The following is a 115,343-nucleotide window of genomic DNA, read 5'->3' as shown; positions in this document are numbered from 1 at the left end:
AATTTGTGATTGGCCGTCACTCATCACCCAACCTTTACTCTGGCTCGGCACTGCGTATTCCATAGGGTCACTAATCAATACTGCCAATACATCGTTATGTTGCTGTAGGTACTTGAATTGAGACAATTCTTGCTCGCTGGTATGCTGCCAGTCGCTCAGTATCACAATGATGTTATCTTTAAGCTTTAAACGCATAAGCTGTTGTAAGCTGGCACTTAGGCTAGATGTTTGAATGTCTTTGCTATGTGCGCTTAAAGCTTGGTTGTGTTGACTTAAACACTCCAACGCTGCGAGTAAACGTGCTTGAGCACGCTGTGGCTTTATTGAACTAAACCCGTCACTGCCGTTGATCATCCACGCTACGCGGTCGTTATCTTTCAAGCTTCGCCATGCGACCAGTGCCGCTAGTTCAGCAGCCACTACCGACTTCATGGTATCTAAAGAAGAAAAAAACATGCTACTGCCTTGGTCTACACACAGCATCACACTGCGATCTTTCTCTTCGGTATAAGTACGTACATGTGGTTTACCAGTGCGCAGGGTCACTTTCCAATCTAGGTTTCGAATATCGTCACCTTGCTGATAATGGCGCAACTCTTCAAAGTTAAGTCCTCGCCCACGAAACTTAGAACTATGGCGGCCGCTTAATACACTGCCCGACTTTAGATGCGGCAATAAGGAAAATGCGCCAATTTGGCCACGCAGCTTAATTAAACGAGAATACTGGGCGTAAATTCGCCCATCACTATTATGTGATTGCGGTTTTAACAAGCCCTGATTGCTAGCCTCGACCATAGAAACTCCTAGGCAATTAACACATTATCGAGCAAGTCATTGACCAGCTGCTTGGCGTCACAACCATCGGCTAAGGCTTGGTAACTTAGGCTAATTCTATGGCCTAAAACAGCGTGAGCAACAGCGCGTACATCGTCTGGTAATACATGCTTACGCCCTTTTAGCCAGGCATGGGCACGTGCACATTTATCTAAAGCAATGGATGCGCGCGGGCTGGCCCCGACTTCAATCCATTGGGCAAGAGATGTCTCTGGGTAGCGTTGCGGATGACGTGTGGCCATCACTAACGCTACAATGTAGTTCTCCACTACTTCAGATACCTCAATCTCTGCTAACTCGGCTCGCCCAGCTAAAATCATCTCTGGTGAAATGTGTTTAATTTGCTGCTGTTGCTTCGCTAACTGCTTGGCCGATTCTTCGCCACGTACTAAACGAATAATCTCACGCTCAGCCTGGTCGTCGGGGTAACTCACCTCCACTTTCATAATGAAGCGATCCATTTGCGCCTCTGGCAGCGGATACGTGCCCTCTTGCTCAACTGGGTTTTGGGTAGCAAGTACCATAAACAGTGGCGGTAGTTGATGAGTTTTATCACCGACTGTAATGGTGCCCTCGGCCATGGCTTCGAGCAGTGCTGCCTGTACTTTAGCTGGCGCTCGGTTAATTTCATCAGCCAAGACAATAGAGTTAAACACTGGGCCAGCTTGAAAATGCAGCTGGGGTTTGCCGTTTAGCTCTTGGTAAACCTCGGTGCCGGTAACATCTGATGGCAGTAAATCAGGCGTAAACTGGATTCGCCCAAAGGAGGTATCTAGCACATCTGCCAGTGCTTTAATCGAACGAGTTTTAGCCGTACCGGGCAAACCTTCAAGCAATACATGGCCATTGGTTAGCAAACCAATCACCAGCGATTCAACCACATGGCGCTGACCAATTACCGCTTGTTCAACTTGAGATATTAACGAGTTAACGGCTAATTGAGTGTGTTCCACAAAACCTCCAAAATATAAAATACTGGCATTACTTACCCCAAAGAGTACGAAAGTAAGCCGCAAAAACTACAAGGTAGATTGAGAATATTTGTTCTGTAATTCCTGATAGATTGACGCCGGCGCTAATGATTTAAGTTTGGCTAAGCAAGGCTTTGCCAAGGGATCCTTTTGCTGGATATACAAATCACATAAGGCATAAAGATGTTGAGGTGATTGGCTGTTTTCAACGGCATGTTTAAGCAGTGCTATTGCTTGCTGCGGTGCATTTTGCTGAATAAACAAGGCATAAACATAAGAAAATTGCGGGTTATTGGGGCTAAGCTCTACCGCGCGCTTCAGTAAAATACCGGCTTGTTTAAGCTGTTGTTCTCGGTAAAAAGACAAACCCAAGCTATGAGCAATAGCACCACTTTTGGGCATTTCCTCTAAACCGCTCAACAAAGTTTTAGTCGCTTTACTGTTACTTCCTTCCACACGGTAAGTCTCGGCCATTTGAATCACCGCCTGTTCAGTTTTAGGCTCTACCGATAACACTTTTTGATAGGCTTTAATGGCAGTAAGATTGCGCTGCTGATATTGAGCCACTAACGCAACTTCTAGCCAGGTTGCAACGCTGTCATCAGCTTGCTGAATTTGTCTCAGATAGTGGTCAACGGCCGGCTGAATAGCTTGTTGCTGCTGACTGTTTAATTTTGACCATAGCGGCACCAGGCTTCTACCTGCTGCGGCTTGCACCTCGCCAGATGAATCGTTCACCAATGGAGAAACGACGTCCCATTTAGCCACCTCACTCCATTGCTCAACAGCGTCGATAGATGCCAAGCGCAGCTCAACATGCTGATCGCGGCTGGCTCGTGCAATCGCTATTAAGGCATTCGCTCCAGAAAACTGCCCTAATTGGCGAACGGCTTCGCTACGATGTTCAACTGATTTATTGATGTCTTGAGCCAACTGCGATAACGCTAATTCAGATGAATCTTGCGTATTTTGTTGGCTACTTATTGCCGGGCCACTTATTGCAAAGCAAGCTAATGCGAGGTTTAAACACAAACTTTTCAGTGATAAAAACGGTGTCATTCAATACACTCCTAAACCAGAGAATTATTCGTTACGGTGTCTGTTTCGCTAAACGTTCGGTGCTAACTAACTGACTATGCAACAAGTAGATCTGGTCGGTTTTAGGGAAGCGGTTATCCTGTAACCATTGGTTTAATCCATATAATAGTTCGGTTTGAGTCATTTCACTGATAGACAACTGATTATCTAAGTAACCTAACAAGTTTAGGTCACTAGCCAGCTCTGGCAACGCGGCACTAGGTGCTAATAATGCTTTAAAGCTAGGATGCTCCATCATCTCTATGGTGTCGTAATTGCTTTTCGCTTGAATGTAAGCGGTTTGGGCTTTTTGAAAAGGTTCTTGGCACTCGGGTAACTGCTGCTCGCGGTTTTGGCAGCCATTAAATAACTGCGCATAGGCAGTGTAACGGCTAGACATGGTTTGGTAGGCTAAGCTGGTTTTCTCGCTGAGCGCTTCTTGCGGAAACAACTCATTTGCCGTAGCTAAAGCTGGCTGTAATAAGCCCAGCAATACTGTTACTAGAATAAATTTTTTCATTTTTTGTTCCGCTTACTTGAAGGTTAAGGCCATTGCTGTGCTGTTAATTTTTTTGTGTACCGGGTAACCCATGGCTTTCACCATAATGGTGATGTACGGGTCTATGTGGCGATAGAATTGCTTCCAACCCGTACACAAGTAACTTAGCCCGCGCTCACCCTCTAGGGTTTTAAGTATTCGGTTTTTCGGACACTCTCCAAAACAAGCAAATTGGTAATCACATTGACGGCATTGCTTCGGTAGGCTGGCTTCTTTGGCTTTGCCAAACTGCTGCTGTTTATCTGAAAACTGTAGCTGCTCTAAGCTGCTATCGTTAATGTTGCCTAGCTTGTATTCGGGATAAACATAGTGATCGCAAGAAAATACATCACCGTTAGATTCAATCGCTAAGCCCTTGCCACACATAGGTGCGTGGGTACATAAGGGGTTAACTCGTCCCATCCATGTTTCAATGCAAGCTTCAAAATAGGGTACGTTGATTACGCCAACGTCGGTTTGAAACCACTCGTCGAATACGGCACATAAAAAATCGCCCCACTGCTTGGCCGAAACGCACCACGCCTCCATGATTGAATCTGGGTGACTAGGGTCAGTTTCCGGCATACCTACAAACGGCGTTTCACTGGCAGACCAAAATTGAGGAGCGGTATTGCGAAAGCTTTTAGGTTCAACAATAGGAATAAACTGCATTTGCGGTGACTTAACCACATCGCGTAAGAAACGATAAATCTCTACTGGCGCATTGGCCGATACATTGTTAACACAGGTCAGGGTGGCAAAATTGACTTTATATTTGTGTAATACCTCTAGGCCTTTCATGGTTTGACGAAAGGTACCACGCCCCGCCTTATTGGTTCGATAGGTATTGTGAATAAGCTCTGGGCCGTCGATGCTTAAGCCCACTAAAAACTTATGCTTGGCTAAAAAACGCCCCCACTCTGGGGTTAATAAGGTGCCATTGGTTTGCAGGTTGTTTTCAATACTGACACCCGGTGGGCAGTATTGCTTTTGCAAACGCACCACATCACGGAAAAAGTCGACACCGAGCAAGGTGGGTTCGCCGCCCTGCCAATGAAATACAATTTCTGGAAAATTATGTTGTTCAATGTAACTGCGAATATAGGTTTCTAACATCTCAGCATCCATTGCCGGACTGCACCCTTTTTCGTAGTCAAGTAACTGCTCTTTTGAGAGGTAGTAACAATACTTACAGTCGATGTTGCACTTTGGACCAATTGGCTTGGTCATTATGTTCATCCGTTGTACTGGTTTTCCCTGAAAAAGTTGAGCTGTTGAACTTGTCATCACGCGTTACCATCATTAATTCTTAAATAAAAAACGCTACCCCCAAATAGATTAGAGGTAACGTCCTTGTTCTCAATTTAGTCGCTAAGTACTATTTGTATTGAGCTCGTTGCCAAATATTCATTTTTTCAACAATCTTATCGATGCTAAATGAACCTGGAACTTGTCGCGGCGGGAACTCATTAAAAGTTTGTAGCCACTCACCGGTAACCGCTGCGCCCATGTATAAATAAGGTACATGGTCAAACATCCATGATTCATAGAAACCAGAACCAGTTTGAGCTGCTTCATATGGGTCTTGGCGAAGGTTGAAAATATAAGGAACTCGTAGCTCCTTCATCGGACACTGCCATACTTCTAGGCCTGTACATTCTTGAACACTGTAAAGGATTTTCCAGTCACCTACTCGAACGCCAGAAATATCACCACCATCAGTTACGTAGAAGAACGACTTACGCGGCCAATCGCTGTTGTCGTCAGCGGTGGTACTTTTTGCTTCTTTTAGCTTAGGTAGTAGGTTGTAGCCGTCTAGGTGAACTTTGTAGTCTTTCCCATCAAGCTTGGTGCCTTTTTTAAGATCGGCAGCAATATTTTCTTCGCCTACTGCCGCCATAAAGGTTGGCATCCAGTCATTATGTGCGCCGATTTCGTTAACCACCTGACCAGCTGGAATCTGTCCTGGCCAGCGAATCATTGCAGGTACACGGAAACCGCCTTCCCAAGTACTGTTTTTCTCGCCGCGGTAACGCGCTGTTGCGCCATCAGGCCATGAGAATTTTTCTGCGCCGTTATCGGTGGTGTAAGACACAATGGTATTGTCAGCAATTTCTAGCTCGTCAAGCTTATCAAGCAGTTGGCCAACCATATTATCGTGTTCAACTAAACCGTCACCGTACAAACCGCCACGCTTAGATAAACCTTTAGACTCTTCTTTTAAGTGAGTCCAAACGTGCATACGGGTTGAGTTAAACCAAACAAAGAATGGTTTTTTATCTTGGTGTGCTTTGTCGATAAACTGCAAAGTTGCCGCTAAAAACTCTTCGTCTACGGTTTCCATACGCTTACGCGTTAGTGAACCAGTATCCTCAATTCGGCCATCAGCGTATGAGTGAATCACCCCACGAGGGCCAAATTTTTTCTTGAACCAAGCTTCTTTCGGGTAATCTTCGTGCTCAGGCTCTTCTTCAGCATTCAAATGGTAAAGGTTACCAAAGAACTCATCAAAGCCGTGGGCAGTAGGCAATTGCTCATCAAGGTCACCAAGGTGGTTTTTACCAAACTGACCGGTAACGTAGCCTTTATCTTTAAGCATAGTAGCTAGCGTTGGGTCTTCAGGGCGCATGCCTTCTTTAGCGCCCGGTAAACCTACTTTGGTTAAACCTGTGCGCATTGGGTGCTGGCCAGTAATAAACGCTGAGCGACCTGCAGTACAAGAGTTTTCACCGTAAAAGTCGGTGAACAATACGCCTTCATTGGCGATACGATCGATGTTTGGCGTCCAGTGCCCTGCTTGACCGCGCGTATATGCGCTAAGGTTGTCTATCCCAATATCATCGCCCCAAATGGCGAGAATGTTTGGTCGAGATGTATCGGTAGTGGCGAAACTCGCAGTAGCCGTAGAGGCTAACGCAAGCCCTACCGCCATTTGAATTAAGCTTCTTTTTTTAGTTATCAGCATGGAATTGCCTTTACAGTCATCAAAACAACAAGGAAACGCTACTCTAGTAAGCTGGCTGTAAGCTGTAATCAGTAGAACTACGTAAAAAAAAACAGTATTCACCGCCAATGTTGTTTAGATCATGTTTTTTGCGGGCTATCGCCAGTAATGGAGAAACCTTGCAGACACTAAATTGCATGCCCAGCCCTGCTTAGTTAGAATCGCCGCGAGCCCTTCCACTAAGCAGATAGAATGACTAAGCAGAGTTTTGACGCCCAGTTTGAGCAATTATTGCTTACGCACACCTCGCGTTTAATCGAGTTGCCCAACCAGCAATTTGAAAAGATGTTGGAGAAATCTGCTGTAGAAGCACTAGAGCTGTTTAACTTAGATAGGCTAAGTTTGTATCCTGCTAGTCGGCCACAGGTAAACCTCAAGCAATACATTACTATGACCCGTGCTGCTGGCATTCCTAACTTTCAGCTATCGTTTTATGAAGATGATGCTGAGAGCTATTTTGACTCGTTACGTAAACTGAAAAGCGTTACTACCTTTTCTGCGGATGATTTTGCTAAAACCAACAATGCCGTACTTAAACGCTTGGATAAAGAAGGGGTTCGTTGGCACGCAATGATCCCATTAGAAATTCATGGAAAGCTGTGGGGAGGTTTATCCGTAAGTAGTTACGATGAAAAAATACAAGCACCTGATCATGAACAGCTGTTACGCTTGAAACTACTATGTCAGTTATGGGTATGTTCATGGCGCTACGCGATTTTGTCGCGTAACCTCAGCAAAGAGTCTAACGAGATAAACTACGTAATAGATCCCCTCGCAGCCTTAAGTAAACGGCAACTGCAGGTACTTAGTCATCTAGCTGCTGGCCGCACGGCTAAGCAATGCGCAGAGCTGCTTAACCTTAGTCACCGCACTGTTGAAACCCATAAGTATCGCATCATGGAAGCGATAGGCGTTAAAACCAATACTGAGCTGGTCAAGTTTGCAGCTCAGCATGATTTAATTGCCGACTAAGGCCTTCATCCAAGTTTAAAAACCTACCGCAACACCTAACCAGACGCTGGTATCAGTCTCTATTGGTGAACCGCCATTACCGTTGTAGTGCACTGCCTTTATGTAAGGTGAAATGTTAGAGCCTGCTACGTTTTGCGCATAAAAGCCGAGCTCATGTTCATTCCAGCGATGCCTGTCGTCCACAATCCCTTGCATCGCAAATACATCATCTCGCGTGACATTATGGTGGGTGTAGTCATAAGCCATAGTAATGCTATGCGTTAAATCTACCGCTATACCAGCCTTAGCTTGTAAGTCGGTATAATCGGTTGATTCGCCAAAGCTCGTCTCATCACCATACACGACAGTGCTGCCTTTACCTTGCTCCCAAGCACCACCTAGGTAGAAGCTGAAATGCTCACCGAGTTGTTGGTTAAACAAAGCGGTAGCCATAAAATAGTTATCGCTGCTATGTTCAAATTCTTGCGGCGCGTCAAAACGGCCATATTCTGCGGCAAACCACATATGGCGGGTATCATCAATATCTACCGTGCCGCTCACTTCTAATGCTGCCCAACCATCATCATCCATCATTAATTGCAGTCGCGCCTGTTCCGATAGCGCGATGCTCACACCACCTTCCCAAACACCACTGTCGTTATACTGAAGATAGGCACCAAAATCGGGGTTATATTGATTCTCGATATCGGCGGCATTAACAGTCAATGAGGTAGCGCCTAAAACAGTTAAGGCGATTACGGATTTATTCAAAATGATTCTCTTCTTTATTTTTATAATGTCACTAGGTGACGGTATGCTAGCTCTAATCAAAGCTAAGCTATTTGGTAAATAGTCCTACCCATCGATAACCGTTTGGGCATACCGAACTACTAAATGTTAATGGAGTGTTTCGCCCATCCATCGATACGCAATAACTCCCTGTCGCAGAACCTCGAATACTGTCAAAAGAAAAAGCATTCGCACTATTAAGCTGAACAACACTGACAAACAGGGCGATTGCTATTCTTTTATAAACACGTTTAGTCATTGTTTAATCCACAAAAAAATTGCCCAAACTCCGGGCATTAATATAAGGACAAGTTTTACCCGCCCTTTTCAACGCGAAAGCCAAGCAAGGCTCTACAACGGGCAATAGAATACCTAGAGAGGAGCAGTGGATTAAGGCGGCTGAGTGACAAGGGTTGTTTCACTAAATGAAACAATTAAAGAAATGTAAAAAGCCGGCCATAGACTGAGATATCGCTATGGCGGCTAATACGTATTAACGCTTCTATTTGGGCTGGATAGCTAAAAAGCCTGCAATGTGCTGATTTACTTGCTCACTGTATTCATATTGCAAAGCATGACCCGCTCCCTGCACCAACACTAGTTCACAATGACTGCCTAAGGCTTCTTTTACTTTGCCAGCCTGTGAAACTGGTAGCTGCTTATCGGCCGTCCCCCATAGTAATAAACATGGGATATTTTTGTCTGCTAAGGCGTAATAGCTCGCCATCATAGGCTCTTGCATTAAGTCGCGCAGGGTAGCCAATAAAGCGCGCCGATAGCCAAAGTAACGTAACGGTGGCTCAAACTGCTGCGCCCAATCCAAGGCGTTTTCAGGATTCGATAAATCCTCTAGCTGCTTTTTAGCCAAGTTCGGTACAAAAAAGCTGTAGGCAATATACTCGCCTATTATTGGCGTCGGCATCGGTGAGATATGAGGAGGGGTATTCAGTGGCGCGAGCAAAATCAAGCCTGCAACCCGATGTGGGTATTGCTCTGCAAAACTCACACAAATTGCCCCACCCATAGAGAGACCTGCCAAATATACCGGCTCTTGAATCTCTTGGTCGTCTAGCAACTCTAAGATTTGATCAACAAACAATTGGCGACTGTAGCTGGTATTAGGCCTTGCGGAGTATCCTCGACCATACAAATCAAGACTAATCACTTGGTAACCTTGCTGAACAAGGCTATTCACGTTGCGCTCCCACACATATGAGAATGCGGCAAAGCCGTGCACCAATATCACCGTAGGAGCGGTTTTCTGCCCTACTCGATGAAAATGCACTACACCGAGGCTTAATTGAACATGCTGACCAGGGAGATCCTCCGGCTCCAATTCGTCAAGTTCAAAGACTTCTTGGTTACGGTAGAAAGGTAAGGCAAGGGCTGCCAGTAGCAGTAAAAACAACAAAAACTCTATCAGATATAGCATCGTCATTCCTCCACTTAAGGGGTAGAACTACTATACAATAAAGCCAGTTAAAAAGGAGTTAATGTTGCTGAAATTATGACCAAGTTAACCTCATTTCAACACTAACTCTTTATCCACACCTAATTGGTGTTATTTGTGTGATCTTAGGCGAGTATCGCGCTTACCACGGTACCTCAATACCCATTTTTTCAATTAAGCGAGCCACTTCTTTCCACGCAGATTTCTTTTGCGTCATATCAAGCTCTTCGCCAATTAAAAAGTCACGGTCGCCAGGTGCATTACCGTGGCCTAACAAGGCTGCAATAGACATCCATACATAGGCTTGTTCTGGATCTTCATCCATATTTTCGCCTTCAAAGTAGCGTAAGCCTAATAGATAAGCCGCATCTTTTTGTTTGTTTAAAGCTGCTTGGTTATACCAGTATTCAGCCTGACCAAAATCTTGCTCTGTGCCTAAGCCGTCCCAGTAATGCTCAGCCAATAGAAACTGCGCTTCACCATCTTGTTGCTTAGCCGCAGCGGTTAGCCACTTAACCGCTTCCTCAGCTTGTACTCCTTGGCTGCTCAAGCCTTCACGGTACAACACCGCAAGTTGAGTCATTGCTGCAGGGTTACCCGCAGTAGCAGAAGTTAAATAATGAGCCAAAGCGGTATCGTAGCTTTGTTCTACGCCTTCGCCCTTATGAAACTGTTGAGCTAATTCGAATTCTGCTTGAGCGCACTCTTGCGAACATTCTACGGCTGGTACTTGTTGGTTTGAACTATCACTAGCATTATCTGAACTGCTACAACCGACAATAAACGCCGCTGCAATACAGCTTGCTAGGCAATACATTGTTTTTTTCATTTTTTATCCTTTGTTGACCGTTGCCTAATGACCAAATAAGACAACGCGGCAAAGCTAACACACTAATCCCTTTAGAAAATAGTGAATAAATACTTATTTGCGATGAATCAACTAGGAGAGAAAAAATAAAGAAACAGGTGTTAAGATCACAAAGTTGCTGCTAATCGGCTTTAGCAGCAACCTTAAAGTGAATAAAACGTCTATTTTACGCAGTTATCAAAAAAGGTAACGGTGGCTGGCCAATCGGAAAATACCCCCACTAACTCCAGCTCTTTCTTTAGTACATTAAGTACTTCAAGTTCTGGGTAGTCGGTGTAACGACGTTCAATGGTCCACGTAATTAAGTCTAAACCTTCGGCCTTAAGCTCTTTAGCGTAATCGGTCGCTACAACCACTCCGGCTTGCTGCTCAACCAAAGACGTGTAAATTGGCGCAACAATCTTGATACCTTTTGCGGCAATCTCAGCGGGGCTTGGTACACCGTCGAGTAAGTAAATAAGGTAAACCGCTTGTTCACCAAATTCTGGGTTGTTAGCAATCCAAAACTCCACATCTTCAATAGAAAAAGACTGAACGTATACTTGGCTTGGCTCAATGCCTGCTTCAATGTATTCGTCGATCATTTTCTGAGCGAACTCTTGCTGAGTAATGCCAGCTGCTGCTAAGTCTTGGGCGCTAGGCGTTTTCAGTTCTGGGGTCATTTTCACACCCAGCTCCTTAAACAAGGCAATGCTCTCTTTGTGAGATAACAAGGTGCCAGTATCGGCATATAAATCGCTACGAAAACTCGGTGTGGCATCCATATATTCTTCAACAGTTGTCGCTTGTTTGTTGGCGGCATCCATTTTACCTTGTAAGGATTTATACTCTGCGAGGGTGAAATCTGAAGTACGACATTCCGCAGTGGCATCTACCCCATTTACCGCATCAGCAGGTATAAATGGAATAGAACATTTAGCCGCTAGCTCAGGCACTGCCAATACATCGGTAGTCGTGTGTAAATCAGCATGCGAATGACGACAAACCAACTCAGCATCTTTGGTAAAGGCAACGTCACATTCTAATACGCCAGCGCCCATACGGGCTGCGGCAACATAGCTTTCACGCGTATGCTCAGGAAACATTAATGGCGCACCACGGTGACCGATTGAAAAGTCACTCACTGCGTAGCTGTTCATATTGTCTACACAAGCTTTTAGGGTGTCTTTTAACTCTCCCTCAGCAAGCTGATCCACCAAAAAGGCTGGGCGAGGACCAAGCTGTACCTTTGAAATAGCCCCAGACTTAGCAACTTGTACCGGATTGTCATCGTCATTACAGGCGCTAAGAAGAACAAGTGGGCAGAGAAGCATGCCTAAGTGAGTGAGTTTCATTGGCTAATATCCTTATTTTTAGTTTATTGAGTTGGTTTACTAGCCACCCAGTTAAGTGGGGATTGATTGCAAAATGATGAACAATTGATGTTGAATTTATGTCGCTGAATTTAGTAACAAAAGACTAAATAAAAAGGCCAGCTTATTAAGCTGGCCTTGTTAGTACCTTAAGGGCTTTTAGCGATAATCAGGAATCGAGCGATTCCAAGTGACTAAGCCTTTCGCATTTGCCTTACTTTGCCAATAGCTGGCTAATCGAGGGTTTACCTCGGTGCCTAAACCTACCCGGTAATAATAGGCCAAGGTGTTAGCAGCAGGTTTTGAACCTTGTTCCGCAGCTAAGCTAAATAGCTCAAAGGCCTTTTGATAGCTCTGCTCTACTCCACGCCCGTAATGATACATTCTGGCCAACGCCCACATGCCCTCGCTATTGCCGTTTTGCATGGCTTGCTCAAACATCTTTTGCGCTTTCCTAAACTCTCGCTCGCCATACACGCCATGGTAATAAAGCAAACCTAATTCGCGGCTAGCGCTAGGGTGCAAACTGTCGCTGGCAACTTTGTAATAGTCAGCGGCTTTTTCAAGATCGGCTGGTTGATAAACACCTCGAGCGATTACTTTACCAACCCAATAAGCAGATTCAGCTCGACCGTCATCGGCTAATTGCTTGTGCATTAAATAACAGCGTTGTTCTTGATTAGGTTTAGCACACCACTTTTTAAGTTGTTGGCTAGTCAGATCTGTTTCTGCAGTGGCGTTAAATACGGTGCCGACTAGCAATATGGAGCAAGCTACACACCAAATGATTAGTCTATTCATGATGTTTATCCTTCAGCAATAAAGTGCATGTGGGTTAAGGCGGAAACCGCGTTAACGCGATCTACCTCGCACTTTTAGTGCCAAATATAAAAACCATATATTTCAGTCATATGACAAAACTAAAATAATATAAAGATCCAAAATAGAGCGTTAATCACTAATTTAACGCACCAAAATAGCAATTATTATAAAGCACAGTATAAGAACAAGCTCATTCAAGCTACTCGAACTGACTTACGCCATTGCAGTGGCGTTTGCTTAAACCACTTCTTAAAACTGCGAATAAAAATAGCCGGTTCTTGATAACCCAATTGCAGAGAAATATCACTAATGGCCAATTCGCTATCAACCAACAAATCTACTGCCATGGTTTTTCTAGCATCTTCAAGTAACCTTGAGTAACGCGTCCCTTTTGACTTTAAACGCTTCTGTAACACTCTCACCTGCACGCCAAATAGCTGCGCAACCTGCTCTATACTGGTTCTGCCGTCGTAGATCAATGGGGGTAATATTTGATAGATGAGATCGTCAATATTTTCTATTTTACTCAAGGCTTCAGAGCTTTCTTTACCCAGCTCGTTGCCAGGAAACACTTGCGCTCCAGTAACATGTTCCCAGCGCTTATCAAACATCAATGCATTTTTAGGCTGATTAGTTTTTACTGGGCAACTTAGTAAGGCTGAAAGCTCTTGCACGTGAGAGAAGGAATGATCTAGCCAAACCTCTCGTGGTGTCCATTCCTCACCGAATAAGGTTTTTAAGGTTCTAAATAAATTACATAGCTGAGCACGGTGCATCGAGTCACAGTTAAGCTTATCGGCAAAACGTAAACGAAATACTGTTCGTAAAGAATCTTTACTGCTTTCTAACGCTAAGTCAGTGCCACTAGATTGCGCATTAAGAAAGGCCTTTAACATATGGATCATCGCATCGAGATTGGGCATTTGCTGAACCGCTATGGCCAACACGCCTTGTTTGCGTAACGGCATGTTCAAACCACAAATCGCGCTCACCAAAGGATTGTCGGCATACTGATCGACTACATTAAACAAACGAGCAACGTTAAGTTGGCTAATCAAACCACTATCGCGGCGTAATAACGTGGGCGAGATATCTGCAGCTGCGAGTAAGCGGTATTTATCAAAGCCTTGCTGTTCCAGCAGTTCGACTATTGATTGAAAGGCTGATACTTGAAATAGATATTCTTTCACTTTGCGCTCCATCCTTGAACTCAACCATTCAAGTATCTCGCTTATTCGTAAAAAGTCAATTTCATATCTTAAAGCGATTAAAATAGCTGCAAGTTGAAAGGCCGAGTTGTATTTCAGATTGTTCATTTAGCTGTCCATACACAGCATATATTTAGGATCAATAATGACTAGAACACTTAAAACTATTTTCGCCATTACCTTGCTTAACCTATGCGTCAGCATGCCAGCATTGAGTAAAAGTGCTGCTGAAGAACGCGCTGAGTCAGACCAAATGGTTCAAGAAAGTTTGGCCGACTTTAAAAAAGAAAATGGCGAATTGGCCGGCAAAATTAACGGTGCGGTGGGGTATGCGGTATTTAGTAATGCAGGCATCAACTTGTTTGTTATTTCCGCTGGCGGCGGCCATGGGGTGGCTATAGATAACATCAGTGGTAAACGTACTTACATGAACATGGGCGAAGCGGGTGTAGGATTTGGTGCAGGGGTTAAAGACTTTAGAGCGCTAATGGTATTTAAAACCCGAGAATCCTACGACAAGTTTGTAGAATCAGGGTGGTTATTTGGTGCACAAGCAGATGCTTCTGCTAAAGCGGGTGACAAAGGTGGCTCTGCAGAAAGCGAAGGCGCGGTAGGCGATGTAGAAATCTACCAAATGACTGAAGCAGGTTTATCGTTAGAAGCTACCGTTAAAGGCACTAAGTTCTGGAAAGATAAAGATTTAAACTGAAATAACTAGGTAAGCTAGCTTTAGCCAACAACTAAAGCTAGTTTTGCTAATAAACATTTCTCACTCTCTATTTCCTATTTATCGGACACCTACCATGAAGCTATCAGCATTAAGCAAAACCCTGAGTGCAACCATTATCACTATTTCTAGCACTGCTGCCTTCGCGCAACCGGTGAGCTCTTTAGACGGTTTCTTCTCTGAGCAAGGCGAACAAGTTACTCCGGCCAGTTACCCTACTGATGAAACCTCTCATCAAATGCTTAAAAACCAAGATTTGGCAGGCGTGAATACTTTTTTGCACAAGCGCCAGCTCACCCCTACCGATAACCAGCCAGTAGTACGTATGAACCGCGATACCTACTATTCAATGGCAGTTGTTGATGTCTCTAAAGGTGCTAGCATCATCATTCCTAAGATGCCGGAAGGAAAATATGTATCGGTACAACCGGTCACTGAGGATCACCGGATTCAGCCAATGTATTACGGCGCTGGCACCTATGAGTTAAGCACTCACAGCGGTGACCACCTTTATCTGGTTGTGCGTTTAGACGCGACCTTAAGTGAAGAACAAGCGGCGAAGATTCAAGATCACATGCAGCTTAAGGCCAACAGCGCTAAGGCTTTTAGTGCAGAGCCAGTTAATCAACAGTCTTTCAAAAAAGTAGAAGATGAACTCAAAGCGCAAATGCTCGCTATTTCTGAGCGTGATGGTAAAAACGCCCTTACAGGCATGTTTACCGCACCAAACGACGATTCCAACAAACTGTATACCCAAGAGAAATACCAAGTAGGTGCAGCGGTTGGATGGGGCGGCGCACAACAAGCAGACAACATTTATGAACTGTCGGGCAATTATCCTGCTGATACCTGTCATCAAGCCACCTTTAAAGACCCCAAAAACCACGCGTTTTGGTCTATTACGGTGTACAACAAAGCGGGTTTTATGTTTAACGACTTAGCCAACCTAAGTTCAAATAACGCTAAGCCAAATAGCGATGGTACGTATACCATTGGCTTTGGTTGTGGCGAAGACGCCATTAACAACATTAAGACCGCCAACGACACCGGGGTGTTTAACCTAGGCGTACGACATTATCAGCCTAGCGACATGATTAAAGTAGATGGTTATCGCATTGTGCCACGAGTAAAAAGTGTTAATTAGGTCTAGCTAACAAGACCAAAACAACCATAAAAAAGCCGCTTAATAGCGGCTTTTTATTTACATTTAGTCGCATAATTTGGGCGTTTAAATACCCGTACTCATGGTGTACTCAAGCAAGCCTGTATGTTGATCTATCTGTTCACCCACTACACTAAAGCCCTGCGATAAATAAAACTGGTAACTCGCAACATTTTGCTTATAAACCGCCAAGGTTAAAATGCTGCGCTGTTGTTTAGCATGAGCAATAAGTTGCTTACCTATTCCCTGCCCTTGGCAAGTTGGCTCCACAAATATTGCAGCAATATGTTTCTCACTCAAGGCGTAAAAGCCAAGCACCTTGCCCGCTTGCTCGTACACATAGGTTTCGGCATTAGGTAAATAAAGGTCTCGCATATTGTCTAGTTGGTCTCGCCAAAAGCTGGCTTTTACAAAGTCATGTGCTTTTATTGAAGCGTCTAACCAAATATCCAATACCTGCTGAGTATCTTGATGTTGGAAAGGTCTAATCATTTTGTTGAGTCTTTGTGCGTTCTAATCAATAGATAATACCGCATTTCGGCACTTTTGGCGTTTTCATATCAATGATATTTTGATGAATGTTCTGTGAGCAAAAAAGTCTTAAAACCTTAATGATGATAAGGCTTTGTGTGCGTATTTTGATGAGATAGAATAAGTACTTGTTACCTCTTAAGTGTTAAGCAGCAATGAAACTACTTGCAGATAAAACCGGTGAGCAATTCCTTACTATTCTCGAAGAAGATGGCGATAAGCTTGTTGTACAGTTTATTTCTAACGAGGGTCTTAAAAAAGGTCAGCCATTCAAAGACTCACTACGTAGCCTGTTGTTAGTGGGCTGGACACACCGAAGCACTTCCACCGCTATTGGTTTATATCGCTTTAAGCAAGGTTATCTAGAAGATGCTCATGTGAGCTTTGCACTGCATCAGCTTTACCCTCTTGGTCGAAAAGTAAAGCTACCTTCGGGAGAAATAGCCCAAATAGCCAGCTATGCCAATACCCATAGCGACGGCTATTACATGTACTTAAGAAACACCAGTAATCAACAATTAAGCCGTTTAAAAATAACTCCAGATTGGCAATTGCTGCCTTCTACAAAGTTATTTGCTTTGCCGTATTTCCCTAAGCCTAAAACTCAACAAGAGCTTGATGTTATTAGCGATTACGACAAATGGGCTTGTGGATTTTAAGGCTGCTATTTAGCCTTAATTATTGAAATTCTTCACCATGGTTTTCTAAAGTACGTAGTTGACATTTTTCACATTCAACATAACGGTCAACAAGGTCTAAGGACGCGCCCACTGTGCTAGCAGTGCCGCCAAAAAAGCCTTCTAAAAAGGCTTTAAATTGCTCCATTTTACTGTTGCCATATTTAGAAGGCTTTTGTTTAACGATTTCTTTGTGTTCGGTTACTTTCTCACACTGTTGGCAAAATTGTCTGGTCACGCTTCAACTCCATGTTAACTGCTGATAAAACCTTAAGCTCTTAAATACACGGAAAAATTTCTTCATATCATCACCGACTAACAGATTGTGTTAGCAAGCTTTAGAGAGAAATATTCTGTATTTACTCCAAAGCATTATCTAGAAAACATCAGCAAACTCAAATTTAATTGATAAAAACATCACAAGAGAAGATGACACAGATTAAAGAAACGACCAATAGAGTATTTAAACCCGCACTTAGTGCCCTTCATTCTCCATTTTCTCTACAAAATCATCGAGTTCCTTTCCTGGGGAATGACTAAATACACGTTCTAGATGGGTGAGTTCGGTGATTCTATCAATGCGGAAATTGCGAAAAGCGTCGCGTAATTCACACCATGCTAATAGCGTCCAAGTACCGCGCCAAAAATAGATAGCTAAGGGGCGTATGATGCGTTTGCTATCATCGGCCTTGGCATCTTTATAGCTAATCTCTAAGTATTCACGTTGCTGAGCAGCAATACGCAAGGGATCGAGGTATTTAAATTCATCTCTATCAATATAGAAATCGGGGGCAAACATGAGTGATTGGTAAGCCTGTAAGCGCTGTGGTAACACCGCTTCCACTTTTATCATGGCCTGCTTGGCCGCCGAGGAAAGTTCTTTACCCGCCCAGGTTTGCACCATTCGCATGCCAATTTGAATGGCTTCTAGCTCGTGTTCGTTAAACATGAGCGGTGGCACATTCACCTCTTGGCGTAATAAATAACCTACACCCGCTTCGCCTTCAATAGGAATGCCACTTAAGCAGAGGTCTTGTATATCTCGGTAGATGGTTCGGGTGGAAACTTCAAGGCGCTCGGCTAAATCTTGGGCGGTGGTTAAACGCCGCATTCGAAGGATTTGTACTATTTGAAATAGCCTGTCTGCCCGTCTCATAGTTTTTCCATTTTGCTTGAAGAGCAAACACTAGCCCAGACCTGCAGGCTGAGCTAGCTAAATTTGCTGCGCATCATTCAATCTTTACTAATTTGAGTCTATTCAACCTTTGACCATAAACCTACTTTGTTACCTTCGCTGTCTACAAACAAAGCAATGTAACCATGCTCACCTTCATTAATCGCAGTAAGAGGTAGCAAGATTTGCACACCAGCGTCAGTAATTTTGTTTACTAGCGGGCTAAGTTTTTCACTTAAGTGCAAGTACAAAGTACTGCCATCTAAACTTGGCTTCATCATTTCATGTTTGCATAGGCCAATGCTGGCGGCTTCTGGATCTTCGGTCTCTAGAATGGCCATCTCCATATCGCCCATATTCTCACGGCGAAAGGTTAAGTCGAAGTGCTCAGCGTAAAAGGCTAAGGCGCGGTCCATATCGGCGACGGCGATCTCGCCCCATACTAACGGTGCTACTGCTAACATAATTAACTCCTTGCTGTTACCTACTTAGCCCCCATGGCCAGCAGGTGTTAACACTATAAACACCCCCTACTGACAGCTTACTGTCAGTAGGGTTGCAGCAGTCTGATTTTATTTCCCTTACCCAAATCTTGTTCTAGCGCTAAGAGTTGGCAACTAGTGGGTAATGCATAGTGCCAAGCTATTGAATATAAGCGGCTTATTTGCAAAAATCCTGGCGACAGATTTATCACTATTAACACAAGGAAATGTGAGTGGCTAAGTATGAGCTAGTAAGTTTAGGCGCGCAAAATGGCAATAATCGTGATAATTACGTGGTGGCTAAGCTATGTAAGGCCTTAGACATTACACCAGCAGCAGCGCAAAAATACCTGCTAGAAGGCAATGTGCTTAAAGAGAACCTGTCTTTAAGTTTGGCCAAAAGCTTAGCCGAAGTTTTTAGCGAGCATGGCTTACAGGTAGAGCTTAGAGAAATGGCCATCAGTGATGCGGAGTTAGCTAAAGCCAAAAGCCATACCGAGACGACTAAGCAAAATACCACTCCCAAACTAAAAGCCGATTTTATAAAACTATTAAGCGGCGAATTCCCGCGCTCTAGCGTAAGCCGTGAATACCGTATTGGTATGGTTTGCACCCTACTCATCAGTATGATTGCGCCGGTTATTTACTTAGCCATGTTGCTGGGCTTAATTAGCTTCTCAGTGTTTTACTTCTCTGTACTGGTCAGCAACATTGGTGATTTTTCTAATGGCATAGCGATTCAAGCTTTACTGGTGGTGCCCTACTTTATCGTTGCCGTACTGATCTTATTTTTACTTAAACCTTTGTTTGCCACTTACCAACAACCCAAGCGTTACCGCCTTCAAGCAAAAAGAGCCCCCGCCCTTTTTAACTTGGTATATGTAATGTGTGACAAACTTTCAGTGCCTCGCCCTAGCGAGATTTGCTTAGACACCGAGGTAAATGCTTCGGCTGGCGGATTAGACGGGCTAATGAGCTTACGTAATGGCGAACTACGCTTAACCATTGGTTTACCTTTATTGACCGGTATGAATATGCGCCAGCTTAGTGGTATTTTAGCCCACGAATTTGGCCATTTTGCTCAGGCGCAAGCAATGCAAACGCGCTACATTGTGCAAACCACTAACAACTGGTTTTACAGCCGCGCATACCACGCTGATGAGTGGGATTTACGCCTAGAAAAATGGGCTGCGCAAGAGCACATGCCCTTGGTTATGCATATAGGGATTATCGCCGCTAAGTTCTCGATTCGCCTTACTCGCTTTATATTTAGTGGCCTCTTTAAACTAAACTTTCGCTTAACCCAGTATATGTCTCGCGCTATGGAGTTTGACGCCGACAGCTACGAGAGCCGCTTTGTTGGCAGCGATCAATTTGAGAATACCGCCATTGAGTTACGCAAACTCGCGCTAGCCGCCCAAAAAGTATCTGATACCAATAAATTAGCGTGGAATGACAACAAGCTACTCGCCAATATACCGTTGGCGATTGCCAATTTAGCGGCACAAACCAGCAAAACGCAGTTGAGTAAAATTGAGCAACAAATTCAACGTGGCGAAAGCTCTCCTTGGGATAGCCACCCTGCGGATATAGACCGCATAACATTTGTTACAGAGCGTAACGACAAAGGGATATTTAAGAGCGAATTACCGGCATCGCTGTTAATTACTGATATAGAAACCTTGTGTGAATCGGTTAGTGCTTTTTCTTACACCAGCCAGGGCATAAAACAACCCAGTAATTACATGGTAAGTAATGATACGCTAATTGAAAATGAGCAACAAAAACAGCAAAGCGGCGAATACCTAAAACTGTTTTTTGGCGATATGTATAGCGGACGCTTTTTCAATCTTTCTACCCTGGTAGAAAGTAAACCTCAGGGTTTAGCCGATTGTATCGAGCAAATAAATACTCGCTATGCCCACGTTGCGACTCAAGAACAAAACTACTTTAAACAGCTAGACACCTTGCGAGAAAGTTCACTGCTCAAGATTTACTACGAAGCTAATCTACCCGTAGAGCCTAAAGACTTTGATTTACCGGCCAATAACCGGGTAGATGTCGCGAACCTTATCACCGAATCAAAAGCCGCAATAAAGCAACACCAAAATGAGTTTAAGCACTTTGATAAGCTGCTTTATCATCGCATCTTTTTAAGTCGCGCTTTAATGTCTGCGCAGCAAAGTGCCAGATTAGATAGCCTGCTCAGCGCGTTGCAAGGCATGGCCAAGTTAGATCCGATTATTAATAACCTCGAGTGTTTTCACTTTATACTCGACACCCTAGTTAATTTGGACGACCAGTGGCAGGACAAGATTCATTCGCGCTTATTAGGCCAGGCTAACTTATGTGCCTTGGAATCAAACCGTTTAGCTATTGAAGCCAAAAATGTCAGTTTGCCGGACCCTAAATACCCCAACCTTGCAGAGTTTATTGAGGGTTGGAGTGGTGGCGTGCTTGAGTTTTCTCCTACAACGCCTCCATCGCAATATATGTATATTTGTGAGCAAAGCTATAAAGCCGCTAGGTACAAACATTATTGGCTATGTGCCGAACTCAGTCAGCTATGCATGGAAGTACAACCTACGCATGAGCACTCTCCTTTTAAGCCATCAAAAGAGGCACAGCTTGAATGTGTGTAGTATCTGGATAGGGAAAACAATCGCTGTAGGTAGATAAACGCCCCAGCGAATTTAAACTGAAAACGAACAATTTTGTACAAAACCTTCAGCTTGATCTACGTTATGATGAACGTTCAATCAGGCCAGCAAGGAGGTAAGCCAATGGCAGCAGAACAAGCACGTTATCAGCTTGCCGAAGAGCTGGGTGGCATAGAAATTCTTAATGCCCGCTACGAGAAACAAAACTTTTCTCGCCATAGCCACGAAGGCTACACCATAGGTGTGATTCAATCTGGTGCTCAACAATTCTACCGTACTGGCGGCAACCATATTGCGCCACAAGATAGCATTATTTTGGTGAATGCCGATGAAGTTCATACTGGTTGCTCAGCCTCTGAAGGCGGATGGTCCTATCAAGCTATGTATCCTACGCCCGAACAATTTGAACAACTCAGCCAAGAGTTAGGTATTAAGTCTCAAGGTGCGCCTTATTTCTCACAAGCCGTGGTAGAAGATGCGCTGGTAGCTAATTCGTTACGCAATACCATTGCGACTCTTGAACACTCCAGCAATCGCTTATTACGCGAGAGCATGGTCTATTCTAGCTTGAGTTTATTGTTGTCTAGGCACAGCAAAACTCGCCCGCTATCGGTGCTAAAGAAAGTGGCTGACAGCAAGCTAAGCATAGTGAAGCAGTTTTTAGATGAACAACCCGAAGCAGACGTATCCTTAAGTGAACTGGCAAACCTGGTTAACTTAAGCCCTTGTTATTTAGTTAAACAGTTCTTAAAGCAATATGGCATTCCGCCCCATGCCTACCAAATTCAGGCTAGGCTGCGTTTAGCTAAGTCCTTTTTACGCCAAGGTAACAAACAACTCGATGTAGCACTAGATTGCGGTTTTCATGACCAAAGCCACTTTAGCCGCCACTTTAAACGCGCATTAGGCATTACGCCTGGTCGTTACGCTAAAGAATTTCAGGCTTAGGCCTTTCCAACCAGCCGCTTTTTCAAGGAACAATGTGAATAGTACAGAAACCATTCTTCATCTCAATTGGCCAAGCAAGTGTAAAGCTTTTGCCAAAGGCGCATTAGCCGTTTTACCCTTAACCATAGCGGTCATTCCCTGGGGTATTTTGGCAGGCTCTTATGCGGTAGAAGCAGGCTTAAGCCCGCTGCAAAGCCAAGCAATGTCGGCCATTTTATTTGCGGGCTCTGCCCAACTGGTCGCTACCGGCATGTTTAAGCTGGGTGCTGGATTAATGAGTATGTTGCTCACCACGATGCTTATCACTTCCCGGCATTTTTTGTACAGCATGGCCATGCGCCCTCAAATTAGTCCACTTCCCTTAAAATGGCGTTTGTTATTGGGGTATTTACTTACCGATGAACTGTTTGCCATTGCCAATAAAAACAAAGGACAACGCTTTGATCCGTGGTATGCACTGGGGGGCGGTTTAAGCTTTTATTTGGGGTGGAACATAGCTTCGGCGGTGGGCATTATTGCTGGCGCTAACATTGAAGGCCTAGATAGCTGGGGCTTAGATTTTGCCATTGCCGCTACCTTTATTGCCATTGTGGTGCCTAACATCAAGCAGCCATCTGGCTTATTGTGTGTATTAATTGCCTTGGTGAGTTCAGTCTTCTGCGAGTTATTGGCGATTCCGGGTGGTTTGCTCATCTCGGCGATCTTAGCCATGGGTTTGGCCACCATGTATGCAAAATGGCGAGGAGAAGAACAATGATTTGGTTAAGTATTTTTGCCATGGCCGCCATTGTATTTGCTAGTCGTTATTTGTTCCTAGAGCCCAAAATACCGCTGCGCTTAAGCAAAACGGCGCTGCAATTCTTAAGTTATTCTGCGCCAGCGGTGCTTACCTCTATATTTGCTCCTATTGTATTTATTCGTGAAGAAGAGCTAAGTATTGGCCTAGATAACCCTTACCTACTGTGCGCGATACTCGCGACTATTTTAGCGGTAAGCACCCGCAATGCTTTAATCACCACAGTAATCAGTATGGCAGTGTTTTTTGTTATAAACTAAAAATAAAATAGCTATATATATTGTGAAAGTTAAATTATCGCTCAGAAACCAGCCGATTAATTCTATAATCTGCTATAATCCTCTCCCACCAATGCACATGTAAGTGATGTGTTAGCGCATATAGGCGCTAATATCACGTGCTTTATTTGGCTGTTTACTCCGCGTGGTTCAATCCTGCGCAAAGCTTACACATTCATAGATAACCTCGAGTTTGAACGAATGGTACAGCAGTCACCGCTATTCAATATTCTGAATACGCGATCCAATGTAGAGTTTTTATGAACACCTCTAAACAAATCAACCCACCCGTTTTTTACTCATCGTTAATTATTGCTTTAACGATTGCTCTATTTGCTGCGATCTTCCCTGATATCTCTGGCGCTAGCTTTAATCACATTCAAACCTGGCTAAGTACAAACGTAAGTTGGCTTTACGTATTGTCAGTCGCTATTTTCTTAATGTTTGTTGTATTTGTTATGGTAAGTCGGCTCGGCGATATTAAGTTAGGCCCCGACCACTCTGAACCTGACTACAGCAATGTATCTTGGTTTTCTATGTTGTTTTCCGCAGGAATGGGCATTGGTTTAATGTTCTTTGGTGTGGCCGAACCCGTGATGCACTACATGTCTCCGCCAGTGGGCGATGCCATAAGCATTGCCGCGGCGCAAGACGCCATGCGTATAACCTTCTTCCATTGGGGTTTGCATGCTTGGGGCATATACGCAGTAGTCGCTTTAGCATTGGCCTATTTTAGCTACCGCCATAAACTACCTTTACTGCCTCGCTCTGCCTTGTACCCACTGATTGGCGATAAAATTCATGGTTCTATTGGCCATGCTACCGATACTTTTGCGGTGGTAGGCACCCTATTTGGCGTAGCCACTTCATTAGGCTTTGGCGTTCAGCAGCTAAACGCTGGCCTACATTATCTATTTGGTTTACCGCAAACCGAATGGATACAATTGGTACTTGTCGTCGTGGTTATCGCCTTAGCCACGGTGTCGGTAGTGCTAGGTTTAGACGGCGGCATTAAGCGTTTATCTAACCTCAACATTATTCTGGCAGTCGCCCTGCTGGTTGCGGTATTAATCTTTGGCCCTACCGAGTTGTTATTGCAATCTTACGTGCAAAATACCGGCACCTATATGAGCGAGTTGGTGAACAGTACTTTCAACTTATACGCCTACGACCGTAAAGAAGATTGGATTGGCGGCTGGACCTTATTGTACTGGGGTTGGTGGGTATCTTGGTCTCCGTTTGTGGGAACCTTTATTGCGCGGGTTTCTCGCGGCCGCACCATTCGTGAATTTATAGTGGGCGTGCTATTTATTCCTACTGGTTTCACCTTTTTATGGATGACCGTATTTGGTAATACCGCCATTCATATGATTGCTGGAGACGCTGCTAGCTCATTAGCTTTAGCAGTGAACAATGATGTAGCCACTGCCATTTTTGTGTTCTTTGAACAGCTGCCACTATCGTCGTTATTATCGGCCATTGCGGTACTGCTTATTACCACCTTCTTTATTACCTCTGCAGATTCAGGTGCCTTGGTGATTGATACTATTACCGCTGGCGGTGAAACCAATACACCAGTATGGCAACGTATTTTCTGGACCTCAGTAATTGGTTTTATTGCCGCTGCATTGCTATTTGCTGGTGGGTTGTCGGCACTACAAACCTTAACCATTGCCTCGGCATTCCCGTTTATGTTTGTTTTATTGTGTTTCTGTTATGGCTTATTTAAAGCACTTAAACACGACTACATGCTGCAAAATAGTGTGCAAACCCACAATACTTCAGTGCAATTTTCAAAAGCCAATATCTCTTGGAAAGAACGCCTAGATTCGCTGTTGGTTCACCCGCTTAAGCCAGAAGCCGAAAACTTTGTAAGTGACGTAGTGCGCCCAGCACTTACCCAATTGGTAGAGCAATTTACCGAGAACGGGCTCAACGCTAAATTGATTGAAGACAGCGACAAGATTCGCTTAACGATTTACAAAGAAGAAGCGGAGAACTTTGCTTACGGGGTGCGTTTACGTCACTTTATGCTGCCAAGCTACGCCGATGAAAAGCACAACGATTACTACCGAGCCGAAGTGTTTTTACTGCAAGGCGGTCAGCAATATGACGTATTTGGCTATACCGAAGACCAAATTATTGCAGACGTTATTAGCCAGTATGAACGCCATTTGCACTTTTTATACTTGGCCAGCTCTGAGATTTTAGAGAAAGAAGAGAGCCCAATGCAACAAGCTCAGTATGAGGCGCAAAGCGCGAGCTAACATATGAAAATATTAAAAGCCGGATCTTTTGATCTGGCTTTTTTATTTAGCTCTAGGGGGAAGCCTAGTCTTCTAGCCATGCCAAGGCGGCCTGCTCGTCTTTAAATACTCGCACCTCACCAGCAATAAACCATTTACCTACTTTTGAGGCCCACTCAAGCCACTGCTGATGGCCTAATATGGCCATTTTTTCAAAGCTATGGCCATGTTTCAATCCCAGCTTTAAATCATCCCAGGCAGCGCGCATTTCCCAGCCTTCAAGCTCACTGGCATCAAAAAAACCGCGAATTTGAGGGTGTTTAACCTCGGCTAAAGCTGATTCAATAATCGGCGTGATAGTTTGATAATCTTGATGAGTAAGGGTGCCACAAGCTTTAAATGAGACCAACAAGCGCGTTTCTAGCCGCTCAATGCCCACTGTTATACCGTGTCTGCGAATAGTCATAAGTGCTTCCTTGTTAAGCTAAACTCGCACTACCAGTATGGTAAAGATTGGCGCACACTCAAGCCGAATTGCTCGGCATTAACAACAAGCAATAAAACCCGCGTTTAGGTTTGATGTTTAGCCGATTTAAATGCAAGATCCTTCAGATGAAAGATGAACCTCTACACATTCCACTGCCCTCGTTAATTCGTAGAATTGGCGGTAACAATGCCAAACTTGCCAAACAACTGGCAGACGCAAATAGCTGTGCAATAAAGCGTATTCGCCGCTCACGTAATTGGCAGCTAATAGGCTCGGAACAAGCCGCTATAAAACTCTTAAAAAGCTTAAGAGACTTGCAAAATGAAGGCATGCGCTACTTAGTGACTAAGCTAGATGAACAGCTCAAGGCTTTTCAAGAACAGCAAGAGCCTAAACGCGATAGGTTACTGCGTTTAGTGAGTGAGAAACCTAATATTACTTTAAGCGAACTCATCGAATTAACAGATTGTACGCTGGCAGAAGCAAGGCTAGCACGATTTGAATCGGAGCTATAACTTAGCGACAAAAAAAGCCATGACCAATTGTCATGGCTTTAGCTGTGAATCAATCAACCCTAGCTTTTAGTTAGCGAAAATTTATCCGCATTCCATTGCCAGTCACCCGCTTCACCGATACTCATAATACGAATAGTATGCTGGCCTTCGCTCAGCGTCACGCTGTCGCTAATCAGGTTAGCCACAAATTCATCCCAAGAGCCGTTATTGCTAATGACAGCCGTTGCTACTGATTGCCCATCGACTAAAACCTCAATGCCCGCATTAGGCATTGTTGTGCCAGCATCAATGCTTAAACGATAAACCCCAGCCTCATTAACGCTAATCACGTAGTCGGCATAATCACCGGTTTGATTGAAGTTAATCGCTGAACCACCATTAACGTTGTAGGTTTGGAAGCCATCATAAGCGCCTCCTGTTGCGCTAAAGCTTTCAGCTTCTATCTCTATGACTTGTTCATCGGGGGTTGGGTCGGTGCCGGGCTCAGTGCCACCACTATCACTAATGGGTGTAAACACTAGGTTGTCGGCGTTCCATTGCCACGCATTGGGTTCACCAACACTAATTAAGCGAATACTTTGTTCACCACTAGCGTCAATCAATAGATTATCTGCGATTACAAAGTCTTGAAAAGCATCCCAACCACCGGTGGCATTAATGCTAGTCACGCCCGCAGATTGACCATTAACAAGCAGCTCTACACCCGCATTAGCCATGGTGGTACCCGCTCGCAACGTCACCGTATAACTAGCCGCAGCCAACTCTACTGTATAGTCTGCATAGTCGCCAGTTTGATTAAAGTTGATACCTTGGCCGCCAGCAATGTCATACACCTCAAAACCACCATTGTCGCCTCCGGTTGCGACAAAGTTTTGAGCTTGCAGTGTCACTGCAACGGGATCTGTACCACCGTCACCTGGATCTGTGCCACCGTCACCTGGGTCTGTGCCGCCGTCACCTGGATCTGTGCCACCGTCACCTGGGTCTGTGCCACCATCACCTGGATCTGTTCCGCCATCACCAGGGTCTGTGCCGCCATCACCAGGGTCTGTGCCGCCATCACCAGGGTCTGTGCCGCCATCGCCTGGGTCAACATCCCCCTCTAATACTTGAGTAAAGTGCGCGCGGGCGCCATTCCACTGCCAACCAGAACTACCTGAACTCATCACTCGAACAGTATGAGTACCGGGTTCTACCTCAAACAAGCCTGCCAGATCAGTGCGTTTATTCACGTTCCAATTCCCTGAGGAAGCAATGTCACCGCTAAGAACTTCAACGCCATCAATGAATATCGTTACACCAATGCCGTTAGCAATGTCGGTGCCAGCAGAGACTCCTGCCATGTAAGTGCCACCACTGCCAAAATCAACGTCAAAGAAGTCTCCATAGTCGCCACGGGTATTAAAGGTAATTACGCCGTTGCCTACGCCCCAGCCAAACACGTTGTCGTTCTCAACCTCTTCCCCGTCTTTACCGGTTGCACCGTAGTTAACCAACTCCAAATCAAAACGCTTACCAATTTGCAAAATGTCTGCACTAACACTAATGCTCTTGCTTGGAAGGTCGGCATGGGAACCAGTGAAGGTGACACTACCAGCTGTTTTTGTTGTGACCATGCCAGAGCGATTAATATCAGCAATACTTGGGTCGCTAGACACCCAGTTCATTTGCTTATCGGTAACATTGCTTGGAGTGAATTGTGGAACTAAAACATAAGGAATATCACTTTGAATCTCGATATGGCTCTGCTTAGCCGCTATATCTTGCAAGGTGATCACTTCAGGCGAACCACTGACAGGGTTGCCCCATTTTTCACGATACGCTTCGCTACCGCCGTATTCTGCGGCTACACGGTTCTCACCGGGTTTTCCGTTTAAGCCGTCACCACTTTTAATGGTGGGATCCATAAAGTAACGACCACGCCAATTTTGCTCAGTTTGTTCGTTTGTCCACACTCTCACGTATTCAATCTGGTGAGCAAAATCTAGCTCATTGGCACTTGGCATACCAAACCAATCAGGCATGGTTTCGGTATCCAACAACAAGTACAGCGGTGTATGGTAGTAACGGTTTTTCATTGAGCGAATAGGCTTGCCGTCGAAGTACCAGATGATTTCCTCAGGTCCCCAGTAAAAACCGTAGACATGGAAATCATCAGCAAAATCGATGTCGGCTTTCCAGTGGCCACCGTTTTGATACGCCGTGTATTCATTGCCTTCTTCATTCACGTAAGACATTTCTTCGCCTTGGTGAATAAAGACCCACGAGTTCATATTGTAATAAGGAGCCCATTCTGAGCGTCGACCTGACTGCTCATAAACATCTAACTCCAATTTACTCTTAACGTGTCCCGGCTCGTTAAACTGCGATAAAAACTCCTTATCTTCTAAGGTTTCGGCATACAACCAGAAGCCACTAGAACCAATGCCCACTTTAGATTTAACTTCAAAATAACCATAACGAATAGGGTTTACGTTTTGCACACTGGCCGACGTCCAACCGTAATACCACTCATTCCAAAAACCGTGTGGCGTATAGGCTTCGTCGCTGCTAATGCTGAGGTGTAGTTTGCCGCCTTCTTGCTTAACATTTTTAGGCGCAAATACTGCTGGCGCTCTTCCACCCCAAATATGATTATTAGGTAACCATTTACCGGCTTCTTTGCCGATAAGGTTGTACTCATTAAACTGAGGGCTATCAAATTCATCACTAAGTTTTTCTACCATTGTCCAACCACCTTGGTTGGCTAAATCTGATAGCGGATAGTTTTGATGTTCAGGGCTAGTACGCTTAACTGCATCGGCAGGATCCCAAGGAGATAAGCCATTTCCGGGCACTTGTTCAGGCTCTTCATAAGCTTCTTCTGTCAATTGGCCGTCAGCATCGTAGTAGCTATCGGGGTATTGATGAAATGAGCCTTCCCAGGGGGTATAGATTGCGTTCACTGGTGTACTGCTAAATACCAGTGCCACAGCACTAGATACTGCGAGAGCAATTGGCGTCTTGGGCCATTTGGTAAACATGATCTTCGTCCTTAAATATCACCGCTGTATTGCGGCATAAATGATTAGTGCAAACTTACGCAGCACCGATTAGCTCACCACTAGGGTGAGATCAGTTAGCACTAAACCGGCCACCCAAATGGTGGTGACCAAAGAACGTATAAACTAGGAAAATCTATGCAAAAACAGTGAATAGCCACCGAAATTGAAAAGCTAGTTGACCTATTGCTTGTATATTTTTGTTTTTATTTGTGGTGTTGAAAACGCCGAACTCCTTTTTGAAAAGGCTATCAACGATCAACAGTGACCTTTTTACCAACAATTATTTATTTTATGAACAAAAATATTAATAACAATCAATCGAATAAAAATTCAAATATATTATTAAATTAGCAGTATATGTTTAACTTAAAGATTTTAAGGCCGTATCAGCAGTGTCAAATTCGCTACACGCTAAGCCAATTGCGGCCAAAGTCGCTCTACCTGCTGAAGCGTACTTGCGTAAGGTAAGTGCTCACAACGGCCAAACCCACTGAGTTGACGTAGCTTAAATTTGGTAGACCAAGGGCTGGTAATGCCGGTTAAGAAGCGGCAGGCCATAATCGGGCTTAGCTTGGCTTTGTTGCCAGTACTAAGGTGCAGGTGTAAAGCTTGTAAGTCACTCAGTATTTGCCCGTCGTTTAATGCAACGCTTGCGGTGGAATAAGCTAATTTAACCACTTGACCTCGGCACACGCTGCAATGGCCACATTGCTGGGGTGCATTGTTATCATCAAAATAACGCGCTAACTGGTAGCTTAAGCAGCTATCTAGCTCAAAAAAGCGGACGAGCTGAGCAATCCGTTTTATCTCTTTGGTTTGGGTATCATTAAAGTAAGCACTTAAACGGCTAGCTAATTCTGGCTCTGCTAAGGCTTGGGTATTCACTTGATACACTTCGGTAATTTTTTTGGTTTCCAGTTCAATTAGGCCCTGCTCCGCCAAATACTCTAAGGCGGCAACGACTCTTGAGCGCTCGGCTTGGTATTGCTGATACAGCGTATCAAAATTAAGGCTTCCCCAAATTTTCTTCATTTGGGTATGTTCAAAAATGGCTTGAATGAATTGCAAGCGCTCGCCAGAAAAGCGCGCTAATACGGCATTTTTGTCTTGTAAGAATTTGTATTTAAAATCGGCATAGTAAGCATATAAAGGTTTAACTAAACCTTGTATTTCTAACTGCACCAACAAGGTTTTTAAGGGTAATTGGCGAATATTGCTTAGGTTGCACAGGGTATTTATTTGTACTTCCCACTGCTGGTTTTGGCTTTCTTCTCGTATAGTGTTTAGCACACTCTCCACGCCGCTTAATTCTGGCGTATCACCATAAACAAAGTTCTCTACAGTGGTTAAGCCGTCTAAATTTGCTAGCGTTAAACACTGCGACAATTGCCCATCGCGCCCTGCCCGGCCAATCTCTTGGCTGTAATTCTCAATCGACTTCGGCAGATCATAATGCACCACAAAACGAATATTGCTTTTATCTACCCCCATGCCAAAGGCAATGGTAGCTACCACCACTTGCACCTTGTCATTCATAAAATCATTTTGAGTTTGCTGGCGCTGTTCGTTGGCAAAACCGGCATGGTAGGCCACCGCATTTATGCCTTGCTGTTGCAGGTGTTTAGCCACCTCTTCTGCGGTGTGCTGCAAGGTAACGTAAACAATCCCTGCCCCACTTTGCTGGTTAACAAATTGGCTTAAGGTTTGATGTCTGTCGGCACTGCTACAGGCTTGCACCGACAAATCTAAATTAGGACGATAGAAACCAGTTTGTACAATGTCTTGCTCATTAATCGCAAACCGCGCAGCCATATCTAACTTTACTTTTTTAGTGGCGGTGGCGGTTAACAGCAGCACCAGTGGAATATTAAGCTCTTGGCGATACTGTGGCAGCTTTAGGTAATCTGGTCGAAAGTTATGGCCCCACTCAGAAATACAGTGCGCTTCGTCAACCACCAACATCGACATAGGCACCGATTGAATAAACTGGCGAAAACGCTCATTTTTAAAACGCTCTACCGAGACCATTAAAATCTTGGTTTTACCGCTACGAATATCACTCATTACCTGCTTGCTTTGCTCTGGGCTTAGGGTTGAATCTAAACTGGCTGCGGCGATTCCTTTAGCTTGTAAAAACTCCAACTGATCTTTAATTAAAGCTAATAAAGGCGACACCACCAAAGTAAGGTGTGGTAGCTGTAAAGCGGTGAATTGGTAACACAAGGATTTACCAGAACCGGTGGGAAATATCGCTAAACACGAGCGCTGTTCCAGCAAACGTTCTACCACTGGGGCTTGCCCATGGCGGAAGCTTTCAAAGCCAAAGGTTTGTTGTAACTGGAATAATAAAGCGTCGCTCATGTTGTGTTTACTCGTTGAGTGTTTAAAAAGAAAATTTAGCTAAAAGCATCGTACAAAGCGTGCGCGGCTAAGCCAGTAAATACGCTAATAGCCACACTTAGCAAAGTGCCCAGCATAACGTATTCGGTGAGTTTACGGTCTGACTGCCCGGTTAAGTCACCAAACCTAAAGATTGATTTGGCCGCCACAATAAAACCAATGGCCGCAAACTGATGCAGCAACACACAGGTTACAACTAAGCTGCGCTCAACCATGCCAATTGCCTGGCCAGCCATAGGCAAATTTTGCTCTGGTTGATGGGTAATTGGGCTCCAACGCTGTAGAACTAACGCCAACAATTTAGAACTTGGGCTAAGTATCAGTAGATACGCTAAAGCAATAACTAAAGGGCCTGGTTCTAGTAGTTTTTGGCTTAACTCGTCTACCTGTTCCCATGACTGCGTTAACTCTACCACCAGCAACAATAACACCAGCATTTGCGCTAATTGTCGGCCTATAAAGTAGCGGCTTGTATCGGGTAAATACGCGCTCACGCCACCAATTAATATACTCGCCACCAGCAGCGCTGCGGTAGCTACCAGTAAAGACACACTGGCACCTATTAAAGCCCAAGCCAGCAATATAAATATCAAGCTTAGAACCAGTGCTCGGCCATATAAATTGGGCGCAGCAAATTTTAATTGCTGAATATTGCTAGCCCAGTTAGCAGGTATACAATAAAACTCAAACAAGACATAGGCCAAGCCGATGCTAAGAGCGAATTGTGCTAGCTGTTCCATAGTAAAACTCATCCATAAGTTGTTTAAAAAAGTGTTTGTACTCGTCTAGCAATTGATATTGCGACTGATTAAGCAGCTTAGTGGCATTTACCCGCGAACTGCTTAGTTGCTCGGCCAAGGCAGCATGGCTAGGCTCGGCCAATTGCCAATATAAGAATAAGGCCTTAGCCTGCCTAACGGTAAGTTCTTGTATTTGACGATCGGCAAACTTGGTTAACAAGGCAATACGCTGCACAAACTGCTCATTGTTATTAAAAATGCCTAAGTAATGGCGCTTTAAACTATCAAGCCCGCGCCCAGAAAGAATAAAAGCTTCGCCATTTGAGCGAGAAACATACTCCGCCAACGGGTCAATTTTACCAATACCAATGCCTATTCGCGCATCAAAATTTTGTGCATTACTGCCATAAGCTTTTAAACCTAAGCGAATGCTTAGCGCGCACTCTAGGGCATTGCGTGGGTCGTTTAGCACTAACTGAAAAGCATCACCCCGAAAAATCTCGTAGCGACACTGATATTGCTCACTCGCTTGCGCTAAGTGTTCACTTAAACGTTGTAAAACTTTGGCGAAGTCTTCGCTACTCAGCTCACTAGAGCCAACTAAGTCTCCGGTAAGCACTGCTACTTGTTGCATATTCAGGCCTGTATTTACTGATAGAACAAAAGTAACCCAAATTAGTTACTTAATCAAATGTAACCATTTAAAGTTACTTAAGCTTAAGTAACTCCGTTATTCAAAATTTCACGCTCGGTGATACTGACTTCAAACAGGTGATTTTTCTGGCAATCCATACACCAACAAACATCATACAAATACAGATAAATAACGCCGTAGCGAACTAACGAAAACAATCACTTAAGCTCTAAGTTAAACGCTGAGTAAACCTTTATACCAAAGCTTAGCCAACAAAAACCTACCACTACTCACACTGCTAGCCCAATAGTACAAAATACTCATCAAGCAAGGTTCACCTCCGTATTTGTATGACTAGTTCACAAAACAAGCATTTTTGTATTATAAAATTATCTTTTGCAATGAATAGCTGATTTTTTAATCACTAAGCTCGCTAACATTAAATTTCATAAGTTGATTATCAATTTTATGACAGGGCCATTTACTTAACAGAAGCAGGTAAGCAGTAGGTCTACAAATAGTGGGGCAAGCTAAGGATAAAACCGCTCGTCTTAGTTTACCTAAATGTACATTTACTTTAGCAACAAGGTTTTCCAATTAAGGATATTAGCGATGAAACCTATTGATAAACACGCTGCATCGAACAAGTTCCTGTTAAACAACAACACCCTGAAAAAATCAGTGTGCTTTGTTGTTCTAGCGCTATCTTCTTCGTTAGCAACTGCTGCAACGTTCAACATGCAAAAAAATGAAACGGGCTACTCTATAGACGGAAACGGCGGTGCTGTTGAAGGACAGCAGCTTTACCTATGGACAACCAAAACCACCAATACCAACCAAAACTGGGTGCAAATTAGCCATGGTGATGGTTACTACTCCTATAAAAAAGAAGGCACCAGCCTTTGTTGGGACGGTGGTTCTGGCGGTGCAAAAAATCAAGCCGTTACATTAGAAGCATGTGACGCAAGCAACTATGACCAACACTGGAAAAAAGTAAAAGTCACCAGTGGTACCGAAATCTACCGTATCGAAAAACGTAATGCTCCGGGCTTTTCTATTGATGGTAATAGCGGTGGGGCTTTACGCCAATCACTCTACCTTTGGAACTCAAGTAGCAGCAATGTTAACCAGCAATGGGAACTCACCAGAACCGATGATACATCTGGTGGCGGCAGCGGCGGTGGTGACTACAACTTAGATGCCTCTAAAGCACCTTCTGCAAATTTTGATTTATTGGATTGGTACTTAAGCATTCCAAAAGATGAGGGTGATGGTTACGCCACCTCGATAAAAGAAGTTGAGCTAGCTGCCAGTTACGAAGATGCCTATTTTTATACCGGTAGTGATGGCGGCATGGTGTTTTACACGCCGGTTAAAGGGGTCACCACCTCAAGCGGCACAAAGTATGTACGCACCGAATTGCGTGAAATGTTGCGCCGCGGAAATACCTCGTATTCTACCAGCGGAAAAGACAACAACTGGGCGTTTTCAAGCATACCAAGCAGCAGCCAAAGCGCTTTTGGCGGCATTGACGGCGTACTAGACGCAACCCTTGCGGTAAATCACGTGACCACAACAAGCTCAAACAACGAGCAAGTGGGGCGAATTGTGATTGGGCAAATTCATGCAGAAGGGAACGAACCTATCCGCCTTTACTACCACAAACTACCGGGTAACAGTAATGGTGCTATTTACTTTGCCCACGAAACGTCGAAATCAGACGGTGGTAACGAAACGTGGTACAACCTACTAGGCAGCATGGTGAGTTCAAACGGTGATTTAAACAGCACCTCTAACCCATCAAACGGTATCGCCTTGAACGAAGAGTTCTCTTATACCATTACGGTGAATGGCGACTCACTTACTGCCAAGATCAGCCAAAATGGCAGCCAACTCGCCAGCAAAACGATCAACATGTCTGGCAGTGGATATGATGATTCCAGCAACTACATGTACTTTAAAGCCGGCATCTACCTGCAAGACAACAGCAGTAACGATAGTGACTACGCAAAAGTAACGTTCTATAAATTGACCAATACTCACGATAACTACAACCCATAAGTTGAGCTTTCAGAGTATCTAACAAGCAGACAAAGGCCGCTAGTTAAGCGGCCTTTTTTATGTTTTAAAAACAACAAATTGTAGATGACTAGGTTTAGCTAAGGTAATGGATAGCTCGCTTATGCCCTTCTATGTGTTAGCTATAGAGTAAAAGCTTTCGCCTGCGGCGACGTCATTTTTCTTTGACGAGCAAAGAAAAACGAAGCAAAAAGAAAACTCGCCCTGCATCTTCTTAGATCCTCCGTTGCGCATTCACAAGGGAGTTGAAGTAACTCGCTATGCTCAAACAGACTTCAACTCTGCTCCCTTGTTCATTTGCGCGACTCGGCGAAGATAATGGGATTTAAAAGCACAGTCTTGGCTGTCGAATGTATGAAATGTTTTTGCCCCATTACGAGTTGCCGCTCCCAAAACACTACTCTTAATAAAGCTATGCAACCCTCAATTTTCTATTTTTGGACGAAGCTCTGTATTTATACACATGCGAACTGTGATTCCTTCTTTCCGCAAAGGCTTGCATTCTTTCGTGCTGATGCTTTTGTTATTTTTCGAGCTAGGTGGCTGATGCAGCTTAGGAAAAGTGATACCTTGGTCTTTTAAAATGTATGATAAGTTGTTATGTGAGAAAAGGATTAATCAGTGATCGTTGAATTTGGCTTAGTAAAAAAACCTCAAGATGTAGTTCTGAGTGGTAATTTATACATTACAGCAGAAGAAAGGTTTCAAGAAACAAAAGTAGCTGATATTTGGCATAAACTAGACGGAAGTGATGCTCATCTTAAATATACTATTCATGAAAATAAAATGGATTGGGTATTTCTAATGCCAGTACATGAATCTGATGGCTGGGAAGTCGTAGAAATGAATGAGTATTTTCTTCAATTTAAATGCAAGTCAATCACATAACAAACCAAAGCAGTTCATGCCCGCTTTTCCCGCTAGCGCGGCGGGCATTGGACTCGTAAACTCGCCACTGTTTAGGGGCGTTATATTTACCAGAGGGTTTATGTTATTTCCTAAAATTCTCTTTAAATACCGCAAGTTCGACAAAGGGTGTTTGGAGTTATTACTTAACCGTGAGCTATGGTTTGCTACCCCAGCTTCACTGAACGATCCGTTTGAGGGTGAAGCATCATTCAATGAAGTATTGAATGCAGTTTGGGAACACTACCCATTTCCTTCGTCGCAACGCGAGAAGTACAAGAGAAAGATCGAAGAACAACTTGCCAAAACTGGTATCTGCTCATTTAGCAAAGCTCGTAAAAACCAGCTCATGTGGTCTCACTATGCTGATGAACACAGAGGGGTATGTATTGGCTTTAAGGAGCATATTTTAAGGCCAGAAGGTTCATCAATCGCACCAATAGATGTGACTTACCAAGACGAGTATCCTTTTGAAGAGATTATCGAGCGCTTCAAGTACTTCGAACAGCTCCCTGGAGAGAATAACGTAGATAGTGTCGCTGGCGATATTCTTTACTCAATTCTGGGCACCAAGTATTCGAGTTGGCGCTATGAGCGAGAACGCAGGCTTGTGTTCTATAGATCCGAAGCAAAGCAATTCGATCCAGAAGCAGTTAATTCTATCGCCTTTGGGCTTCGAATGGAGGCTCGAGATAAATCGACGTTAAGAGAGATGATATCCGGTACAGAATGGTCCCACGTGAAGTGGTATCAAGCAGTTAAGTCGAAAACAAAATATGCTTTGGACTTCGAAAGAATATAACAATGCAAGTCACTAACTCGTCGCTACGCTCCTCGGAGACAAAGGCCACGACACGGCAAGCCGCTGTCCTTTGCCCGTGCTTGCGGCGTTAATGTCTAAGCTGATTCACTTATGACCAGATACATGCCTAAACAGGCTTAACTCGCAGCTGCCAAACGCATGACCGGTTTATCATTAATCGGTAAATGAATCAGTGCAGCGATAAAAGCCAGTGCTACAGTTGACCACCAGATAGGTTCGTAAGAACCGTAGTAATCATAAATACGCCCGCCTGCCCAGGCGCCCAGAAAACTGCCTACCTGATGGGTAAAAAATACTAAACCGTATAAGGTAGAGAGATACCGTGCACCAAACATTTGTCTCACCAATCCAGAGGTTAATGGCACTGTACCCAACCAACAAAAGCCAATTGCCCCACCAAAAATAGCCGCGCTGCTCTCGGTAACCGGTAGGGTGACAAATCCGGCGATGACTAGGGTTCGCATTAGGTACAAGGCCGACATAACATGGCGCTTACTAAACCTATCGCCCATTACGCCCCAGAAATACGAACCAAAAATATTGAAGATACCCACATAGGCTAAAGCCATTGCCCCGGTGGTTGCGCTTAAATTTTTATCGGCCAAGTAGCTCGGTAAGTGCGTAGCAATAAACATCACATGAAAACCACACACAAAAAAGCCCGCGTGAATCAGCCAATAGCCTTTATGAGAAAACGCCTCTGATAAGGACTCTTTTAGCGTTTGCTTGTCGTCTAATACAGTTTGATTGTCAGTGCTAGGTTTTGCCGTTTTCATGAACATGGCAAAGGCAATCATTACTGCACATAACAAGGCAAAGCCTTGAAGTGCTCCCTGCCAGCCTACTTGGCTCATCATTAGTTGGGCACCTGGTATCATTGCAAACATACCAAAAGAGCCTGCAGCGGTGGTTAACCCAAAGGCTTTGGCGGCATGTTTGGCCGGTACTACCTTAGCCACTGCGCCTAATACAATCACATAACTGGTGGCGCTTAGCCCCGCCCCAACTAATACCCCTAGCGACAAATACAGCATGCTTGGTTCAGCTGCGATAGAGCTTAAATACAGGCCTAAAGCGTAAGCAATAGCACCTAAAATAATCACTCTTTTAGCGCCCCATTTGTCGGCAGCCATGCCCACAAAGGGCTGAAATACGCCAAACAGTAAATTTTGCAGCGCAATAGCAAAACTAAAGAACTCTCTACCCAGTTGAAAGTGCTCAGACACTGGCATCATAAATATGCCAAAAGACTGCCTAATACCTAGGCATATCACCAGAATGCCAATGCCAAGCCAAACTAGAATGGGAAATCGAAAAATACTCATTGTGCCTTCTTACTTACTTTAATGATGTTGATGATGAGAGTGATGGTGGCTGCTATGCATGCCTTCATCATTCATTTGGTGGCAACCGCTATTCATAGCTTGCTCGGCCAACAGCTTTAATAAGCTTGGCGAGTGATGTACCAGCAGCAAAGACAAACTCAATAAGGTGAGTATTCTTAATACTTGAGCAAGGGTAGATTGCGAAAACATGGGCGTTATTAGTTACAAACAATAAAAAGAAGCGCGGAGTGTAAGGAAGTCGATGACATGTTCCAAATGAATTTTTGTCACTTAAGTTATGCAGTGAGCGCATAGTTTATTTGTTAGGCAGCGTTTGTGTATTTCGCCCTATAAAACAACGCTGAAATAAACGCTAAGCAAAACCAAAAAGCCAGCGAGTATTCGCTGGCTTGTTAGTGTATACGTGTCAGGTAGGGGCGCTTACATGGGTTTGTCTAAGCTAAAACTAAAGCGAGTGCCCTCGCCTAAGGTTGACTCAACACTAATAGAAGACCGATGCAATTGCACAATTCGCTTAGCAATTGCCAAACCTAAACCCCCGTGCGAACTTTTATCTTTCGCGCGATTAGCCGCGCGATAGTGGGCGTCAAAAATATGCGGTAAGTCATCGGCGGGTATACCGGTGCCGGTATCACTCACGGTAATTAACAGTTTGTCACTTTGCTGTGCTGGACTAATTAGCACCTTAATTTCATCTCCATCACTACAATGGCGAATCGAGTTTTCCAGTAAGTTAGTAAATACCCGCTCAATGCGTTGAATATCAGCACACGCGAGCAGCGATGGGTCTTGCGGGTCCACACGCATGCTTACGTTCTTTTTATGAGCCGCTAACTCGAGCTTTTGAATGACATCTTGTGCCAGCTCTGCAATGGCCACTGGCTCTTCGTTAATGGTGGCGGAGTCACTGTCGAGGTGAGCGAGTTCAAATAGCTGTTCCACCAAACTAGAGGTTTTACGGGCGCTACTCAATGCCACTTTAATCAATTGCTCGCCTTCTTCGGCCGACAAATCTTTATGTTTTAATTGCCAAGTTTCTAAATAGCCCTGCAGCGATGCAAGTGGTGTACGTAAATCGTGAGATACATAAGAAATAAGCTCGCGGCGCAATTGATCGGTATCTTTTACCTTTTGGTATTGGCCTTTAATGGTGGTGGCCATATCGCTAAATGCCGCCCCCAACTTTTGTACTTCGTCGTGTGAGTTATCTTGCCAATGCCCCGCTATGTTCGAGCTTTGTTCCAAACCCACATGCTGGAATTGATCGATATCTTTAGCCAAGCGGCGCAAGGGTTTGGTGAGCAAACCAAATATAAGAAATACCACCAGCAAACTAAATCCAAGGATGAACAGTAAGCCCAGCATGCTCAGCTTCATTATGTGGCTGCCCTGCAATAGCTCGGCCACGCTATCGTATATCTCACCACCAATAATGATGTACAAGTAACCTTTAACTTTGCTTCCTTCATGAATTTCGGCCACCGAAAAAATCTTTCGTCGGCTGCTGGAGCGCGGGTCGTCTCCAATAATCGGCATGGCGCTGTCGCCATTAATAAAGTGACGGATCGGTTTTAAGGCTACTTGCTTACGTTTAATTTTACTGGGATCTGCTGAGTAGGTCACCACGTTGCCGCTGGTGTCGAGAATATAAAACTCAAAGCTAGGGCCAAGAATCATCATTGAATGAAAAGCTTGTTTAATTGCTTTGGGGTCAAGCTGCCCGTCTTTGAATAACTGGCTGTCGTGCACCAAATGTTCGGCCAATTGTAGGTGCAGCTTCTGCTCAATTTCATTTTGGTATTGCTGCGAGCTTTGGTGAGCCAAACCTAACAACAGGCCACCGGCAAGGATAAAGCACACTACTACCGCCAGCATTAGTTTGCTGTAAAAAGAACTAATAAATTTAAACATCATTAAACTTGTACCCTACTCCCCACACGGTGAGCACATATTCAGGATTAGACGGATCGCTTTCTAATTTAGTGCGTAAGCGGTTGATATGAGAGTTCACCGTATGTTCGTATCCACTGTGTTTATATCCCCACACTTGGTCAAGCAGCTGTGCGCGACTAAATACCAAACCGGGTGACTTGGCTAAGTGATGCAGTAAATCAAACTCGGTAGAGGTAAGTTCAACGGCTTGGTCGCGCACCGACACTAAGCGGCGGGCGACATCGATAGTTAAATCTTTCCATTGCATCACACTGGGTGCAGGCTGGTTTTGACTTTGAATCAACATATCTACTCGGCGCAACATGGCTTTAACCCGCGCTTGTAGCTCCCGTACACTAAAGGGTTTGGTGAGGTAGTCGTCTGCGCCCATTTCTAAACCCACCACACGGTCGGCTTCAGAGTCTCGAGCGGTAAGCATTAAAATTGGGGTGTTTTGTTGTTGCGCGCGCAGTTGGCGGCAAATATCTAGGCCATCCATGCCGGGCAACATTAAGTCGAGAACGATTAAATCAAAGTTGTCTTGGCTGGCTTTGGCAAAACCTTCCGAACCGTTTTCACAACTTTCTACCTGATACATCATGTCACTCAGGTTCATGGTGATCAGGTTATTAATATCGTGGTCGTCTTCAATGACCAGGATCCGAGGGGACATACAGGCTCCTTTCCTTGTATTTATAGACAGACCAAATAGTTACGCCCGCACCGCAGCACGGGCGTAATAACAAACAGTATTAGTTGGTACGAGTAATGACTACGCGCCCAACAGTGCCTGAGATTCGATGATCAGGCAGCAATACTGACATTGCGTCGTCGGCTTGGGTTACTAGACCGGGATGGCGAGAAACTTTGTTCATCGTATCATCTCGGGCTGCGTTAAAGCCTTCGCCGCCGTCTGCTGGGCCAGGAATAGAACCCATTGCTTCACTGTTTGCTTCCGTGCCAGCATCGTAAGCGGGTAGCGTGTAACTCATGCTGTCGCCTACCATTAAGCCTGAAACATCAATAGCATTCAAACCAGTAAACGCATCATTTGTGTTTACCATCATGCTTGCTAGGGATAATTTCATCTCAGTGCGATCTTCAGCACTAATCATTAGTTTTTCGTAATTACCTGGGCCAATAGCCCCTGCACCTAGTACTGCAACGTTAGTATCGGTAAACATCGCCGCTAAGTCGGCAGCGTTTCCGCCTTCAGCCATGGTTTCTAAGGGTACACTCGCAGATAAACCTACCGACCACAAACTCATCGTAGCACCGTGTATACCTACCACTACTGGTGATAAAGGTTGTGCCGCGGTGTCGTTGTACACGGTGACTTCAAAGTCTAGTGTATCGGGTGGCAATACAACAATGGTGTCATCATCACTGCCACATGCACTTAGTCCTGCCGCCATTACCGCTACGGCCAAGGCTCTCTTTGCAAAACTTGAGATAGCCATAGATCCTCCTTAATTACTTAACGGTAACAACTACTTTAGCCACTGGGTTTAACCAACGGTGAATGCGGCTATCTAAATCGCTCATGCCGCCAGCTGCGTCTTGGTCACCTACGTTACCAGGGTGAATATGAATTTTAGTATTAGCTGAAGCGGTTGCTACGCCGCTACCACCAGTACCTCCGTTCATGCCGGGGTTAGCTGGAATACCTGGAACACCAGACATACCACCACCGTTTACAATTTCATCGTTGGCTTCGGTACCAGCGTCATAACCATTCATGTAGAAGGTATAAGTGCCGGCTTCGCTCGGAATTTCCCAGCTATCTTTACCCACAAAACCATCGTTAGTTGGCAATAACATTGCCACGATACTGAGGTGAGTATTACTGCCAGTGTCTAAATCACTAACCATTGCGTATTCAGTTGGGGCAAGTAAGCCACCAGCAGGGTTAGCCGATGAAACAGCAGATATACCGTCGGCAATGGTTTGTAGACCAGAGATATCGCCACCTTCAGCCATTGCTTGCAGAGCTGAAGAGGCGGTTTGGCCTACTTCGAACAAATGTGCGTCAGAGGTATGTGCAGTAACTAATAGCGGTGTGTAATAGATACCTTGGGTAAGGTTAGTGATTTTAACGTCTACCACTGCGGCTTGGCTTAATGTACTTACAGCAATCAATGGCATTGCTAACAACGATGACTTGAGATCCATGGTTCGCTCCTTTTGCGGTCCTTATTTAACAGTCAAATCCAGTATAAGAAGCACATGTCCCAACCAATTCACAGAGTTATCACTTTTTCATCACAGAATACATTTTCAATTTAAATCAAATAGTTAAGACTAAAACTTAATTAAAAATATTCCTTTTATAACGGTACAGATAAATATCTACTGACTTAAACAGCAATAATGAATACCACTTTAGTGGTATTCATTGCACCACTTTGGTCGTTACTCGGCACCAAAGTGGGTGAATAATCTGCGTACTCTCCAATCCCAAAGCAAACAACAGCCTACAAAAATACGCTAAGCCATTGTTATTAAACAATTAGCTAAATAGTTATTCATACAGATGATCTTAGGCTCATTCGTTGCAACGATAGAAATATAGATTCATTCGTTTCATTTAAATTTAATCCGCTAAGGAAGCCCTATGTTTACTTTAAAAAAATTGATTGCTAGCGCCGCTATCCTAGTCTGCGCCCTAACCAGCACCGTAAGTCAAGCCGACCAACTATCAACACTTATGGAACGCGGTGTACTAAAAGTGGCGGTACCTCAGGATTTCCCTCCTTTTGGCTCTGTGGGCAGTGACCTACAACCGATGGGTTATGACATTGATATGGCGCGTTATTTAGCCGAACAACTGGATGTAAAGCTGGAGCTAGTGCCGGTGACCAGCGCCAACCGCATCCCTTACTTACAAACACGTAAGGTAGATTTGGTAATTTCTAGCCTTGGTAAAAACCCAGAGCGCGAAAAAGCCATCGACTTTAGTGAAGCCTACGCGCCTTTTTTCTTAGGGGTATTTGGTGCTGAAGACGTAACGGTAAGCTCAGCCCAAGAACTTGCAGGCAAAACCATAGGCGTAACCCGTGGCGCTGTTGAAGATATTGAGTTAAGTAAACTGGTCGACAACACCACGACCATTAAGCGCTTTGAAGATAACAACACCACCCTTTCTGCTTACCTATCTGGCCAAGTTGAACTGATTGCTACCGGTAACTTGGTCGCCACTGAAATCGCCAAGCGCGTGCCTACCCGCAAGCCTGAAACCAAGTTTTTACTTAAAAACTCACCTTGTTATGTTGGTGTACTTAAAGGCGAGCAAGCTTTAGTAGACAAAGTGAACGGCTTAATTGCCCAAGCGAAAAGCAGTGGTGAGCTAGAGCGCCTATCACTGGCCTGGTTTAAAACCTCGTTGCCTAAAGAACTATAAGACAAGGAGCGCATAATGAGCTACCAACTGGACTTTAGCGGCCTACTGCCCTACTTACCCGAGCTCGCCAAAGGTTTATTAACCACCGCCGAGCTAACCGTGTATTCCACCTTTGCAGGAATACTGCTTGGCACTGCAGGTGCGGCAGGGAGAATAAGTAACAAAGCTTGGTTGCGGTGGCTGATTAGCGCCTATGTAGAAGTGATTCGAAATACCCCCTTTATTGTGCAGTTATTCTTTATCTTTTTTGGCCTGCCAGCGCTAGGGCTTAAACTTAGCGCATGGCAAGCAGGCTGTTTGGCGATGGTAATAAACCTTGGCGCTTACCTCACCGAAATTATTCGCGCGGGGATTGAAGCCACACCAAAAGGCCAATGGGAAGCGGGTAAAACCTTAGGGTTAAGTCACTGGCACATTTTTAGTCGCATCGTACTTCCTACCGCTATTCAAAGAATTTATCCTGCGCTAGTAAGCCAATGCATCATAGTCATGCTGGGCTCTGCCGTGGTATCGCAGATATCGGTAGAAGAGCTCACCTTTTCTGCCAACTTTATACAATCGCGCAATTTTCTCAGCTTTGAATCCTATTTAGTGACGGCACTGATTTACTTATTGCTCGCCATTGCCATGCGCCAGTTGTTCGAGTTAAGCGCTAGGCGTTTATTTAAAAACCCGGTCTTGTAGGAGCCAATGTTTATGATGCAATTTACTGATTGGGACATTTTACGCAACCTGCTACTCGCCGCTCGCTGGACCATATTGCTGTCCCTTGTCGCCTTTGCTAGCGGCGGCTTAGTCGCGCTAATGCTTACCTTTATGCGCATTAGCAACAACCCTGTTTTAGCCGCACTGGTAAAGGGTTATGTGGAGCTGTTTCAGGGCACGCCTTTATTAATGCAGCTGTTTATTATCTTTTTTGGGTTATCGCTAATAGGTTTAGATGTTAGCGCTTGGACCGCTGCCATTATTGGCTTAACCCTATTCACCAGTGCCTTCTTATGTGAAATATGGCGCGGTTGTATAGAGTCCTTACCCAAAGGGCATTGGGAGGCTGCTAGAACCTTAGGTCTAAGCTTTTTTCAAACTATGCGTTACATCATTTTGCCGCAGGCATTAAAAGTTGCTATTGCCCCCACCGTGGGGTTTTCAGTGCAAGTAGTAAAAGGCACCGCACTTACGTCAATCATCGGCTTTGTAGAGTTAACCAAGGCTGGCACCATGTTAAACAATGCCACCTTCCAACCCTTTAAAGTATTTGCCTTAGTGGCTGTACTGTACTTTTTATTGTGTTTCCCGCTGTCGCTGTACAGCAAGCATTTGGAGAAGAAACTCAATGTCACTGGTTAGTATCGAAAACATTCATAAATATTATGGCCAACACCACGTATTAAAAGGTATAGATCTAAAAATAAAAGCGGGCGAAGTTATCTCTATCATCGGCCGCAGTGGTTCGGGTAAAAGCACTTTATTACGCTGTGTGAACGGCTTAGAGCCTTTTCAAAGCGGTGCGATAATTGTAGATAAACAAGCCGTAAGTGAAGATGAAAAACAGCTTAGGCAACTGAGCCGCAGTGTAGGCATGGTGTTTCAAAACTTTAATTTATTCCCCCATATGACAGCCGGCGAAAATATTATGTTGGCCCCCAAATTAGTACTGGGGAAAAACAAGCAAGAATGCCTAACGCTAGCCAAAGAAGTACTCGAAAAAGTGGGTTTAGCGGACAAGTTTGATCAATACCCCACCAGTATGTCTGGCGGACAGCAGCAGCGGGTAGCCATTGCGCGCTCGTTAGCTATGTCGCCCAAAGTATTGCTGTGTGACGAAATTACCTCGGCCTTAGATCCTGAACTGGTGGGCGAAGTGCTTAAGGTGCTTGAGCAACTGGCCGCCGATGGCATGACCTTAATATTGGTGACCCACGAAATGAATTTTGCCCGCGATGTAGGCGATAGAGTGGTGTTTATGCATCAAGGAAAAGTGTGGGAAACCGGTGACAGCAAACAGGTTTTTGCTCAGCCGCAAACCACAGAATTACAAAGCTTTATCTCAGCAGTACTCTAAGCTTTAGCAAACCAATCTCGTAAAAGGAATGAATCATTTATGACTACATCGGCCTGTGCGTTTAACCAACGTATTGTTGAACACTATTCGCAACTTTCTGCTAAAGCGCGTTTAGTGGCCGACTATTTACAGCATCATCCCGATAAAGTGTTGATTCAATCTACCGCAGAAATTGCCAATGCTTGCCAAGTCTCTAAAGCTAGTGTTAGCCGTTTTTTTCGCCAGCTAGATTACCAAGATCACCAACAAGTATGTGACGAGCTTAGACAAGAGCGCGAATGGGGCCAGCCGCTACTCACCAGTGAGCCCAGTGATACTAGCGAACATAGTGATTTAGCGGCCATTAGCCAGGTGTTCAAGCAGCTAGAACAAATGGATTGCGAGGCGCTAGTGCAGCAAATCGGCCAAGCCAAGCGTGTCACCATTATTGGTTACCGCAACAGCTTTCCGCTGGCCATGCACTTTCGTCAGCAGCTAATGCAATGCCGTAAGCAGGTACATTTACTGCCTATTCCCGGACAAAGTATTGGTGAAGAACTAGTGCAGTTTGACGATAAAGATTTGGTGATTCTGATTGGCATTCGCCGCCGTCCTAAAATATTTTCAGCGCTCATTGACCAATTAGAGCACCTTAATTGTTTGCTGATCACCGACCAAAGCGGCCAATGCTATCGCTCTAAAGTAAAACACTTGCTAGTGTGCCCAATGAGCAACCATTCGCCCCTAGACAGTTACGCAGCCCCCATGAGTTTACTCGCCCATTTAAGCAATAAGGTCTACGATTATTTGGCACACTCGGCGCACACTCATAGCCACCAAATCAGTAACAATTATCAATTATTAGACGAACTAGAACCACACAACTAACAGCCTGTTGTTCCCTATTCCCTGACACAAAACAGAGAGAAACAGTAAACAGCAATGAAACAATTGAACCAAAATCTTAAATTAAGAGCCAGTTAGCTCATAAAAAAACGCCACCGTATAACCACATAAAACTCGATAAATAAGGATACACATGAGCCAAGTAATGATTGCCGAGCAGCCAGCCAATGCCCCCGCATTTAGTCAGCAGTTTATTAACCTAGCCGACCAACGTTTAGGCAGTAAAGTGGTAGCGGTAAGTGATGATTTTTTTGCGGCTGCTGATCGTATGCTTAACCACCTGCCGGCCGAATTTTATCCCGATAAATACGATGATAATGGTAAATGGATGGATGGCTGGGAAAGCCGTCGCCGCCGCGACTCAGGCCACGATTGGAGCATTGTTAAACTTGGCGTAGCTGGCAGCGTTAAAGGCTTACAAATAGACACCAGTTTTTTCACCGGTAACTATGCGCCCGCAATAAGTATTGAGGTTTGCCATTGCGAAAGTGATTTACCGGCAAGCGATACCCAGTGGCAAGCACTAGTGCCGGCCAGCGCCTTAAGTGCCGACAACAGCCACTTTTTTGAAGTAAGCACCGAGCAAGCCATTAGCCACGTGAGAGTAAATATTTTCCCTGATGGCGGTATCGCAAGGCTTAGAATATTTGGTCAACCTGCTGCCACCGCGAACAGTGACCAACGCATTGATTTAATCGCCCTTAAAAATGGTGGCCGAGTGGTTGGTTTTAACGATGCCCACTACGGCACACCAAGCAACTTATTAGCACCAGGCAAAGGGGTAAACATGGGAGATGGCTGGGAAACCCGCCGCCGCCGCGAACCGGGCAACGACTGGTGTATTATCGCGCTAGGCCAAGCAGGTAGTGTTGAAGACATCGATATTGCGACCACTCACTTTAAAGGTAACTTTCCCGATAAACTGTCTATTCAAGCCGCCAATATCAGCGACCCTAACGATTTGAGTTTAATCAGCCAGAGTATGTTTTGGGAAGAGTTACTGGCGCCCCAGACTTTAAGTGCCGACAACGATCATCACTTTAGCGAATTAAATCCCTTAGGTACTATTAGCCATATTCGGATAAACATTTTCCCCGATGGTGGGATTAGCCGAGTACGACTTTGGGGCAAAGTAAAAGGTAATAATTAATGTTGGAGCTAACACTCGAACCGCTCACCAAAGCGGCTTTTGCTGCTTTTGGTGACGTGATAGAAACCAAGAACACAGAGCACTTTGCGATAAATGGCGGCTCTACCCAGCGTTATCACGATTTAGCTAAATTGCAGCACAGCGGCAGCCACTCAGCAATGATTTGCTCTATCTTTCGTGGTCAAGCATTTGAGCTGCCACTCACTATTTCGATGATGGAGCACCACCCCTTTGGTAGCCAGTTATTTATGCCGTTATCTGCTCGCCCCTATGTGGTTGTGGTGGCCAGTGCTGGAGCACTCAAAGAACAACACATTCGCGCTTTTTTAGCTCAAGGTAATCAAGGGGTAAATTACCATAGTGGAGTTTGGCATCACCCTCTTATCAGCTTGCAGCAAACCAGTGACTTTTTAGTTATTGACCGCAGCGGCAAAGAAGCTAACTGCGTTGAAAAAACCTTAAGTGCGGCGATACGTTTAATCGCTTAGCTTAATTAAGGTGCTTGGCCAAAAAATCATACACCATGCGCAAGCGCCTACTGGTATTGAGCTCACGATGTACCACCAACCAAGACGGCGTAGCAAAGGCGGGTAAATCCGCAAAAGCGCGCTCAACTAAGGGCTCCTTGTCTCCTACGTTCTCCAGCATAAAGCCTATGCCTAAACCTTGTTTAACCAACTCCCATTGCACAAGGTGATTACTCACCGACACCGGAAAGTTGCTTTGCTCAAGCGCAAAGCCGGATTTACTTAACTCGTCGATTAATTCATCACTTTTACTAAAACCCAAAAAATCCGCCTTAGCTAAACTTGTTATCGTACGCGGCTGGGGCCACTGCTGAAGATAAGCCCGCGCAGCGTACATATGCACATTAATATCTTTGAGCTTACGCGCAATCAGTTCAAGCTCTTTGGGTTGATAGGCGCGAATGGCAATATCAGCTTCTCGTCGCAATAAATCACTGCTGTCATTACTGGCAATGATTTCTACACGGATACCTGGAGCATGATCTCGCAACTTAGCAATAATTGGCGGTAAAATGTAAGCTGCGACCGCTTCCGATGCTGAAATACACACATCGCCCTCAATCGCTTCTGCGCGACCAGATGCAGATAACGACAAACTGTTCGCCGCATCGCCCATCGCCTTTACGTGTGCCAGCAGCTCCAGCCCACTGCCAGTAAGTTGTAAGCGCCCACTCACCCTTTCAAACAGCGACACACCCAGCTCTTGCTCTAAGGCGCTAACTTGCCGCCCAAGTGTAGGTTGCGTCATATTCAAAGCTCGCGCCGCAGCCGACAAAGAGCCCTCTTCTGCAGTCACCAAGAAGGCTCTTGCCCGATTCCAATCAAAGTTTATTGAACGCCAATCCATTCGAATATGCATACCTAAGATACATAAAACTACATTGTTATAGCTTTATTGCATGGTTACTATTTACCCATTAGCAAGACAAAGCAAATATTAAAAGGAAGAACTCGATGGCGGCTAACGTTAAATTTTGGGATAAACATGCTAAGGGCTATGCCAAGCGAGTAATTGCAGATAACCAAGCTTACCAATACAAGCTAGACCAAAGTCGCCAGTATTTTTCCAAGCAAGCCACCGCTATAGAAGTAGGTTGTGGAACCGGCTCAACAGCGCTGTTGCACGCCCCTCACCTTAAACATTTACTTGCTACCGATTTATCGTCGGGAATGCTAGACATTGCCGAACAAAAACGCCAGCAGCAAAACATCGAGAACGTAGATTTTAAGCAAGCAACAATTGAAGATTTAGATGTAAACGAACCGGTAGATGTTGTGTTAGCACTTAACCTAATTCACCTTCTCGAAGACAAAGATACCGCCATTGGCAAAATAATGACCTGGCTAAAACCGGGCGGCGTATTGATTACCAGTACCCCTTGTTTAGGCGACAGAATGAAGTTTTTTAAGGTAATAGGCCCTATAGGTAAAGCACTAGGCCTAATGCCTTTGGTTAAGGTATTTACCGAGCAAGAATTGCTGAGTAGTTTTATTCAGCAAGGTTTTAGCATTGAACAGCAATGGCGACCTAATAAAGCCATTTCTAGCTTTATAGTCGCTCGAAAACCAAAGGCAGAATAGCGGTGTTTACACCGCCGCTTTAAGTGAATTTTCGCTTAGGCATTCTGCCAAAATTTGTTGCAACAAAAAGGTTTCTCGCTCAACCGACATCCCCGCTTTCGGGTTGTTTGCTATGGTGTCTAGGTTGTGCTGAATAGCGTGATGAATGTTTAACCAAACTGGCTTCATGCCATTGTTGATTTCATAGTCTTCTAAGGCATTGTTGCCCAGCTCATCGTCAATTTCACACAGATAACAATAAGACAGCATATGCATATAGTCGGCATCATCTTTATACCAGGGGCGATATTCTTCATAGCAGCCAAAGGCTTCTATATTGCGAATATTTTGTGCACCAGTTTCTTCACTCAATTCCCGCTTTAAGCCAGTAATAAGGTCTTCACCTTGATCCACGCCACCACCAGGTAGTGTGTAATCATGATAGCGCTCGGTATACATCAGCAAGATATCGTCACCCTTCAACACAATCGCACGTGCCGCAATACGCTCTAAGGCACTACCGGTAAGAGAGCCTAAATCGGAATGAATGGTTGATTTGAGTAAGCGCATAGAGATTTAGCTGATTGAAAAATGGCTGGCGAATTTAGCAGTTAAGTCCTAAACAAGCAAACCCACATTAATGCGGTGACTTCTGGGTATAAATAAAGTTTTTTATTTATAAATATTTATGTCGATAAATTTTACATAAGACAAATATTAAGTCTTACCTTAAACCTTAACTACATGAAAAATAAAGGATAGTTATATAGGGCTTGATTCTTGCTAAGTCGTAATTCGAAAAATAACTATAAATCATTGGTTTAACTAAGCATCTTTGTAACAACATTGAAGGAATATACTTGTGCAAAAGACATCTTTAGCATTAATCACAACAGCGAGCCTCCTCCTTGGGTCCTTTACCGCTCAAGCCACCATGTTAAGCGGATTTGGTGGAGACGCTGGTTACGGTGAGCTAGCCATGGGCAGAAATGATGATGGTTCATCGAATCAACTCGACCTACCCTTTGAAATTAACTACTTTGGCAATAGTTACAATCAGTTTTTCGTAAACAACAACGGGAACATTACTTTCGAAAGCGCATTAGATGGCTTCACTCCAGTCGCCTTCCCCGTTGCTGAGCAGCCAATGATTGCGCCATTTTGGGCTGATGTAGATACCGGCTGTGCTGAATGTGGAGAAGTATATGTAGGTAGCCCTTCTGACGGTGTAGTAGCAGTTACTTGGGATAACGTGGGTTACTACGATGAAAACTCAGACAAAGCTAACAGCTTCCAAGCTGTACTGATCGACCGTTCAGATACAGGTGCTGGCAACTTTGATGTTGAATTTCGTTACGACAAATTAGAATGGACTACTGGTGATGCCTCTAACGGATCAAACGGCTTAGGCGGCACCCCCGCTCAAGCAGGTTATGATGCTGGTGACGGCGAAAACTTTTTCGCTCTGCCTGGTTCATTTAGCGAGAATATTTTAGATCTCGTTTCAAGCTCTAATACTGGCGAAGACGGCGTATGGCGCTTTGCTATTCGCGAAGGCGCGTTACCAGGTGCAACCCCTGACAACCCAATAATGCCAGTAGTAGTAGATGGCGGTTGGGGTTTTGAATTCAACGTAGATGCCGATGAATTAGTCTTTATTGATCCAGATGTAGCGGTTGGTTACGACTACATTGTTGATTCAGGTCCAAACATTCGCACGGTTACGCTACCTGCTGGTTTCGACGACGATATGTTCTTTATCTGGTTATGGACTGGCGTAGATTGGGAACAAGTTGCCAATTTAGCTGCTGGTGATGTTTATGACTTTGGTGTTGATGGTGTTGACCGTTTCCGCGTAACAGGCATTGACACGTCAAACGAGCTGGACCCAAATGACGAACTAGCATTTGTTACCGGATTAACTTTTGCTGGTTCAGGCACCGTTGCCATGCGCCAATTACCAATTCTAGAGTTTATTCCTGGCCCAGGTAACGCAGTACCAGAACCTAGCACTTGGTTGTTGATGTTAGTAGCAGTAGTATTGTTACTTAGCTCTCGAAAACGCAGCAACTCTGCACCAATAAGCTTAATGCCTGCATAAGCTAAGCGGTTAAAAGTAAGGGAGCTTAAGGCTCCCTTTTTTGTTACGGACAACTTATGAAAAATGTATTTATCGCTTTATTTTCATTGCTTATCACTAGCACCACCTTAGCTGAAGATTTTGAAGCGTGGACAGTTAAATGCCCACCGGGTAAGCCCTGCGTAATCACTCAAATGATTATGAAGAAACAAGGCGATGCAGCAAACGTTATAGCCGGAGTGAGCTACTTCAACCATGCAGAACAACCCATTTTAAAAATTAGAATTAGCGCAAACGCTGAGCCTAAAAAGGGCTTGGGATTAAAAATCGATGAGCAAAAAGCCCTTCATTTGCCTATCACTACCTGTGACAACAAGCTTTGCGAAGTTAATGTAGTCGCCGATAGGCAATTGATAGAAGATCTACAGAACGGAAAATTGATGTCGATTGCTTACATCCTTAAAAGTAACCAGCAACAAACCGCATTTCCGGTAATACTCACTGGCTTTAAACAAGCTTATGGCTCTATTCAATAAGCAAAAAAAAGGCCTCGCAAGCGAGGCCAAACACCACAGGGAATGTGGACTTGCACAAACATTTTTTGCTTTAGCTTTTTCGCAAAAAATGAAACTTTAAGAACTTACGGTTACTAGGCTTGGGTAATCGGTATACCCCTTGGCGCTACCACCATATAAAGTATCTTGATCTAATTCATTCAGATCCGCGCCTTGTTTAAAGCGCTCTGGTAAATCGGGGTTAGCAATAAATGGCGCGCCAAAAGACACCACGTCAGTACTATCATTTGCAATCGCTTGTTCTGCACTCTCTGCGCCATAGCCACCGTTTGCCATGTATGCACCTGCAAAACGACTGCGTATTTGGGCAAAGCTAAAGCCTTCGTTACTCGCGCCAGCGAAGTTCTCAACAACGTGTAAGTAAGCCAAATTCATTGGGCTTAACTGCTCAGTTAAGTGGTTAAAAAGAGCTTGAGGCTTGCTATCAGACATTGAGTTGAAAGTACCGGTTGGCGAGATGCGAACTCCAACTCTCCCGCTCCCCCATACTTCAGCAACGGCAGCAGTAACTTCAAGCGTCAAACGCGCTCTATTTTCGATAGAGCCACCATAGTTATCGCTACGCTGATTAGTGCCATCTTTAAGAAACTGATCTAACAAATAGCCATTGGCTGCATGCACTTCTACGCCATCAAAACCTGCTTGCTTGGCGTTAATTGCTGCTTGCTTAAACTGCTCAACAATAGAAGCTATTTCATTACTTTCCAAAGCACGCGGTGTTTCAAAATCTAAAAAGCCTTGCTCGGTAAATGCTTGCCCTTCTGGTGCTATGGCCGAAGGTGCAACGGGTAACCCCCCATTTAACTGAATAGCTGAGTGAGAAATGCGGCCAACATGCCATAGTTGCAGCACAATTTTTGAGCCCTTAGCGTGCACCGCATCGGTAATGGCTTTCCAACCTTGAATTTGTTGCTCGCTGTGAATACCCGGTGTAAAAGCATAACCCTTGCCTTGCGGTGAAACTTGAGTAGCTTCAGTAATAATTAACCCGGCACTGGCGCGTTGTTGATAATACTCAACGTTAAGCGCCTGAGGTATATCACCGGGTTGGGCTGAGCGCGAACGCGTAAGCGGTGCCATCACCACGCGATGCTTTAAGCTAATATCGCCTAAGTTAATCGGAGAAAATAAGTTTGCTAGAGACATAATTAAATCCTTTCAGTTATCACAAAATGGCTTGGCTGGTTTATCTATTACTTAGTGCCAAATAGCTTTCGGCTTTAAGCCAATATTCGGCGTACAATTGATTAAAGTCGTCGACCACTGAACGCTGCACCGCAGGTAAGGCCAACAAACGCTCGCCTAAACCACTTAAGCGAGGAAAATCGGCCAACCAATCTTTAGCGTATAATGCTTTCGTAGCCGCGAAACGGGTGAATAGAGGAGCTAATGCAGTATCGATTAAGGCTAAATCATCCCCATTAAAATAGGCGTTTTCAGTAGTAAGATTTTCTAAGCGGCTTAGCTTGTCTTTTAGGCCCGCTAAGGCTGAATGGTAATCGTCTTGATTTTTCGCCATCGACGTTTGATACTGAGCCATTAACACTTGGCTAGCATATTCAATCCACCCTCGGTCTTTGGCTTTTTGCAAAGGATCTACTGGCATCAACGAGCCTTCGGTAATTTCATCTAGAAACTCATTAATCACTGCTGACTCAAACAAGACTTGGTCACCATATTTCAATACTGGTACCTTACCTAAAGGTGACAGTGCGAGAAACCAGTCTGGTTTGTTAGCCAAATCAACATATTGTATTTTGAAGTCGATCCCTTTGTGCAGTAAGGTAATCACCGAACGTTGAACAAAAGGGCAAAGCTTAAAACTAATCAGTTCAATACTTTGATTGGGCTGGTAGGTGGTGGGCATGATATTTTTCCTTGTTGTAACAAACAAATATTCACCTGGTTACCAAATACAACTTTTGTATCCAAACGAAACATAGTATCTTTTGGTAACTATAAGAATGTTTTGACGAACTACAAGTACGCACAAATTAGATATTTAGTTTCCTAGAGGTGCCTAATGTTGGATTCAGCGGCTTCCAGCCACGAAAAAAAATATGAAGTTTCTGAGACAATGCATGAATGTCCGGTGACTACAGCCATTGATGTGATTGGTGGAAAATGGAAAGTGATTATCTTGTATCAGCTACGAGGGAAAACGCTTCGCTTTGGTGAGTTGAAAAGAGAGATCCCTAAAATCACTCAAAAAACGCTAACCCAGCAACTGCGTAATTTGGAAAAAGATAAACTGATCGAACGAAAAGTATATGCTGAAGTGCCGCCTAGAGTGGAGTACACCCCGACATTTTTAGCCGAGCAACTAAATCCAGCCTTAGATTTATTATGTGCTTGGGGAAAAGACTATCAAAAAGCCCACGAGTGATCTAAATACGCCTCAGCAATACATCACGGATCAAACCAAGTGCGTGCTTTAATTGTTCAATGTCCTGCGTGGCCATTAAGCTTATCCGCACTGCGGGTCTTTGTTGGCCTTCAACACTAAAATGTTGCTCACCGCTAAGGTGAATACGGTGTTTTAGCATCACCGCTACAAAGGATTTACTGGTCCAGCCTTGTGGCAAGTAAAGCCAAAGATGATAAGCACAGTGCTCAACGAGCGCTTGATTCACAAACTCTAACTCACTAAAAATGTGTTTCGCAGCTTGCTGACGGACTAAGGCCTGGCGCTTTTGCCACTGGCTAATTTGAGCCACAGCGCCGCTTGTTATTAGCTGACAAGCCAATTGCATGAGTAAAGGGGAAGGCAGCCATACCGTTGTTCTCACTAAGTTTATGTAGTCATCACGCTCACTTTTGGGTACCACCAATAAGCCTAAACGCAAACTAGGCGAGACGCACTTAGACAAGCTGGTTAAATAAACCGTTTGCTGTGGCGCAAAACAATAAAAAGGCTTGATGTTGTCGTCTGCTAAAAAGCCATAAATATCGTCATCAATCACTTGAATAGCATAGCGATTAACTAGCGCAGCCAACTGTTGTCGCCGCTGATTTGGCATCACGCTTGCGGTTGGATTTTGACAAGAAGCCACCAATACTAAGGCCCTAATAGCTTGCTGTTGATATTGTTTTTCTAACGATTCAACCAATAAACCTTGTTCGTCTAAGTCAATAGGTACCGGTATACGGCCCGTTTGTCGAAGTACTGAAAGAATCCCGGGGTAACATAAGCGCTCTACCGCTACTCGATCACCCACTTGGGTAGTGGCAAGCACTGCCACTAACAATGCATGTTGCGCACCGTGGCAAACTATTACTTGGCTTTGCTCAGACACAACACCTTGGCTTTGTAGCCATTGGTGCATAATAGCTAGTTGCTCTGGATTACCGGCATCATCTTCGTAATCGCAATATGCTGCCAAGTCATCGCCAGCTAAGGCCTTAAGCTGAGTACGTAAGGGGGCTAATAAGGGTCCATTTAATGGTGTAACTAAGGAAAGGTTAAACTCATTTCGAGTTCGCCCTTTTATACCGTCGCTAAGGTTTACGTTAAATGAAACAAAAGTGCCTTGCCCCACTCCCGAACTTATCAAGGCTTTGCTTTCTAATTCTTGATAAGCCTGCCGCACCGTAACGGCACTACTGCCAATCTCTTTGGCTAAAACGCGATGAGCAGGTAACTTGTTTTGGTAAGCTAAGTGCCCCTTTAATATTGCATTCTCAATGCAACGGGCTATTTCCAGGTATAAAGGACGAGCTTGCGGGTTAAAACTCGCTAACAAAGCTTGCATAGAGATATCGATATTCCATAAAAAATAGCATGAGGGCGAACGCTGAAGCGAAGAGCCTTACGAGATACTATGCAAGTATATCAAACTAGCCAGGTTTTAATTTGTACACCGCTTTGCTGAGCACGCAGTAAAGCAGCTACCTAGAAAAGGAATTTTGATTCACCCAAGCTGGCATTGGTCGCTTAGTCCATTTTGCAAACGACATTTTCTCAGCCAAATAAAACTGGCGATAAGCCTCTACCGCATCCCCTGTTTGTTTATATTCAAGGGGCATAGCTTGAGCGAATTCGGTCAAGCCCTTTTGGCCATAGTGAAATTCGGTAAGCTTCTCCAGCACCGCCATCGACTTATGGTCTACCTCTTTGTTATAGCGATAACGGTACTCTCGGTTTAATTCTACTGTTAATTGCTTAAGCCACAAAAAATTGTCATAAGATTGCTCAACCCAAAGCACACAAGGGTGGTTAAGGTGAGTAGATTTGTAAGGCGTAGTAAATCCTTTTTTATTTAAAGCGGTACACAACATTTGAACGCTTTCTAAAATCATTTTTACCACATGTTGGTCGCAGTGAAACTGCGCACAGCGTTTAATATCATGGTCCAGAATAAAAATGTTCATAAGGTTTCTCATGTGGATTGTATAAGCTGCATCCGCTCTATTGAGCAGTGCCAGTGACAATAATTTGAAGTTATAAAATCACTACGTTGCTAAGCGCTCAATCGATTAGAACACTTCACATTTTTTATCGCTTTCAATAGTCACAACAACTCACTATGTTGAACTAGTAGTGCGCTTTGCCATTGCACTAGTAAAACAAGTCAATTTGTCGAAAACTTACGCTAAGTTCAGTGAACCGTTTACATTGAACTAGTTCAATGTAAACATCATTTTATTGATTGCCGCAAACTACTTGCTTAAACATTTAAAGGGAATACACGATGAGTAAAGCACCTCTAACCACGGTTGCATTTATTGGCTTAGGAACAATGGGTTTTCCTATGGCTGGACATTTAAGCAACAAGGGCTACGAGTTGGTGGTGTATAACCGCACCGATGCCACAGCAAAACGCTGGTTAGAGCAATACACCGGCACGCAAGCCTTTACCCCAGCAGAAGCCGCCGCCCAAGCCGATGTAATTATTACTTGTGTGGGCAACGACCAAGATGTACGGGCTGTATGCCTTAGCGAAAATGGCATTATGCCTGCAGCCAAACCAGGTAGCATTTTAATCGACCACACCACCGCATCTGCTGAATTAGCACGTGAGCTATATAGTGCCGCTCAACAACATGAATTAGCATTTCTAGACGCCCCGGTATCTGGCGGTGAAGCGGGTGCAGTAAACGGCGCATTAACAGTCATGGTGGGTGGCGAGCAAACCACCCTAGATAAAGTGGAGAGCTTACTTGGCAGTTATGCCAAAGCCGTTACGTTAGTTGGTTCTGCAGGCTACGGACAAACCTGCAAAATGGTCAATCAACTTTGTATCAGTGGTATTTTACAGGGCTTATCTGAGGCTTTACAGCTTGCAAAGGCGGCTGACCTAAACATTGATACCGTTGTGGAGGTATTGCAACATGGCGCAGCCGGAAGCTGGCAATTGACGAATCGAGCGAAAAGCATGGCAAACAACCAGTTTGATTTTGGTTTTGCGATAGACTGGATGCGTAAAGACTTAGCCATTTGTTTTAATGAAGCTGACAAGCTAGGTGTGCCGCTACCATTGGCAAAACAGGTTGATGAACAGTATGCCAAATTGCAGCAACGTGGGTTCTCACGTGCTGATACCTCAGCCTTAATCAAACAATTTGATCAAGAAGCGCGATAACTTGCGCTCAAAAAAAACCTAAGGCCGCAGGCCTTAGGTGGGAGTCACGCGAGAACGTGAATATATAAAATAAAATAGAAGTTCAAATAAAGCGAAAAGTGCGAAACATTCAGCCTAACAAGACGGCAATAAGGGAAGTGTTTATTGCCTGCATGTTTAAATAGGCTTTCAATACCTCGCGCAGCGTCAGTGGCTCAAACCAACAACATCTTCGCTAGCACACTAGTAATACTAACCCATCTTGAGAGAAGCCACTTAGATCCAGCATGATTCGCTGTAAGCATTACTATACAGATTCTTTGAGAGCTAAAGAAAAGCCGATTGTTCAGCTTTAGCTTGCGCTATACCTAGAGCTAGACTAAGCTCGCGTGCAATTGTAGTTGGCAACTTTGATTGCCCATTACGCTACCCTATTTCCATCTTTACTAGGTAACAATAATGACTCTTATTGCCGTTCCAGATTTAGCGAAACCTGAAGCTAAAAGCCATCACAAACCACGCCATTTGAAAAAGTTAGCGATTGGTCCTTTCGCACAAACCTGCGCAGAGATTAGATTTGTTGCTGATATCGAGAAATTTGACGAAGTAGACGCTGCACTTGCCGCGACTCAACAGCAGCAAGGTTGGGATTTGTTTATTGCTTACTTTAACGAGCAATACCACGTAGCAATCAACTTCTTCACTGAGCAAGCTGAGCTAGAAGCTGTTGTTGCACAAGCAAATGCCACTATCGTTGAAGTACTAGGCGATGTTGAACTGCAAGTTCTTGCTGGTGATGCAAATTATGGCGATTGGGATAGCTGCTACGCAGAGTAAGTCGCATCCCATTTTTATTGGCGCAATTCCTCGATTAGCGCCAATAATGGCCTAATAGCCGAGTTCTACTTGGTTAATTTGTTGTAATTGTTTCACGGCACTCAAGGTCATCTTTAACGGCACCCAAATAAAATACGCTGAAGCAAGTATAACCATCACCGGATCAGCATACACCGCAAATTCTGCATACCGTGTTTTAGTCAGCACAATCGCAATGCCAAAGCCCATTAACACCGACGCGCTAATAACACTGTCCATTAACCATTGTTTTGCTTCCGCATCTAACAGCGCCGACTGAGAAGCACTTTTATTTAAAATCCAATACGTTGCGACACAACCCACTACATTAACAAGGCCAAAAATTAACGCCAATCCTGTATCAACGTCACGCCCGCCATGAATAATAGCTAACACAGCAGTAGCAAAAGACACCAGACACATCACGCTAATCGCTAAACCTTTAAAAGCAACAACCGCAGGCTCAATCATCAGCGCTTTGTTGGGTTTATCATCAAATACAGGGTGCTTCTTTAGCGCTAAGGAACCTAGTGATACCAAGGTGAGCGCTAAACTGACTAAGGAGTAAGCACCATCAAATACAATCACTAAAGAACCAGCCCATAACCCTAAACTGATACCCAGTAATGCAAAAAATAAAGAGGAGAAACTAGAAAAGCTTAACAGTGCTTTTTCCGACCAACCAGAACCAAACATTTAACTACCAATGGCGCAACTAAGCGACATAACCTTCTATTAAACAATAAAAGTTCGCCATTCTAGTGGGTAAATAATCTACATTCAAGAGTGCCACGCTATGCTAGTAACACTCTTTGCTTCGTAATTACAGCTCGGACTCAACTAAAGCCTTAATTTTGTGGGCTTTTTCAAAATGATTAAGCTGATGGGCGCTTATCCACCAGCTAGCGGCTTCCATTAGCAAAACAGGATCATCATTTTTATTGGCGAAAAACGCATAAAAAGAGAGCCCTACATCACTCCCTTTGCTGGCCATTTTCTTATCGCACACTGTCACAATATGTTGTTTAAGACTGTCGCGCATTTTGATCCCCTTATTCGCTAGCTGTCCAACCAGGCGCAATGGCCAAGCCAGCCACACCTTTAAGCACTGAACAGTCTTTTAAGGCTAGCTGATACTCGCCACCACTTAAGCTATGTGCAGTCGAACAATCTACATTCCATTGTCGCAGCAAATACCCTGCTAACGCAGCCCTTACTTCTAAGGTTAGTAAGCCATTATGCATCGCGTAGTCCAGCTCAATGGCCTGTGGATGAACCAAGCTTGGGTGAGCAATCAGTTCAAGCTCAACAATGTGATTCCACTGTTTATCGTATTCACGGGCTTCTAAGGTCTCGATAGACTGATCCAGCACAGCAAGCTGGGTAAAGCGGGTGCATACAAAATCACGAAAACTGCTACTCACCCGGTCAAAAGCACGTACATGCCAACGGTGACCATTATTAACCAAGCTATGCGGAACGATCTCTCGGCTAGATTCCCCCGATGAAACAGACAAATACAAACATTGTAAGGGAACGCGATGATGAATAGCGCGCATAATAGCCGCAATAAACTCTGCTTTAGGGTGCACCAAGCGTACGGCGTCAAAGCAGGTATCACTAGGTTCTAGTGGAAATGATAAGCCGTCGCCAAAGCCATGAGATAGGCCGGTTAAAATGGCTTCTGGATTATGGGAAAACAGCGGACTAAATTGATCTCGTCTTAAATAGCGACGCGCCTTGTGATCAAGAAAAGCATTGTTGGGCGCAAACTGCTTGTAGCTTGATAGATCTCTAGTTGCAGCCGCAAGACCAGTTTGAAAACGGCTAATCAAATCGGCTCGGCTTACTTCACCAAAATATTCTAAGCTAAAATCGATAAACGCTAGGCGACTGCGTTGCCCATGACTTAAGTCTTTTAGTTCCATTAATTAACACTCTACATTCCCAGAAAGCAAAAATATTAACAAGGGAGCTTTAGACAGGCAATCATTTTGATTAGCACTTATTTTAGTGTTGATGGGCAGCAAACAAAACTGCAACCCGTTACTTCCATAGCACTATAAATATCAAATATTGATCATTATTTTTTACATCTCAAATTGATTTTTAATCAAAACACCTGCCGTAAGCCGCAAAACAAGACGATACCTATGAAATCAATTTATATTTAATTATCAAAAATTTAAAAAATAATCCTGTTTTACATCACACATCTACGTCACATAATTTTAGCGCCAAGCCTTAGCCTCCCCCAACTCAATATGTACAAAATATAAACTACAGATGTTAACGCTAACAAATACAAAAACATAAGGATATAAAATGAAGCCTTTTATAACTACGCGACCACTCTTTAGCTGTGCACTGTTTAGCTCAGTGTTACTACTAAGTGCTACCGGCTTTTCGGCAGAAGCAGCGCTTAGCAAGCAAAATTTAGCCAACTCCGGATATTGGGGTGGTATTTTGCTACCCGATAACAACGCAATTAGCGCCTCTGAATTGAACACCATTTACAATCGTTTTGTAGATAACTACATCGTTAATGTTGGTAGCGATAAAGCCCGTGTAAAATGGGGATCTGGCGGTGCATTGCGTGATGGCAGCGGAAACGTAAGTAAGGATGCTTACGCTACCGCCTCCGAAGGCATGGGCTACGGTATGCTGATTACCGCTTATGGCAACGACAAGACTCGCTTCGATAAACTGTACCGTTTTTACAAAAAAACTATTGATGATAACAACGCTGCCTTAATGCCTTGGTTGGTATGGGACAACGCCTCTCCAGTAACTAATCAAATTTGTTACGGCATTGTGGGTCAAAACCAAACCTGCTTTGGTGCTGGCGGTGGCGGCCCTGCTACCGATGGCGATGTTGATATCGCGATGGCCTTATTTGTTGCCGCAGACAAATGGAGCGGTACCGGTATTGATTATCGCGCTGAGGCCATTCACATCGTTAACGAACTACACGACAACTGGCTGCATTGGTGCGCCGACGACGGTGGCACTTGGGTTGTTAAGCCCTACCAAAAATCTAATTTTGATCCCTGTAAAGACGAAATTGATGCCTCATACTCCATTCCTGCTTTTTTCCGTTTCTTTGCAGAAGTGGCCGCATTAGACAGCAAAGTAAGCAACACCAACGATCGCTGGAATTCAGCTGCACGTGATTTATATGCCAAGTTGCTAGATAAACAAAAAGCGGGCCCTAACGGAGACAAAACCTTTGTGCCTGATTGGATGAAGCTAGACGGCAGCGATGTATCCGGTCGCAGTACTAATTATGGTTCAGACGCTTCACGTATCCCATGGAGAGTGACCATGGACTACGCCTGGTATGGCACCGACGAATCGCGTAACTGGACACGCCGTTTAATCAATGACCTTGTCAACAATTCCAACAACGGAGACATATCAGGTATTGAGGCTGATATTGCTCGATCTACTGGTAATAGCGCCGGTTACAACGGGCGGTCATTTTCTGGCGGCTTTGCGGTTGCAGCCATGCTTTATGATTGGTACCCCGCTAACGCAAACAACTATACCAACCATTGGGTTAACGAAACCCTCAATGGTAGTTTACCGTGGAACATAGGTGCAAACGGTTATGAGAATGCCAACAACGATTACTACGGCATGGCGTTATCAACGCTGTATGCGCTCACCCTAACCGGCAATACCTATAAACCCGCTGCGAACTGACAACAAACCTGCAAGGGTTGGTTGTGCCGTACAACCCTTGCTTAACCCGCAACTCTAAATGGAACAGCTAATGAACAGCTAATGAACAAACTAATAAGAGTATTGTTATTACTTGTAATGGCTAACCTAGCATACGGATGAAATGCCGCGACATTAACCGATAAAATGGCCAAGTAATGCGAGAGCACCGATGCCCCTCGGTAACCCTTATGCAAAACCTAGCGCACTGTCACTACCAATATTGAATTGCGGAGGAATGTAAAAACTTAGGTTTTAATACCGTTCGAGTGGCGTAGGTTGACCCCTTTGTTGCTTGGGATCCAAAAGGGACACCTAGTCTAGGGGCTAATTGGTCGGTAGATGAAGTGAATTCCAACGCACTCGTGGCTTTGACATGATGGCTGAATTCTGGCGTAAGGTGGCAAGCCGCTATAAAGATAATGACTTGGTTTATTATGAATTGAACAATGAACAAGCCTGGAATGACGCAGATTACAAATCATCTGCTTTTATGGAGCCAATGCCTCAGGTCTACCAACAAGTAAGACGTGATGCACCTCAACACTATATTATTATGTTCTCGTTCCATTCAATTGCGCTGAATATGAAAAGTATCGTTGATCAATACTCTTGGATTGATTGGAGCAATACCTCGGTAGGCTTTCACTTTTATGGCGCGCCTAACGGCAACATGAACCAAGAAATTACCCACTTAAATGACCTGCTAAACAACTACCCAACTATTTGTACTGAGTGGGATTACTTAGGCTAAGGCCATAACTACGTTAAGCGCTACGGTTATGATGTAAACGCCAAGCCTTAGTTCACTAGTGCTTATTCTAATCGCAGTGTTTCACCAATTGCCATACTCACAAACTCACCTTGTTTAGCGTGCTCGCTCAGCTCTATTAATTGCTCTGCAGGCTCCATTACAGGCTCAGCGGTTAAAGGGTATGTGCCCCAGTGCATGCCTATCGACAGTTTTGAGCGCACATCATTATGAATCTTAATCGCCTCAGGCACGTTCACGTGCTGGTCTTTCATAAAGTCGCGAGGGGCGTAGGCTCCAATAGGGATAAAAGCTAAATCTATCTCACCCGCCCATTGGCCAATTTCCTTGAAGTCGTAAGGGTTGTAACCAGTGTCTCCGGCAAACCATAAACGTTTGTTGTCTACTTCAATTAACCAACTGGCCCAATGGCTTTTATTGCGGTCAAACAAACCACGTGCTGACCAATGCTGACTAGGCGTAGCTGTAATCTGGGTATTTGCTCGCTGTTCTGAATCCCACCAAGCCAATTCACTAATATTGTTGCTATCCACCCCCATTTTTTCAAACCAAGCACCTAAGCCCTCGGGAACTAAGTAATGGGTAGAGTTACCTAAGGCTTTAACTGCCATTTTATCTAGGTGGTCATAATGATTGTGTGAGATCACCACAAAATCAATCTTTGGCAAATCTTCCGGATTAAAGGTAAGCGGGACTAATCGTTTAGGGCCAGCAAAACTCACCGGCGATACGCGTTCACTAAACACGGGATCTGTAAGAAAAGTAACACTAGGTAACTGCACCAAGAAGCTAGAGTGGCCTAGCCAGGTAATTTTATTGGTTTGCTGCGGGTTATTGATTAGCGCTATATCTACCGTTTGACGTGGAATATCGCTGGCCTGGGCAGCTTGGTCAGCCCACACTTGCTCGCCAAAATAGCGAACATACAAAAACTTGAAAGGGTTTTTCTCTATAGGGGGAATATGGTTGTTTTGATAAACCTTATCCGACGAACTACACGCCACAATCAGGCCTACGGTGAACACTACAACTAGCCCAGTTAACAACTTCGTCACTATCAATCCTTTGGAGTTACACTCAATAATATTGCCACTGTAAAAGTTCTATAGCGCTTAAGGCAAGTACCAGAGCAATAAAAAAGCGCTAGCTACCCGCTAACGCTTCATCTTCACAGCTAGAAAAAATTAATCTAAAACAAACTCTTGGCTTAAGCTCATCACGCTAACGCGTCCTTTGCCTTCAGCTTTAGCGCGATATAAAGCGCGATCTGCTTGTTTAAGCAGCCAATCTTCATTTAGGTCGGCATGCTCTACTCCACCGCAATCAGTGATACCAATTGAGCAGCTTAAATCTGGCAGTTCGGTCACTAACTCTGGTTTATCAGCCCAAGCACTCAATTCATTCTTAAAGTGATTTCGGTTCTGTAAATTAGTGAGTAAACGTTCTGCGGTAAGTTTTGCTTGAGCATGATTTGCACTAGGAAACACCACCACAAATTCGTCGCCGCCCCAGCGCGCAATAATGTCTCCAGCACGCATGGTTTGTACGAGTAAATCGGCAAACGCGCTAAGTACTTTGTCGCCAACATCATGACCAAGCAAGTCGTTAACGATTTTAAAATTGTCCAAGTCGATATAAGCCAACGAACAGTGATACGTGCCATTTTGCTGCTCAAACATCACCAATTCTTGGTCTAATCGTGCCAACAAAGCTTGGCGATTAAATAAGCCCGTAAGCGAGTCTGTGGTCGACATTTTCAGCAAATTTTCGCGGTGTTTTAGTTGCTGTAATTGGCTGCCTAACTGGCGACTAATAAGATTTAAAGTGTCTTGATCTTGTCTATCGAAGTAACGGTTACTATTAAAGTTACAAAGCGTTAAAGCGCCATAAAGGTGCTCATCAACAAAAATAGGTAAACAGGCTAATGAGTTATACGTCGCGCGTTTTCCATCTTCACCTTTGGAGCTAAAACTGTTGTTTATCCAGGTGGTATGGTTATCTTCAATATGGGCTAAATAATGTTGTACTTGTTCTTCGGGAATCGCTTTTCCTACATGAGTCCACTCTGTCCAACCTTCAGAAGTAAAGTGATGAATCATGCCGACTTGCACGGTAAAATTGCCACACACCAGTTTTAAGCTCTCAACGGCTAAATCCATGGTGCTTTCAAAACGTTCAGGCAATGATTGCATTCGGCTAATCAACTGCATCTCGCGCAGCCGCTGCTGCACTTGCCGTAACTGAGTATCTTGCTTGGCATTACGCACCAAATCGAGCAAGTTTAAAGAAACATCGTTTAGCGGAAACTTCTCAATGTCTTTAGCATAAAAGGCATTACGTTTATCAATAACCTTTTTTATACCCTTAAAAATTTCGGTGAAACGCGGCAAGACTAAGGATTCGCACATGGCTAAGCTAGATTGCAGCAATCTATCGCACGCTTCCCAGTTACCTTGTCGGCTATAGACTTCCAATAATTCGGTACTGCATTGCGGCAGTAGGCGGCTATCCATATCCACGACTTCGCCTAACAAGGCGGGCGCTTTTTCAAAGGTTTGCTGAGCCTCATCGAGTCGGTCATCTACAACATCAAGTGAGCCTTGCAATAATGCTCTTAAAAAGGCACCAGTACTAGACGGGTTAAATGGTAAACCTTGCATGCGTTCTAAACACTGCTGGGCACGAGCTAACTCACCTAATTTAGTATGGCAAAAGCCTTTTAGACTAAATACATCGTAAAGGTTACGAAAAGGAAAGTGAGTCATTTGGCGTATACGACAAATTCGCACTAACTGCTCTAATACGTCACAGGCTTGCTGGTAATCTCGGGTACAAAAATACAACCACGCAAAGTTGTACAAAGTAACTACTAATTCCGAGTAATCACCAGTATGGCGAGCAATAGAATAAGCGGCTAGGTATTGCTGTTGTGCTTCTGGGTATTTTTCCAACAAGGTATTAAAGTAACCGGTACCGTTATACATTCTTACCCGTTCGCTGGCTTCACCCAGTTGTTCGCGAATACGCGAACTTACAGCAAAACAACGAAACGTAGCGTGGTAACGGCTAATGTAAGAATAAATAATGCCTTTGCTGTGATAGCTGGCGGCAATGCCTTGGCGATGCCCCATACGGCGAGCCAGTATCAGTGCTTGCTGAGTAAAATCTAGTGCAATAGTTGAATCGAGCTCTTCATAAAACCGCAAATACGTGTAGTAGTTACGCAGTGCATACAGGCGTGAACAATCCATATTGTATTGCTTCAATACTTTGTCTAGATGTTCAAACTCAAGTAACTGTAAAGGTGTAGATGACTTATCGTGGGCATAAAAATTCACAAATAAAGATTGCGCTAACAAGTGCCCATCGGCCGCTTGCTCTGCCAACTCTAAGGCTGCTTCTGAACATTGCATCGCTTCTTCAAAGCTTTGCTGCTGTACCAGGGTAATACTTAACAAATTAAGTAAATGTACTTTATTAAACGCCGGCTCTAAGGTTTCTTGAAACACTTGTAGCAACTCTAATTCGGTCACCGCAGAATTCAACTCGCCTTGATAAAGCAAGGCTTCAGCTAACTGAAGCTGCAAGCTAGCTTTTGTAGCATCGTCTAAATCGTTGCTTTCAAGCATTAAACGCGCCGCCATTTCAGCTTCTGGCCAAGCCATAAAAGCAATATTTTCGGCCACTAAGGCGTCTGCACTTTTTATACAATCACGATACTGCCAACGTGCTTTTAAAGGCGATTGGCTTGCAGGTACTTTGTGAATCAGCGTGGTGTCGTCTAACCAATCTAGAAACCCTTCCCACGCTTCATCGTCTTGGCGATTGGCTAAGGCATATTGAGTATCAATTGATACCAATACCATTAGCGGAAGGTTAGGTTTTTGATTGACCAAAGCTTTGACCAGCTGAATGGCCGAAGCAGAAGCAAAGTGCCAACCACTAAGCACTACCAAACAAGGCTCTAGCACCAACAGTTCGGTTAACTTAAGGATCGCTTTTTCAATAGATTGCTGCTCAAAGTACAAATCATCCACTATGACCATTTCACTGCGGGAATAGGGTTTGCCTTCTAACATGTCGCATATATTCTGCTGCAGAGGAACAAAGTCGGTGACTTTTTTCGATAATTCTTTGGCAGTATACGGTGAGCATTCAAAACGAGCGGTTAACAAGGCAAACAAAGCACTATAGGGCGAATAAGCACTAAGATTGTTGAGCGTAATCATGTACATCGGCACTGCTTGCTGCTCTGAAAAATCAGAAGCACAACGCGCTAAGTTTTCAGGGTCGGAACACTGGAAAAAGCTAAAACTTGCTTTGTTTTGCAGCGCTAATTGCCAGTCAATGGTCAATCGCTTAGAGAAATGGTCTACTTGGGGCATACTTGAAATCGCCCTCCCAGGCAAACTTGAACACTCGCTATAGTAAGATATTTACTCAATAATCGATGCCAAGATGGTCACATAAAGCTCGGGAAAAAGCCTATATATACAGCTAGATAATAAAACTGATAACTTGGTCAACTTTATTTAGTGTTAAGCTCGCCAACGCTGAATCAAACAGCCCATGGGTAAACAACAAGAAATTAAACTTGATAGTCACACTCGTGTTTAGGTGCTCGTATGACGTACTATATCTAGATACTCGAACCACAATTATTTTAATGTCTTTAAGTATCCAACAACAAGCAAAACTTTGCCAAATAAACCAAACCAAACAGATTCACCATAGCGAGTTGATTCAGTCACTATGGGGCGGATATGGCGAATTACTAAGAGTGCACTTTAAGCAGGGGTTGCGCTCTAGCCTAGTGGTTAAAAATATTCGTTATCCAGAGCAAGTAGAACACCCTCGCGGATGGAATACTCAAGGCTCTCACCAGCGTAAAGTTCGCTCTTATCAAGTTGAACTTGCTTGGTATCAACACTTTGCAGCAGCCTGTGATAACAATTGTTACGTTCCAAGCCTGTTAGACCTAAGTGCAGATAACAATCAACAATGGCTGGTTCTTGAAGACTTACATACTCTCGGTTTCAATCAAGTAAAACAACAAGTAAGCGCAGAACAAGCATTGATATGTGTGCGTTGGCTGGCTTACTTTCATGCGCGTTTTTTACAAGCCTCAGCAGCACAACTTTGGCAACAAGGTAGCTACTGGCATTTAGCTACCCGCCCAGACGAACTCGCTGCCATGGAAGATAGTCCACTCAAGCAAGCAGCGACGGCCATCGACCAACAACTACAAAACAGTGACTACCATTGTTTGATTCACGGAGATGCCAAACTTGCTAATTTTTGCTTTAACCAAGAGGTGAGCCAAGCAGCTGCGGTAGACTTTCAATACGTGGGTAAAGGCTGTGGCATTCAGGATTTAGTCTTGTTTATGGGCAGCTGTTTAAGTGAACAGCAATGTTTTGAACAACAAGACCATTTTCTTGAAGTCTACTTTAACCAGCTTAAGCAGGCTATTTCGCACTATAAGATAAGCTTAGTAAACGTTGCCGAGCTAGAACGTCAGTGGCGCGCGTTATATCCCTTCGCCTGGGCCGACTTTCAGCGGTTTCTGCTTGGCTGGAGCCCTGACCATTGGAAACTCAATAGTTACAGCGAACAACAAACCCAACGTGCGCTTAAGGCCCTAGCTTAGTGAATAGCATTAATCATCCATCAATATCCTGCCCATTTAGCGCGGCGAACCTTGAGCAGCTTACGCAACTCGCCATTGAAGCCGCACAACAAGCCGGTGAGTACATCGCCGCTTTCCCGCGTAGCTCACTAGAGGTTGATCGCAAATCTTCTACCCTAAGTTTAAGTGCGCAAGTGGTGACTCAGGTTGATGTGTACTGTGAGCAATTGATTTTAGACCACTTGAAACAGGCTACTCAGCAATTTGAGCTGGCGGTATTAGCCGAAGAAAATACTCAGCAACACAGTCTTAGCCAACACCCAAGGCTCACTCAACCAGCATTTTGGGCCATTGACCCTCTTGATGGCACCCTACCCTTTATTGAAGGCGGCAATGGTTGCGCGGTGTCTATCGCCCTTGTAAACAAGCAAGGTCAGCCATTGATTGGAGTGGTATACCTTCCCTTCTCCAAAGTTTTGTATCACAGCTACTTTGACGTGAACTCCCATCAATACCGAAGCATTAAACAGCAGCAAACGTTTAGCCTTAGCACGGCTAAAATTAACCAAGCCTTAGTATTTTACTGTGATAGAAGTAGCTTGAAAGAAGCCTACTTTAGCCCGCTAAAGCAGCAGCTAAGCGCCTTAGCTAATCGTTTAGGCTACCAAGAGTTAGTGGTTAATCAAGATGCTGGCGCGGTAGTAAACGCTTGCTCAGCAATGGAAAGCAATGATGCTTTTTACTTGAAACTAGCTAAGCGCAACGAGGGCGGTGGCAGCATTTGGGATTTTGCCGCTACCGCTGCTATTGCAAGGGGAAGAGGAGCGTGGGTAAGTGACAGTTTGGGTCAAACCCTAGCGCTAAATAACTCAGGTTCTAGCTTTATGAATCAGCAAGGCGTGTTGTATGCCAGCTCCCAAGATATAGCTGAACAGATTTTAGCTTTAAAGCTGAATCAACAGTTTAGTGATATCTAAGGTCAAAGCGACCAAGCGAAAGCTAAGCAACAAAAAAGCCAGACAAGTGTCTGGCTTTTTATTCCCGACTAAGGCTTACACTGCAGTATGAATACAGCTCACTGAGTGATCGCTAGTACCTTCCAACTGCGGTTTTAACTGAGCACACTGCTCGGTAGCAATTGGACAGCGAGTGCGGAATACACACCCCGATGGCGGGCTAATAGGCGAAGGTAAATCGCCTTCTAGCAAATCAATGGTTTTGTTACGTTCCAAATCAGGATCAGGAATTGGCACTGCCGACATGAGGGCTTTAGTATATGGATGTGTGGGTTTATCAAATAGTGCTTTCGATGTGCCCAGCTCTACTGCATTCCCCAAATACATCACTAACACTCGGTCAGAAATGTGTTTCACTACCGATAAATCATGAGCAATGAAAATAAGGCTAAGCCCCATTTCAGCCTGTAATTCTTTAAGTAAGTTAACCACCTGTGCTTGAATCGATACATCTAAGGCAGAGACCGGTTCATCACAAATAATCATCTTAGGTTTTAAGATTAGCGCCCGTGCAATACCAATACGTTGACACTGACCACCAGAAAACTCATGCGGATAACGGTTAATAACGTTAGGCAATAAACCTACTTTGGTCATCATCTCTTTTACCTGCTGCTTAACTTCTGCCTTGCTCAGCTTGGGGTAAAAGGTTTGTAAAGGCTCGGCAATAATATCGCCAACGGTCATGCGTGGGTTTAACGAGGCCAGCGGATCTTGGAAGATCATCTGAATCTCTTTACGTTTCTCACGTAGTTCTTTATGGGGCAATTTAGTTAAGTCTTGGCCTAACCACACCACCTTACCCGCTTCGGCTGGCACTAAGCCAATCACCGCACGCGCAAAGGTAGATTTACCACAGCCAGACTCACCAACCACACCCAAGGTTTCACCTTGATAGAGTTTTAGTGATACACCGTCTACCGCTTTTAAAGTAGCCGCCGGTGCCCAAGGCAAACCTTTGTTGTTCTTAATTTTGAAATAGACTTTTAAATCCACTACGTCCAGCAATAAGGCTTTATCACTCATGTTATTGGCCTCCGCTTAAGTGGAAGTTGTCATGGCAAGCACGCTGACGCTGATCGCCAAAAGTGCTTAGTTCAGGCGTGTGCTGACGACAGTGATCACTCACTCTGTGGCAACGCTCCTGGAATGGACAGCCCTGCGGAAGCTTTAACAAGTTAGGTGGGTTACCCGGAATTGTTGGCAGTATTTCACCTTCGGTATCCAAGCGTGGAATCGCTTTTAACAGGCCTTCTGTATAGGGGTGGCTTGGTCGATAGAATACGTCTTTAGCGCTCCCATATTCCATGGTTCGCCCGGCGTACATCACCAGCACTTTGTCACAAATACCCGCTACAACTCCTAAGTCGTGAGTAATCATAATAATCGCCGTATTAAACTCACTTTTAAGTTCGTTTAACAAAGTCATTATCTGCGCTTGAACGGTAACATCCAAGGCAGTGGTAGGCTCATCGGCAATCAATAATTGTGGTTTGCAAAGTAAGGCCATCGCAATCATTACGCGCTGACGCATACCGCCAGAAAACTCATGTGGATACATCGCCATGCGCTTTTCAGCTTCTGGCATTTTCACCGCATCTAGCATGCGCACTGCTTCTACATGGGCTTCACGATTACTCATGCCTTTGTGCAAACGCAATACTTCTTTAAGCTGCTCACCTACTTTCATATAAGGGTTGAGCGAAGTCATTGGGTCTTGGAAAATCATCGAGATTTTCTCAGCACGAATAGCGTTTAACTGCTGTTCAGGCAAGTTAAGCACTTGCTGACCATTAAACAGCGCTTCGCCAGAAATGATGCCGTTTTTCGCTAGTAATCCCATTAAAGCAAAAGCGGTTTGGCTTTTACCAGAACCCGATTCACCCACAATGCCTAAGGTTTGTCCGGCTTCCAATGAAAAGGTTAAATCGTTCACTGCTGTAACACTGCCTTCAGGAGTTGAAAACTCCACGCGAAGGTCTTTAACGTCTAATAAACTCATTGTTATACCCTTGCCTTACCGATCTTTCGGATCTAAGGCATCACGTAAACCGTCGCCTACATAGTTAAAACTGAATAGTGTGACAACCATAAATGCCGCTGGATACAGCAATTGCCAAATGGCAATTTCCATGGTCTGCGAACCATCTTGTAATAGTGCGCCCCAAGATGTCATTGGCTCTTGTACACCTAAACCTAAAAAGCTTAAGAATGACTCTGTAAGAATCATTTGCGGCACCAGTAAAGTGGCGTACACCGCCACAATGCCTAATACGTTTGGCACAATATGGCGAGTAATGATCTTCCATTTAGATACACCACATACTTCGGCGGCTTCAATAAATTCTTTGTTTTTAAGGCTTAAGGTTTGGCCACGAACAATACGCGCCATGTCTAACCACGATACTGCACCAATCGCCACAAATACCAAGAAGATGTTACGGCCAAAAAAGGTCACCAACAAAATCACAAAGAACATGAATGGAATACCATAAAGGATCTCTAGCAAGCGCATCATGACTCGGTCTACTGTGCCACCCAAAAAGCCAGAAGTGGCGCCATACAAGGTGCCAATAAGCACCGCTACAAATGCCCCCATTACGCCAACAAGTAACGATATTTGACCACCTAATAAGGTACGTACAAACATGTCTCTACCTAAAGAATCGGTGCCAAAATAATGGCCACTCTCGATAGAAGGTGCATGATGCATAGCGCCCCAGTCAGTATCGTCAAAAGCAAACTCACTAAGGTGCGAGCCAAATGCCACTAACAAGGTAATAAATACTAAGATGCCCAAACTCACCATCGCCGCGCGGTTGCGCATAAAGCGCATGCGGGCGTCTTGCCACAGGCTGCGACCTTCAATTTCCAACTTATCGGCGAACTCGCTAAGCGCTTCGCTGTTCTGTTTATTATCTAACATAGCAGCCTCCTAGTAGCGAATTTTCGGATCGATGAAGGCATATAAAATGTCGACAATCGCATTGAAAATAATAGTGAAACTACCAATCAGAATGGTTAAACCTAATACTAATGAGTAATCTCGGTTAAGCGCGCCGTTTACAAACAACTTACCAAAGCCCGGTAAACCAAAAATGGTTTCAATCACTACCGAGCCAGTAATAATACCGACAAACGCTGGCCCCATATACGACACCACTGGTAGCAGTGCAGGACGTAAAGCATGGCGCAATATGATGTGGCGATAAGGTAGGCCTTTAGCTTTAGCGGTACGGATAAAATTGGAGCTTAATACTTCAATCATGCTACCGCGCATAATCCGCGCAAAAGACGCAACGTAGAGTAAAGACATGCCAAGCATCGGCAATATGATGTATTGCAATTGCCCCCCATTCCACCCGCCTGCGGGTAGCCATTGCAGCTTAATGGCGAAGATATACACCAAGGTAGGGGCTAATACAAAGGAAGGCATCACCACCCCGGCCATTGCCGTAGACATAATACTAAAGTCCATCCAGGTGTTTTGTTTAAGTGCCGCTAGCGTGCCAACAGACACACCCATTAATACTGTGAATATAAAGGCGATTGAGCCAATTTTGGCAGACACCGGTAGGGCTTGCGCCACTAACTCATTCACGGTGTAGTCTTTATATTTAAATGAAGGGCCAAGGTCGCCTTGAGCCAAACTGCCTAAATAGGAGAAATACTGCTCCAAAACCGGTTTATCTAAACCGTATTTCGCCTCGATGTTGGCGAGGACTTCAGGCGGTAGTGAGCGCTCACCAGAGAAAGGGCTTCCCGGGGCAAAACGCATCATGAAAAAGGTGATAGTAATCAATACCAGCAAAGTGGGGATTGCTTCTAACATTCGTTTTAAGATGAACTTAATCATACAAGTATCCAGCTTTTATTTATTTTCGTTGCACACTATTAACTAGCTAACAACAAAATAAGGCACCCTGATAAGCAAGGTGCCTTATTCAACAAACATCAATTATTTAGCGATGATGTATAGATCTTTGGTGTAAATTTTATCTTCCGCGTTATTCATTGGGTAACCACCCACTGTTGGTTTAACCAAACGCGCATTTACATAGTGGTAGATAGGTGCAAGCGGCATATCTTGAGCAAGTTGCGCTTCCGCTTGACGGTAGTTATCACTGCGAACGGCATCGTCTACAGCAGCCATCGCACCATTCATAAAGCCATCGTAAGCAGGGCTATTGTAGAATTGGTCGTTGTTACCGTTGTTGCTTTGCATTAACGAAAGGAAGGTAGACGCTTCGTTGTAATCACCACACCAACCCGCGCGAGTAACATCGTAGTTACCGTTACGGCGGTTATCTAGGAAAGTTTTCCACTCTTGGTTTTCAAGGTTAACTTTAACACCCAACGTTTTCTTCCACATAGACGCTACCGCAATAGCAATTTTCTTGTGGTTCTCACTGGTGTTATACAACAAAGTAAACTCTAAAGGCTTGTCTTTACCGTAACCTAGCTCGGCCAGTAACGCCGCTGCTTTAGCGTTACGCTCTTTTTGTGTCCAGGTTGCGTAATCTGGCGTATCAACTTGTAAGCCAGCCACTTTTTGGTGAGCAAAATTGTAAGCTGGCAATTCGCCTTTACCTACAATGAATTTAGCGACTGCGTCACGATCAATGGCGTAAGACAAAGCTTTGCGCACTCGAACATCGTCAAACGGGGCTTTTTTGTTGTTAAAGCCGTAGTAGTAAGAACATAAGTAAGGCGTTACTTTTAACGAATCTGGCTGCTCTTTCTGCATACGCTTAAAGTGCTCGTTAGCCATTTCGTAAGTCATATCGATTTCACCGGCTAAAAAGCGGTTCATGTCGGTGACTTGGTTCTCGATAGGTAGGTAAGTCACTTTGTTAATAACAGTACTGTCGTTGTCCCAGTAGTTATCATTGCGAGCCATTACGATTTTCTCGTTAACTACCCACTCGCTCACTTTATAAGCGCCATTACCCACGAAGTTTGCAGGTAGCGTCCACTTGTCACCAAACTTCTCTACCGTTGCGCGATGAACTGGCTTCAAGGTGGTGTGAGAAGTCATCGCTACGAAATACGGTAGCGCTTGCTCAAGTTTAATTTCGAGGGTGTAATCGTCTAAGGCGGTAACCGCTAATTCAGAGGCTGGTTTTTTGCCATCAATAATCTCTGCTGCGTTTACCATGGTAGTCATTTCTAAATACCAAGAGTAAGGAGCGGCTGTTTTAGGGTCTACAGCGCGTTTGAAACTATATTCAAAATCGTGAGCCGTTAATGCATCGCCATTTGACCATTTTGCGTCTTTACGTAGGTGAAAAACGAAGGTTTTATTGTCTTTAGTTTCCCATGACTCTGCTACTCCAGGCACTAAATTGCCATCGCCGTCTTGGTTTACTAACCCTTCAAGAAGCTCTCGAATCACGTTTGATTCAGGAACACCTTCGGTTTTATGAGGGTCCAAAGAAGCAGGCTCAGTACCGTTACCACGGACTAATTCTTGTACCGGCGCAAGTTTAACGCCAGCAGGAACATCTGCAGCAAAAGTAGCGGTAGTGAAGGTACTTAGTATTGCGGCGCTAACGAGGCTAGCCGCGAGGGTTTTAGCAGTTTTCATTTTCATCTCCATATTGACACAGTGAGCTATATTTTAGCCTTCTGTGATATTTCCATTCACTTTACATGAATATTAAATCAGTACAATATTCTAATAAAAAGCTCATACACGCCAGATGCTACACTCGAATAACAAAAACGACAAATAATAAGTTACCTTTTACAGCCCATTCATCCCTATTATTCTCGCAAATAAATAGTTTTTTATTGTTAAAGCACTAAGTTAAGCTAACCTCTAACAATTATTGTTAATGATCAGTAAAAATCACCTTTACTTAGAATTACCACCCTTTTGTATTACAAAAGAATATGGTTAAAATTACAATAAATGTTCAAAAATTACACCAATCGCTAAATATCGCTGTAATTATTTAGTGATTTTTTTACATTTGTAACTTAGCAACACATGATCTGGATCAAGTGGTACCACTAAAGGGCTATTATAATCGCTGGTGAAAGTTAATTACTAAACCACTAAAGCGACATAACGGTCTACGATTTTCAGATTCGAATTAGACAGTATCGGTTTACTAATTAGTTTTAGTTTAAATGAGGAGAACAGGATGCCTGTAGGTAATATTGATGAGTTAAACGCAATGGTTGCTCGAGTAAAGGCAGCGCAAGCTGAATTTGCATCTTTTGACCAAGAACAAGTGGACAAGATTTTCCGCGCTGCGTCACTCGCTGCTTCTACAGCACGTATCGAACTAGCTCGTATGGCGGCTGAAGAGTCTGGCATGGGCATTATGGAAGACAAAGTGATCAAGAACCACTTCGCTTCTGAGTTCATCTACAACAAATATAAAGACGAACCAACTTGTGGCGTTATCGACCGCAACGACGAAGGCGGCACAATTACTATCGCTGAGCCAGTGGGTATTGTGTGTGCAATCGTACCAACGACTAACCCAACGTCTACAGCCATTTTCAAAGCTTTAATCAGCTTGAAAACGCGTAACGGTTGTATCTTCTCTCCGCACCCACGTGCTAAAAACTCAACTAACTTCGCTGCTAAGCTCGTGTTAGATGCAGCAATTGAAGCCGGTGCCCCAAAAGATATCATCGGTTGGATTGATACTCCTTCTGTTGAATTGTCAAACGCATTAATGAAGCACGATGACATCTCTCTTATCCTTGCAACTGGTGGCCCAGGCATGGTTAAAGCTGCTTACTCTTCAGGTAAGCCAGCAATTGGTGTTGGCGCGGGTAACACACCTGTTGTTATCGACGAAACTGCTGACGTTAAGCGTGCTGTTTCTTCTATCTTAATGTCTAAGACTTTTGATAACGGCGTAATCTGTGCTTCTGAGCAAGCGGCTATCATCGTTGAATCTAAGTACGACGAAGTTATGGCGCGTTTCGCTAAATACGGCGCAGCTGTGCTTAACAAGGCTGACGCAGATAAAGTACGTAAAGTACTGCTTATCAATGGCGCGCTTAACGCTAAAATCGTTGGCCAACCAGCATACAAAATTGCTGAGCTAGCGGGCGTAACAGTACCGAAAGCAACCAAAATCTTAATCGGTGAAGGCTTAGAAGCGTCTTACGATGATGAGTTTGCTCATGAGAAACTATCTCCAACGCTAGGTGTGTTCAAAGCGAAAGACTTTGAAGATGCTGTTCGCCAAGCGGGTATCGTATTAGACATCGGTGGTGTTGGTCACACATCTGTACTTTACACCGACCAAGATGCTAACGCTGATCGTATTGCTTACTTCGGTGACAAAATGAAGACTGCACGTATTCTTGTGAATACACCTTCTTCACACGGTGGTATTGGTGACCTTTACAACTTCGAATTAGCGCCTTCATTAACGCTAGGTTGTGGTTCTTGGGGTGGTAACGCGATTTCTGAAAACGTGGGTCCAAAACACTTAATCAACAAGAAAATTGTAGCGAAGCGAGCTGAGAATATGTTGTGGCATAAACTTCCTAAATCTATCTACTTCCGTCGTGGTTCATTACCCATCGCTATGGACGACCTAGATGGCAAGAAACGCGCACTTATCGTGACTGACCGTTTCTTATTCAACAATGGTTACATCGACGACCTTCGCTCTATCCTTAAAGAAAAAGGCATGGAAGTTGAAGTATTCCACGAAGTTGAAGCTGACCCTACATTAACAGTAGTAAAAGCCGGCGCTGCAGCATGTCATAGCTACCAGCCTGACGTTATTCTAGCTGTTGGTGGTGGTTCACCAATGGACGCTGCGAAAATCATGTGGGTAATGTACGAGCACCCAGAAACTGATTTCGAAGACCTATCAATGCGCTTTATGGATATCCGTAAACGTATTTACAAGTTCCCTAAAATGGGTTCTAAAGCAGAACTAGTATGTATTACTACTACTTCTGGTACTGGTTCTGAAGTAACACCGTTCGCCGTTGTAACTGACGATTCAACTGGTCAAAAATACCCATTAGCTGATTACGAACTAACGCCTAACATGGCAGTAGTTGACGCGAACTTAGTAATGGATATGCCTAAGTCTTTATGTGCCTTTGGTGGTTACGATGCGATTACTCACGCTATGGAAGCTTACGTTTCTGTACTAGCCAACGAGTACTCTGACGGACATGCACTACAAGCACTTAAATTACTTAAAGAATACCTACCTAGCTCTTACGCTAACGGTAAAACAGACCCAGTTGCTCGTGAGAAAGTTCACAATGCTGCAACTATCGCTGGTATGTCTTTTGCGAATGCCTTCTTGGGTGTGTGTCACTCAATGGCGCACAAACTAGGAGCTGAGTTCCACGTACCACACGGTTTAGCAAATGCGTTGTTGATTTCGAACACTATTCGTTACAATGCAACTAACAACCCAACTAAACAAACTGCATTCTCGCAGTACGATCGCCCTAAAGCGCGTGCTCGTTATGCTGAAGTTGCGGCACACTTAGGCTTCACTGCAGGTAACACTGAAGACAAGATTAACGCATTGTTAACATGGTTAGATGAAATGAAAGTGGCGCTTGATATTCCACTATCAATTCAAGCAGCTGGTGTGAACGAAGCTGACTTCTTAGCGAAAGTTGATGAGCTAGCGGTTGACGCGTTTGATGACCAATGTACTGGTGCAAACCCACGTTACCCATTAATCAGCGAATTGAAGCAAGTACTACTTGATTCATACTACGGTCGTCCATACACCGAAGCAGCAGACAGTGCTGAAGCTGAGTCTCAAAAAGCTAAAAAACCAGCGGCTAAGAAAGCAACTAAAGCGAAAGCTTAATTGCTAACTAAGTCCTGAACTTTAAGGCTCCGTTTACGGGGCCTTTTTTTTACTTTAAAATTCGCCTTACGCTTTGTCATATCGGGCAGCTATACTCATTTAAAGATATTCTGGGGTTATTGTTATGTCACTTTCAAAAGCTATTGCTCTATCGGCTTTGTTAATTAGCACCGCCAGCCTAGCCGAGGTTTTGCCCTTTGAGGCTGAATATAGCGCGAACTTTAAAGGCATCCCTATTGCAAAAGGCTATCGTCAACTTATCGATTTAGGTAACGATACCTATCAAATTAAAAGCATTGGCACTGCCCTCGCTGGCGGTTTAAAGTACGACGATACCTCGCGTTTTACCTACCATGAACAAGACGTACAAACTTTAGGTTTTGTGCTGAAGCAAAGCGGCCTTTTTTCTACTACCCAGGTCACAGGACATCCCGATAGAAAGGGTGGATTAATTGTAGATGTTGATGGCGAGCGCCATCATTTTGAAGCGCCAGAAGATGTACACCAGTTAATGGATGCGGCGGGCTTTTCAGTACAACTACAGAATGACTTAAAGAAAGGCCTAACCGATTTAGACTATCACTACAACGTGATTGACGAGGTAGATAACTACCGCTTTACCGTGGTGGCGGAAGAAACCGTTGAAACTAACTTGGGCACTTTTCAAGCCTTAAAAGTTGAACAAAAGAAACGAGAAGGCCGTAGCACTTGGCTATGGCTAGCGCCAGAGTTAGATTACCATCTGGTTAAAGCTGAGATTATTCGTAACGGTAAAAGTTGGGCAACCCTTGAGGCCACTCGACTTGATATTCAAGGTTTAGACGATCAACAAATCGTTAAGAACTAAATCAGAAGAACTAAATCGGAAGAACTAAAGCCTACCGTTAATACTTCATCATCTGCGTGTTCACTATTTTACTTTGAACACGCTGCAATTCAGCTTCTGCCCAAAACTGATACGCTTGCAACTGAATCCAGTCGCTAAACTGCTTTATTTTGTCACGATTAAAATAGGGTTTAGGTGCAACCAAGTAATAGCTGTAACGCGGCTTCACTTCTACCTTTCCTAGCTTTACTAACACACCTTGCTGAATATATTTCCATGCCAAGCTATGTCTTACTAAGGCTATTCCTTGCACCGCTAACGCCCCCTCAATAACCACATGAGCGCCCTGGTAACGTAAATTAGCCTTAGCTGTACTTGATTCATAACCAGCCACTTGCAGCCAATGTTGCCAGTTCATATCTGGCCTCGCATCATCTATCACGGTGTGTTCGCTTAAGTTATCGAGCGATTCAATGGGGTGCTGCTTTAAATACAAGGGATGACATACTGGATAAAGATGATCATCCATCAATTTAACCGAATGCAATCCTTCGTAATCACCCAAGCCATAACGTACACATAAGTCCACGCGATCCTGGCGAAAATCAATCAAGCTGTTTTTGGGCATAAGCATTACCGACAAATCTGGATGCTGCTGGCTAAACTCACCAAGCCGTGGCACCAGCCAATGCTGAGCGAACGATGGCAATACCGATAACGATAAGCTGAGTGGATCTGGGTCTTGGCTAATTTGTCGTACCCCATCCTGCAGGCTACGAAAAGCCTGTTTGGCATAGTGATGCAAGGTAACACCTTCCGGCGTTAGCACTACCTTACGATGTTGCCGCTCAAACAACTGTACCTCAACTCTCTCTTCTAACTGGCGAATTTGCTGGCTCATGGCTGCGGCACTAACAAACAGTTTCTCGGCAGCTTGTTTAAAACTGCCCGTCTCTGCCGCCAGATAAAAATAGTACAAGCCCTGCAAGGGTGGCAAACGCTCACTCACTTAAGTTTTCCTTAACCGAAAGTCAATTTTAGTCGTTTGTCAGCTTACCCCAATTTAGCGTACTTTTTAACCATCAACACAAAAGGAGTTCATCATGAGTTACTTAAATCAGGCCAACCGTCACGTTCAACACAGTGTTTATGATGTAATTAAATTAAGCATTACACGCTTGCCAAACTACATTAGCCGCTTACTGTTACGCAGAAAAAGCCGCAAAGAGCTAGCGTCACTTCCAGACTACTTACTTAAAGACATTGGGGTAAGCAGAGCCGAAGCGATGCACGAAGCGGAAAAACCATTTTGGAAATACTAAGTCTACGCAAACAAAGGTATTTATCATAAGGGCTTTATAATTCGTTGATGTTAATGTGTTTTATTTAAAGCCCTAAACTAATTGAGTTTTTACAAAATAAAATCTGCTCTGAGATATATTTTTACAAGATGTTTTTTTTGATTGTTTTCCGCTAGAATCATCGAAATTAAGCCACGCCGCCCGCCTCTAGTGGCAGCAATAAATGGATTTAGCGTTTCTTCTTTATGGATCAAGTACAATTTCACAAAGTACCGCCTAATTGCGGGATTAACCTAAGCATTACCACTCGTTTCAAAAAGGCCGCTGACTTTAAGGGCCATTGGATTGGTGTTGATCAAACCAGCTATATTATTTGTCGCCTCAATGGCGGGGACGCAAACTCAGGTATTAACATTATTAGTGAAGGCTGCGAAGTCAACGCGCGTTTTCATTGGGACGGCAAACTTATTGCCTTCCGCTCTGAAATTGTCACGCTAATTAATGAACCTGCCCGTTGGATGATTTTACAATATCCGCAAAATGTTATGTCTATGCCACTGCGTAAATACGACCGTTACGAGTGTTACCAACCCGCTACCTTACACTTAGACTCTAAACACGTATTACGCGGTGTACTAAAAGACATCTCCTCACGCGGTTGTAAGTTTGTACCTAGCGCGGCTAACAAATTTAATATCAATGTGCTTAAAGATAAGAACCTTCAGTTACAAACTCGCTTTCCTAAACGAGATGACCCGATAATTCTTACCTGCCAAATAAAAAACACTCCGAACGAGCGTAATGAATTTGCACTCGGCTGCCAGTTTGTTCAAGATTACGAGATTGTAAATGAACAAATTGATAGGCAATTAGTTGATAAAGCCTATGAGAAGAAAATACAGGGTATTGCTTGAGCCAAACCTCCCGCTCCATTTTAATTACTGGCTGTAGTTCAGGCATTGGTCTGTACTGCGCCCAGCAACTTCATTCGCGCGGTTATAAGGTTATCGCTTCCTGCCGAAAGGCTGATGATGTTCTGCGTCTCCAGCAAGCTGGTCTTCTCTGCGTGCAGCTAGATTTGGCCAGCGATACCTCTATAGAGTCTGCTTGGCAACAAGCCTTAAACCTTAGCAATGGCCAGCTCGACGCAGTGTTTAACAACGGCGCTTATGGCCAGCCAGGGGCATTAGAAGATTTACCTACCCAGGCCTTACGTGAGCAGTTTCAAACCAATCTTTTTGGCTGGCACCACCTAAGCCGTTTGGCCATAGCACACATGCTCAAACAGCAACATGGTCGTATCATACAAAACAGCTCGGTATTAGGCTTGGTGGCCATGAAGTACCGTGGAGCTTACAACGCCAGTAAATTTGCCCTAGAAGGTTATACCGATACGCTACGTTTGGAACTATCTGACACGCCGCTGCACTTATCACTTATCGAACCCGGTCCTATTACTAGCCAGTTTAGACAAAATGCCAAACGCGCTTTTGAGCAACATATCGATGCTAACAATACTCGCCACCAGCAAGCTTACCAGCAAACGCTTGAGCGATTAGCGCAAGAAGGGCCAAGTAGCCAATTCACCTTGCCCGCTAGCGCCGTTTACAAAGCGCTATTGCACGCATTAGAAGCCAACAAGCCTAAAGCGCGTTATTACGTCACCTTCCCTACTCATTTGTTTGCTTGGTTACGGCGCATTCTGCCGGTTGCCATACTGGACGCAATTCTTAAAAAAAGCTAAAGCTACTGGCACCTTAAACCACTCATGTTAAAGTAGTTTTCTCTTTGTATGAGTGGATTAACCATGAAACCTTGGATCAGCCGTTTAGGCTCTTTATTACTTATATTTTCTAGCAGCCAAATTGCTGCAGAGCCTTCGCTTTGGTTAGCAACTAAAGGACATCAACAGCTGTATCTATTTGGATCGATTCATCTTGGTACCGAAGATTTTTATCCACTACCTGCGCCATTTACTGAGGCTTACCAACAAAGCCAGCGCTTAGTAATTGAAACTAACGTGAGCAACATTAGCAGCCAAGACCAACAAGTGCTTAGTGCTGCTAGCCAACTGCCTGCCGGCAAAAGTCTTAGTGACTATATCAGCCCTCAATACATGACGCTTTTAGCCAAGCGCAGCAAAGAATTGGGTTTTTCTTCGCACATTTTCGATAATATGCAGCCCTGGTATGTAGCGGTGGTACTTAGCCAGCTGCAAATGCAAACTTTAGGTTATCAGCCAGAGCTTGGTCTAGATTTGCACTTTATTAAGCAAGCGGCACATAGTAATACTCCAGTATATGAGCTTGAAACTTTTGCCGATCAAATAGAAGCATTAAGTAGCCTAAGCAGCATTCAAGTTCCGTTACTGGAGCAAACCCTTGATGACTTTGACCAAGTGCCTGATTTATTCAAGCAATTAGTCAGCCATTGGAATAACGGCGAGAATAACAAGCTACTTAACTTACTCAACGACGACCCAATGTTTCAACAAGGGGCTGAACAGGTACTTGAAAAACTTCTTTATCAGCGAAATCGCAACTGGATGAAACAACTTACTCAGCTTGAAAATACCAGTTTCGTGGTAGTGGGTGCCATGCATTTATACGGTGAGCAAGGGCTATTAGAGAGCCTTAAAAAACTGGGTTACGCAATCCGTGAAGTCGATCCTTTAACAAATTGACCCACATCAATTTGACATTTCATTGACTAAATTATGCTAACTTTACTTACTTGAAAGGAGAGTTAGCAATGGAACTTTGGCTAGATTTACTGTTCGGTAACAGCATTGGATTAATGTCTGTCACTGTAATTGCCACTACAATTGCATTGATGGGTTTTTATACTTATTACTTCTTGAAAAAAATTCGTCAAAGCGAACCTCCACAAAATTAAGCAAACGCAGCGGTTGCACCGCTGCCCGCTCTGTTTTATAAAGAAGGGACTTCGTTGTTCAGGGGTTCTTTTATGTCTAATGAATTTGATCTTTTCCAGCAAGAAGTTGCTGGCGTAAAACCGTTAAAACAAGATGCGGTACTCAGTGGTTCTGATAGCCTCAATGATGCAGCCAAGCAAGCGCGTCAACAAGCCGCAGAGCATCATCACGCCACTTCTCAAGATTATTTATCCCTCGAGCATGTCACCCTGCTTCATCCTGACGATTTAGTGTCATTCAAAAAGTCAGGCTTACAACAAGGTGTGTTTAAAAAGCTACGCTTAGGCAAATATGAGATTCAAGCCAAACTCGATTTACATAAATTTAGGCTAGAACAAGCTCGTAACGAGGTGGTGAGCTTTATTAAGCAGTGCCAAGAGCTCAATATTCGTAGCGCCCTTATCATTCCTGGTAAAGGCCACAACAGTGAACCGCCCGCTTTACTTAAAAGTTACGTAAGCCAATGGTTACCACAAATTGATGCGGTATTAGCCATTCATAGTGCCCAAACCATGCACGGTGGCACAGGCGCTATTTACGTTTTATTGAAAAAAAGTGAGTCACAAAAACTCGATAACCGTGAGCGTCACGCTCGCCGCCTAGCGTAAACTAGGTTACTCAAGGAATTACTATGTCTAAGCAAAGCGCTTACCAAGCACTCAGCCAACATTTTCAGCACCTTTCTAAGCTGTCACATTTAAGTGCTATATGCGGCTGGGATCAAGCTACCATGATGCCAGATGGCGGCAATCAAGCACGCGCAGAAGCCCTTGCCGAACTAGCGGTGCTCATTCATGAAAAAGCCACTCGCCCTGAAATGCAAGATTGGTTAGGCCAGGCTGCACAAGAAAACCTTAACCCTATTCAACAAGCTTCATTAAGAGAAATGGAACGCAGTTGGCGCAACAATACTGCACTGCCAGCAGACTTAGTAAAAGCAAAGTCTTTAGCCACTGCTCATTGTGAGCACGCTTGGCGAGACCAACGTGGCGCCAACGACTGGAAATCTTTTCAGGTAAACCTGCAAGCCGTTATGCAACTGGCGATAGAAGAAGCACAGATCCGTGCCGAGCAAACAGGTTTGAATCCTTATGATGCTATGCTGGATTTATACGAACCAGGCATGCAAATGCAACGTTTAGACACGGTATTTAGCGAGATCCAAACTTGGTTACCGCAACTAATTCAACAAGTGGTTGATAAGCAATCTACCTGGCCTGCACTACAGCTAAATGGGCCTTTTCCTAGCGAGCAACAAAAGCAACTTGGCTTGGCTGTAATGGAAAAACTGCAATTTGATTTTAAGCGCGGCCGATTAGATGTAAGCGCTCACCCCTTCTGTGGCGGCGTACCTAGCGATGTTCGTATCACCACCCGTTACGAAGAAGAAGACTTTACCCGTTCATTAATGGGTGTAGTACATGAAACAGGACATGCCCGTTATGAGCAAAACCTACCGCTAGATTACCTAGACTTGCCCCTTGGCCAAGCCCGCTCTATGGGTATTCATGAAAGTCAGAGCCTATTTTTTGAAATGCAGCTAGGGCGCAGCCAATCATTTGTAGAGCAGCTGCTTCCCTTGGTTAATCAGCATTTATGCCAACAACAACCCATGCAATTAGAAGAACTTAAACGCCACTACTTAAGCGTTAAGCCCGGTTACATTCGCGTCGACGCAGATGAGCTCACCTACCCTGCTCATGTTATGTTGCGTTACGAATTAGAGCGAGACTTAATTAATCAGAAAATTAGTGTGGCGGATATCCCAGAGCTGTGGGACCAAAAGATGAAGCAATATTTAGGCTTATCCACCAAGGGGAACTTTAAAGATGGTTGCATGCAAGATGTACATTGGCCTGCTGGCTTAATCGGCTACTTCCCCTCCTACTCACTTGGGGCAGTGTATGCGGCGCAGTTTCATGCTGCTCTGGTAAAAGCAAAACCAGATACTCCACAAGCGATTGCCGCTGGAGATTACAGTGGAGCCTTTGCTTGGCTTCAACAGCATATTTGGTCGCAAGCCAGTATTTATGAAACCGATGAGTTGGTACGCCGCGCCACTGGCGAAACATTGAATAGCCAGTATTTTGAACAACATCTTCGTACAAGGTACTTATAGAAGAGGCTAATAGGCAATTGCTACCCAAGTAGCAGTTGCCATTCCCACCTTAAGCTTGTCGCGAATCCCACTGTTGATGATTAAATGGCTCATTAAACGATTGATTCAAGCAACCATCAGATCTTCTCAGTAATCCATAAACTAAATTACTCACTTTGGCACCAGCTTTAGCTAAGAGTGAAGCTGGGTTACTGTCGCTAAGACTTGCACAACTCCAGAATATTGAATTAAAAGCTTCGGGGGCACGTTACTTTGACTCTCTGATAAAACAATTGGACGCTATACAACTAGCGCCCTAGTTCTTGGGTTAATCTACGCTTCGTTCGCGTCTAGTAACAACCAATCTTGAGGATTCAATGGGGAAGGTGCGTCCACTTCGGAGATACTGGAAAACGACCAAATAAACATGGTGCGGAAAAAACTATCAAGATCGTCCACTTCGCCATTTACCGCCACCTGTTTAGTAGGAGGCAAATTGCCAATCACATCACCACCAAAGGCCAATAAGCTTAAAGAGTCTGCGTAGAAATCAACGGTTAGCACAAAAAAACGCGTATTATCATTAAAACAAGTAGTTTTATCATCTTGCGCACCAGGCGGAGACAGGGTGGAATGTATATTGTGAATAGTCATAATAGACCTCATTTACGTTAGTCAGAGAAAAATAAAGCATCCCTGTCACACAAATATGCCTACACTTCTGCAGGTCTAGTCCATCAATTTCGGACAATTATCGCACAAAAAGCCCTACAAAACGACAGCTTTGACTAGAATTTTAAACTAAGCCTCAAAACTAGCAGTTCGAGACTAAATTTTGCTCTCGTTTGGTTATTTGCCGAGCATCAGGCATAATCCTTTGCACTATAAATTAGCTAGGATTTTAAGCTCGCTATGCACAATGCTGAAATAACCGGTTGGGGCAAATGTATGCCTCCAGCACGACTCACTAACCACGACTTAAGTACACTTCTCGACACATCGGATGAGTGGATTAGTAGCCGCACAGGGATTAAAGAGCGCTGTGTTTCGCATGTTGATATTGCTGAATTGGCAGCAACAGCAGGCTTACAAGCTTTGGCAGCCGCCGGCCTAACAGCAGATCAGCTAGACGCGATTATTTTGTGTACCTGCACCCCTGGCACCTCGGTACCGAGCAGCGCCAGCCGTGTTCAACAAATTTTAAAAGCTGACCAGGCTGCAGTATTTGATATGAACGCTGCCTGTAGTGGCTTTGTTTATGGTATGCAAACGGCGTCTGCACTTATTCAAACCGGAGCAATGAAGCGCATTTTGTTAATTGGTGCTGAGCGCCTGACTCAACTTCTCGATTGGACCAAACGCGATACCGCCGTATTATTTGGCGATGGCGCAGGAGCGGTTATTTTAGAAGCTAATGACGACGCAGAAAAAGTGGGGTTCTTAGCGGCCAAGTTAGGTTGTGACAGCGAAAAGCGTGAGATTTTGTTTATCTCTGATTTCGGAACAAACCGTAAGCGCTTTTCTGGTGTAGACACCTTATACAACTTTCAGTTTGAGGGACCAGAAATCTTCAAACGCGCAGTAAAAGGCATGGGCGAAGCGGCGACTAATGTGCTTGCACAAGCCAATATAGCCAATAACGAAGTTGACTTTATTGTGCCTCACCAAGCTAACTTACGTATTATTGATGCGCTGGCTAAACGTATTGATGCTCCGTACGACAACATTATGGTGAACATTGAAAAATACGGTAATACCTCCGCAGCTACCGTACCAGTTGCGCTTTGTGAAGCCTTAGAAGAAGGTCGAATCAAACCCGGTGATAACGTATTGCTTGCAGCCTTTGGTGCGGGTTTAACCTGGGGAGCGGCGGCTATTCGCTGGGGTAAGCGGGTTACGCCAATCAATCAATCAGACGCCAGCTTAAGCCCTTGCGATAAAACTGCCTTAGAGATCCTTGCGCCAGCCATTAAGGGCTGCCAAGAGGCTCGTAAAGCGGAAGCTGAGGCCTAAGTAACTAAAACCTGATACAGCTAGATACTAGTCTAGCTGTATCCATTTTAACCCAGCACTACCACTGACTTAAACGAGTTAACCAATGCTGAGTAAGCTCTATTTCGCAACTTAAATATTGGCTACCAGATCCGCTGCCTCCAGCCATCATTAAACGTTCCCACTCACACAAAGAGCGTCTAAATTCACCAAACTCAATCTTAGCGTTATCTAGTGCACTCACGATCCCTCTTGCGCCTTCACTAATGGATTCCAATTCAACAGCTTGATGATTTAACGCCACTAAACGTTGCCGCACTTGATGGTCCAATTGTGCCAAGCTGTTTTCTAAGCATTTGTTTACTTCTGGCTTGGTGTCTCGCTGCCAGCACTTGCCAATAATATTCACTTTGGGTGAACCCGCCTCAGCGCCGCCCAGAGCTTGTTCTTGAGCAAACGCACTCGGCATAGAAAAGCTCAGCGCTACCGCTGTAAAAAAACTAACGATTGGTGTATTCAAGCGTAACTCCTTGAGAATGGATCTTAAGGCTAGTGAGTGAGCCCATGTTAAGGGGAAGCGTCATAGACTGCTCGATAGCTAAGTTTTGTACCTCTCCCACAATGGTGCGGATAACACCCGCATGGCAGATGCAAACTATGGTCTTTTCTTGCTCTGGAAGCGCGCACAGTTGCAGCCATTCATTCAATACTCGCGCTCGAAACTCGGTCACCGTTTCGCCCGTTTTTCCTAAGCGAAAAGAGTTTAAATTATCGGCCCAAGCTTGTAATTCCGCGGCTGGAATAGTATCCCAGCTTTGCCCTTCCCAAAGGCCAAAGTTTATCTCTTTGAGCCAAGTTTGGTATTCTACTACTTTCGCTAACCCCAAAGCGTCAGCTAACTGTGAGCAACGCTGTAGTGGGCTGCAAATAACCTTGTCGATAGATAATGCAGCAAGCTGAGCGCTGAGTTTAGTTACCGCCTGTGTTAAGCCTGTCGATTCGGCTAAGACATCTAACTGGCCGTAACAATGATTTGGCGCAATCAGTGGAGCGCTGTGGCGTATCAACAATACTCGGGTCACACCAATACACCGGTATTTAACCCAGCCACCAAGGCAATATAAATCATCACTTCTGCGAGCTGCTGCTGAGCCCCTAAACCGTCGCCAGTATAACCACCAAGCTTTAAGTTAAGGTATCTGGCCCAAAGCACTGTAACGACCAAACTACTTATCAGAGCAAGTGCCAAAAAATCAGTACTGATTAAGATTGCCGGAACAGCTACCCAACATAATGCAAGCACAAGTTCTTTACGCCCAATAGACTGCGCGACTGCTTTAGCTTTGCTTGGCTCAGATGGCTCGCGTACATAATCTAAGCGCCATATCAGTAACACCGCGCTAAAGCGGCTTAAACTATGAGCAAGCCAGATAACCAATAACAGATTCATCATCGACAATTGCTGGCTAAGGCTTAATAAGGCGGAAAACTTTAACGCCAACATGCAACACAAACCCAGCACACCATAAGTGCCTAAGCGGGAGTCTTTCATAATGGTGAGTATTTGTTCGGTTTGGTAACCGCCACCAAAGCCATCGCAGCAATCTGCAAAACCATCTTCATGAAATGCGCCAGTCGCCCAGCAACTGGCTACCATCGACAACAACACCGCTAATGGCGCACCCAATACCGGGATCAAGCCAATCATTACCGCAGCGCTAAGCCACGCGACTAACCAGCCTACAAAAGGAAAATAAGCCACGCACTGGCTTAAACTGGTCGCATTGTAAGTGACACTGTTAGGCACCGGTACTCGGCTAAAAAAACTTAAGGCGTTCAACAGCAGGTTGAGCTCATGCTTAAGCAGCTTAGCTATGCTCACGGCTAACTCCGGCGGAATCGAATGAAGCCATTTCCTTTAAAAAGTGAACTGCCGAACACACTAACGGATAGGCCAACGCCGCCCCACTGCCCTCGCCCAAACGTAAAGACAAATCTAACAAAGCCTTGACGCCTAATGCTTTTAATAAACGCTGATGTGCTTGCTCGGCACTTTGATGGCAAAACACCATGTATTGTTTTACTAAAGGGTTGATTTGGCTGGCTACTAAAGCTGCTGATGAACAAATAAATCCATCCACTAAAATAACCATTCGGCGATGAGCAGCTTCTAACATTGCACCCACCATAGCTGCAATTTCAAAACCACCGACTTTAGCCAGCCACTGCTGAGCACTATAGTCACCTTGGTGGTGCTTTATAGCTTGCTCTAACACTGTGACTTTATGCTGTAAGGCTTGGTCATCTAATCCAGTCCCACGGCCTACGCACTCTGCAACATCAAGCTGTAAACACCCCGCCATTAACGCTGCCGCACTAGCTGTGTTGGCAATGCCCATTTCCCCAAAAGCTAATAAGTTAGAGCCTTCTCGTGCGGCTTGCGCTACCCGCTCTGCGCCCACTTCAATGGCTTGTATGCATTGTGCTTGGCTCATTGCATCACTCGCTAAAAAACTTTGAGTACTTGGCGCTACCTTGCAACACTCAATCCCCTCTTCTGACAATAATTCAGCCACGCCTACATCTACAATTTCGAAATCGAGGCGGTGTTGGCGGCAAAACACATTAACTGCAGCGCCACCATTAACAAAATTTTGCACCATTTGCGCCGTAACAGCCTGTGGATAAGCGCTCACCCCTTCACTCGCTATCCCATGATCAGCAGCAAACACAATCATTTTAGGCTTACGAATCTCAGGCTCTAGGGTAGATTGAATCTGGCCAATCTGGCAGGCCAAGTCTTCAAGTTGCCCTAGGGAACCTTGCGGCTTGGTTTTAAGATCAATCTTGTTTTTCAGGGCTTCAGCCAATCCAGAGTCCAAGGCTTCAATAACAAATTTATTATGCAAAATCAATTTCCTAGCAACGTATGTGCAATCCCTTTAGCTTAGCGTGTTTAATATCGGGTTTTAAGAAAAATATCCATGAAGACTCTAGGAATTTTCTATACTGATGATAAAAGTCTTAATCTATTTGTGGGGAGCGTCGCGATGGATGATAGTGCAGAGCTATTTTTGTTTGATGAAGAAGACGAAGCCGCCAATGACTCAATAGAGCTTACGCCTTGGAAGGTGCTCATTGTTGATGATGACAGCGAGATGCACACGGTAACCAAGCTAGTGCTTAATAATTTTTCTTACCAAGAGCGAAAACTGACCTTTATTGATGCCTACAACGCCGCCGAAGCTTACGAGCTACTCAGCAACCATGCCGACGTAGCAATCGCCTTAGTAGACGTAGTGATGGAAAGTGATGACGCAGGTTTACTGTTGATTGATGATATTCGTCAGCGTTTAAATAATCACGAAATCCGTCTTATTTTGCGGACTGGCCAACCCGGTTTAGCGCCTATTAGAGATGTTATTCGTCGATATGATGTCAGTGATTACAAAAATAAAACCGAGCTTAGTGATGTAAATTTAGACACCTTAATGTGTGCTTCTTTGAGGGCTTATCAAGAAATCACTGAGCTACATTTGCAACGCAACAACCTACGTGCGGTGATAAACTCTTCTAGTCACTTAGCCAATTGTGAAAATGAACAAAAGCTGGCTACCAGTGCCTTTGAAGAGCTATCAAGTTTACTTAGCAAACAACTTAATAATGTCTCTATTAGTGGAATGGCGATTAGCGTTTATCGCTCAAAACTATGTGTTTTACATAGCCAAGGTAAGTTGGACTATTTAAAAGAAATTCACAATCTACATGAACTCCCCAATCGGATCCAAAACCTGATAAACCAAGTTCAACAAACTCAACAACATCAATACGCAGAAGGTAATGCGCTGTTTTATTTAGCGAATAGTGATAGCGAGCCAATGATGTTTTATTTAGAAGGTTGGACAGAGCAAGATCAGCCGCAATTCGAACCCTTAAGCTTTTATATTCAAAGTACCTCGGTACGATTAGAGAACCGTCAATTGCAAAAGCAATTGGCTCACGGTCAACTACAGCTAGTCGAAATGATCTACCAAAGTATTCAAAGCGAACGCCCTAAAACAGAGTTACAGCGCACTATTGAAAACAACTGTGAGCAGCTAGCGCCCGCGTTAAAGCTAAATCCTCAAGAGTGCCTTTACCTGCGCCAAATTGCAGGCTTTTATGATTTAGCCAATGTGGGCCTGCCCGACGTACTGCTCAGCTGTAATATGCTAAATAAAGATAGCTGGAATAGAATTTCTGAGCACTGCGGCTTACCTGAGTATCTTCAAGATCCCAGCGTACAAATGATAATAGACGCCGCCTTAATAGTGGCGAACCAATATCAAGAATATTGGGATGGTAGCGGCCAGCCTTTAGGCCTAGCTGCCGAAGCTATCCACCCCTTCGCTCGAATCATTGCACTGGCGGTATTTTTGGCTGAGTACAGCAACAGTGAGCAACTACAGCAGCAGCTTGAACAACGCGCAGGCCAGCGCTTTGACCCGCAATTAGCAACATATGCGACTAATAACCTTATCTAAGCGCAAATTTAGCTCATCAATGTGTAAACTCTAACCAATATTAAGCTGCCTTATGGGCAGCTTCTTGCTACACTTCGCCCTTGGTCAAATTTGGGGTCTTCCGGTGTTACTTTGCCCTTGCGGCAGCAGTAGTGATTTTCATCAGTGCTGCCAGCCTTTTATAAACGGTACTTCCAAGCCTGTTAGTTGCGAGCAATTAATGCGTTCGCGCTACACCGCCTTCACACTTGGAGATGCTAACTATCTATGGCAAACCCACCACCCTGATTTTCGTCAAGGTGATGCGCCTAGCGCCTTTAGCGAAGACGAAAAAAATCAATGGAAGAAGCTACAAATTCTCTTTAGCTGCCACCTTACCAATGGCCTAGCTGGCATAGTGGAATTTAAAGCCTATTACCAAGAACATGATCAGTTAAACATTTTGCACGAGCGTTCTAACTTTGTAAAAAGCCAAGAGCGCTGGTTTTATACCGATGGCGAATTTGCGCCTAAGTCTTTGGCTCGCAATGCTAAATGCCCCTGTAATAGCGGCAAAAAGCTAAAGCAGTGCTGTAAGAAATCTTAACTTTAAAACTGAATAAATCGAAAAGACAATGGAAAGAAAAATCCTTTTAACCGAATGCCCAGATGCCAAAGGCTTAATTTCGAGCATTACCAACATCTGTGCTAAGCACCAACTTAATATCATTAAAAACAACGAGTTTGTTGATAATGCTGCCGGCCGTTTCTTTATGCGCACCGAGCTAGAGGGCTACTTTAACGATAAAACCCTGTTAGCCGATTTAGACGGCGCTTTACCTGCTGGTAGTATTCGCCGATTAGAAAGCGCAGGCCGTAAACGCATCGTGATCATGGTGACTAAAGAAGCCCATTGCTTGGGTGACTTGCTAATGAAAGCGGTATACGGAGACATGGACGTAGAGATTGCCGCGGTAGTTGGTAACTACGATAGCCTGCAAACCCTGACTGAAAAGTTCGATATTCCCTTCCATCACATTAGCCATGTAGATTTAAGCCGCGAAGAACATGAGCAACAAGTGATTGAAGTAGTTCAACAATACCAGCCAGACTACGTAGTATTAGCTAAATACATGCGTATTCTTACGCCAGCCTTTGTAGAAGCGTTCAATAACAAAATTTTGAATATCCACCACTCATTCTTGCCAGCGTTTATTGGTGCTAAGCCCTATAAACAGGCTTACGACCGTGGTGTGAAAATTATTGGCGCTACTGCTCACTTCGTAAACAACGACTTAGATGAAGGGCCGATTGTTGAACAGCATGTCATTCATGTGGATCACTCATACAGCGCTGAAGAAATGGCTAAAGCGGGACGTGATGTTGAGAAAGCGGTATTAAGTAAAGCCCTGCAGCAAGTATTAGACGAGAAAGTTTTTGTCTACGGAAATCGTACCGTGGTATTTCGTTAATTAAGCATTTTTTAATTAAAATACTGCACCTTAAGTGGCTTTGAGTAATCAAAGTCACTTAGTACCTTATACATATCCACGCCTTTCACTTCAGTATCTACTTCTTGCTGGTTAGGTTGCTTGGCTACTGAGTGCTTTAAACGTGTGAGTAAGTCCACGTTATTGATGACTTCAACGGGCACGCCTTCAACGCTGTCATCAGCATAGGCTGCATAACCACCTAAAGCTTGCTCTAAGCGAATACTGCTGATATCCCCCGCTTGCGCTCTCTTGCTCCAATTGGCTTGCACTGCAAACTCATCGTCTTGTGCCAACAAGGGGCGTCGACTCGCTAATTGAAACTTATCTCGAAGGCTTTGTTGAATTTGCTCTCGATTTTGCTTCTGCATCGAAAACTGAGCTTGGTCACAAACGTTTTGGCTCAACATGCTTAGTAACAAATGAAAACGCGCTTGCTCACCATGAGCGGTACTTTGGTTAAGCGTATCGCCCAACTGCAGTTCGTCACATAAGCTGCTATTTCTAATTTGTTCAACTAACATATTGCCCCTCCGGTTCTCTCTCTAGCTATCGGAAAAGCAAGCCAAAACTTTAGTCTATTCGCATCAAACGCGCAGATAATAAGCAAACAGTAGTCAGTCAGTAAAAATCTGCTTATTTTTACTTTACAGCCCACTTTGTTCTGGTAATATGCCGCTCCACAAGCAGGAGGGGTTCCCGAGTGGCCAAAGGGAACAGATTGTAAATCTGTCGCGAAAGCTTCGGTGGTTCGAATCCACCTCCCTCCACCATATTTGTTAAAGAAAGACACCTTAGGGTGTCTTTTTTTATGCCCGCAATAAATGCCAATCGTCACATCTTCGCTTGATCAAAACCAACAGACACAGAAAAACACAGCTCAAGTTAGATAAGAGCTATTGCAGGCGAGAATAAACTGAAATGAATGGGCGAAAGGAGAAGAGAAACAAATACGCCAAGCTAATTTTAGCTTGGCGTTCCAACCAAATACGGAAAGTAATAAACGGTAAATAGACTAACTTACTAAGTAGAAAGACATACATTGTGCAAATCTAACCACTCAACTAAGGCGGTCCAGCCATCTTAAGGATAAGCCTTAAGATCTGTAACTTTCCGACCTTGGATCACTCCAAGTTTGGCTTTGACTCAGCGTTGGTGAGACCAAAAGTCTCACCAACAGATTAATATTAAATCAATTCCGGCCAGTTTGGCAAGATCAAATAAACGATAGTATTACTCAACTAACTCTCTGCGCCCTTCTCTGCTTTAACCGAGATAAACTTATGCTAGGATAGCGAAAAGTGATCAGAAAACTCATAAATGGCAGCGCAATACAATTACAGCGGGAAGCAAATACTTATTGTTGATGACCAACGAGCGTTTCAGGTCATGCTTAAGGCTATGTTGCAAAATTTTGGCGCAAACGATGTTTTTTTTGCCAATACTGGTGAAGCAGCAGTAAGAGCCTGTCGTAAACGAAAATTTGACATTTTGTTGGTTGATTACAATTTAGGCACCGGCAAAAACGGTGGCCAATTACTTGAAGAGCTAAGAGTTAGCCAACTATTAGAAGTAGACGCTCTATTTTTTATCATTAGCGGTGATAACAACAAAAGCATGGTGCTAAGTGCTTTAGAGATGGAACCCGATGAATTTATCACTAAACCCTTCTCGCAGTTTCAATTACATAATCGCTTAGCCAGAGCCCATGTTAAACGCCAAAGCCTGCGTGAAGTTTTCCAAGCATTAGCGAAGAAAGACTACAACAAAGTCATTGAGCTATGTGATCAACAGATTGAAGCAGAAAGTCGCTACACTAATTATTGCCGCAACATGCGAGTAGAAGCACAAATTGCCTTAGGTGAATTTGAAGCCGCCAAAGTGGCTCTTGAAACCATACTTGAAGAACGCAAACAAACTTGGGCTAAGGCAACACTTGGCCGAGTGCATTTGTTACTTAAAGACAATAAAAGCGCAATTAATACACTTAGCCGTTCGGTAACCGAAAGCCCGCTATTACTTACTGGTTACGACTGGTTAGCCCGCGCCTATCGCGCCGAAGGCGAAACCGACAAAGCATTGGAAACGGTGCTTAAAGCCTCAAAGCTGGCAGTAAACAGTATCGAACGCCAACAGTTGTTGGCCGAACTCGCCATGGAAGCAGGTGACCTTACCTTAGCTAAAGAAACCTTCTCTACCATTTTACAGTTAGCGCGACGCTCCATTCACCGTGGTCCACATCATCTATGTAATTACGTTCGTAGCCTGATTGATGAAGCCCAGAATGAAGATGACTTATACCGTAAAAACCGCCTGCTACAAGAAGTAAACTCGGTGCTATTTCACGCCCGCCGTGAAGAAGGTAAAGACGAAGACTTTAACTTTGACGCCTTTGAAGGCATTAGCCAAGCTCGTGTACATGCCACTAAAGGCGAAATGAACAAAGCCAAGCGCTTACTATTTGATAGTCACGAAGGCTTGTTAGAAGAGCCCAGTAAAGTAAGTGGCGAACTGTTACCCGATACCTTTCTAACGTTGAACTCAGTGGGTGAGTTTGAATATGCGATGCCCTTTGCTGAAGAGTTAGAAAAACGAGCTGATATAGACCCGATTTCACTCTCTTCGGCCCAAAAAGTACTGAGAGCTGAAGATTTTGAATTGAAACTAGGCCAGTTCCGCGAATACAATAAAATGGGTATCGAGGCTTATGAAGAGAGTCGCTACATTGAAGCCACTAACTTCTTTGACAAAGCGCTCCAAGTGGCCCCAGGCAACACTGGTGCCATTCTCAATAAGATCCAAGCGATACTTAAACAATTAAACCAATCACAAAAAGGCATTAGTGGCCAACTGCTCACCGACTGTAAAACCACAATTAAGCTTCTCGACGGCTTGAAACTCAACGATAACCACGCCGAACGTTACTCAACCCTGAAAAGTGAGTTTCAGCAACTAGGTAGCAAAAACAAATAACCATTGCGCGACAATAAGCACCGCCAAAGTCCTTAAACATGCTAGTGCTGCCACGCTCGCAAAATCCCGCTTTTGCAATACACTTATGATTAAGCAAGCTTAAAAACTAGCTAATAATCAGTTTGTTGGTAAGCGACAGGAATTTACAAGCAATGGCAAAATGCTCTGAATGTTTATATCAAGACAGCTCTGGTGCAAACTGTACAGAGCCAGCCCTAAGCAGTGGTTTGTGTTTCTGGCATGATCCAGACGAAGATAAAAGCGGTGACGAGATAAAAGAAAAGCTCGAAAGCTACGCGAAACGCGGCGGAATGCTGCGTGGTATCAGTTTAAAAAAAGCCAACCTAGCAGGCATCGATTTAGTCAATTACAACAATAAACAAGGCTACGACATGACCGGCGTAGACCTTTATCGTAGCAACCTAAGAGGTGCCCACCTATTCAACATTAACCTGCAACATGGCAGCTTAATGAAAGCCGACCTACGTGATGCTAACCTCAATCATGCCAACCTAACCAAAACCAACTTGCTGGGTGCAAAAATGGACTTGTGTAAATGCGATAGCCTTTGTGTGGGAGAAAAAGTGCTGCAAGAACAGCTTGGCAGCGCAGCAGAGAAGCAGCAAGACAAAGATGCAATGGCAGACTACTACCAGCAGGCCGAAGAAGTTTACCGCTGTTTACGCAAAACCGCTGAATCTGAAGGCTTGTTTACCACCGCAGGGATATTTCTAAAAAAAGAACTCACCATGCGCCGCTATCAAATGCCCAAATACTCTTATAAGCGCGCCATCTCAAAACTGGTGGATTTAGTGTGTGGTTATGGTGAACAACCAATGAGGGTTGTACTTACCTCCCTACTAATTATTTTAAGTTGTGCAGTAGTCTACTTTTTTACCGGGATTCATTTTAACGGCAATGTCGTATCTTTAGACTTAAGCCAAAGCGTTGGACACAATATTGTCGCGTTTTTTGAGTGTCTGTATTACAGCGTGGTCACCTTTACCACCCTTGGTTACGGCGACTTTACCCCAGTAGGTTTTTCACGTATTTTTGCCGCAATTGAGGCCTTTAGCGGAAGTTTTATTATTGCGCTTTTTGTAGTGGTATTTGTAAAAAAAATGACCCGCTAACCACCCTAGAAAAAACCACCACAAATCAATCTACAAAAATGAAGCGTTTTGGCTTAGTCTTAGGCTAAGCTTTCCGCTAATCATTGGTTAGCAATAAAAACAGAGAAGGATCAATACATTGAAATTTGTTGTGCTGGCGGTGCTGGCGATATTTGTAATCTTGTTTATTTTACGCGCCAATAACAGCGCAAAAGCCACTAAACAAAACCGCCAATTAGGCCAAGATTTCTTAAGTAAAAACGGCCAAGAAGACGGCATTGTTACCACTGACTCCGGCCTGCAATATAAAGTATTGGAAGATGTGGTTAATAGTGATGAAAAGCCATCGGCCAACAGTACCGTAACGGTACATTATCACGGCACCTTATTAAGCGGGCTGGTCTTTGATAGCTCAGTTGATCGCGGCCGCCCAGCTCAATTTCCTTTAGGTCAAGTAATCGCCGGCTGGACAGAGGGTTTGCAATACATGAGTGCTGGCGAAAAATTCCGCTTTTTCATTCCTAGTCAGCTGGCCTATGGCGACCGCAGCGTGGCTTCTATCCCACCGGGTTCAACCCTGGTTTTCGATGTAGAGCTCATCTCCATCGACACCAAATAAACTCCATAAAAAAGCCTTGGCATTGCCAAGGCCTTTTATTCAAACAACCTCTACCAGACTAAAACTGCGCAAGCGCTTGAGAAAAATCAGCCAGTAAGTCTTCGGTGTCTTCGATACCAATAGAGCAACGGATCATTGTTTCACTAATACCAGACTCTTGGCGAGCAGCTAAACCCATTTCAAAATAGATAGTTTGAGCTACCGGCAAAGCGAGTGTGCGATTGTCACCAAGGTGGGTGGCATTAATCACAATTTCAGTTTTATCTAAAAACGCTGCACAATCAATTCCGTCAACTAAATCAAAACTCACTAACGCGCCAAAATGCTTGAACAAGTCATTTGCACGCTGATGTTGCGGATGTTGTTCCAGACCAGGGTAATACACCTTGGCCACTTTAGGGTGAGCATCCAGCATCTTAGCTAAGGCTAGCGCATTGGCGCATTGGCGCTCCATACGTAACGCCATTGTCTCCGCCCCAACCGACAACAGATGAGCCGTTTGCGAGCAAAGGGCGCCACCAAAGTCACGCAGGCCTTTTTTCTTAATCTGATTAATGCCCCACATTTTAGGGTCACCGCTACGATAACCTTCAAATATGTTGGGGTAATTCGTCCAATCAAATAAGCCAGTATCACTTACCGAACCGCCTAACGCATTGCCATGGCCACCCACATACTTGGATAACGAAGTAACGATTAAGCTAGCGCCTACTGTTTTTGGCTGGAACAAATAAGAAGACGTTAGGGTATTGTCTACCACGTAAAGCAAACCACGTTGCTGGCAAAGCTCGCCGATACCCGCTAAATCAACAATTTGAGTTGCAGGGTTAGCAATGGTTTCTACAAACACCATTTTGGTGTTAGCTTGGCAAGCCTGTTCTACCGCATCTGCATTGGTGGCATCAACCAAAGTTACTTCGATTCCGTAACCTTTTAAGGTGCCAAAAATGCTGCTGGTATTGCCAAACAAGAAGCGGCTAGCAACAATGTGATCCCCCGCTTTTAACAGAGTAAGAAATACTGTGCCAATTGCTGCCATACCAGTACCAAATACTAAACAGCCTATACTGTCATCTAACATGGCAATTTTGCGCTGCAGGTAATCTAAGGTAGGAGTAGATTGACGAGCATAAGCATGCCCTATTTGTTTGCCTTGAAATACATCAACTAAATCTTGAGTGGCAGCATATCCATAAGGCACTGAGTTATGAATAGGTGCATGTACTGCGCCGTCTTCTACACCAGCTAAGCGGTCGCAATGTACCAACTGGGTAGTAAATCCTTTAAACGTCATAGGGCTACTTCTGCTAAAAATCCAATTGAAGCTATTATGCCCTAGCCCTTAGCCAAAAACGACCCGAGGCACTTGGCTTATTTAGCCCAAATACTCTGGCCTTTAGCAATCACTTGCTTGATCTCTAGTGTATCGGGGTTCAATACCACCATGTCGGCGTCAAATCCCTTGGCAAGCTGGCCTTTATTAGTAAGCCCCAGAATCTTAGCAGGGTTGGCACTGATCACCGACAAAGCAACCTCTAGAGGAACATCATAGTCCTGAACAGCTTGTCTCGCCGCTCCATACAAACTCTCGAGTTTACCGGCTTGCATGCCCACTAATTCACCTTCTGAATTGAATAGAGGCAAACTCGCATTGGCGTCGGAGCTAAAGCTCACCCGTTGCCAATCTAAGCCTTTATCAACAATGGTTTTAAGCGCTTGAGGACAACTTACCTCGCCTTCTTCGATAAACTGCGGAATAGTACTGGTAGTGAAATCGATGGCGCCACCTTCATTCAAAAAAGCTAAGGCGTCGTTAAACAAGGCTTGATTGCGATTGCAATGTGTAGGGTAAAGCTGAGTGACTGATAAGTCGGATTGCTTAATAATCTCTCTTAACATGCTCAGTTTTCCTTTGCCGTCACCAACATGGAAAAAACTGATGCCTTTTTTACCTGCTAATAAGCCTGCAACGCGCGCTTCGGCGGCCACTTCAATAAAGGCTTGAACCGAGGCTTGGCTGGCTCGATGGTCGGCAATAGCAATTTCACCCACCCCAATCATTTCGGGAATGAGTACGATATCTTGCTCAATCGAGCCGGTGATGGTTTTCACTGGCAAATGATAAGAGCCAGTGTAGCAATAACAGCTCAAACCCTGTGCCGTTAACTCACGTGTCTTTCCCAACACTTGTGCGGGACTGCGGGTGACACTATCGGTACCTAAGGCTCCGACCAAAGTGGTCACCCCCGTAGGTGCGGCTTCATCAAAACTTAACTCAGCGGTACGATAAGCAAAACCACCCTCACCGCCACCGCCAGTAAAATGCACTAGCGCGTCAACAAACCCCGGCGCTAAAATTGCGCCAGCCAAATCCAAGGTGGAGAACAGTGCCGAGTTACTTTTAAGCTCTATGTGAGGAGCAATTTCAGCAATTTTTCCATTAGCGATCAGTAAGTCCATTTTACCTCTTGGACTTGGCGAATAGAGCTGAGCATTTTTAAGCAGAGTAAGCATAATATGATTCTTGTTGAGCTGATAAAAAAAGGGGCTTTCGCCCCTTTCTATAATTAACTTAATGGCCGTAAATGGCGGTGCCAACGTTTTTCCCACTGCTTAAATCCAAACACCAGTAAAAAAGTGACACAGAGATAAATCAATGCAGCAAAAGTGAATGCTTCAAACGGGGCGTAATACTTGGCATAAACATCGCGAGCGGCACCGGTTAAATCAATAATAGTAACAATGCTGGCAATCGAGCTAGCGTGCAGCATAAAGATAACTTCGTTGCTGTAGGCGGGTAATGCTCTACGCAAAGCACTAGGCAAAATAATACGCGTCATCGCTTTAGCATCAGACATACCGTAAGCTTTAGCCGCTTCAATCTCGCCGCGTGGTGTAGCCACAATCGCGCCACGGAAGATTTCGGTGGTGTATGCAGCCGTATTCAGAACAAAGGCTAATAAACATGGATAGAAGGCTTCTCGCACAATTGGCCAGAACATCGACTCTTGAATGCCTTCAATGTAGGTTACGCCGTAATAAATAATATAGAGCTGAATCAACAACGGCGTACCGCGAAATACATAAGTAAATAGCCACACACTGCGACTAACTAACACATTATCTGAGGCGCGAAGAATGGCTAGCGGTACTGCTAGAATCAAACCCAAAATCAATGATAAAAAGACTAACTGCACGGTCATAACTAAACCGTCCCAATAACCTAGAACCGTAGTGAGGGTGAAAATGTCGTTGTTGGCGAGTAAGTTTTCGATAGTTTCATACATAATAATCGCCTACCTTACCGTTCCAGCGCTAAATCGAATCTCTAAACGCTTGAGGAAAATTTCAGACACGCTGGTCAGCGCAAGATAAACAAATGCTACCGGAATAAAGAATAAGAAAGGTTCATGCACTGCACCGGCAGCCTCTTTAGCTAAGCGTACCATGTCAGCCAAACCAATCACCGACACTAAGGCAGTGGTTTTAACCAGCACCAGCCAATTATTGCCAATCCCCGGAATGGCATGGCGCATCATTTGCGGCACAGTAATTCTCCGAAACACTTGTATGGCACTCATCCCATAAGCCTTGCCTGCTTCTATCTGGCCGTTATCTACCGCTAAAAATGCTCCGCGAAAAGTTTCCGCCATATAAGCGCCAAAGATAAACCCAATGGTTGTTACACCGGCGACAAACTCATTAATATTTATGTAGTATTCAATATCAAAATTGTCGTATACCCAATCAGAAACAGCATTAACGCCGATTTGAGCACCAAAGAAGATGAGTAGCATTAAGACCAAATCAGGTACACCGCGAATAATGGTGGTATAAGCCACAGCGATAAAATTCGCAATTCGATTTTTAGATAAACGCGCTACCGCGGCTAGCATTCCTAAAGCCAATGCTACCGCCAATGATAAGAAGGCCACTTCGATAGTGATAATTGCCCCCATAAATATGGAAGGGCCGTAACCATGAAGATCTAACATAATGAGTCTCTTAGAAAGTTAACCCGAGCATTGCTCGGGTTAATGGTAGTGCAAGGCTTACTTTTTAATACTGTATTCGAAGTATTTGTCGTTAATTTTGTCGTAAGTACCGTTAGCTTTAACAGTAGCTAAGGCTTTATTGAACATTTCAATCAATTGGCCGTCACGCTTACGTGCAGCTACACCAACGCCTTCACCCAATTGTACGTTGTCGCCAAGTACTTTAAATTCAGCACCCTTCTCTACTTCAAGAATAGTACTTACACCTACAGGGAAATCGATAACAACAACGTCCAAACGGCCGCCGTGTAAATCAACCACTAGGTCATCACCAGTGGTGTAACGCTTAATGTCAGCAACTTTTGAGTAGTTGTCGGTAGCGTAAGTATCTTGAATAGTACCGCGCTGAACACCTACACGTAGACCTTTAAGTGTGTCTGGCTTGGCTGGATCAACCGCGCTAGCTTGTGGACCAAAGAAGCCAGTAGGCGTGTTGTAGTAAGCTTCTGAAAATAGTACTTTTTTAGCGCGTTCTTCGTTAATCGACATTGATGAGAAAATCGCATCATATTTACGTGCTAACAAACCTGGAATAATGCCGTCCCATGCCTGAATAACCCACTCACACTTCACTTTCATTTCTTCACAAACCGCATTACCTAGATCGATTTCGAAACCCGTTAGAGAGCCGTCTGGCGCTTTATACTCAAATGGTTCGTAAGGCACGTCTACTGCTAAACGTACAACTTCCCAATCTTTTGCTTCAACTGCTGTGGTGCTTAGTGCAATAGCACCGATCATCGCGACTAGTGTTTTTTTCATGTGTTACTCCGTGTTGTTTGCTTTAAGCGAATAAACGCTTGTCTTCCATATTTATAATTTTAGTATTTTGGCGCTAGAAATTGCTTCATACGCTCAGAATCTGGGTTCTCAAAAACTTTTTTCGGTGAGCCTCGTTCTTCAACAATACCTTGATGAAGAAACAGTACTTGGTTAGAGACATCACGTGCAAAGGCCATTTCATGAGTAACCACTAACATGGTGCGGCCTTCTTCTGCCAGGCTGCGCATCACTTTAAGCACTTCGCCCACTAGTTCAGGGTCTAATGCGGACGTGGGTTCATCAAATAGCATCACTTCGGGATTCATGGCTAAGGCACGAGCAATCGCCGCCCGTTGCTGCTGACCACCAGACATGTGCGCGGGGTAGTAATCTTTGCGATCGTACAAACCGACCCGCTCTAACAAACTTTCAGCGTGCTCTGTGGCTTCTTTTTTGGGGATACCTAATACGTTAATGGGGGCTTCAACAATGTTTTCTAATACCGTCATGTGTGACCACAGGTTAAACCCTTGGAACACCATTGAGAGCCGAGAACGAATCCGTTCAACTTGCTTATTGTCGGAAGGTAAGCGTTCACCGTTACGCAAATGCTTAAAGCCAATTTGCTCACCATGAACCAAAATTTCGCCTTGAGTGGGGATCTCAAGTAAGTTCATACAACGTAGAAAAGTACTTTTACCAGAGCCCGAAGAGCCAATAATAGAAATTACGTCGCCTTTGTTTGCTGTAAGGTCAATGCCCTTTAGTACTTCATTATCACCAAATACCTTGTGGATATTTGAAGCTTCTAGCGCAGCCACTTCACTCATAGTTATTTTTTTACCTTGTTAATGACTGCTAGCAGCAACCATGCCTAATTCCTGAGGCGCGTACGATTGTTAAATCATTTGTTACACGTTCAACCCAACAAAAAGTATCACCGCAAAAGACAAAACTCAACATTTTATGGGGCATCTAGCGCTCTTATGATTACAAAACACCCTAATAAGCCAAATTGTTAGCATCTTTATATTCAAGCAGATTGCATAGTTATATGCTCACAAGCCAAGCTAGCGCATTTATTTTCAGTTTTAGAATCTTAGCTCAAAATTTTAGCTTATTACGGTTTTTGCGGGTGTAAGCTAACACGCCCCAAAGAATTGTTATTTTTTTGTAAAAAACAGCCTGTATTAGAAGTTTATTTAAGTGACTTGGCTCTCAGTCTAACAACCACAACTTTAGTAAGTAAATTACAGAATAATCAGAATTAAGCAGAATTTCATCCCGCAAAACCCACAAAAAAGTAGTAAAATTACACAAATTATGGGCTTTTTTGATGTAGATCAAATTCCAAAACTTGCTTACTTTGATACAATTTCGCTAACTAAAGTAGAAGGCAGATGTTGTGGTAGCAAACAGCAAAAGAACGGACATAGCAAACAGCGCTTCGCCGCTTAATCGTCGCCGTATTTTGTATTTCTTTAATGTTTCTTTACTACAGTTACCCACTGCACTTTTTACGCTAAACTGCATGCAGTTATTTCACTTTTTATACTCACTATCTTTATATGTTGCTCGTCCTGTTGAGACGATTATCGCCAGTGAGAAGGATCTCAGGCTTAAAGCTACTTAACTTAAGCATCTGCGATTAATCAGTTTTTATTTTTTGTTTTTGAGGAAACTATGTCTAGTAACAACCACCAGTCTCAAGACGAAGAGCTGAGTTATTCCGAAGCACACCGCCCTGCTTCTGAATTTGAAACTCGCTCTGATTACTTAGACCACGAACTACAAATCATGAAACCTCGTCGTTGGGGTTTAAATTTACCAGGTCGTGACTTCCGCTTTGAATGGGAAGATTTGGTTCCAGCCATTGCCGGTACTATCGGTATTATCGCCATGTACTCTGCAGTAATGATGGCTTGGGCAGACGGATTAACCGAGCGCTGGGATCACATCAACCTAGGGACTGAGTTCGCCATTGAAGTGGCGCGAGTAGAAATGCTTATTCCAGCATTACTATTCTGTGTATTGGCCTCTGGGATATTTAATCCACGGGCGAACTTAGCCGGTAACCACGGACCAATGATTCCATTAATTGGTGCGATTGCTTTAGCGGGTGCTCACCCACTGGCCTTAGCGATTCTGTTGGGCGTATTCGGCTTACTATTAAGTTTCTTTAAAGGTGGTTCTAAACTGGTGAACTTAACCAGTGAAGGGGTAGCCGGCGGCTTATTGGTGTTCTTAGGTTTTGGCGGCACCATGTCAATGATTGGCGACATTCAATCATGGGCGAAAGGGCTAGAATCTGTTGACGCAGGTATTGCAGTGGGCGAAATGGGTTATGTGGGCTTAGTGGTATTAGCCGCTACCATCGTGCTGTACGCATTCTTAGCTAAAGTAGGTAAGCGTTGGTTAGCTATTCCAGCTTGTGCGGTAATGGGTCTAGTGATTGCCTTAGCCTTCGGTGCTGGTTTCGACCTTACCTTTAAAACAGAAATGGGCTTACCAAACCTAAACCCTGTTTACTGGTGGGGCTCTACTGAGCAAGGTTGGCAGTTAGGTTTACCTAATGCAGAACACTTTATTGCTTCATTACCGTTCGCTATTTTAGCGGTAGCAATGTGGTCTCCTGATTTCTTAGGCCACCGTATTTTCCAAGAGTTAAACTACCCACGCGGTACAGACAAAGTACTAATGGATGTAGATGACACCATGACGACCTGTTCTGTACGTCAAATCGTAGGTACAGCAGTAGGTGGCGGTAACATCACTTCTAGCTGGGGGACTTACATGATTCCTGCAGCCATTGCTAAACGCCCAATTCCTGGCGGCGCAATTTTGTTAGGTTCATTGTGTATCATTATTGCAATCTTAGGTTTCCCAATGGATGTGGCTGTATGGCCTCCAGTAATGAAGATTGCATTATTAGTAGGTGTATTCTTGCCGCTACTAGAAGCCGGTATGCAAATGATTAAAGATACTAAAGATTCACAATCTGCTGGTATATGTATCTTTGCAGCTGCGGTAACTAACCCAGTATTGGCTTGGGCACTAACCATGTTACTTGATAACAACGGTTTGATTGGTGATAAAGAACGTCCGAAGAAACTATCGTTTGCGGACCGTATCATTATCCCAGCATCAGTATTGTTGATTTGTTTTGTCGCCATGATGGCGGTAGGTATGTTGGAAGGCAAATACGGTATTCCAGCACTACTATAGAGTTAAAGTTTTTTACCTCTTGGAACAAGCACTATACTTGTTCCAAGAACAGCAATAGCCGCATAACGACTATTGGTTAAACCATAGAATATTCATTTGTATACCAACTTATAGGTGGGACAAAAAATGGCAGAGAAGAACGATGTTTTTGCTAGTGCTTGGGCAGGCTTTACAGCCGGCGAATGGCAAAATGAAGTTAACGTTCGTAGCTTTATTCAAGCTAACTACACTCCATATGAAGGCGATGAAAGCTTTCTAGCTGGCGCAACCGAAGCTACGGATCAGCTTTGGGACAAAGTTATGGAAGGCATTAAAGAAGAAAACCGCACTCACTCGCCGGTAGACTTCGATACTTCAGTTATCTCAACCATCACTTCTCACGATGCGGGTTACATCAACCAAGATCTTGAGACAATTGTTGGTCTTCAAACTGAAGCGCCACTAAAACGTGCGATTATCCCTAACGGCGGTATTCGTATGATTGAAGGTTCTTGTAAAGCTTACGATCGCGAATTAGATCCAATGGTAAGCAAGATTTACACAGACTACCGTAAGACACATAACCAAGGTGTATTCGACGTATACACAGGCTCTATCATGAAATGCCGTAAGTCTGGCGTTTTAACTGGTTTGCCAGATGCATATGGTCGTGGTCGTATTATTGGTGATTACCGTCGCGTAGCACTTTACGGTATTGACTTCCTAATGGCTGACAAAGTTAAACAGCACCGCTCTCTAGAAGCTGACTTTGTAAACGGTTCCGATCTTGAAGCAACAATGAAGCTTCGTGAAGAGATCAGCGAGCAACACCGCGCTTTAGCTCAAATCAAAGAAATGGCAGCTAAATACGGTTGTGATATCTCTGGTCCAGCAACTACAGCTAAAGAAGCAGTTCAGTGGACTTACTTCGGCTACCTAGCCGCAGTTAAATCTCAAAACGGCGCTGCAATGTCGTTTGGTCGTACTACCACTTTCTTAGACGTATTCATCGAGCGCGACATCGCAGCTGGTACGCTAACTGAGTCTGAAGCTCAAGAGCTAGTCGATCACTTGGTAATGAAGCTACGTATGGTTCGTTTCCTACGTACTCCTGAATACGATGACTTGTTCTCTGGTGACCCAATCTGGGCAACAGAATCAATGGGTGGTATGGGTACCGATGGTCGTACACTTGTAAGCCGTACAGCTTTCCGTTTCTTGAACACACTTTACACAATGGGTCCTTCTCCAGAGCCGAACATTACTGTTCTATGGTCTGAGCAATTACCGATTAACTTTAAGAAATACTGTGCCAAAGTATCTATCGATACGTCGTCAATCCAGTACGAAAACGATGACTTAATGCGTAGTGACTTCGACAACGATGATTACGCAATTGCTTGTTGTGTATCGCCAATGGTTGTTGGTAAACACATGCAGTTCTTCGGTGCTCGTGCCAACTTAGCTAAAACTCTTCTTTACGCAATAAACGGCGGTGTAGACGAGAAGCTTAAGATTCAAATTGGTCCTAAGTCTGACAAGATCACTGACGAAGTATTAAGCTACGACGATGTAATGGGTCGCTTAGACACATTCATGGATTGGTTAGCTGAGCAGTACGTGACCGCACTTAACTGTATTCACTACATGCACGACAAGTACAGCTACGAAGCATCATTGATGGCTCTTCACGATCGTGACGTTCGCCGTACAATGGCTTGTGGTATTGCTGGTCTATCGGTTGCTGCTGACTCACTGTCTGCGATTAAGTTTGCTAAAGTTAAGCCTATTCGTGATGAAGACGGTATCGCTGTTGATTTCGACATTGAGGGTGACTACCCTAAATTTGGTAACAATGACGATAGCGTAGATGATATTGCTGTAGACCTAGTAAACCGCTTCATGACTAAGATCCGTAAGCTTAAAACTTACCGTGACGCGATTCCTACTCAGTCAGTTCTTACTATTACGTCTAACGTTGTATACGGTAAGAAAACAGGTACTACTCCTGATGGTCGTAAAGCAGGTGCTCCTTTTGCTCCTGGTGCTAACCCAATGCACGGTCGTGACGAGAAAGGTGCAGTAGCATCATTAACTTCGGTTGCTAAACTGCCGTTTGCTAACGCACAAGATGGTATCTCATACACTTTCTCTATCGTGCCAAATGCACTAGGTAAAGACGACGATACTCAAAAATCTAACTTAGCGGGCTTGATGGATGGTTACTTCTATCACAATGCTGACGTTGAAGGTGGCCAACACTTAAACGTTAACGTGATGAACCGTGAAATGTTAGTTGATGCAATGGAAAACCCTGAGAAATACCCTCAGCTTACCATTCGCGTTTCTGGTTACGCAGTGCGTTTTAACTCACTAACGCCAGAGCAACAACAAGACGTAATTACACGTACTTTCACACAAAGTATCTAATTGAACGTTAAGTAGTTCTGCTTAGCAGAGACTACGGTTATAATTAACCTTGCCCAAGTTTTTGGGCAAGGTTTTTTTTTGGAGAAACAAATGTCAAAGATTGGGCGAATTCATTCTACTGAGTCTTGCGGAACCGTTGATGGACCAGGGATCCGGTTTATTGTATTTATGCAGGGTTGCTTAATGCGCTGCCAGTATTGTCATAACCGAGACACTTGGGACTTACACGACGGTAAAGAAGTCAGCGTCAGTGACTTAATGAATGACCTTACCCCTTATCGACGTTTTATGAACGCCAGTGGTGGTGGTGTAACCGCCAGCGGAGGCGAAGCCATTTTACAAGCTGAGTTTGTGCGTGATTTATTCCGAGCGTGTAAAGAACAAGGTATTCATACCTGTTTAGATACCAACGGTTATGTGCGCAAGCATACCGAAGTTATTGATGAGCTGTTGGAAGTCTCTGATTTAGTCATGCTAGACATCAAACAGATCCACGATGATGTTCACCAAGATCTCGTTGGTGTAAGTAACAAACGTACTTTAGACTTTGCTCGCTACCTACACAAAATTGGCCAGACAACGTGGCTACGTTATGTGGTTGTGCCGGGCTTTACCGATGATGAGCAATCGGCCCATGATCTCGGTGAATTTTTAGCACCTTTCGATAACGTAGAAAAAATTGAACTGCTGCCCTACCACGAACTAGGCAAACATAAATGGACCGCCATGGGAGAAGACTACCCACTTGCGGGTGTTAAACCGCCGAGTAAAGAAACCATGGAAACCATCAAAGACATTTTATTGCAGTACCACTCAAAAGTGATTTACTAGCGCTTTCTCGACACAAAGGTTACTGCGTAAATGATAATCTGCCCGATTTGCCAAGCTATTTTGAGCAAACAACACAAACAATGGTCCTGTGAAAATGGCCATTGTTTTGATCAAGCCAAAGAAGGTTATACCAACCTATTGGCGGTACAGCACAAACACTCAAAGCAGCCAGGTGATAGCAAAGCAATGCTGCAGGCACGTCAGCATTTTCTAAACCAAGGGCATTTTGCATTTTTGGCTAAGGCCATCAACCAAGCGCTTACGCCATTCTCAGTGCAACATATCTTGGATATTGGCTGCGGCGAAGGTTATTACACTGACGCTCTTTGCCAAGGGCAAAAACAAGCGGAGTCTGTCACGGGCATAGACATTGCCAAAGATGGCATAAGAATGGCGGCCAAACGCTGCCAACAGGCACAGTTTTTTGTCGCCAGCAATCATCGCCTTCCTATTGCAGATAATAGTGTTGATTGTGTTATGCGCGTATTTGCACCTAGCGACGAACAAGAACTATTACGGGTAAGCAAGCCGGGAGCTTACTTACTTAAAGTTGTGCCTGGGGCTCAGCATTTATCCAAACTACGCCAGCTATTATACAAAGAGCTACAAGCCCATTCAGAGCAGGCAGAAACCATGCAAGGTTGGCGCTTGGTGGAGCAGAAAAAAATAGCTGAAGAGGCAGTGTTAAATCGCCAAGATATGGAGGCTTTGTGCATGATGACCCCCTTCGCTTGGAAGAAGAATCAACAACTAGAGCAGCAGTTAGCTGCACAAAGTGAGTTTGAAATGAACTTCGAGTTTGTATTACAAATATATCAGCGTGACTGATTATCTAGCTCATCAGCTAATACAAAACTCTTATCAAAACGCTTAAACGCTTTTCTTAATAAATCAGCTAATTCAGCATAACGGGGCTGAGTAACCGCCGGGGTAATACTCTCACCAGCCTCTGCTAACTTGTGATGCAAGTCACGATACCAGTTAGCTAAGCTAGGGGGTAAATGAGAATTAGCTCTACGCCCCAACCAATATAAACCATGCAAAGGCATCAAAAATATCACCGTCGCCATCAACACAGATTGTGGTAATATTTCAGTCAAATTAGCCATATATGGCATCATTACAGTCACCACCGCAATCGCTGGCATGGTTTTCATTGCTAAAGAAGTAGCAAATATAACTCTATTCTCGGGAAATATCGGAGCCAGTACTCGCTGGTTAGGCCAGCGTTTCATGTACTCGCGCCCATCATTTAACATTTCAGAGAATTTGCCCATGGGCACCTCGCGACCTAAAATTGACTTAAACCAATAAACTAGTAATTTTTTTACATTTTCGTCTAGTTATTAGTATGACATATATGATTAAAACATGCTTTCGGTTATCATAACCTTGGCAAACGGTTTCATATAGATCAGCTTATTTGTTAAGTGTAGCTTGATTGAGACCATGGCACTAGGTCAAATCTAATTTGGCTTGGTGAGAGGTAGAATTTTTGAGGAAGGAACGTGTCTCGCTATGCCCAACGTTTTTTCTTCCACTGTCTATAATTGAACAAATTCAACAACAGGTGTCTATAAATGAGCAACAAGCTGGTACTCGTTCTTAACTGTGGTAGTTCTTCTCTAAAATTTGCTGTGCTTAACGCAGTAAGTGGCGAAGAGATTATTTCTGGTTTAGCAGAATGTTTTAATCTGGAAGATGCGCGCCTTAAATGGAAAGCGCTAGGTGAAAAAAACGAAGCAAGCCTTGGTGCTTATTCAGCTCACCGCGAAGCGATCGAATATATTGTAAAAAATATTCTAGAAACAAGCCCAGAAATCTTAAACGATATTGTTGCTGTTGGTCACCGAGTTGTACACGGCGGCGAAAAATTCACTAAGTCAGCTATTATCGATGAAGCAGTGGTTGAAGGCATCGAAGCGTGTTCAGGTCTAGCACCTTTACATAACCCTGCAGCACTTATTGGTATTCGAGCAGCTCAAGCTTGTTTCCCACAACAGCCTCACGTTGCTGTATTTGACACCGCCTTCCACCAAACCATGCCAGAAAGCTCATACTTGTACGCACTGCCTTACAAGCTATACCGCGAAAAAGGCATCCGTCGTTACGGCATGCACGGTACCAGCCACTTGTTCGTATCGCGTGAAGCCGCTGCAATGTTGGATCAGCCTATCGAACAAACCAACGTTATTACCGCTCACCTAGGTAATGGCGCATCAATTTGTGCAGTTAAAAATGGTCTTAGCTTTGATACCAGCATGGGCTTAACACCGTTAGAAGGTTTGGTGATGGGTACACGTAGTGGCGACATCGACCCGGCGATTATCTTCCACCTTGTAGATCGCGAAGGTTACACCCTAAAAGAAGTTAACAACATGCTTCATAAACAGTCTGGCCTTATGGGTCTTACTGAAGCAAGCAGCGACTGTCGTTTTGCTGAAGAAGGTTATGGCGAAGGCAAAGAGCCAGCAATACGTGCAATGAACGTATTTACCTACCGCTTAGCAAAAAGCATTATGTCTTACGCGGCAGCAATGGATGGCAAGTTAGACGCACTTGTCTTTACTGGTGGTATTGGTGAAAACTCGGCCTTAGTACGTAAACTCACCATCGAAAAACTCGGCCTTTTAGGCTTTACCCTAGACGAGCAAGGCAACTTAGATGCACGTTTTGGTAATTCAGGTAATATTGGTACGAGTTCAAGCCGACCAATCTTGGTTATTCCAACCAATGAAGAAATGGTTATTGCGCAAGATGCTGTTGCGTTAACCCAGGCTTAATACACATTCATTATCAAGGCTAAGCGTGGCTTAGCCTTGTTCTATTACTTAACTTAAGAGGTACAGCCGTGGCTCGTACAATTATGTTAATCCCAGTTGGCGTGGGTGTTGGTGTTACATCAGTCAGTCTTGGTATGGTTCGCGCCATGGAGCGCAATGGTGTAAACGTCAATTTCTTTAAGCCCATTGCGCAGCCAAAAAGCCGCGAAAAAGGCGCTGAACGTTCTACTGCAATCATTCGCCAAGCGTCAAATATTATTCCTCCTGAACCCTTCACTCAGGCTTATGCTGAAAACCTAATCAGCGGAAACCATATCGACGATTTGCTAGAAGGTATTGTTGCACGCTTCAACTCTGCCACGTCTAACGCCGAAATAGTGGTAGTAGAAGGTTTAGTTCCAACCTCAGAATCTCCTTACGCCACCAACGTAAACTACGGTATTGCTAAAGCACTCGATGCTGACATGGTGTTTGTAACAAACCCTGGCAGCGATACTTCTCAGCAGCTTAAAGAACGCATGGAAATCGCATGTAACAACTTTGGCGGCTTGAAAAACAAACGCATCATTGGCTGTATCATCAACAAGGTTGGCGCCCCGATCGACGAGCACGAAATTACTCGCCCCGATCTTACTGAAATGTTTGATAACAAATCAGACCATTCAACCAACCTTGAAGTTCTGCAAATGTTTGGCAAAAGCCCGCTACGCATTCTAGGGTGTATTCCTTGGAACGCCCCGCTGGTTGCGCCTCGTGCTAAAGATTTAGCCAACCACTTAAATGCCACCGTCATCAATGAAGGTGACATGGATACTCGCCTAGGCCGCGTTACATTCTGTGCCCGCAGTATTCCAAATATGGTTGAGCACTTTAATGCGGGCAGCTTATTAGTCACATCAGGCGACCGTTCAGACGTGATTGTTTCTGCCTGTTTGGCAGCCATGAATGGCGTTAAAGTAGGTGCACTACTGCTAACTGGCGGTTACCAACCAGAGCCTCAAGTACTCAAGTTGTGTGAAGGTGCTTTTGCTACTGGCTTACCAGTAATGTTAATTAACTCAAACACTTGGCAAACGTCACTAGCTCTGCAAAGCTTTAATGCAGAAATCCCTGTTGACGACTCTCAGCGTATTGAGCTGGTTCAAGATTACGTTGCTGGTCACATCGACAAACATTGGATTGAGTCACTCACGGCTATTTCTGCACGAGCTCGCCGTTTATCACCGCCGGCTTTCCGTTACCAGTTAACAGAAATGGCGCGCAATGCTAACAAACGCATTGTTCTACCAGAAGGTGAAGAGCCACGTACTATTGCTGCTGCAGCTATTTGTGCTGAGCGCGGTATTGCTCGCCCAGTATTGCTAGGTAACCCTGAAGTCATTCAACGCACCGCGAGCCAGCAAGGTGTGGTATTGGGTGAAAATGTTGAAATTTTCAACCCAGCAGAAATCCAAGGCAAATACGTTGCACCAATGGTTGAGCTTCGTAAAGGCAAAGGCCTAACCGAAGTGGTTGCTAAAGAGCAACTAGAAGACAACGTTGTACTCGGTACAATGATGTTAGCCAACGACGAAGTTGATGGCCTAGTATCAGGTGCGGTTAACACCACAGCAAATACAATTCGTCCGCCGCTTCAGTTAATTAAAACAGCACCAGGTTACAACCTAGTAAGCTCAATCTTCTTCATGCTATTGCCTGATCAAGTATTGGTTTACGGTGACTGTGCAATTAACCCAGACCCAACTGCTGAGCAGCTAGCAGATATTGCGATTCAATCTGCTGAGTCTGCTGAAGCCTTTGGTATCGAGCCACGCGTAGCAATGATCAGCTACTCTACTGGTAGCTCAGGCTCTGGTTCAGACGTTGAAAAAGTGCGCGAAGCCACCAAAATTGCTAAAGAGCGTCGCCCAGAGCTCATCATTGATGGTCCATTGCAATACGATGCAGCCATTATGGAAAACGTAGCCAAGAGTAAAGCGCCAAACAGCCCTGTAGCTGGTAAAGCTACGGTGTTTATCTTCCCAGATCTAAACACCGGTAACACCACCTACAAAGCGGTACAGCGCAGTGCTGACTTAATCAGCATTGGTCCTATGCTGCAAGGTATGGCTAAACCAGTGAACGATTTGTCACGTGGTGCCTTGGTAGACGACATTGTTTACACCATCGCCCTCACTGCAATTCAAGCAGGTCAAAGAAAGGTGTAAATACACCGTTCTAAAAAGCCGATCTTAGATCGGCTTTTTTTATACCTGCTGTCCCGTCCGGAAATAGGTTGACATAAAGAGGACTTCTTTATGACAACACCCATTAACTCAAGCCGTAAGCGCACACAACGAGATTACACCTTAGCCTTTAAATTAGGTGTTGTAGCGCGCATCGA

General features: G+C 44.3%; 110 protein-coding genes, 1 tRNA gene and 1 riboswitch (1 of these 112 running past the window's edge). Of the genes, 54 read left to right on the top strand and 57 right to left on the bottom strand.

What is annotated here, in order from left to right; translation table 11 throughout:
- The 6 genes from FFR00_RS07280 to FFR00_RS07255 form a co-directional block, all read right to left on the bottom strand.
- Nucleotides 1-795 carry the 5' portion of a DUF58 domain-containing protein gene (locus FFR00_RS07280; RefSeq protein ID WP_137672731.1) on the bottom strand. Its footprint begins 177 nt before the window's first position, so the window shows 795 of its 972 coding nt (coding positions 1-795); it begins with the start codon at nt 793-795; the stop codon falls past the left edge of the window.
- A gap of 8 nt (nt 796-803) precedes the next feature.
- Nucleotides 804-1,787, bottom strand: a complete 984-nt coding sequence (locus tag FFR00_RS07275; RefSeq protein ID WP_137672730.1) for a MoxR family ATPase — start codon at nt 1,785-1,787, stop codon at nt 804-806.
- A gap of 66 nt (nt 1,788-1,853) precedes the next feature.
- A complete protein-coding gene (locus FFR00_RS07270) occupies nt 1,854-2,864 on the bottom strand; it encodes a hypothetical protein (protein WP_137672729.1) in 1,011 nt (336 codons plus the stop codon).
- 31 nt (nt 2,865-2,895) lie between these two features.
- Complete coding sequence (locus tag FFR00_RS07265) at nt 2,896-3,402, bottom strand: hypothetical protein (protein WP_137672728.1); 507 nt, start codon at nt 3,400-3,402, stop codon at nt 2,896-2,898.
- A gap of 12 nt (nt 3,403-3,414) precedes the next feature.
- Nucleotides 3,415-4,650 (bottom strand): anaerobic sulfatase maturase, encoded by a 1,236-nt coding sequence (locus FFR00_RS07260; protein ID WP_235836174.1) that lies wholly within the window; start codon nt 4,648-4,650, stop codon nt 3,415-3,417.
- Between the two features lie 148 nt (nt 4,651-4,798).
- Entirely contained in the window at nt 4,799-6,385 is a 1,587-nt protein-coding gene (locus FFR00_RS07255; RefSeq protein ID WP_373681405.1) for an arylsulfatase, read from the bottom strand.
- A 231-nt stretch (nt 6,386-6,616) separates the two neighbouring features.
- Here FFR00_RS07255 and FFR00_RS07250 point away from each other — a divergent pair, with 231 nt between their 5' ends.
- A complete protein-coding gene (locus FFR00_RS07250; RefSeq protein ID WP_137672726.1) occupies nt 6,617-7,396 on the top strand; it encodes a response regulator transcription factor in 780 nt (259 codons plus the stop codon).
- 15 nt (nt 7,397-7,411) lie between these two features.
- Here FFR00_RS07250 and FFR00_RS07245 read toward each other — a convergent pair whose 3' ends face one another.
- The 6 genes from FFR00_RS07245 to FFR00_RS07220 all read right to left on the bottom strand — a co-directional run bounded on the left by FFR00_RS07245 (nt 7,412) and on the right by FFR00_RS07220 (nt 13,846).
- Nucleotides 7,412-8,146: a hypothetical protein gene (locus FFR00_RS07245; RefSeq protein WP_137672725.1), complete on the bottom strand. Its 735-nt coding sequence runs from the start codon at nt 8,144-8,146 to the stop codon at nt 7,412-7,414.
- A 520-nt stretch (nt 8,147-8,666) separates the two neighbouring features.
- Nucleotides 8,667-9,596 (bottom strand): alpha/beta fold hydrolase, encoded by a 930-nt coding sequence (locus FFR00_RS07240; RefSeq protein WP_161985119.1) that lies wholly within the window; start codon nt 9,594-9,596, stop codon nt 8,667-8,669.
- Nucleotides 9,597-9,756: 160 nt separating this feature from the next.
- The gene (locus FFR00_RS07235) at nt 9,757-10,443 is read right to left on the bottom strand and encodes a tetratricopeptide repeat protein (RefSeq protein ID WP_137672723.1); all 687 of its coding nucleotides are present in this window, start codon (nt 10,441-10,443) and stop codon (nt 9,757-9,759) included.
- 200 nt (nt 10,444-10,643) lie between these two features.
- Nucleotides 10,644-11,816 (bottom strand): glycerophosphodiester phosphodiesterase family protein, encoded by a 1,173-nt coding sequence (locus FFR00_RS07230; RefSeq protein WP_137672722.1) that lies wholly within the window; start codon nt 11,814-11,816, stop codon nt 10,644-10,646.
- A gap of 177 nt (nt 11,817-11,993) precedes the next feature.
- On the bottom strand, nt 11,994-12,635 hold the full coding sequence (locus FFR00_RS07225) for a tetratricopeptide repeat protein (RefSeq protein WP_137672721.1): 642 nt from the start codon (nt 12,633-12,635) through the stop codon (nt 11,994-11,996).
- Between the two features lie 215 nt (nt 12,636-12,850).
- Entirely contained in the window at nt 12,851-13,846 is a 996-nt protein-coding gene (locus FFR00_RS07220; protein ID WP_161985118.1) for an AraC family transcriptional regulator, read from the bottom strand.
- A 163-nt stretch (nt 13,847-14,009) separates the two neighbouring features.
- Here FFR00_RS07220 and FFR00_RS07215 point away from each other — a divergent pair, with 163 nt between their 5' ends.
- Entirely contained in the window at nt 14,010-14,573 is a 564-nt protein-coding gene (locus FFR00_RS07215; RefSeq protein WP_137672719.1) for a YSC84-related protein, read from the top strand.
- Nucleotides 14,574-14,667: 94 nt separating this feature from the next.
- On the top strand, nt 14,668-15,735 hold the full coding sequence (locus FFR00_RS07210; RefSeq protein ID WP_137672718.1) for a DUF1254 domain-containing protein: 1,068 nt from the start codon (nt 14,668-14,670) through the stop codon (nt 15,733-15,735).
- A gap of 84 nt (nt 15,736-15,819) precedes the next feature.
- Here FFR00_RS07210 and FFR00_RS07205 read toward each other — a convergent pair whose 3' ends face one another.
- Complete coding sequence (locus FFR00_RS07205) at nt 15,820-16,245, bottom strand: N-acetyltransferase (RefSeq protein WP_137672717.1); 426 nt, start codon at nt 16,243-16,245, stop codon at nt 15,820-15,822.
- A gap of 194 nt (nt 16,246-16,439) precedes the next feature.
- Between FFR00_RS07205 and FFR00_RS07200 the strand changes: the two genes are divergently transcribed.
- Nucleotides 16,440-16,943 carry a hypothetical protein gene (locus FFR00_RS07200; RefSeq protein ID WP_137672716.1) on the top strand — a complete coding sequence of 168 codons (504 nt, stop codon included), beginning with the start codon at nt 16,440-16,442 and terminating at the stop codon, nt 16,941-16,943.
- Between the two features lie 19 nt (nt 16,944-16,962).
- Here the strand turns inward: FFR00_RS07200 and FFR00_RS07195 are convergent, their stop codons facing one another.
- The 3 genes from FFR00_RS07195 to FFR00_RS07185 all read right to left on the bottom strand — a co-directional run bounded on the left by FFR00_RS07195 (nt 16,963) and on the right by FFR00_RS07185 (nt 18,599).
- A complete protein-coding gene (locus FFR00_RS07195) occupies nt 16,963-17,199 on the bottom strand; it encodes a hypothetical protein (RefSeq protein ID WP_137672715.1) in 237 nt (78 codons plus the stop codon).
- 237 nt (nt 17,200-17,436) lie between these two features.
- On the bottom strand, nt 17,437-18,117 hold the full coding sequence (locus FFR00_RS07190; RefSeq protein ID WP_137672714.1) for a YafY family protein: 681 nt from the start codon (nt 18,115-18,117) through the stop codon (nt 17,437-17,439).
- A gap of 98 nt (nt 18,118-18,215) precedes the next feature.
- Nucleotides 18,216-18,599 carry a VOC family protein gene (locus FFR00_RS07185; protein ID WP_137672713.1) on the bottom strand — a complete coding sequence of 128 codons (384 nt, stop codon included), beginning with the start codon at nt 18,597-18,599 and terminating at the stop codon, nt 18,216-18,218.
- Nucleotides 18,600-18,850: 251 nt separating this feature from the next.
- Here FFR00_RS07185 and FFR00_RS07180 point away from each other — a divergent pair, with 251 nt between their 5' ends.
- The 5 genes from FFR00_RS07180 to FFR00_RS07160 all read left to right on the top strand — a co-directional run bounded on the left by FFR00_RS07180 (nt 18,851) and on the right by FFR00_RS07160 (nt 25,566).
- Nucleotides 18,851-21,259 (top strand): M48 family metalloprotease, encoded by a 2,409-nt coding sequence (locus FFR00_RS07180; protein ID WP_137672712.1) that lies wholly within the window; start codon nt 18,851-18,853, stop codon nt 21,257-21,259.
- A 141-nt stretch (nt 21,260-21,400) separates the two neighbouring features.
- Nucleotides 21,401-22,225 (top strand): AraC family transcriptional regulator, encoded by an 825-nt coding sequence (locus FFR00_RS07175; protein ID WP_137672711.1) that lies wholly within the window; start codon nt 21,401-21,403, stop codon nt 22,223-22,225.
- A 34-nt stretch (nt 22,226-22,259) separates the two neighbouring features.
- Nucleotides 22,260-22,982, top strand: a complete 723-nt coding sequence (locus tag FFR00_RS07170; RefSeq protein WP_137672710.1) for an AzlC family ABC transporter permease — start codon at nt 22,260-22,262, stop codon at nt 22,980-22,982.
- Nucleotides 22,979-23,281 carry an AzlD domain-containing protein gene (locus FFR00_RS07165; protein ID WP_137672709.1) on the top strand — a complete coding sequence of 101 codons (303 nt, stop codon included), beginning with the start codon at nt 22,979-22,981 and terminating at the stop codon, nt 23,279-23,281. The genes FFR00_RS07170 and FFR00_RS07165 overlap by 4 nt, the downstream gene beginning before the upstream one ends.
- A 278-nt stretch (nt 23,282-23,559) precedes the next feature.
- A complete protein-coding gene (locus tag FFR00_RS07160) occupies nt 23,560-25,566 on the top strand; it encodes a BCCT family transporter (RefSeq protein ID WP_137672708.1) in 2,007 nt (668 codons plus the stop codon).
- 64 nt (nt 25,567-25,630) lie between these two features.
- On the opposite strand, the gene FFR00_RS07155 is transcribed toward FFR00_RS07160, so the two are convergent.
- A complete protein-coding gene (locus tag FFR00_RS07155) occupies nt 25,631-26,011 on the bottom strand; it encodes an STAS/SEC14 domain-containing protein (protein ID WP_137672707.1) in 381 nt (126 codons plus the stop codon).
- 146 nt (nt 26,012-26,157) lie between these two features.
- On the opposite strand from FFR00_RS07155, the gene FFR00_RS07150 reads away from it, so the two are divergent.
- Nucleotides 26,158-26,547, top strand: a complete 390-nt coding sequence (locus FFR00_RS07150) for a ribosome recycling factor family protein (RefSeq protein ID WP_137672706.1) — start codon at nt 26,158-26,160, stop codon at nt 26,545-26,547.
- 59 nt (nt 26,548-26,606) lie between these two features.
- Here the strand turns inward: FFR00_RS07150 and FFR00_RS07145 are convergent, their stop codons facing one another.
- The 4 genes from FFR00_RS07145 to FFR00_RS07130 form a co-directional block, all read right to left on the bottom strand.
- On the bottom strand, nt 26,607-29,570 hold the full coding sequence (locus FFR00_RS07145; RefSeq protein ID WP_137672705.1) for a carbohydrate-binding protein: 2,964 nt from the start codon (nt 29,568-29,570) through the stop codon (nt 26,607-26,609).
- A 432-nt stretch (nt 29,571-30,002) separates the two neighbouring features.
- Nucleotides 30,003-31,952 (bottom strand): ATP-dependent DNA helicase RecQ, encoded by a 1,950-nt coding sequence (locus FFR00_RS07140; RefSeq protein WP_137672704.1) that lies wholly within the window; start codon nt 31,950-31,952, stop codon nt 30,003-30,005.
- A gap of 35 nt (nt 31,953-31,987) precedes the next feature.
- On the bottom strand, nt 31,988-32,731 hold the full coding sequence (locus tag FFR00_RS07135; RefSeq protein WP_161985117.1) for a DUF3307 domain-containing protein: 744 nt from the start codon (nt 32,729-32,731) through the stop codon (nt 31,988-31,990).
- Nucleotides 32,703-33,365, bottom strand: a complete 663-nt coding sequence (locus tag FFR00_RS07130; protein WP_137672702.1) for a hypothetical protein — start codon at nt 33,363-33,365, stop codon at nt 32,703-32,705. Before FFR00_RS07130 ends, FFR00_RS07135 begins: the two co-directional genes overlap by 29 nt.
- A gap of 612 nt (nt 33,366-33,977) precedes the next feature.
- Here FFR00_RS07130 and FFR00_RS07125 point away from each other — a divergent pair.
- The 3 genes from FFR00_RS07125 to FFR00_RS07115 all read left to right on the top strand — a co-directional run bounded on the left by FFR00_RS07125 (nt 33,978) and on the right by FFR00_RS07115 (nt 37,152).
- On the top strand, nt 33,978-35,426 hold the full coding sequence (locus FFR00_RS07125) for a polysaccharide lyase family 7 protein (protein ID WP_235836173.1): 1,449 nt from the start codon (nt 33,978-33,980) through the stop codon (nt 35,424-35,426).
- Nucleotides 35,427-36,065: 639 nt separating this feature from the next.
- Entirely contained in the window at nt 36,066-36,332 is a 267-nt protein-coding gene (locus tag FFR00_RS07120) for a hypothetical protein (protein WP_137672701.1), read from the top strand.
- Complete coding sequence (locus FFR00_RS07115; protein WP_137672700.1) at nt 36,292-37,152, top strand: DUF2971 domain-containing protein; 861 nt, start codon at nt 36,292-36,294, stop codon at nt 37,150-37,152. The genes FFR00_RS07120 and FFR00_RS07115 overlap by 41 nt, the downstream gene beginning before the upstream one ends.
- Before the next feature lie 137 nt (nt 37,153-37,289).
- On the opposite strand, the gene FFR00_RS07110 is transcribed toward FFR00_RS07115, so the two are convergent.
- The 6 genes from FFR00_RS07110 to FFR00_RS07085 form a co-directional block, all read right to left on the bottom strand.
- Complete coding sequence (locus tag FFR00_RS07110; protein WP_137672699.1) at nt 37,290-38,498, bottom strand: MFS transporter; 1,209 nt, start codon at nt 38,496-38,498, stop codon at nt 37,290-37,292.
- An 18-nt stretch (nt 38,499-38,516) separates the two neighbouring features.
- Nucleotides 38,517-38,708, bottom strand: coding sequence for a hypothetical protein (locus tag FFR00_RS07105; protein ID WP_137672698.1), 192 nt, complete (start codon nt 38,706-38,708; stop codon nt 38,517-38,519).
- A gap of 231 nt (nt 38,709-38,939) precedes the next feature.
- Nucleotides 38,940-40,433: a HAMP domain-containing sensor histidine kinase gene (locus tag FFR00_RS07100; protein WP_137672697.1), complete on the bottom strand. Its 1,494-nt coding sequence runs from the start codon at nt 40,431-40,433 to the stop codon at nt 38,940-38,942.
- Nucleotides 40,423-41,124 carry a response regulator transcription factor gene (locus FFR00_RS07095; protein WP_137672696.1) on the bottom strand — a complete coding sequence of 234 codons (702 nt, stop codon included), beginning with the start codon at nt 41,122-41,124 and terminating at the stop codon, nt 40,423-40,425. The genes FFR00_RS07100 and FFR00_RS07095 overlap by 11 nt, the downstream gene beginning before the upstream one ends.
- 79 nt (nt 41,125-41,203) lie before the next feature.
- Nucleotides 41,204-41,911, bottom strand: a complete 708-nt coding sequence (locus FFR00_RS07090; RefSeq protein WP_137672695.1) for a spondin domain-containing protein — start codon at nt 41,909-41,911, stop codon at nt 41,204-41,206.
- A 13-nt stretch (nt 41,912-41,924) separates the two neighbouring features.
- On the bottom strand, nt 41,925-42,623 hold the full coding sequence (locus tag FFR00_RS07085; protein ID WP_137672694.1) for a spondin domain-containing protein: 699 nt from the start codon (nt 42,621-42,623) through the stop codon (nt 41,925-41,927).
- Between the two features lie 442 nt (nt 42,624-43,065).
- On the opposite strand from FFR00_RS07085, the gene FFR00_RS07080 reads away from it, so the two are divergent.
- The 7 genes from FFR00_RS07080 to FFR00_RS07050 all read left to right on the top strand — a co-directional run bounded on the left by FFR00_RS07080 (nt 43,066) and on the right by FFR00_RS07050 (nt 48,436).
- On the top strand, nt 43,066-43,851 hold the full coding sequence (locus FFR00_RS07080) for a transporter substrate-binding domain-containing protein (protein WP_137672693.1): 786 nt from the start codon (nt 43,066-43,068) through the stop codon (nt 43,849-43,851).
- A 15-nt stretch (nt 43,852-43,866) separates the two neighbouring features.
- A complete protein-coding gene (locus FFR00_RS07075) occupies nt 43,867-44,535 on the top strand; it encodes an amino acid ABC transporter permease (protein WP_137672692.1) in 669 nt (222 codons plus the stop codon).
- A 12-nt stretch (nt 44,536-44,547) separates the two neighbouring features.
- Nucleotides 44,548-45,198 carry an amino acid ABC transporter permease gene (locus FFR00_RS07070; protein ID WP_137672691.1) on the top strand — a complete coding sequence of 217 codons (651 nt, stop codon included), beginning with the start codon at nt 44,548-44,550 and terminating at the stop codon, nt 45,196-45,198.
- Nucleotides 45,185-45,913 (top strand): amino acid ABC transporter ATP-binding protein, encoded by a 729-nt coding sequence (locus tag FFR00_RS07065; protein ID WP_137672690.1) that lies wholly within the window; start codon nt 45,185-45,187, stop codon nt 45,911-45,913. Before FFR00_RS07070 ends, FFR00_RS07065 begins: the two co-directional genes overlap by 14 nt.
- A 39-nt stretch (nt 45,914-45,952) precedes the next feature.
- Nucleotides 45,953-46,780: a MurR/RpiR family transcriptional regulator gene (locus FFR00_RS07060; protein ID WP_137672689.1), complete on the top strand. Its 828-nt coding sequence runs from the start codon at nt 45,953-45,955 to the stop codon at nt 46,778-46,780.
- Nucleotides 46,781-46,931: 151 nt separating this feature from the next.
- Nucleotides 46,932-47,948 (top strand): allantoicase, encoded by a 1,017-nt coding sequence (alc, locus tag FFR00_RS07055; protein ID WP_137672688.1) that lies wholly within the window; start codon nt 46,932-46,934, stop codon nt 47,946-47,948.
- Nucleotides 47,948-48,436 carry an ureidoglycolate lyase gene (locus FFR00_RS07050; protein WP_137672687.1) on the top strand — a complete coding sequence of 163 codons (489 nt, stop codon included), beginning with the start codon at nt 47,948-47,950 and terminating at the stop codon, nt 48,434-48,436. Before alc ends, FFR00_RS07050 begins: the two co-directional genes overlap by 1 nt.
- A gap of 1 nt (nt 48,437) precedes the next feature.
- Here FFR00_RS07050 and FFR00_RS07045 read toward each other — a convergent pair whose 3' ends face one another.
- Nucleotides 48,438-49,322, bottom strand: a complete 885-nt coding sequence (locus tag FFR00_RS07045) for a LysR family transcriptional regulator (RefSeq protein WP_174235935.1) — start codon at nt 49,320-49,322, stop codon at nt 48,438-48,440.
- 107 nt (nt 49,323-49,429) lie between these two features.
- Here FFR00_RS07045 and FFR00_RS07040 point away from each other — a divergent pair, with 107 nt between their 5' ends.
- On the top strand, nt 49,430-50,056 hold the full coding sequence (locus tag FFR00_RS07040; protein WP_137672685.1) for a bifunctional 2-polyprenyl-6-hydroxyphenol methylase/3-demethylubiquinol 3-O-methyltransferase UbiG: 627 nt from the start codon (nt 49,430-49,432) through the stop codon (nt 50,054-50,056).
- A 6-nt stretch (nt 50,057-50,062) separates the two neighbouring features.
- Here FFR00_RS07040 and FFR00_RS07035 read toward each other — a convergent pair whose 3' ends face one another.
- On the bottom strand, nt 50,063-50,605 hold the full coding sequence (locus tag FFR00_RS07035) for an NUDIX hydrolase (RefSeq protein ID WP_137672684.1): 543 nt from the start codon (nt 50,603-50,605) through the stop codon (nt 50,063-50,065).
- A gap of 292 nt (nt 50,606-50,897) precedes the next feature.
- Between FFR00_RS07035 and FFR00_RS07030 the strand changes: the two genes are divergently transcribed.
- Both FFR00_RS07030 and FFR00_RS07025 read left to right on the top strand, forming a co-directional pair.
- Complete coding sequence (locus tag FFR00_RS07030) at nt 50,898-52,136, top strand: nidogen-like domain-containing protein (protein WP_137672683.1); 1,239 nt, start codon at nt 50,898-50,900, stop codon at nt 52,134-52,136.
- A gap of 56 nt (nt 52,137-52,192) precedes the next feature.
- Nucleotides 52,193-52,651 carry an invasion associated locus B family protein gene (locus tag FFR00_RS07025; RefSeq protein ID WP_137672682.1) on the top strand — a complete coding sequence of 153 codons (459 nt, stop codon included), beginning with the start codon at nt 52,193-52,195 and terminating at the stop codon, nt 52,649-52,651.
- A 96-nt stretch (nt 52,652-52,747) separates the two neighbouring features.
- On the opposite strand, the gene FFR00_RS07020 is transcribed toward FFR00_RS07025, so the two are convergent.
- Both FFR00_RS07020 and FFR00_RS07015 read right to left on the bottom strand, forming a co-directional pair.
- On the bottom strand, nt 52,748-53,836 hold the full coding sequence (locus tag FFR00_RS07020) for an alkene reductase (RefSeq protein ID WP_137672681.1): 1,089 nt from the start codon (nt 53,834-53,836) through the stop codon (nt 52,748-52,750).
- A gap of 40 nt (nt 53,837-53,876) precedes the next feature.
- Nucleotides 53,877-54,557: a glutathione S-transferase family protein gene (locus FFR00_RS07015; protein ID WP_137672680.1), complete on the bottom strand. Its 681-nt coding sequence runs from the start codon at nt 54,555-54,557 to the stop codon at nt 53,877-53,879.
- Nucleotides 54,558-54,713: 156 nt separating this feature from the next.
- On the opposite strand from FFR00_RS07015, the gene FFR00_RS07010 reads away from it, so the two are divergent.
- The gene (locus tag FFR00_RS07010; RefSeq protein ID WP_137672679.1) at nt 54,714-55,076 is read left to right on the top strand and encodes a helix-turn-helix domain-containing protein; all 363 of its coding nucleotides are present in this window, start codon (nt 54,714-54,716) and stop codon (nt 55,074-55,076) included.
- A 1-nt stretch (nt 55,077) separates the two neighbouring features.
- Here FFR00_RS07010 and FFR00_RS07005 read toward each other — a convergent pair whose 3' ends face one another.
- Nucleotides 55,078-56,442, bottom strand: coding sequence for a PLP-dependent aminotransferase family protein (locus FFR00_RS07005; protein ID WP_137672678.1), 1,365 nt, complete (start codon nt 56,440-56,442; stop codon nt 55,078-55,080).
- A 136-nt stretch (nt 56,443-56,578) separates the two neighbouring features.
- Entirely contained in the window at nt 56,579-57,061 is a 483-nt protein-coding gene (locus tag FFR00_RS07000) for a pyrimidine dimer DNA glycosylase/endonuclease V (RefSeq protein WP_174235934.1), read from the bottom strand.
- A gap of 320 nt (nt 57,062-57,381) precedes the next feature.
- Between FFR00_RS07000 and FFR00_RS06995 the strand changes: the two genes are divergently transcribed.
- Together FFR00_RS06995 and FFR00_RS06990 are read left to right on the top strand one after the other, a co-directional pair.
- Nucleotides 57,382-58,272, top strand: a complete 891-nt coding sequence (locus FFR00_RS06995) for an NAD(P)-dependent oxidoreductase (protein ID WP_137672676.1) — start codon at nt 57,382-57,384, stop codon at nt 58,270-58,272.
- 438 nt (nt 58,273-58,710) lie between these two features.
- A complete protein-coding gene (locus FFR00_RS06990; RefSeq protein ID WP_137672675.1) occupies nt 58,711-59,088 on the top strand; it encodes a hypothetical protein in 378 nt (125 codons plus the stop codon).
- A 51-nt stretch (nt 59,089-59,139) separates the two neighbouring features.
- Here FFR00_RS06990 and FFR00_RS06985 read toward each other — a convergent pair whose 3' ends face one another.
- From FFR00_RS06985 to FFR00_RS06975, 3 genes are all read right to left on the bottom strand, one after another.
- Nucleotides 59,140-59,802, bottom strand: a complete 663-nt coding sequence (locus FFR00_RS06985) for a cation transporter (RefSeq protein WP_137672674.1) — start codon at nt 59,800-59,802, stop codon at nt 59,140-59,142.
- A gap of 127 nt (nt 59,803-59,929) precedes the next feature.
- The gene (locus FFR00_RS06980; protein ID WP_137672673.1) at nt 59,930-60,148 is read right to left on the bottom strand and encodes a DUF6500 family protein; all 219 of its coding nucleotides are present in this window, start codon (nt 60,146-60,148) and stop codon (nt 59,930-59,932) included.
- A 10-nt stretch (nt 60,149-60,158) separates the two neighbouring features.
- The gene (locus tag FFR00_RS06975) at nt 60,159-61,034 is read right to left on the bottom strand and encodes a WYL domain-containing protein (RefSeq protein WP_137672672.1); all 876 of its coding nucleotides are present in this window, start codon (nt 61,032-61,034) and stop codon (nt 60,159-60,161) included.
- Nucleotides 61,035-61,431: 397 nt separating this feature from the next.
- Here FFR00_RS06975 and FFR00_RS06970 point away from each other — a divergent pair, with 397 nt between their 5' ends.
- Together FFR00_RS06970 and FFR00_RS06965 are read left to right on the top strand one after the other, a co-directional pair.
- Complete coding sequence (locus tag FFR00_RS06970; protein WP_137672671.1) at nt 61,432-62,811, top strand: glycosyl hydrolase family 8; 1,380 nt, start codon at nt 61,432-61,434, stop codon at nt 62,809-62,811.
- A 394-nt stretch (nt 62,812-63,205) separates the two neighbouring features.
- Nucleotides 63,206-63,583, top strand: a complete 378-nt coding sequence (locus FFR00_RS06965) for a cellulase family glycosylhydrolase (protein ID WP_137672670.1) — start codon at nt 63,206-63,208, stop codon at nt 63,581-63,583.
- A gap of 62 nt (nt 63,584-63,645) precedes the next feature.
- On the opposite strand, the gene FFR00_RS06960 is transcribed toward FFR00_RS06965, so the two are convergent.
- Complete coding sequence (locus FFR00_RS06960) at nt 63,646-64,656, bottom strand: MBL fold metallo-hydrolase (protein WP_161985116.1); 1,011 nt, start codon at nt 64,654-64,656, stop codon at nt 63,646-63,648.
- Nucleotides 64,657-64,785: 129 nt separating this feature from the next.
- Complete coding sequence (locus FFR00_RS06955) at nt 64,786-67,986, bottom strand: diguanylate cyclase (protein WP_137672668.1); 3,201 nt, start codon at nt 67,984-67,986, stop codon at nt 64,786-64,788.
- Nucleotides 67,987-68,267: 281 nt separating this feature from the next.
- On the opposite strand from FFR00_RS06955, the gene FFR00_RS06950 reads away from it, so the two are divergent.
- A complete protein-coding gene (locus FFR00_RS06950) occupies nt 68,268-69,251 on the top strand; it encodes an oxidoreductase family protein (protein ID WP_137672667.1) in 984 nt (327 codons plus the stop codon).
- Nucleotides 69,251-70,207: a 3'(2'),5'-bisphosphate nucleotidase CysQ gene (locus tag FFR00_RS06945; protein WP_137672666.1), complete on the top strand. Its 957-nt coding sequence runs from the start codon at nt 69,251-69,253 to the stop codon at nt 70,205-70,207. The genes FFR00_RS06950 and FFR00_RS06945 overlap by 1 nt, the downstream gene beginning before the upstream one ends.
- A 75-nt stretch (nt 70,208-70,282) precedes the next feature.
- On the opposite strand, the gene oppF is transcribed toward FFR00_RS06945, so the two are convergent.
- The 5 genes from oppF to FFR00_RS06920 all read right to left on the bottom strand — a co-directional run bounded on the left by oppF (nt 70,283) and on the right by FFR00_RS06920 (nt 75,833).
- On the bottom strand, nt 70,283-71,272 hold the full coding sequence (gene oppF, locus FFR00_RS06940) for a murein tripeptide/oligopeptide ABC transporter ATP binding protein OppF (protein ID WP_137672665.1): 990 nt from the start codon (nt 71,270-71,272) through the stop codon (nt 70,283-70,285).
- Nucleotide 71,273: 1 nt separating this feature from the next.
- A complete protein-coding gene (locus FFR00_RS06935; protein ID WP_137672664.1) occupies nt 71,274-72,248 on the bottom strand; it encodes an ABC transporter ATP-binding protein in 975 nt (324 codons plus the stop codon).
- A gap of 15 nt (nt 72,249-72,263) precedes the next feature.
- Entirely contained in the window at nt 72,264-73,172 is a 909-nt protein-coding gene (gene oppC, locus FFR00_RS06930; RefSeq protein ID WP_137672663.1) for an oligopeptide ABC transporter permease OppC, read from the bottom strand.
- 9 nt (nt 73,173-73,181) lie between these two features.
- Complete coding sequence (oppB, locus tag FFR00_RS06925) at nt 73,182-74,102, bottom strand: oligopeptide ABC transporter permease OppB (RefSeq protein ID WP_137672662.1); 921 nt, start codon at nt 74,100-74,102, stop codon at nt 73,182-73,184.
- 102 nt (nt 74,103-74,204) lie between these two features.
- On the bottom strand, nt 74,205-75,833 hold the full coding sequence (locus FFR00_RS06920) for an ABC transporter substrate-binding protein (protein WP_137672661.1): 1,629 nt from the start codon (nt 75,831-75,833) through the stop codon (nt 74,205-74,207).
- Between the two features lie 562 nt (nt 75,834-76,395).
- Between FFR00_RS06920 and adhE the strand changes: the two genes are divergently transcribed.
- Both adhE and FFR00_RS06910 read left to right on the top strand, forming a co-directional pair.
- A complete protein-coding gene (gene adhE, locus FFR00_RS06915; RefSeq protein WP_137672660.1) occupies nt 76,396-79,068 on the top strand; it encodes a bifunctional acetaldehyde-CoA/alcohol dehydrogenase in 2,673 nt (890 codons plus the stop codon).
- 124 nt (nt 79,069-79,192) lie between these two features.
- Nucleotides 79,193-79,915, top strand: coding sequence for a DUF3108 domain-containing protein (locus FFR00_RS06910; protein WP_137672659.1), 723 nt, complete (start codon nt 79,193-79,195; stop codon nt 79,913-79,915).
- Nucleotides 79,916-79,952: 37 nt separating this feature from the next.
- Here FFR00_RS06910 and FFR00_RS06905 read toward each other — a convergent pair whose 3' ends face one another.
- Nucleotides 79,953-80,903, bottom strand: a complete 951-nt coding sequence (locus FFR00_RS06905) for a LysR substrate-binding domain-containing protein (RefSeq protein ID WP_137672658.1) — start codon at nt 80,901-80,903, stop codon at nt 79,953-79,955.
- 94 nt (nt 80,904-80,997) lie between these two features.
- Between FFR00_RS06905 and FFR00_RS06900 the strand changes: the two genes are divergently transcribed.
- The 7 genes from FFR00_RS06900 (at nt 80,998) to FFR00_RS06870 (ending at nt 86,249) form a co-directional block, all read left to right on the top strand.
- Complete coding sequence (locus FFR00_RS06900; protein WP_137672657.1) at nt 80,998-81,216, top strand: DUF1127 domain-containing protein; 219 nt, start codon at nt 80,998-81,000, stop codon at nt 81,214-81,216.
- 224 nt (nt 81,217-81,440) lie between these two features.
- Complete coding sequence (locus tag FFR00_RS06895; RefSeq protein ID WP_137672656.1) at nt 81,441-82,109, top strand: PilZ domain-containing protein; 669 nt, start codon at nt 81,441-81,443, stop codon at nt 82,107-82,109.
- Complete coding sequence (locus FFR00_RS06890; RefSeq protein WP_137672655.1) at nt 82,106-82,939, top strand: SDR family oxidoreductase; 834 nt, start codon at nt 82,106-82,108, stop codon at nt 82,937-82,939. The genes FFR00_RS06895 and FFR00_RS06890 overlap by 4 nt, the downstream gene beginning before the upstream one ends.
- Nucleotides 82,940-83,002: 63 nt before the next feature.
- Nucleotides 83,003-83,878, top strand: coding sequence for a TraB/GumN family protein (locus tag FFR00_RS06885; protein WP_161985115.1), 876 nt, complete (start codon nt 83,003-83,005; stop codon nt 83,876-83,878).
- A gap of 68 nt (nt 83,879-83,946) precedes the next feature.
- The gene (locus FFR00_RS06880) at nt 83,947-84,090 is read left to right on the top strand and encodes a DUF3149 domain-containing protein (RefSeq protein WP_137672653.1); all 144 of its coding nucleotides are present in this window, start codon (nt 83,947-83,949) and stop codon (nt 84,088-84,090) included.
- Nucleotides 84,091-84,162: 72 nt separating this feature from the next.
- Entirely contained in the window at nt 84,163-84,738 is a 576-nt protein-coding gene (gene smrA, locus FFR00_RS06875) for a DNA endonuclease SmrA (protein WP_137672652.1), read from the top strand.
- Between the two features lie 23 nt (nt 84,739-84,761).
- Entirely contained in the window at nt 84,762-86,249 is a 1,488-nt protein-coding gene (locus tag FFR00_RS06870; RefSeq protein WP_137672651.1) for a carboxypeptidase M32, read from the top strand.
- A gap of 312 nt (nt 86,250-86,561) precedes the next feature.
- Here FFR00_RS06870 and FFR00_RS06865 read toward each other — a convergent pair whose 3' ends face one another.
- Nucleotides 86,562-86,882 carry a hypothetical protein gene (locus tag FFR00_RS06865; protein ID WP_137672650.1) on the bottom strand — a complete coding sequence of 107 codons (321 nt, stop codon included), beginning with the start codon at nt 86,880-86,882 and terminating at the stop codon, nt 86,562-86,564.
- Nucleotides 86,883-87,140: 258 nt separating this feature from the next.
- On the opposite strand from FFR00_RS06865, the gene FFR00_RS06860 reads away from it, so the two are divergent.
- Nucleotides 87,141-88,241, top strand: coding sequence for a ketoacyl-ACP synthase III (locus tag FFR00_RS06860; RefSeq protein WP_137672649.1), 1,101 nt, complete (start codon nt 87,141-87,143; stop codon nt 88,239-88,241).
- Nucleotides 88,242-88,299: 58 nt separating this feature from the next.
- Here FFR00_RS06860 and FFR00_RS06855 read toward each other — a convergent pair whose 3' ends face one another.
- The 4 genes from FFR00_RS06855 to cobT are packed head-to-tail and all read right to left on the bottom strand — an operon-like array spanning nt 88,300 to nt 91,129.
- Nucleotides 88,300-88,740, bottom strand: coding sequence for a lysozyme inhibitor LprI family protein (locus FFR00_RS06855; protein WP_137672648.1), 441 nt, complete (start codon nt 88,738-88,740; stop codon nt 88,300-88,302).
- A complete protein-coding gene (locus tag FFR00_RS06850; protein WP_161985114.1) occupies nt 88,721-89,302 on the bottom strand; it encodes a histidine phosphatase family protein in 582 nt (193 codons plus the stop codon). The genes FFR00_RS06855 and FFR00_RS06850 overlap by 20 nt, the downstream gene beginning before the upstream one ends.
- Nucleotides 89,299-90,102, bottom strand: coding sequence for an adenosylcobinamide-GDP ribazoletransferase (locus FFR00_RS06845; RefSeq protein WP_161985113.1), 804 nt, complete (start codon nt 90,100-90,102; stop codon nt 89,299-89,301). Before FFR00_RS06845 ends, FFR00_RS06850 begins: the two co-directional genes overlap by 4 nt.
- Nucleotides 90,089-91,129: a nicotinate-nucleotide--dimethylbenzimidazole phosphoribosyltransferase gene (gene cobT, locus FFR00_RS06840; RefSeq protein ID WP_137672645.1), complete on the bottom strand. Its 1,041-nt coding sequence runs from the start codon at nt 91,127-91,129 to the stop codon at nt 90,089-90,091. The genes FFR00_RS06845 and cobT overlap by 14 nt, the downstream gene beginning before the upstream one ends.
- Nucleotides 91,130-91,270: 141 nt before the next feature.
- On the opposite strand from cobT, the gene FFR00_RS06835 reads away from it, so the two are divergent.
- From FFR00_RS06835 to purU, 3 genes are read left to right on the top strand one after another with little or no spacing between them, the layout of a single operon-like run.
- Nucleotides 91,271-92,743: a DUF3369 domain-containing protein gene (locus tag FFR00_RS06835; protein ID WP_161985112.1), complete on the top strand. Its 1,473-nt coding sequence runs from the start codon at nt 91,271-91,273 to the stop codon at nt 92,741-92,743.
- Between the two features lie 52 nt (nt 92,744-92,795).
- Nucleotides 92,796-93,308, top strand: a complete 513-nt coding sequence (locus FFR00_RS06830; RefSeq protein ID WP_137672643.1) for a YchJ family metal-binding protein — start codon at nt 92,796-92,798, stop codon at nt 93,306-93,308.
- Nucleotides 93,309-93,336: 28 nt separating this feature from the next.
- Nucleotides 93,337-94,173 (top strand): formyltetrahydrofolate deformylase, encoded by an 837-nt coding sequence (gene purU, locus FFR00_RS06825; protein ID WP_137672642.1) that lies wholly within the window; start codon nt 93,337-93,339, stop codon nt 94,171-94,173.
- A gap of 11 nt (nt 94,174-94,184) precedes the next feature.
- On the opposite strand, the gene FFR00_RS06820 is transcribed toward purU, so the two are convergent.
- Nucleotides 94,185-94,715, bottom strand: a complete 531-nt coding sequence (locus tag FFR00_RS06820) for a VC2046/SO_2500 family protein (RefSeq protein ID WP_137672641.1) — start codon at nt 94,713-94,715, stop codon at nt 94,185-94,187.
- Between the two features lie 165 nt (nt 94,716-94,880).
- Between FFR00_RS06820 and FFR00_RS06815 the strand changes: the two genes are divergently transcribed.
- The 4 genes from FFR00_RS06815 (at nt 94,881) to FFR00_RS06800 (ending at nt 98,895) form a co-directional block, all read left to right on the top strand.
- Nucleotides 94,881-94,964: transfer RNA gene (locus tag FFR00_RS06815), tRNA-Tyr, on the top strand.
- Between the two features lie 292 nt (nt 94,965-95,256).
- Nucleotides 95,257-95,341: riboswitch (cyclic di-GMP riboswitch) on the bottom strand.
- A gap of 170 nt (nt 95,342-95,511) precedes the next feature.
- Complete coding sequence (locus tag FFR00_RS06810; RefSeq protein WP_137672640.1) at nt 95,512-97,164, top strand: tetratricopeptide repeat-containing response regulator; 1,653 nt, start codon at nt 95,512-95,514, stop codon at nt 97,162-97,164.
- 152 nt (nt 97,165-97,316) lie between these two features.
- Nucleotides 97,317-98,297, top strand: a complete 981-nt coding sequence (locus FFR00_RS06805) for an ion channel (RefSeq protein WP_137672639.1) — start codon at nt 97,317-97,319, stop codon at nt 98,295-98,297.
- A gap of 118 nt (nt 98,298-98,415) precedes the next feature.
- Nucleotides 98,416-98,895 carry an FKBP-type peptidyl-prolyl cis-trans isomerase gene (locus FFR00_RS06800; protein ID WP_137672638.1) on the top strand — a complete coding sequence of 160 codons (480 nt, stop codon included), beginning with the start codon at nt 98,416-98,418 and terminating at the stop codon, nt 98,893-98,895.
- A gap of 58 nt (nt 98,896-98,953) precedes the next feature.
- On the opposite strand, the gene FFR00_RS06795 is transcribed toward FFR00_RS06800, so the two are convergent.
- From FFR00_RS06795 to FFR00_RS06770, 6 genes are all read right to left on the bottom strand, one after another.
- Nucleotides 98,954-100,189 carry a cystathionine gamma-synthase family protein gene (locus FFR00_RS06795; RefSeq protein WP_137672637.1) on the bottom strand — a complete coding sequence of 412 codons (1,236 nt, stop codon included), beginning with the start codon at nt 100,187-100,189 and terminating at the stop codon, nt 98,954-98,956.
- Between the two features lie 77 nt (nt 100,190-100,266).
- A complete protein-coding gene (iadA, locus tag FFR00_RS06790; RefSeq protein ID WP_137672636.1) occupies nt 100,267-101,409 on the bottom strand; it encodes a beta-aspartyl-peptidase in 1,143 nt (380 codons plus the stop codon).
- Between the two features lie 53 nt (nt 101,410-101,462).
- On the bottom strand, nt 101,463-102,182 hold the full coding sequence (locus tag FFR00_RS06785) for an ABC transporter permease (RefSeq protein ID WP_137672635.1): 720 nt from the start codon (nt 102,180-102,182) through the stop codon (nt 101,463-101,465).
- 9 nt (nt 102,183-102,191) lie between these two features.
- Nucleotides 102,192-102,890, bottom strand: a complete 699-nt coding sequence (locus FFR00_RS06780; protein WP_137672634.1) for an ABC transporter permease — start codon at nt 102,888-102,890, stop codon at nt 102,192-102,194.
- 57 nt (nt 102,891-102,947) lie between these two features.
- Nucleotides 102,948-103,712 carry a transporter substrate-binding domain-containing protein gene (locus tag FFR00_RS06775; protein ID WP_137672633.1) on the bottom strand — a complete coding sequence of 255 codons (765 nt, stop codon included), beginning with the start codon at nt 103,710-103,712 and terminating at the stop codon, nt 102,948-102,950.
- Between the two features lie 59 nt (nt 103,713-103,771).
- Nucleotides 103,772-104,542 (bottom strand): ABC transporter ATP-binding protein, encoded by a 771-nt coding sequence (locus FFR00_RS06770; RefSeq protein WP_137672632.1) that lies wholly within the window; start codon nt 104,540-104,542, stop codon nt 103,772-103,774.
- Nucleotides 104,543-105,395: 853 nt separating this feature from the next.
- Between FFR00_RS06770 and FFR00_RS06765 the strand changes: the two genes are divergently transcribed.
- From FFR00_RS06765 to rlmA, 4 genes are all read left to right on the top strand, one after another.
- Nucleotides 105,396-106,937 carry a DUF3360 family protein gene (locus FFR00_RS06765; protein ID WP_137672631.1) on the top strand — a complete coding sequence of 514 codons (1,542 nt, stop codon included), beginning with the start codon at nt 105,396-105,398 and terminating at the stop codon, nt 106,935-106,937.
- Between the two features lie 126 nt (nt 106,938-107,063).
- Nucleotides 107,064-109,346: a formate C-acetyltransferase gene (gene pflB / locus FFR00_RS06760; protein ID WP_137672630.1), complete on the top strand. Its 2,283-nt coding sequence runs from the start codon at nt 107,064-107,066 to the stop codon at nt 109,344-109,346.
- Nucleotides 109,347-109,436: 90 nt separating this feature from the next.
- Nucleotides 109,437-110,177, top strand: coding sequence for a pyruvate formate lyase 1-activating protein (gene pflA, locus FFR00_RS06755; RefSeq protein WP_137672629.1), 741 nt, complete (start codon nt 109,437-109,439; stop codon nt 110,175-110,177).
- Nucleotides 110,178-110,207: 30 nt separating this feature from the next.
- Nucleotides 110,208-111,005 carry a 23S rRNA (guanine(745)-N(1))-methyltransferase gene (rlmA, locus tag FFR00_RS06750; RefSeq protein ID WP_137672628.1) on the top strand — a complete coding sequence of 266 codons (798 nt, stop codon included), beginning with the start codon at nt 110,208-110,210 and terminating at the stop codon, nt 111,003-111,005.
- Here rlmA and yfbV read toward each other — a convergent pair.
- Entirely contained in the window at nt 110,993-111,454 is a 462-nt protein-coding gene (gene yfbV / locus FFR00_RS06745; RefSeq protein WP_137672627.1) for a terminus macrodomain insulation protein YfbV, read from the bottom strand. The genes rlmA and yfbV overlap by 13 nt on opposite strands.
- Nucleotides 111,455-111,757: 303 nt before the next feature.
- On the opposite strand from yfbV, the gene FFR00_RS06740 reads away from it, so the two are divergent.
- The 3 genes from FFR00_RS06740 to FFR00_RS06730 form a co-directional block, all read left to right on the top strand.
- Nucleotides 111,758-112,960 carry an acetate kinase gene (locus tag FFR00_RS06740; protein WP_137672626.1) on the top strand — a complete coding sequence of 401 codons (1,203 nt, stop codon included), beginning with the start codon at nt 111,758-111,760 and terminating at the stop codon, nt 112,958-112,960.
- A 68-nt stretch (nt 112,961-113,028) separates the two neighbouring features.
- Entirely contained in the window at nt 113,029-115,167 is a 2,139-nt protein-coding gene (pta, locus tag FFR00_RS06735) for a phosphate acetyltransferase (protein ID WP_137672625.1), read from the top strand.
- A gap of 90 nt (nt 115,168-115,257) precedes the next feature.
- Nucleotides 115,258-115,343, top strand: an 86-nt coding sequence (locus tag FFR00_RS06730; RefSeq protein ID WP_137672878.1) for a valyl-tRNA synthetase, incomplete at its 3' end; no start/stop codon positions are given.

Source organism: Agarivorans sp. Toyoura001 (genome assembly GCF_005405585.1).
GTDB lineage: Bacteria > Pseudomonadota > Gammaproteobacteria > Enterobacterales > Celerinatantimonadaceae > Agarivorans.
The sequence above is the reverse complement of the archived record's forward strand: the minus strand, read 5'-3'. Positions and strand labels throughout refer to the sequence as shown.

What these genes read in the sequence shown, in the direction of transcription:
- FFR00_RS07100 (WP_137672697.1), bottom strand. Translation starts at nt 40,433, where the DNA reads ATGATGTTTAAATTTATTAGTTCTTTTTACAGCAAACTAATGCTGGCG.
- FFR00_RS07190 (WP_137672714.1), bottom strand. Translation starts at nt 18,117, where the DNA reads ATGAGACGGGCAGACAGGCTATTTCAAATAGTACAAATCCTTCGAATG.
- FFR00_RS07210 (WP_137672718.1), top strand. Translation starts at nt 14,668, where the DNA reads ATGAAGCTATCAGCATTAAGCAAAACCCTGAGTGCAACCATTATCACT.
- FFR00_RS06860 (WP_137672649.1), top strand. Translation starts at nt 87,141, where the DNA reads ATGCACAATGCTGAAATAACCGGTTGGGGCAAATGTATGCCTCCAGCA.
- FFR00_RS07075 (WP_137672692.1), top strand. Translation starts at nt 43,867, where the DNA reads ATGAGCTACCAACTGGACTTTAGCGGCCTACTGCCCTACTTACCCGAG.
- FFR00_RS06965 (WP_137672670.1), top strand. Translation starts at nt 63,206, where the DNA reads ATGATGGCTGAATTCTGGCGTAAGGTGGCAAGCCGCTATAAAGATAAT.
- FFR00_RS07240 (WP_161985119.1), bottom strand. Translation starts at nt 9,596, where the DNA reads ATGCTATATCTGATAGAGTTTTTGTTGTTTTTACTGCTACTGGCAGCC.
- FFR00_RS06920 (WP_137672661.1), bottom strand. Translation starts at nt 75,833, where the DNA reads ATGAAAACTGCTAAAACCCTCGCGGCTAGCCTCGTTAGCGCCGCAATA.
- FFR00_RS06885 (WP_161985115.1), top strand. Translation starts at nt 83,003, where the DNA reads ATGAAACCTTGGATCAGCCGTTTAGGCTCTTTATTACTTATATTTTCT.
- FFR00_RS06795 (WP_137672637.1), bottom strand. Translation starts at nt 100,189, where the DNA reads ATGACGTTTAAAGGATTTACTACCCAGTTGGTACATTGCGACCGCTTA.
- FFR00_RS06910 (WP_137672659.1), top strand. Translation starts at nt 79,193, where the DNA reads ATGTCACTTTCAAAAGCTATTGCTCTATCGGCTTTGTTAATTAGCACC.
- FFR00_RS07110 (WP_137672699.1), bottom strand. Translation starts at nt 38,498, where the DNA reads ATGAGTATTTTTCGATTTCCCATTCTAGTTTGGCTTGGCATTGGCATT.
- rlmA (WP_137672628.1), top strand. Translation starts at nt 110,208, where the DNA reads ATGATAATCTGCCCGATTTGCCAAGCTATTTTGAGCAAACAACACAAA.
- FFR00_RS07090 (WP_137672695.1), bottom strand. Translation starts at nt 41,911, where the DNA reads ATGGCTATCTCAAGTTTTGCAAAGAGAGCCTTGGCCGTAGCGGTAATG.
- purU (WP_137672642.1), top strand. Translation starts at nt 93,337, where the DNA reads ATGGAAAGAAAAATCCTTTTAACCGAATGCCCAGATGCCAAAGGCTTA.
- FFR00_RS07175 (WP_137672711.1), top strand. Translation starts at nt 21,401, where the DNA reads ATGGCAGCAGAACAAGCACGTTATCAGCTTGCCGAAGAGCTGGGTGGC.
- FFR00_RS07165 (WP_137672709.1), top strand. Translation starts at nt 22,979, where the DNA reads ATGATTTGGTTAAGTATTTTTGCCATGGCCGCCATTGTATTTGCTAGT.
- FFR00_RS07040 (WP_137672685.1), top strand. Translation starts at nt 49,430, where the DNA reads ATGGCGGCTAACGTTAAATTTTGGGATAAACATGCTAAGGGCTATGCC.
- FFR00_RS07125 (WP_235836173.1), top strand. Translation starts at nt 33,978, where the DNA reads ATGAAACCTATTGATAAACACGCTGCATCGAACAAGTTCCTGTTAAAC.
- FFR00_RS07085 (WP_137672694.1), bottom strand. Translation starts at nt 42,623, where the DNA reads ATGGATCTCAAGTCATCGTTGTTAGCAATGCCATTGATTGCTGTAAGT.
- iadA (WP_137672636.1), bottom strand. Translation starts at nt 101,409, where the DNA reads ATGCTTACTCTGCTTAAAAATGCTCAGCTCTATTCGCCAAGTCCAAGA.
- FFR00_RS07115 (WP_137672700.1), top strand. Translation starts at nt 36,292, where the DNA reads ATGAGTATTTTCTTCAATTTAAATGCAAGTCAATCACATAACAAACCA.
- FFR00_RS06805 (WP_137672639.1), top strand. Translation starts at nt 97,317, where the DNA reads ATGGCAAAATGCTCTGAATGTTTATATCAAGACAGCTCTGGTGCAAAC.
- FFR00_RS07050 (WP_137672687.1), top strand. Translation starts at nt 47,948, where the DNA reads ATGTTGGAGCTAACACTCGAACCGCTCACCAAAGCGGCTTTTGCTGCT.
- FFR00_RS06870 (WP_137672651.1), top strand. Translation starts at nt 84,762, where the DNA reads ATGTCTAAGCAAAGCGCTTACCAAGCACTCAGCCAACATTTTCAGCAC.
- FFR00_RS07270 (WP_137672729.1), bottom strand. Translation starts at nt 2,864, where the DNA reads ATGACACCGTTTTTATCACTGAAAAGTTTGTGTTTAAACCTCGCATTA.
- FFR00_RS07080 (WP_137672693.1), top strand. Translation starts at nt 43,066, where the DNA reads ATGTTTACTTTAAAAAAATTGATTGCTAGCGCCGCTATCCTAGTCTGC.
- FFR00_RS06740 (WP_137672626.1), top strand. Translation starts at nt 111,758, where the DNA reads ATGAGCAACAAGCTGGTACTCGTTCTTAACTGTGGTAGTTCTTCTCTA.
- alc (WP_137672688.1), top strand. Translation starts at nt 46,932, where the DNA reads ATGAGCCAAGTAATGATTGCCGAGCAGCCAGCCAATGCCCCCGCATTT.
- FFR00_RS07230 (WP_137672722.1), bottom strand. Translation starts at nt 11,816, where the DNA reads ATGAAACTCACTCACTTAGGCATGCTTCTCTGCCCACTTGTTCTTCTT.
- FFR00_RS07255 (WP_373681405.1), bottom strand. Translation starts at nt 6,385, where the DNA reads ATGCTGATAACTAAAAAAAGAAGCTTAATTCAAATGGCGGTAGGGCTT.
- FFR00_RS07045 (WP_174235935.1), bottom strand. Translation starts at nt 49,322, where the DNA reads ATGGATTGGCGTTCAATAAACTTTGATTGGAATCGGGCAAGAGCCTTC.
- smrA (WP_137672652.1), top strand. Translation starts at nt 84,163, where the DNA reads ATGTCTAATGAATTTGATCTTTTCCAGCAAGAAGTTGCTGGCGTAAAA.
- FFR00_RS07260 (WP_235836174.1), bottom strand. Translation starts at nt 4,650, where the DNA reads ATGACCAAGCCAATTGGTCCAAAGTGCAACATCGACTGTAAGTATTGT.
- FFR00_RS07105 (WP_137672698.1), bottom strand. Translation starts at nt 38,708, where the DNA reads ATGTTTTCGCAATCTACCCTTGCTCAAGTATTAAGAATACTCACCTTA.
- oppF (WP_137672665.1), bottom strand. Translation starts at nt 71,272, where the DNA reads ATGAGTGATAAAGCCTTATTGCTGGACGTAGTGGATTTAAAAGTCTAT.
- FFR00_RS07010 (WP_137672679.1), top strand. Translation starts at nt 54,714, where the DNA reads ATGTTGGATTCAGCGGCTTCCAGCCACGAAAAAAAATATGAAGTTTCT.
- FFR00_RS06865 (WP_137672650.1), bottom strand. Translation starts at nt 86,882, where the DNA reads ATGACTATTCACAATATACATTCCACCCTGTCTCCGCCTGGTGCGCAA.
- FFR00_RS07235 (WP_137672723.1), bottom strand. Translation starts at nt 10,443, where the DNA reads ATGAAAAAAACAATGTATTGCCTAGCAAGCTGTATTGCAGCGGCGTTT.
- FFR00_RS06895 (WP_137672656.1), top strand. Translation starts at nt 81,441, where the DNA reads ATGGATCAAGTACAATTTCACAAAGTACCGCCTAATTGCGGGATTAAC.
- FFR00_RS06785 (WP_137672635.1), bottom strand. Translation starts at nt 102,182, where the DNA reads ATGTATGAAACTATCGAAAACTTACTCGCCAACAACGACATTTTCACC.
- FFR00_RS06880 (WP_137672653.1), top strand. Translation starts at nt 83,947, where the DNA reads ATGGAACTTTGGCTAGATTTACTGTTCGGTAACAGCATTGGATTAATG.
- FFR00_RS07250 (WP_137672726.1), top strand. Translation starts at nt 6,617, where the DNA reads ATGACTAAGCAGAGTTTTGACGCCCAGTTTGAGCAATTATTGCTTACG.
- FFR00_RS07070 (WP_137672691.1), top strand. Translation starts at nt 44,548, where the DNA reads ATGATGCAATTTACTGATTGGGACATTTTACGCAACCTGCTACTCGCC.
- FFR00_RS06955 (WP_137672668.1), bottom strand. Translation starts at nt 67,986, where the DNA reads ATGCCCCAAGTAGACCATTTCTCTAAGCGATTGACCATTGACTGGCAA.
- FFR00_RS07060 (WP_137672689.1), top strand. Translation starts at nt 45,953, where the DNA reads ATGACTACATCGGCCTGTGCGTTTAACCAACGTATTGTTGAACACTAT.
- FFR00_RS07215 (WP_137672719.1), top strand. Translation starts at nt 14,010, where the DNA reads ATGACTAGAACACTTAAAACTATTTTCGCCATTACCTTGCTTAACCTA.
- FFR00_RS07000 (WP_174235934.1), bottom strand. Translation starts at nt 57,061, where the DNA reads ATGAACATTTTTATTCTGGACCATGATATTAAACGCTGTGCGCAGTTT.
- FFR00_RS07015 (WP_137672680.1), bottom strand. Translation starts at nt 54,557, where the DNA reads ATGCCCACCACCTACCAGCCCAATCAAAGTATTGAACTGATTAGTTTT.
- FFR00_RS06765 (WP_137672631.1), top strand. Translation starts at nt 105,396, where the DNA reads ATGTCTAGTAACAACCACCAGTCTCAAGACGAAGAGCTGAGTTATTCC.
- FFR00_RS06810 (WP_137672640.1), top strand. Translation starts at nt 95,512, where the DNA reads ATGGCAGCGCAATACAATTACAGCGGGAAGCAAATACTTATTGTTGAT.
- adhE (WP_137672660.1), top strand. Translation starts at nt 76,396, where the DNA reads ATGCCTGTAGGTAATATTGATGAGTTAAACGCAATGGTTGCTCGAGTA.
- FFR00_RS06975 (WP_137672672.1), bottom strand. Translation starts at nt 61,034, where the DNA reads ATGGAACTAAAAGACTTAAGTCATGGGCAACGCAGTCGCCTAGCGTTT.
- FFR00_RS07025 (WP_137672682.1), top strand. Translation starts at nt 52,193, where the DNA reads ATGAAAAATGTATTTATCGCTTTATTTTCATTGCTTATCACTAGCACC.
- FFR00_RS06835 (WP_161985112.1), top strand. Translation starts at nt 91,271, where the DNA reads ATGGATGATAGTGCAGAGCTATTTTTGTTTGATGAAGAAGACGAAGCC.
- FFR00_RS07130 (WP_137672702.1), bottom strand. Translation starts at nt 33,365, where the DNA reads ATGCAACAAGTAGCAGTGCTTACCGGAGACTTAGTTGGCTCTAGTGAG.
- FFR00_RS07150 (WP_137672706.1), top strand. Translation starts at nt 26,158, where the DNA reads ATGAAAGATGAACCTCTACACATTCCACTGCCCTCGTTAATTCGTAGA.
- FFR00_RS07160 (WP_137672708.1), top strand. Translation starts at nt 23,560, where the DNA reads ATGAACACCTCTAAACAAATCAACCCACCCGTTTTTTACTCATCGTTA.
- yfbV (WP_137672627.1), bottom strand. Translation starts at nt 111,454, where the DNA reads ATGGGCAAATTCTCTGAAATGTTAAATGATGGGCGCGAGTACATGAAA.
- FFR00_RS07265 (WP_137672728.1), bottom strand. Translation starts at nt 3,402, where the DNA reads ATGAAAAAATTTATTCTAGTAACAGTATTGCTGGGCTTATTACAGCCA.
- FFR00_RS07225 (WP_137672721.1), bottom strand. Translation starts at nt 12,635, where the DNA reads ATGAATAGACTAATCATTTGGTGTGTAGCTTGCTCCATATTGCTAGTC.
- FFR00_RS07140 (WP_137672704.1), bottom strand. Translation starts at nt 31,952, where the DNA reads ATGAGCGACGCTTTATTATTCCAGTTACAACAAACCTTTGGCTTTGAA.
- FFR00_RS07035 (WP_137672684.1), bottom strand. Translation starts at nt 50,605, where the DNA reads ATGCGCTTACTCAAATCAACCATTCATTCCGATTTAGGCTCTCTTACC.
- FFR00_RS06985 (WP_137672674.1), bottom strand. Translation starts at nt 59,802, where the DNA reads ATGTTTGGTTCTGGTTGGTCGGAAAAAGCACTGTTAAGCTTTTCTAGT.
- FFR00_RS06820 (WP_137672641.1), bottom strand. Translation starts at nt 94,715, where the DNA reads ATGTTAGTTGAACAAATTAGAAATAGCAGCTTATGTGACGAACTGCAG.
- FFR00_RS07020 (WP_137672681.1), bottom strand. Translation starts at nt 53,836, where the DNA reads ATGTCTCTAGCAAACTTATTTTCTCCGATTAACTTAGGCGATATTAGC.
- FFR00_RS07005 (WP_137672678.1), bottom strand. Translation starts at nt 56,442, where the DNA reads ATGCAAGCTTTGTTAGCGAGTTTTAACCCGCAAGCTCGTCCTTTATAC.
- FFR00_RS07200 (WP_137672716.1), top strand. Translation starts at nt 16,440, where the DNA reads ATGAAACTACTTGCAGATAAAACCGGTGAGCAATTCCTTACTATTCTC.
- pflA (WP_137672629.1), top strand. Translation starts at nt 109,437, where the DNA reads ATGTCAAAGATTGGGCGAATTCATTCTACTGAGTCTTGCGGAACCGTT.
- FFR00_RS07155 (WP_137672707.1), bottom strand. Translation starts at nt 26,011, where the DNA reads ATGACTATTCGCAGACACGGTATAACAGTGGGCATTGAGCGGCTAGAA.
- FFR00_RS06775 (WP_137672633.1), bottom strand. Translation starts at nt 103,712, where the DNA reads ATGAAAAAAACACTAGTCGCGATGATCGGTGCTATTGCACTAAGCACC.
- FFR00_RS06980 (WP_137672673.1), bottom strand. Translation starts at nt 60,148, where the DNA reads ATGCGCGACAGTCTTAAACAACATATTGTGACAGTGTGCGATAAGAAA.
- FFR00_RS07095 (WP_137672696.1), bottom strand. Translation starts at nt 41,124, where the DNA reads ATGTCCCCTCGGATCCTGGTCATTGAAGACGACCACGATATTAATAAC.
- oppC (WP_137672663.1), bottom strand. Translation starts at nt 73,172, where the DNA reads ATGTTAGATAATAAACAGAACAGCGAAGCGCTTAGCGAGTTCGCCGAT.
- FFR00_RS06900 (WP_137672657.1), top strand. Translation starts at nt 80,998, where the DNA reads ATGAGTTACTTAAATCAGGCCAACCGTCACGTTCAACACAGTGTTTAT.
- FFR00_RS07145 (WP_137672705.1), bottom strand. Translation starts at nt 29,570, where the DNA reads ATGTTTACCAAATGGCCCAAGACGCCAATTGCTCTCGCAGTATCTAGT.
- FFR00_RS06995 (WP_137672676.1), top strand. Translation starts at nt 57,382, where the DNA reads ATGAGTAAAGCACCTCTAACCACGGTTGCATTTATTGGCTTAGGAACA.
- FFR00_RS06770 (WP_137672632.1), bottom strand. Translation starts at nt 104,542, where the DNA reads ATGAGTGAAGTGGCTGCGCTAGAAGCTTCAAATATCCACAAGGTATTT.
- FFR00_RS07205 (WP_137672717.1), bottom strand. Translation starts at nt 16,245, where the DNA reads ATGATTAGACCTTTCCAACATCAAGATACTCAGCAGGTATTGGATATT.
- FFR00_RS06780 (WP_137672634.1), bottom strand. Translation starts at nt 102,890, where the DNA reads ATGTTAGATCTTCATGGTTACGGCCCTTCCATATTTATGGGGGCAATT.
- FFR00_RS06970 (WP_137672671.1), top strand. Translation starts at nt 61,432, where the DNA reads ATGAAGCCTTTTATAACTACGCGACCACTCTTTAGCTGTGCACTGTTT.
- FFR00_RS07065 (WP_137672690.1), top strand. Translation starts at nt 45,185, where the DNA reads ATGTCACTGGTTAGTATCGAAAACATTCATAAATATTATGGCCAACAC.
- pflB (WP_137672630.1), top strand. Translation starts at nt 107,064, where the DNA reads ATGGCAGAGAAGAACGATGTTTTTGCTAGTGCTTGGGCAGGCTTTACA.
- FFR00_RS07135 (WP_161985117.1), bottom strand. Translation starts at nt 32,731, where the DNA reads ATGGAACAGCTAGCACAATTCGCTCTTAGCATCGGCTTGGCCTATGTC.
- oppB (WP_137672662.1), bottom strand. Translation starts at nt 74,102, where the DNA reads ATGATTAAGTTCATCTTAAAACGAATGTTAGAAGCAATCCCCACTTTG.
- FFR00_RS06830 (WP_137672643.1), top strand. Translation starts at nt 92,796, where the DNA reads ATGGGCAGCTTCTTGCTACACTTCGCCCTTGGTCAAATTTGGGGTCTT.
- FFR00_RS07185 (WP_137672713.1), bottom strand. Translation starts at nt 18,599, where the DNA reads ATGTTAGCAGTAGCACCGTTAGTATGGGGCGAGATCGCCGTCGCCGAT.
- FFR00_RS06990 (WP_137672675.1), top strand. Translation starts at nt 58,711, where the DNA reads ATGACTCTTATTGCCGTTCCAGATTTAGCGAAACCTGAAGCTAAAAGC.
- FFR00_RS06950 (WP_137672667.1), top strand. Translation starts at nt 68,268, where the DNA reads ATGTCTTTAAGTATCCAACAACAAGCAAAACTTTGCCAAATAAACCAA.
- FFR00_RS06935 (WP_137672664.1), bottom strand. Translation starts at nt 72,248, where the DNA reads ATGAGTTTATTAGACGTTAAAGACCTTCGCGTGGAGTTTTCAACTCCT.